We start from the raw sequence: 115,343 nt of genomic DNA, 5'->3' as shown, positions 1-115,343 counted from the left end.
GCCACCAAGCGACTCATCGAAAAGATGATGCAGGACGGTTACGCGCAGCATGGTTCGCTGACCGGCGATGTCGCGCGCTCCGGTGCCGTGTACGGTTCCGCCGGCGGCGTCTCTGGCGGTGCGGCCAGCAACGGTGCCGACTCAATGACCGGCATCCCCTCCCCTGCCGGAGCCGCTTCCGACGGTTCCAATACGTCACGCCCGTCGTACACCGACCCCGAGCTGGAACTGCTCACCGACCGCGAACGCGAGGTGCTGGTGGAGATCGCCCATGGTCTGAGCAATCAGGAAATCGCGGACAAGCTCTTTATTTCTCTGCCAACCGTTAAGACACATGTGGCGCATATCCTCGCCAAAATCAACGCCCGCGACCGCGTACAGGCCGTAGTCTTCGCGTACGACAACGGGTTGGTGTAACAAATAAGCTCCCTCTGATGAGGGAGCTTATTGCTCTACGCTTCGGCCAAGGCTTCAACTGGTGGCGTTTTGACGGCCCGGCGGGCGGGTGCCACGCTGGCCAGCAGAGCGGCGAGCGCGGCGACGCCGAGCACCACACCGTTGGTGGCCCATTCGAACGGGAACACGGTGTCGCCGTACAAACTAAACACCATGTAGGATCCGAGCCAGCCGAACAGGGTGCCCAGCACCACACCCACCACGCCGGAGACGAGCGAAAGCAGCAACGCTTCCACCGCCAGCGAGCGCCGCAGTTGGCCGCGCGTCATGCCGATGGCACGCAAGGTGGCGGATTCGCGTGTGCGTTCGATCACCGACAGACTCAGCGTGTTCGCCACACCGACCAAGGCGATGAGCACAGCCACCGCAATCAAACCGACCAACAATGCCATCATGCCGTTGATCATGGTCTCCCATTGCGTACGTCCGGCCACCGGACCGGTCACGGTAACACCCGCACTGGCGGAGAACACATTCTGCACGTTGGTGAATACGTCGTTCAGCGCAACACCCGCGCCCTCGGCGTCAATGCGCATAAGCATGATATGCCCGTCGGCCTTGATTCCACCGTTGGTGAAGTGGCTGGCGTCCACGAAGGCGACCGCGGCGTAGTTGGAGGCAATGCGGCGATAGTCCACCTTCCGCGGTTTGAGCGTCAGCGTCTGTGTGCCGCCGGATTGTCCATTGCCGTTTTCGGCGCTGCCGTTCGCATCATTACCGGACGGACCATTGGCGGCATCGGCTTGTGCTTCGGCCGCTCCAGCCGTGAACGTAACGCTCTTGTCCAGCGGAATATCCTTGCCTGTAGCGGCGGAATACTTGGGCATCAGTACGGAATCGCCATCAATGGTCACACCGGACAAATCGGAGCGCACCACCTTGCGCAGCGCGTCGACACCATCCACGCCCACGACCAGCACACTCAGGCTCTTGCCGTCGGCATCCTTCATGGTCATCATGCGGGTCGGCGCGTAGATACTGCTCTGAACGCCCTTGACTTTGGCTGCCTCGCTGGCCTGTTTGCCAGTCATATCGGTGCCAGCGGCAATCATGTCGACGCTGTAGCGCGTGGTCAGCGCCTCGTTCATGGTTTGCTTGGCGCTGGCGGCACCGGTGGCGATGGTGGAGACCAGCGTCACGCCGATAAGCAGTGCGGCACCGGTGGCGGCCACGCGGCGCGGGTTCTTCTGAATGTTCGCATGTGCCACTTTGGCGGACGGACCGGCCAGTGCAACCAGCGCGCACACGCCGCGCATGAGCACCGGTAGCCAGAACGTGGCGGAAAGCACCAGTCCAAGGAAGATCAATGCACATCCGATGATGGCGGCGAGCAACACCAGCGGATACTGCTTGTCGGCCATTGAATCACGTCCGGCGATTTTCTCGGACATCTGCCATACAGAGAATGCGCACAGTGCCACGCCGGCCACAATCAGCAGCATGGAAATCACGGCGCGGACCACACCGGCCCGTCGTGTGTCGGTCAGTTCGATGGGTCGCAACGCTTCCAACGGGGTGACGGCGGTAGCAGAACGCGCGGAGCCGAGCGAGGCAATCACCGTCATAATGATGCCGAACGCCATCGGCACCGTGAACACCGGACCGGATAGTACCAGTCGCATGTTCATGTCGGCGGCCTGCATGAGGCCGGACCGGCACAGCGCTTCCATGAGGGCGATGCCGAGGCCCACACCCAATATGGAGGCGATGAGCCCCAGCACGCCGGCCTCGAACAGCACGGAGACATACAACTGGCTTTTATTCGCGCCGATGGTGCGCAGCAGGGCAAGTGTGCGGCGGCGCTGTGCCACGAGCACTTGGAAGGTGTTGGCGATGACGAGCGCGGCGACCAGCATGGCGAGCATGCCGAAGCTCAGCAGGAAGATGGTGGTGATACTGGTTTCGCCCGCGCTCATGCTCGCGATGGATCGTTCGGCGTATGTGGCTCGGGACTGGACGCTGAAATGCTTGGGGAGCAGGGCGTTGATCCGTGCGACCGCGGCCGTTGCGGCCTCATCGTCCTCGCCATCGATGTCGAGATAGATCATGAGGGTAGGCAGTTCGTCGAAATCGTCGCTGCCGCCCATCGCGGCGATCACGTTGTCGGAGAGCACGGAGGCGCCGCCGTAGTAGGGGTAGGCGCCGTTCGGATCGTCGGTCAGACCGACCACGCGCACGGTCATGCCGGAGTCGGCAGTGTTGGCGCCATCGGATGAGGCGGACACGCCGGACGCGTTATCGGAATCACCGTTGTGCGCGCTCGCGTCATCGGCGTTCTGGACCGACTTATCACCGACGTCACCGGCCGAATCGCCGGTCTTGTCCGCATACTGCGCCGCCTGCGAGTTGACGGTCACACGGTCTCCTACCTTGACGCCGAGCTGGTCGGCCACGGACTTGGTCAGGGCGATCTCGTTGCTGTCCGCCGGCCGGTCTCCTTGCGTGATGGTGACCGGCAGCAGCGTGCGTTTTGCGGCGGTGGTGATGACGTAGCTGTTGGCATGCTTGTTGCCACGGGTTACGGTCACAGAACCCGCGTAGCCGGCACGTGCGTCCTTGACGCCTTCGGTGGCGCGAATGCGGCCAAGCTGGAAGTCGTTAACCGTGCGCGTGTAGATGTAGTCCTGGTCCTTATCGGTCAGGTCCTTGCCGGCGTCCGGGGCGATCACGTAGTTCGCGCCGCCGAGCTGTGCTGTGCTCTGCGCGGCAAGCGCATCGTTCATCGCGTTGCCGAACAGGAAGGTAGCGGCGATGAACGCAGTGCCGATCAGGATGGCGATGCCTGCCGGAATCAGCATCCTAGCGCTTTTCTTCATAAGTTTCAGAGTGATGGAAAACATGGGGGTGTCCTGTCTCTCGCTTTCCGGCTCAGCAAGCGTGCTGTGCAGCGACGCGGGCATGGCGCATGGTGCCGGTTCTCCCAGCCGGGGGCAATGGAGCGTCGGTGATGGGCAGGTTGGGCACATCCTTTACGCCGGCAAGACGGGCGAGCGTGTCGGCGCGTGTGCCGGTGACGGCAGTGCGCGTGGCACGTTCGCGTTCGGACATAAGCAGCTCGTTCATCGTTTCGGCGGTGGGGTTCGCCTCGTCGGCCACGATCTGTCCGTCGGCGAATACGATGGCACGGTCGGCATAGGAGGCGGCCACCGCATCGTGCGTGACCATGACGATGGTCTGGCCAAGCTCGTTGACCGAACGCTTCAGGAAGCCGAGCACTTCGGCGCTGGAAACGGAGTCGAGGTTGCCGGTCGGCTCGTCAGCGAACACCAGCTTCGGCTTGGTAATCAGCGCGCGGGCGATGGCCACGCGCTGCTGCTGGCCACCGGACAGTTCATTCGGTCGGTGGTTCAGGCGCTGCTGCAGCCCCAGGGTTTCGACGAGCAGGTCGAACCAAGCGCGGTCGGGCTTGTCTCCGGCGAGAGTCAGTGGCATGAGGATGTTCTGTTCGGCGGTGAACATGGGCAGCAGGTTGAAGCTTTGGAAGATGAAGCCGATCTTGTGGCGACGCAGCAAGGTGAGCTGCTTGTCGTCCATGCGGGTCAGGTCTGCCCCGCCGAAAAGGATATGCCCGGATGTGGCGGAGTCGAGGCCGGCGAGCGTGTGCATAAGCGTGGATTTGCCGGAGCCGGACGGGCCCATGATGGCGGTGAATTCGCCGCGTTCGAAACTCACGTTCACGCCGCGCAGGGCGTGAACCATATTGCCGCCGGCGCCGTAGTTCTTGACCAAGTCGACGGCCTGAATAGCGATGCCGCGCGATGCGGCCGGGTTCTGCACGTTCATAATGTCTCTCCATATTTGGCCGGGCCTTATGCCCGGATGACGATTCCAACTTATGAAGAAATAACGGCGCGCCCCATCGTGCGCCAGACTGAATTGGGCGGTCGGCCACGCGCCGGCCCTCATCCTTGAGGATTATGTCGTCTCAGGTCTCACACTATTCATGCCTCTGCGCAAACAGTGTGAGGCCAACCGAATATAAAACGAACAACGACATCCGACAATCGGCGAAATATCGCGGATTGTCAACATGTGTGATTGGGTGATGATGTGCGTTTGCCTCACACATTTTTTGGCGACGGTCATTTTTGTGTGAGGCATACAGACGCAAGAAAGCCCGCACTGCATGACGTCAGTGCGAGCTTCCTACTCCTTGGGTCAAGCGATCAGGCGGAAGGCACCCCATGCGGCTCGATGATTCGCGATGCACCCCATTAGCATCGCGCCCCTTCTCATCGGGCTGTCAACCTTTCTGTCGACCTCACTTGGCCAGACCGGAGGCGCGAAGGGCTTCGAAGCCGCCCTTCAGGTCATCGAGGATATCCTCGATGTTCTCGGTGCCGATGGACAGGCGGATGGTGCCCTGGTGAATGCCCTGGTCCTCGAGCTCTTCCAAGGTCTCCTGGGAGTGCGTGGTGGAAGCCGGGTGGATGACGAGGGACTTTGCGTCGGCCACATTGGCAAGCAGAGAGAACAGGTGCAGATTGTCGATGAAGACGCGAGCCGCATCCTTTCCGCCCTTGATATCGAAGGTGAAGATGGAGCCTGCTCCGTTCGGGAAGTACTTCTCGTACAGGTCGTGATCCGGACGGCCCGGGATGGACGGGTGGGAAACGGACTCGACTTCCGGCACGGTCTGCAGGTACTCGACGACCTTCAGCGCGTTCTGGACGTGGCGCTCAACACGCAGGGACAGGGTTTCGGTGCCCTGCAGCAGCAGGAAGGCGGCGAACGGGGACAGGGTGGCACCGGTATCGCGCAGCAGGATGGCGCGGATACGGGTCACGAAGGCGGTGCCGCCGAGAGCCTCGTAGAAGTTCAGGCCATGGTAGGAGGGGTCCGGCTCGGTCAGGGTCGGGAACTTGCCCGGAACCGCATTCCAGTCGAAGTTGCCGCCTTCAACAATCACACCACCCAAAGTGGTGCCGTGGCCGCCGATGAACTTGGTGGCGGATTCAACCACCACGTCGGCGCCGTGCTCCAGCGGGCGGAACAGGTACGGGGTGGCGAAGGTGTTGTCCACGATCACCGGCAGGTTGTGCTTGTGGGCGATTTCGGAGATTGCCTCGAAGTCCGGCAGATCGGCGTTCGGGTTGCCGAAGGTCTCGAAGTAGACGAGCTTGGTGTTCTCCTGAATGGCGTCCTCGAACTCCTGCGGGTTCTCGGCGGAGACGAAGGTGGTGGTGATGCCGTCGCGCGGCAGGGTGTGGCGCAGCAGGTTGAAGGTGCCGCCGTAGATGTTCTTGGCGGCGACGATGTGATCACCGGACTGGGTGATGTTGCGCACCGCGTATTCCACGGCGGCTGCACCGGAGGCGACGGCAAGGCCTGCGGTACCACCTTCAAGGGCGACGATGCGGTCCTCAAAGACACCCTGGGTGGTGTTGGTCAGACGGCCGTAGATGTTGCCCGGGTCGGCAAGGCCGAATCGTGCCTCGGCGTGATCGAAGTTGTGGAAGACGTAGCTGGTGGTGGCGTAGATCGGCACTGCGCGGGAATCGGTGGCCGGGTCGGCCTGCTCCTGGCCCACATGCAGCTGCAGGGTTTCAAAACGGTACTTTTTGCTGTTCTCGGCCATGGGTATTTCTCCTTGGTTATGCTAGGTCGCGAGGATTTTTCCTTGCCGCCCGCCTGCCGTGTTCGGGTGGTTGGCGAGGTGTTGGTTATGAAGTTACGACGCTTGGGCCGCGCGATGCAAGCCGAACGTTATCGGGCTTGCCTATAGGGGCTTATAAAGCCTTGGAATCATTGACGTGAGAGACTGTCAAGAGTCACGGAAAAGTCGTTGAAATTATCGCGACACGCCGGGCCGCGCGCATGCGCTTTCACGTTCGACTGCGGTCACGGTGATATCGCTACCATGCCTTTCGCGCATGGCTCAAGTGTCCGTGATGATTGCTTGTTCCACCCGTCACCAAGACGGTTTGCCCGCTCGGCGATGACGTCTGTTCCATTTTTCCGCCGCCCGGTTACATGGTTTACATGACGAACGACTACAGTCAAACATCGCCAATGAATTATTCCGCCAACATGGTGAAGGGGTTCGAACAGACATGACCGATGTAACACTGTATGACCGTGATCCGAGCTATATTCCGCGCGTGGCCGCCGTGCACGACATGTGCGGCTACGGCAAGTGCTCGCTGACCGCCGCGATTCCGATTCTCTCGGCCGCAGGCTGCGATGTGTGCCCGGTGCCGACCGCCCTGTTCTCGGCGCACACGCGCTATGCAGTGTTCACGTTCCACGACACCACGGATATTCTCTCCGGTTACTTGGATGCCTGGCAGAAGGAAGACGTGGAACTGGATGGCGTGTATTCAGGCTTCCTCGGCTCCCCCGATCAGGTGGCGATCATTCAGCGTCTCTACCGTGAATATCCGAACGCGCTGCGTCTGGTTGACCCGGTGATGGGAGACGCCGGCGAAATGTACCCCACGTATACACCGGAGCTGTGCGAGGCAATGGGCGCTCTGGCCGATGGGGCCGACGTGTTGATGCCGAACCTCACCGAAGCGAGTATTCTCACCAAGCGTGACTATCCTGGCCAGAATATTGATGAGGCCACGGTTAACGAGCTGCTTGGTGCTCTGCTGAAGTTGGGTGCCAAGAACGTGGTGTTGAAGGGCATCGACCATGGCGATGGCAAAATCGTCAACTATGTGGCCAGCACTTCCACCGGTGTTGCCGGCAAGATCGAGCTGGCTCATGAAAAGCTGCCATACATGATTCATGGCACGGGTGACGCCTTCGCATCTGCCCTGTGCGGCGCGGTGATGGCCGGCCGCGGCTTGGCCAAGTCGGCCGAAATCGCCGGCGAGTTCGTGCGACACGCCATGGTCAGCACCCGTGACCAGCCGCATTTCGAGGATCGTGGCGTCAGCTTCGAACTGAACCTTGGCGAACTCACCGATTTGGTGAAGTGACCGCACCTTGGCTCCCCTCTCCGCTCACTGGGTCTGACGTATTCAGCGAACAACTCGGCGGGTTGTTTGTCATCACAGGTAAGTCGGCTGGGGAGCCTTGGTAAACCTTCTGAACTAATGGTGGATAACCGGGTTTTCATCCACACGTTATCCACAACACGCCAAACCGCGTCATAGTATCCACATTTGCCGGTTGCGCTTGTGCTCTTACATAAGTAACCCGCACAGTGGAATCATGAACGCTTTACCACCTACCCAGCCGACGACGAAGTCCGGCATCGACGCCGGTCTTGCCTTTCACCAGCCCATGCTGGCTTCACCTGATCCGCAGGCAACGCTGCCTTCGGAACGGATTGCGGCCACGATGGGCGACCGCAATCTGACGTCCAAACAGTTCGGTGCGCTCGGCGAGCAGTACGCCGCCGCGTGGCTGGAGGAACACGGTTGGACGACCTTGAGCCGCAATTGGCATACCCGTTACGGCGAATTGGACATCGTGATGCTCAATCCCGAGTACACGGTGGTGTTCGTCGAAGTGAAATCACGCCGGTCCATGCATTACGGATATCCGCAAGAGGCCATCACGCCGGCGAAACAGCACAATCTCAGGAAAGCCGCCTGCGATTGGCTGCTTGACCGGCGTAATCGTGTGCCGCATACGGCAGTCCGTTTCGATGTCGTCACCATCGTGCTTCGGGTGGGCAGACCGCTCGTGCGTCACATCGAAAACGCCTTCTGAATTCGTCCCCCAGAAAACAGCCACGTTGCGAAACACATTGCGAAAGGAGTAGACATGGCTATCGGCAGCACTCTCTCAGTCGGACTGATCGGCCTTAAGGCCTTCATCGTCCAAGTGCAGGCTTTCATCAGCCCTGGCTTGCCATACTTCAGCATCATCGGATTGCCGGATGCATCGTTGTCCGAAGCCCGCGAGCGCGTGAAATCGGCGTGTCAAGCCACTGGATTCGGTTGGCCGCAAACCCGCGTGACCGTGAACATGAGCCCTGCGGCCATGCCCAAACGTGGTTCGTCGCATGATCTGGCCATCGCGGCCAGCGTCCTATGCGCGGCGGGTGCCATAGGGCATGATTGCTTGGAAGATACCATTGTGCTCGGCGAAGTGAATCTTGACGGCTCGGTGCTGCCGATTCATGGGCTGCTCCCGATCATGCTGCATGCCGAGGAACGTGGCGTGCGCAAAATGATTGTTCCCCATCGCAATCTTGACGAGGCTTCGATGGTGGATGGACTGGATGTAGTGGGCGTGAGGCATGTGGGTGAGCTCATCGAACTGATGGGCGGCGATGCCACCTATACGATTACTGATACACCGGTTGCCGACGAGACCACCATGGATCAATCGTCCACAAGCCATCCCAACGATTGTGGCGATATGAACGAGGTTCTGGGTCAGGAACATGCCAAATGGGCGCTGCAAGTGGCGGCGGCAGGCGGACATAATCTCATCATGACCGGCCCGCCAGGCAGCGGCAAAACCATGCTGGCCTCACGTATGCCCGGCATCATGTGCCCGTTGAACGAGGCGGAACAACTGGAGGTGGCATCGATTCGGTCGCTGTGCGGCATACTGCCTCAGTACGGCATCACCGACATGCCGCCGTTCGAGGCACCGCACCACACCGCCAGCACGGCGGCCTTGGTGGGTGGTGGCAGCGGCATCGCCGTTCCCGGCGCGATCACGCGCGCGCATCGAGGCATTCTGTTCCTGGACGAGGCACCGGAATTCAGCGCACGCGCCCTGCAGACGTTGCGCGAACCATTGGAATCCGGGTATGTGGCGCTTTCCCGTTCAAAAGGCAGCACCTATTACCCGGCCTCATTCCAACTCATCATGGCGGCCAACCCCTGCCCGTGCGGATACTATTACGGCACCGGCGAACGTTGCACTTGCCGGGAAAAAGACCGTATACGTTATTTCTCGCGATTGTCCGGACCGATATTGGATCGTGTGGATATTCAGATGGCGGTGCCACCGGTCTCGCGCATTGCCGTGCAAAGCGAGCCAATCGGCGAGTCCAGTGCCGGAATACAAGCTCGTGTGATTCGCGCCCGTCAAGTGGCCAAGGACCGGTTCAGACAGTACGGATGGGTGTGCAACGCGCAAGCTTCGGGAAAATGGCTGCACGCCAATACGTCGCTGAAAGCGATGAAATTGGTCAATCGGGCACTGTCCAATCATCAACTCACATTGCGCGGGGCCGATCGCGCCATGCGTCTGTCTTGGACGCTCGCCGATCTGGCCGGCCGCGTGTCCCCCACCGAGCAGGACGTCCATCAGGGCATCGAAATGAGAACGAGGATGACATGAGTAACGCTACTGATATCCGACAATCTGGCGGCACCGCAGGCAGTGTGGATCACACCGATACGGGCCTCGCTGTTTCGCGCACCATTCCCATGCCTCCCACGGATACGTTATACCGCGCCGCGCTCACGTTTTGTCTTGACGGGGCGGATGTGATGATGTACGCCACGCTCAAAGGCGCGGAAAGCGCCGAATCCCTCTGGCACGCGTTGGCGCAATCCCATCCAAGCCAGCCATCTGAAATCTGCGGCCCGGCGCTGTCACGTATTGACCGCATGTTCGTGGACGGCCTCACTCGATGGGGCCGCAAGGCGTCGGCGAACGCGATGCGCTCCTTCCGCAATGCACTGGCCGGCTGGCATAACCGCATGATGGACCTGCCCTCGCAAGACATCATCCAACTGGCCGACTGGTTCACTATGGATGGCACGCAATGGATTATCGGCCCTGGCCATCCATGTTGGCCCTCGCAGTTGGCCGACCTGTCCATTCGCTCCGATTGGGCGCCACCGCTGTGTCTGTGGATCAAAGGCGATCCACGCGCATTGACCAGTTGCGCCAAACCGGTCGGCATCGTCGGTTCACGGGACGTGACCGAATATGGCCGGTATGTGGCGCACACCGTAGCCGAACAGGCAGCCGTTGCCGGGCATCTGGTCGTGTCCGGAGGCGCGATGGGAACGGATGCGGCGGCACATTGGGGAGCGTTGAATGCGCTGCACGGCAGAATGCCCGCCAATGTGGGCAGAACCGTTGCCGTATTCGCCGGCGGGCTCAACCATATCGGACCGATGCGTAACCGCACGCTGTTCGAACGTATCGAGGCACAGGGTGGTGCACTGATCAGTGAACTGTGTCCAGGGACGATTCCCGAAGCCCGTCGTTTTCTACTCCGCAACCGCATTATCGCGGCCATGTCTTCCACATTGATTGTGACGCAAGCCCGGTTGCGTTCCGGAGCGCTCAACACCGCGGGATGGGCATGTGAATTGCTGCGCGAAGTGTATGCGGTTCCCGGTGACATCAATCAGCCTTGCAACGCCGGGTGCAATAAGATGATCGGCGACCACCGAGCGATGATTCTGTGTGCCGCCACATCCACCGAGGATATATGCCATGAACGGCACAAACCCGTTATGGGAGTATGCCCAGGCATATCGAAATCCACAGGTCAGGACTCGTCCGAAAACGAGGAGGCCATGGAAGTGCCGGCAACGACTCCGTTATCGCCAGCATCCTCGGAATCATCGGCGTCACAGGAGTCGTCACAAGATCCAGGCCATTCGAAACGTCTTAAGACCAAGCATACTCAGCCTACACTCGTTCAATCCAAGGATGGGCCGGCGAGCGCAACCGCCGAGACCGGTGCCAACAAGAGCAAGGGTGAAGAGCTGCCCTCGTCGCATCAGATGCCGGATCTTCGTGTCAAGCCGAAGCCCGATCCCGAGAAGGAAGCCCAACAACGTATCATTATCGCCAAGCTGCCGGAAATGGAGCGCACCTTAGTGGCATTGATTCGTGAATGCCGTAAACGACATCTCATCGTCACTCCGGACGCACTATTGCGTGTGGCGCGAGAGACGGTACCCGACGAGATTCCCAATATCGGCACCATACTTGAGCTACTCGGCGCCTTGGAGCTGAGGGGAGTGATCGAGCGGGATGCCGGCATACTCAAGCTGAGCAGCCGTGTCGGCTAATCGGCTTCCATGACACGGCTCGAAGGCTGTTCGGCGGGTGTGCGAGAATCGAACCCATGAGTCCGAAACGTTTGGAAGATATGTATGATGCGGTGATCGTCGGCGCCGGAGCGGCCGGCCTGTCGGCGGCGTTGGGACTGCTGCGCTCCCCCGAAATCACCGAGCTCAGGGAACAAGGCGTGGACCCGAAGATCCTCGTGGTCTCCAAACTGCAGCCGCTGCGTTCGCACACCGGTTCGGCCGAGGGCGGCATCGCCGCGAGCCTGGGCAATGTGGAATCCGATGACTGGCGCTGGCATTACTACGACACCATCAAGGGCGGCGACTGGCTCGTCGACCAGGACGCAGCCAAACTGCTCGCCGAATACGCGCCGCAGACCGTGATCAACCTGGAGCGTCAGGGAGTGGCCTTCTCCCGTACCGAGGACGGGCATATCGCCCAGCGCCGGTTCGGCGGCCACACGCGCGAGTTCGGCGGTGCCCCGGTCAAGCGCGCCGCCTATGCGGCCGACCGCATCGGCCACCAGATTCTGCACGCCTTGTGGCAGCAGTGCGTGGCGGCAGGCGTCGAGTTCGCCGAGGAATGGTATGTGACCGACCTGGTGCTCGCCGACGACGGCAAGCAGGCGGCCGGCATCGTGGCCTTTGACACGCATTCGGGCGAGATTCAGGCCATCCACGCGCGCAACGTGCTGCTTGCCACCGGTGGCGCGGGCCGACTGTTCCACACCACGTCGAATTCCTGGGATCTGACCGGCGACGGCATGGCCTTGACCTTGGCCGCCGGTCTGCAGCTGGAGGACATCGAATTCGTGCAGTTCCATCCCACCGGGCTCGCGCACACCGGCATCCTGCTGTCCGAGGCGGCCCGCGCCGAAGGCGGCATCCTGAGGAACGCCGACGGCGAGGCGTTCATGGAACGCTACGCCCCGGAGCATAGGGATCTGGCCGCGCGAGACGTGGTCTCCCGCTCCATCATGGCGGAGATTGACGCCGGCCGCGGCGTCGCCGATCCGAAGGACCCGGATGGTCCGAAGGACTGCGTCTGGCTGGATATGACCGGCATCGACCCCGAACGTATGAAGGAAGTGCTGCCGCAGGTGGTCGAAACCATCGAGCAGTACGCGAACCTCGATCCGGTCAAGGACCTGGTGCCTATCAAGCCCACTGCGCATTACACGATGGGCGGCATCCCCATCACCACCAATGGCGAGGTGTACCGTTGGGCCGACGGTGCCGTGCAGGTAGTCGATGGACTGTTCGCCGCTGGCGAATGTTCTTGTGTCTCCGTACATGGTGCGAATCGTCTGGGCGGCAATTCTCTGCTCGACGCCTGCCTGTTCGGCACACGCGCTGGTCAGACGATGGCCGCACGCATCGCCGAGGACCCGGTTGACTCCCCTATGGCCGAAGATTCGGCCGATGACATGCTGACCGATGCCGCCGATCAGGCTGCCGATTCTCGCAAGGCAGAGCTTGACGAACTGCTCGCCGGACCAATGGGTGATTCAGACGATGGGACGACCACTGCCAATCCTTATCAGCTCATGGCCCAACTCGGATCAGTGATGGAGCAGGCTCTGGCCGTACGTTGCACCGCTCAGGCCATCGATACGGCGTTGACTCAGATCAACAACGACATCACGCCGGTTGCCGATACCTTGCGGGCCCATGACAAGACCGCCGCTTTCAATCAGGAGGTCACCGCCATCTGGGAAGTCCGTCATCTAATCGAACTGGCCGAGGCCATGCTGCACGCTTCCGAATCCCGTCAGGAATCTCGCGGATCCATGCAACGCCTTGATTTCCCCGAACGCGACGATGAGCATTTCCTTGCTCACTCGATGGTCGCCGATGATGGTCCGGTAAGTTTCAAGCCGGTGCACATCACCGACTATCCGCCCAAGAAGCGCGAGTACTGATCCGCTGGTGGTAATACCCAAGCCGCCTAGGGCTTGTGGCACAATAGGTTGGCTAATACTGGACTTGACATCCCACTGTTTCATGGAGGCAGAACATGGCTGAGGCGAGCAACACGACGGTTACCCTGCAAGTGCATCGTTTCACGCCGCGACCCGAGCGTGCCGAACGTGCACGCGGCGGCAGCCCGTTCGCCAAGAAAAACTCCCCGTTCGGCGGCGGCTCGGATTCGGCGGCACGCCGTCGTCCGCGCGGCAAGCAGTGGGTGCAGGAATACACGATTCCCGCGCGCCCTTCGGATACTGTGTTGGATTGTCTGCTGACCATCAAACGCACCGTCGACCCGACGCTGGCTTTCCGTTATTCGTGCGGTCATGGCATGTGCGGTTCGGACGCCGTGGCAATCAACGGCACCCCCACCCTGCTATGCACGGCCACCATCCGCGATTGGGCCAAGCAGCCCGGCGCCCTGCCTGAAGTCGATGACGAAGGGTTCCGACACACCGGCACCGAGGCTGAGGAATCCGACGATTCCGCGGAAAACGTCGCGAACGCGGCGGCCGACCAGGACTCGGCCGCAAACGGTTCACTGGGAGTCATCGAACTGGCATCCTTGCCCGGCTTCCCACCGCAGCGCGACCTCATCGCCGACATCGACCCTATGCTCAACCAGATCAGGAAGCTCACCCCATATCTTCGGGCGGACGGCGTGCTCGTCACCACCGCCGAAGGCAAGGTGGACGTGTTCGAATACCTGCAGAACCCCGAACAACTCGCCAAATACGAGCTGCTGAGCAACTGCATCGCCTGCGGCGTGTGCGAAGGCGCCTGCCCGGTGTACGCCGGCGGCGACGCCTTCATCGGCCCGGCCGCGCTGATTTGGGCCTCCCGTTTCGTCAACGATTCGCGCGACACCAAGGCCATGGAGCGTATGGACGCCATCGACACCGCCGACGGCGTGGCCGCCTGCCAGTCCGTGCGCGCCTGCTCCCGCCACTGCCCGCGCGGCATCGATGTGGGCGAGGAGATGTGGCAGATCGTGGCCAAGGTCCGCGAGCGCTAAGCCGCGCCGCGGCTGGCTGCGGCGATCGTCTAAGCACATGCGTCGATGCATCCGCCGGGTGCCCGCACGAGAGAAGACATGAAGGAACGAATTATGGACAGAACGCAGTACACCAACCTCGCCAAGGCATGGGAATTCACCGAGGAACACGCGCGCGAACGTGAATCCGATGCGTTGACCGACGCCCGTACGGCTGCCGACGAGTCCGGCCAGTTGCAGGGTTCGGCGGCGCAGGCCCGTCTGCTGGGCATGCTGGTGCGCATCACCGGCGCCGCTTCGGTCATCGCCGTGGGCACCGGCTCGCTGGTGGAGACCTTGCAGCTCGCCCATGCGCTGGATAGCAAGGGCCTGCTGACTGCGGTCGATTCCACCGCTCAGGGCATCGCGCTGATTCGCAAGGCGTTCGCCGAGCTGCAGGATGAGACCGACACCACGTTGCGTGCGGTGAATGCTCCGGCCAGCGTGTTTCTGCCGCGCCTCAACGCCAATGATTACGATCTGATCGTGGTGGCGGGCGACGCCGAGAACTATGCCGCCACGTTCGCCCAGGCCTCCCGTCTGCTGCGCGCGCACGGCGTGATCGTGTTCACCGATGTGCTGGTGTTGGAGGACGGTCAGGGCGGCGTGATCAATCCGGCCGACCGCAGCGACAAGGCCATCGCCATGCGTGAATTGCTCGCCACCGTCGAAGATGACGAAGGTTTCGAGTCCACGCTCACCCCTGACGGCACCGGCCTGCTCATCGCCTACAAAAAGTAACTCTGTCCTTGGCTCCCCTCGGAGAGGGGAGCTACTCTATCTCGCTTATCTCACGATTGCGCTGACGGCCACGTCCACGGCTTCGTCGGCGTCGTCGGTTACGGTGACCAGTTTCGGGTCGATCGTCGAGATCATGCCGTGCTCGGCCACCGGACCGTTGAGCCAGTCAAAGAGCCCCTGCCAGTATTCCTTGCCGTAGAGCACCACCGGAATATTCGCCACCTTGTGGGTCTGGACCAAGGTCAGCAGCTCGAACATCTCATCCAGTGTGCCGAAGCCGCCCGGGCACACGATCACGCCCGAGGAATACTTGACGAACATGGTCTTCCGCACAAAGAAGTACCGGAAGCTCATGCCGAGGTTCACCCACTGGTTCAACCCCTGCTCGTGCGGCAATTCGATGCCGAGTCCCACGGATTTGCCGCCGGCCAGTGCCGCTCCCCTATTCGCGGCTTCCATGATGCCGGGACCACCGCCGGTGATGACGGCGATGTTGCGCTTGGCTATCTGGCTACCCATGCGCCGTGCCGCCTTGTAGATCGATTCGGTGCGCTGGGTGCGTGCGGAGCCGAAAATTGAGACTGCAGGTCCGAGCTCGGCGAGCGCCCCGAAGCCGTCCACGAATTCCGATTGGATGCGCAGCACACGCCATGGGTCCATATGCAGCCAGTCGGTGTCCCGGTCGGGTTTCAGCAGGTTGGCGGTGGTGTTGTCCGAGGGAATCATCTGGCCGCGTAGAATCACCGGGCCGCGATGATAGGTGTCGCCCAGCGGCGAAGCCTCCTCCAAGTCGACCGGGTTCACCGGTGTGGCCGCAGCCTCAGTTGCCGTCTCAGCCTCCAACGTTGCCGTATCATTCGCAGCTGTGGCTTCCAATGGTTCCATATCGTCCACGACTGCGGACTGGGACGCGGCCTCGGCTGGATTCTTTGCTTCAGCGGCCTTTTTGCCGCCGTTCTTCTTGGATTTCTTCTGCTTCTTTGCCATCCAATGTCCTCCTGTACGGTGCTATCGACTCTTCGCATTCTAGCGCCTGAAGCTCTGCGTACGTTTTCCGCGAAATTTCGTGAAGAACGTACTCTGAGCGCGTCTCAGCGTACGGTTTTCACGAAACAAGGCCAACAACGGAGTAGGGACCGTCTTAGCCATCAGTGGCGGAAGTCGATTTCCACACTGGCGGTGCCGTCGGCGAGGGTGCCGGGGTGTTCCGTGGGCGTGGTGGGCTTTGTGGTGCGGCTTGGCTGCCCAGTGCCATTGCCATCAATCGATTCGCCGGCTTCGGCATCGGCCAACGCCTCGGCGGCGGCAGCCTGCGCGGCTGCGGCCTTCTCGAATCTCTTGGACTGACGGCTCAGCAGCACACCGGAAATCGCTGCGGCGATCAGGGAGGCCACCAGCACGCCGAAGCGCGCCTCAGCGGAAAGTTCCGCATTCTTGTACGCCAGCGAGGCGATGAGGAAGGACACAGTGAAGCCAATGCCGCAGGCGACGGCAGCGGGAATCATGTCGCGCACGCGCAGCCCCTTGGCCATCTTGAGCCCGCCCACATGCGTGGCCAGCCATGCGGTGGTGATGATACCCAGAGGTTTGCCGACCACCAAAGCCACAATCAGTGCAATGACCAGCGGCGAGACCAACAATAGCGGGCTCATCGACTCGAAGTGCACGCCGGTGGCGAACAGGGCGAAGATGGGCAGGGCCAGCAGTGCGGAGAATGGCTGAAGCTTGTTGGCATAGCGTTCGGCACGCGGTGAGAGTTCGCCGTGCATTTCACGGGAGGGGGTCAGCAGGCCAACCAGCACGCCAGCCAGTGTGGGGTGCACGCCTGCCTCGAACATCATGATCCAAGCGAGGATACCGACGATGCCGACCGCGATCCACGGCACTTTTTTCAGTCGTACGAGGTATGCCCAGATGGCGGCGCATACGGCGATGCCGATGAACCAATACCAGGCGTTGATCGAGGAGAAGAATACGGCGATCAGAATAATGGCCAGCAGGTCGTCGACGGTGGCAAGCGTCATCAGGAACGCGCGGATTGAACCGGGCAGGGCCTTGGCGAACAGGGCGAGCACGGCCAGCGAGAACGCGATATCCGTGGCGGTGGGTACTGCCCAGCCGTGCGACATCTCCGAGAACGGGATGCTGCTGCCGGTGGTGGTCAGAATCAGCGTGCCGGGTTCACCAGGCCCGATCTGAGAGAACAATGCCGTGACGGCCAGGAACAGGATGGGCGGGGCGATCATGCCGCCCACCGCGCACAGCATCGGCACGGCGGCCGCTTTCGGATTGGCGAGCGAGCCGGTGGTGAGTTCCTGCTTCAGTTCGAGGCCCACGGTCAGGAAGAAGATGGTAAGCAGACCATCCTGGGCCCAATGGCCAATCGGCAGGTCGAGATTGGTGTAGGGGATGAACAGATGCGTTTCCGCGACGGTCTCGAACGCATGCGCGGTGGCGGGCAGGTTCGCGAGCACCAGGCCGGTGAGCGCGAAGCCGAGCATGATGAGTCCGGAAATACGGTCTGAAGCGGCGATTCGCCTGATGGTGGACCAGAGTCCCTTCTTCGCACCGGCGGTCGTGGCCATCGCGTCTCCTTACTGTACTCTCTTGGATGAACCGTATGTAATAGTACGGAATATCTCAGGACGTTCCGCTCCGGGCTGAGTCGCGAAGGGCAACCTTACCCCACCCCTGTGTGGCCGACTCAAACGGGCCAATACAATTGGAAAAGCCTCGGAAGCATTTCGCTTTCGAGGCTTACTGTGCGCCAGACAGGATTCGAACCTGCGACCTGCTGATCCGTAGTCAGCTGCTCTAATCCGCTGGGCTACTGGCGCATACCACTGTTGTCCCCGTGGTTCGGGAGTGCGCCAGACAGGATTCGAACCTGCGACCTGCTGATCCGTAGTCAGCTGCTCTAATCCGCTGGGCTACTGGCGCATGTTGTCTTTCAGACAACTCGATATATAATACACGCCGTTCAGCTGAATGCAACTCGGCGTGTTGCGGCGAGTCGCATCATCTTAATCGTCACCGCAACGGTGTATTTACTGGCCTCACGCAGCATGTGTACGGACTCGGTCAAGCAAAACCGACTACGCAACTTTGAGGCGTCCCCGCGGCACATCCACGGCTTCGCGCAGGAGTTTGGGCGTACTGGAACCCTCTACGGACGCCTTGTCCACAATCACCTGCTTCACATCATCCAAACTCGGCAACTGGAACATCGTGTCCTGCAACGTACGTTCGATGATCGAACGCAACCCGCGTGCGCCGGTCCCCTGTTTGATGGCGATATCAGCAATCGCCCGAATGGCCTGTTCTGTGAACTGCAGGTCGACGCCGTCAACGGCGAACAGTTTACGGTACTGCTTGATCAGCGCGTTGGCTGGCTGGGCGAGAATCGCCGTCAGATCGTCTACGGTAAGTTCCTTCAGCACACTGGTGACCGGCAAACGTCCGATGAACTCAGGCAACAGTCCGAACTCAGCCAGATCATCGGCATTGACCTGTTCGAGCAATTCCTCGTCTTTCATGTCGGCGTCGTGCCAATTCGCGCCGAAGCCGGTCTCTCGACGGCCCAATCGCTTGCGAACAATGTCTGTCAGCCCTACGAACGCACCACCGCAGATGAATAGGATGCCGCGTGTGTCCATCTGTGCAACGTCCTGCTCCTTATGCTTGCGCGTGCCCTCCAACGGCACGGAGGCGATGGTGCCTTCCAAGATCTTCAGCAACGCCTGCTGAACGCCCTCACCGGACACGTCACGGGTGATGGAGGTGTTCTCACCGGATTTGCGGGCGATCTTATCGATTTCGTCAATGTAGATGATGCCGTGCTGGGCTCGGCTTACGTCGCCATCCGCAGCTTGGAGAAGACGTTGGAGCACGGTTTCCACATCGTCGCCTACATAGCCGGCCTCGGTCAGGGTGGTGGCGTCGGTGATGACGAACGGCACGTTCATTACGCGGGCCAACGCCTGCGCAAGATAGGTTTTACCCACGCCGGTGGGGCCAAGCAACAGAATGTTTGACTTGGCGACCTCGACGCCAGCCAAAGGGTCATTGCTGCGGCGGGTAGCACGCTTCTGGGCGGGAGCGGATTGCTTGGCTTGTTCGCCGGTCTGGCCACTGTGCCCGTTATTCCCGTCGAGCTGTTCAGCGGACTCCTGAAGCTCCATATTGACGCGCTTGTAATGGTTGTATACGGCTACGGACAATGCGCGCTTGGCATTCTCCTGACCGATGACGTAGCGGTTGAGATAATCGAAGATCTGGGCGGGCTTGGGCAGGCTCAGCGAATTGACCTCGGCATCTTTGACACGCTCCTCGGAGATGATGTCCACGCACAGGGCGATGCATTCATCGCAGATGGAGGCATTGGGACCGGCCACCAGTTTTCGTACCTGATGTTCGGTTTTGCCGCAGAACGTGCAACGGGGTACGTCCTCGTTGTAGCTCACCACACGTCCCATGATTCTCCTTTGCCGACTGCGCCGCACCGTCGAACCGCCACGCTGTGCATTATCATTGTCATCCTTGAAATACAATACCCCCGGTCGTTGCCGACCGAGGGTATTGCAATGTCCGGAAGTTTTACTGGCGGTGTTCCAGCACCTCGTCCACGATGCCGTATTCCTTGGCTTCAGGAGCGGTCAGGAAAGTGTCCACTTCGATGTCGCGGCGAATCTTCTCGACGTCCTGGCCGGTGTGCTTGGCGAGGGTCTCCTCCAGCCATTCGCGCATACGCAGCATTTCCTTGGCCTGAATCTCGATCTCCGTGGCCTTGCCGAAGCCTTGGTCGATGGCCGGCTGGTGGATGAGCACACGGGCGTTCGGCAGCATCAGGCGCTTGCCCTCGGTGCCGGAGGCCAGCAGAATGGCGGCGGCGGAGGCGGCCTGGCCGAGACACACGGTCTGCACGTCGGGCTTGATGTACTGCATGGTGTCGTAGATGGCGGTCATGGCCGTCATCGAACCGCCGGGTGAATTGATGTACATCATCACGTCACGGTTCGGATCCTGGGATTCAAGGACCAGCAGCTGGGCCATCACGTCGTCGGCGGAGGCGTCGTCCACCTGCACGCCGAGGAAGATGATGCGGTCCTCGAACAGGCGGGAGTAGGCGTCCTGGGTCTTCATGCCATACGGGGTCTTCTCCACGAACTGCGGCATGATGTAACGGTTGGCCGGCGCGGGCTGGGCTGCGCGGGCGGCGTCCGGCATGAAACCGGCTACGCCCTGACGGCCGGCCAAGCGGTCGGCACGGGCGGCGAACTTTGCTTCTTCACTTGCCATGAGTCTCACTCCCCCTGCTGGTTGTTGCCGATGGTGTCCGGCGTGGTCACGAGCTTGTCCACGAAGCCATAGTCGAGGGCTTCCTGGGCGGTGAACCAGTGGTCGTATTCGTTGTCGCGGTAGATTTCCTCGAGGGTGTGGCCGGTCTGTTCGGCGGTCAGCTCGCTCATGGTCTTCTTCATGTCCATGATGAGCTCGGCGTTGATGCGCACGTCAGTGGCGGTGCCGCCAATGCCGCCGGAGGGCTGGTGCATGAGCACACGGGCGTGCGAGGTCAGGTAACGCTTGCCCTTGGTGCCGGAGCTCAGCAGGAACTGGCCCATGGAGGCGCACATGCCCAGACCCACGGTCGCCACGTCCGGCTCGATGAGCTGCATGGTGTCGTAGATGGCCATACCGGCGGTGATGGAGCCGCCCGGCGAATTGATGTACAGCCAGATATCCTTCTTCGGGTCTTCGGCGGCCAGCATCAGCAGCTGAGCGCAGATGCGGTTGGCCATATCGTCCTTGACCTCTTCACCCATCCAGATGATGCGGTCTTTGAGCAGACGGTTGAAAATCGGGTCGACGGGGCCGGCCGGGACGTCATCGCCCGCCATGACCGGCAAGGTCGCAAAGGTATTGCTCACCTTGATTCTCCTTCTAATTACTCGAACATTGTCCAGACTACCGCCTTGAAGCGACTGAAGGCGGCTTTTCGCGTGCTTTTTGGCGGGTAGCGTAGGATATCTCTCCCTCCGTCTCGACTTTGTCGAGCCACCTCCCTCGTCTTTTGTTGACTTCTCTCCCTCCACCTCGACTTCGGCGAGACACCTCCATCATCAGTGGGAGGTTTTATTCAAGGGTATCGAGGACGTCGTCAATGAGGAGACGGGTCTGGGAGGCGGCATCGTCGCCCAGACGCGGGAAGCGACGGACGGCATTGGCGGGGCTGGCACCGGCGGCTCGCGCTACGTTGGACTTGCTGGCACCATGGGCCACGGCTTTTTCCGCGAGCCGATCGACCAGTGAATCGGCGACTTGGCGCATCTGTTCGGCCACCCATAATTGGGCCATATCCGCAGGTAAGTCGTAGTCTTCGGCCACATCGCTGGCTGCCTCCTGAATGGCGGCCCATAACACCATGAATGGCTTTCGATAGTAGTCAATCTGCTCAGTGAGCGGCTCGGCGGCAAGCAATTCAAGTGCCGAGCGAATTTCTGTATTTTCTGACATAGCTTTCTTTACCTCGGCTCCCCTCAGTCTCACTGTGTTCGACAGCTCCCCTCAGAGAGGGGAGCCAGAATATATGTATCTACTTACTTACGACTCAGCAACCACTTTGATATCAACGACGACGTGGCCACGGCCATGCCGACCGGCACAAAGAAGCTAATCGGCGCTTCGCTCAGCTCCATCACTAAGCACATGGCCATAAGCGGTGCCTGCTGTGAAGCCGAAAGCAACGAAGCCGCACCAATCAAGGCACACGCGGTTACCGAATCGGTCGGAAACATCAGTATCCATACGAGGCCGAGCATCGCACCCAGCGTAGAACCTAATGCGATGCCGGGCTGCAGCACACCGCCCGATGCACCGGAGCGAATGGTCATCAGCGTCACCAGCGCTTTGGTGACAAAGGTGAGTGCCAACACACCCAGCAACATCCAGATATTGGACTGGGACAGCGGGAAACCGGCGTTCATCCCGGATCCAGAAGAGCCGCTCCCACCCTGAAGCATGGCCCAGAACGAGGCCATTCCAGAGCCCGATCCCCCGCCAGAGGCCGAATCGGATACATTACCGCCGCCTGTAAGCAAGTTCCATGGAGAGGCGGCCGATGAAGATGCCGACTGCATGGCACCAGCAGTGCCAGCGGTTTCAGGAATGAACGTGCTGAATCCAAGTTGCGCTGCGGCACGGCCGTTGCCCATCACCTGCGGCACAACAATCGCCACCAAACCGGTGATGAGACCAGCCAGCGGCATCTGCCACAGAATGGCCTTACCGGTCGGCTTGTGCGCTTCCGCCCATTGCGAACCTTTTCGGAACAACGCGCCGCCCACTCCACATGCCGCACCGCAGATCAGAGCGAACAGCATTAACGTTGGCGTGGATTCCGGTTGCATGGCGGTAATGTCGTAGAACAGGCAATGCCCTTTGATCGCAACCGCCACGAATGCGGCAATGGCAGACATGCCCAGTCCAAAGGCAACCTTTTCGATCGTCACATCCACCAATAGGATTTCGACGGCGAAGAACATGCCGGCCAGTGGCGCGTCATAGACGCCTCCTAGACCGGCACCGGCAGCCACTGCCACCACCATGCGCCGGTCGATGCCGTCAACGCCCTCGATATGGAACAGGTCGCAGAAACGTTGCGCGATCATGGCGCCGAGTTCGCGTGGGGCGACTTCTCGGCCGATCGAGGCACCGGAGCCGACGATGAAAATCTGCAACACCACATGCACAATGGTCTGCCAGAAAGGCATTCGCTCCCCTGCCACGGCCTTCTTGACTGAAGATACCGCAGTCGTTTTGCGGCGTAACAGATACCAGATAATGCCCGCGATGCCGAGTCCCACGGTCACCGATACCGCACGGCGTGCAGCGGGCACGCCGAATGGACCAGACAATTCTGGGCCTTCGATGTAGCCGAGCAGCACATGTTCAACGCCGTAGAGCAACAGGGTCAGCAGACCTGCTCCCACACCGATGAGCACGCCGAGCACAATGGTCGCCGCAGCGAGCCAACCAAGGCGTTTGATAGTAACCGTTGGCTGCATGTCAACCTCCGCACCCTATGCAACGAGTATGCCTTGGGAACTCCCCTCAGTCTCGCTACGCTCGACAGCTCCCCTCAAAGAGGGGAGCCAAAGAAATAGTCCTTTTGCCAGAATATGAAGAGCCCGGAACCGTGAAACACGATTCCGGGCTCAAACAATCACGCTAACGCGATGAGGCTATGCTCACTCAGCATCCTTGGCGTCATCCTTGGCGGACAGTTCGTCGGCCACGGCGGCAGCAGCGGAAGCGGCCTCGACGGACTCGGACTCTTCGTCCTCAGCGGCCTCGCCCAGGAAGCCGGAGAGGTCCACAACCTCGCCATCGGCGGTGAACTTGACGGCGCGCATGCCGGCGAGCAGACCCTTGGAGCGGGCGACTTCCTGCACAGCGGAGCCAAGCTGGCCGTTCTTGATGATGGCCTGGATGAAGTTGTTCGGATCCATGCCGTACTGCTGGGCGATGGAGGCGAGGAAGTTGAACACGTCGGACTGGGACACCTGAACGTCCAGCTTCTCGGCCAGAGCGTCGAGCACCATCTGATCGCGCAGATCCTTCTCCACGGTCTCCTCGGCCTGAGCCTTCTGCTCCTTGGTGGCCTTATCCGGATCCGGGGTCATGCCCTTGAGCTGCTCTTCGACCATGTCGGCCTTGACGCCCTTCGGCACCGGGATCTCGAGGCCTTCCTGCAGCTTGGCGATGAAGGCATCGCGGGCCTCGGTGGCCTGACGGCCTTCGGCGTCCTGAGCGGCAGCCTTGCGGATGTCGGCCTTGAGCTCGTCCAGGGTGTCGAACTCGGAAGCTTCGGAAGCGAACTCATCGTTCAGTTCCGGCAGTTCCTCAGCCTTGACGGAGTTGACCTTGACCTTCACGGTGGCCTTCTGACCCTCGTGCTCGCCGGCTTCCAGCGTGCCTTCGAAGGTGGTCTCCTCGCCGGCGGACAGGCCGTCGAGGGCCTCGTCCAGACCGTCGAGCATGGTGTTGGAGCCGAGCTCGTAGCTCACGCCTTCCTGGGAGTCGACGGTCTCGCCGTCAATCTCAGCAGTCAGGTCGATGTTGGCGAAGTCGCCCTTGGCGGCCGGGCGGTCCACGCCAACCAAGGTGCCGAAGCGCTGACGCAGGGTCTCGAGACGCTTGTCGACGTCCTCATCCTTGACTTCCGGCTTGGAGATGGCGATCTCAAGACCGTCGATTTCCGGCAGTTCGATGTCAGGACGACGCTCGACGGTGGCGGTGAACTTCAGCTTGGTCTCGTCGTTGGCGGACTGCGGAACATCCTGCACGTCGAACTCCGGCTGAGCCATCGGACGAATCTTCTTCTCATCCAGGGCCTTGGAGTACAGCTCCGGAACCGCGTCGTTCACGGCCTCACCGGCGACGGCGGCGAAACCGATGCGCTGGTCGATGATCTTGCCGGGAACGTGGCCCTTACGGAAGCCGGGAACGTTCACCTGCTTGGCGATTTCCTTACGGGCCGCATCCAGATACGGGTTGAGCTCTTCCGGTTCAACAGTGACGGTGAGCTTCACCTTGGTGGGCTCGAGGTTACGAACGCTGATCTTCACGCTAATGACTCCTCAAAAGTCGTTATTTCTTACAGTTCTGCCGTAAGGCAACCTCTACATGATAACGCCACTTACGGACGGTGCAATGAGTTTCACCTGCCAGTTCCTTGCGCCCTGCTCGATCAGGAACGCCTCGACGTCCACTTCCACCGGGTCTTCCACCCAGCACAGGTTGCGTAGGGCCTGTGGCTTGATGATCATCTCGGCCGGCGTGCGGGTGTCTTCGGCGATGCGGTTGATCACACGCCGTACCCGTTGCAGACGGTCATAACGCTCCGGATGGCGCTGTTGCCACAGCCGCATGGATCGGGGCGCGTTCACCACACCGTTTTCGCCCTGTTCGGGGGCAGGCATGGTAGGCCATTGGGTGGGCTTCAGGGCCATGGCTCGGTCGATGGCCTGCTTCCAGACCTTCGGTTTGACCGTACGCTGAATCGGCGCGTACCGCTCGAACATTTTGTCCTGCTCGGTACCGGTATGGATGCGCACACGCTCGTTCAGGGATCGGAGCGCGCGGAATTGGGCGGCATTGTGTGGCTTGTTGGTCGCGGCCTCAATGATTGACGAATCGGTCAATAACAGGCTGGGGGCAATATCGTATTGCCGGGCGAGCCGGTCGCGCTCCTCCCATAGGGATTTGGCGATGGCCAAGCCCCTCGGATCACGACTCAGCTGGGTGATGCGCGAGATACGCAGCCAAGGAATCGGATGAGGTTTGCGCGGGGCAAGGCCCGCAACCAAAGCGTGAGAAAACTCTTCAGCGGCCCACTCGTCCTTGCCTGCGGCTTTCAGGTCACGACGCATCAAGGTTTCGAGTTCGATAAGCACCTCCACGTCGAGCGCCGCATAGTTGCGCCAGTCGCGCGGCAGCGGACGGTAGGACCAATCGGCGGCGGAATGCTCTTTGGCCAGCGTGATGCCGAGGTAGTGTTCGGTGACGGCGGCCAGACCGAAGCGGTGCAGGCCGAGCAATCGCGCCGCTATTTCCGTGTCGAACAAGGCCTTGGGTTTGAGTCCGATTTCGGCGAATCCGGGCAAGTCCATCAGAGAATCATGCAGAATCCACGTAGCGTCGCCCACGGCGTCATTGAATTCATTCCAGTCAGCTCCGGCCCGTGTCAGGGCGACGGGATCAAGCAAGGCGATGCCCGCACCTTCACGTTTGAACTGAATCAGCCAATCCTCATGTCCATAGCGGAATCCAGACGCACGTTCGGCGTCGGCGGCCAGCGAGCCCGTCGCCTCGGCCAGCGCATCGCAGGCACGATGATAGCCATCCAGCGTCGAAGTGACATCGGGCACTCCCCCGCGAGGCTCTTTCAGCAGTCGGGGTTCGGTGTCACGGACGTCACTCAACTGGCGTCATCCTCCTCAAAACGGATGGTGGATCTGATGAATGCGGCCCACGAGCGGATTTGTGCGCCGGCGTCCATAGTACCGTCCGGTCCGGTCCCGTCAAGCGGGGTCCATGAGACGCGAATCTCACACCCGGCGCTGGTGGAGCCGGCCATCGAACCAAAAGCCGTGTTTTGGGTCACGGTGACTGTGCCGGATACCGAATCCGGCTCGATGCCGTCGAAATAGTCGCACATGTCATCCCAGTACATGCCGGGGGTCAGAGAATCGTTTTCGGCGGTTTCCAGCGGCAGCCGCGCGAACGCCACGCAACGCCAGTTGGAATCCCAGTCAATGCGCAGCTCATGAGCATAAAGCATCATGATCCAGCCTGTGGCGATTCGTGATTCGGCATCGTTGCCAAGACCGGCGGAAAAGGCATCGCCGAGGGCACACTCTCCCGCTTCGAATTCCACGCCGATACCATAATCGGCCAAGGTGGAAGGCACGGGAATCTCCCGATAGCGCACGTCATGGATGCGCTTCATGGTGCTGACGGATTCGACAGCTGCCCATACTTCATCCGGCACACCCTGAGGGCGTACGGGGCGTACGTCATTGGACGCTCCCATAGGAAATGCGTAGATGTCGGCCATATCTCTAGGGTATGGGCGAACGGGCCGAATCGTGGTATTTACGCGCGGTTCGGCCCTGCAATTTAAAACACGGTGAAGCCGTGGTCCTTGAACTGGTTGGCCACCCGTTCGCGGGTGGCGGCGTTGGGTCCCTTCTGGTTCTCCAGCGGGTATGGGATGCGCAGTTCGTGCCACTTCGGGCGGCCAAGCTGGTGGAATCCCAGCACGTCGATGTGTTCGACGGCATCGCCGAAGGACTCGCAGATCTTCGCCACGTTTTCGACGTTCTCTTCGGAGTCGGTCAGGCCCGGCACGAGCACAAATCGTACCCAGATCTTCTTGCCGGCCTTGGCCAGTCGCTGGCCAAAATCGATGGTGGGCTGCAGGGTGCCGCCGGTGACCTTGTGATAGGTCTCCTCGTCGCCGGATTTGACGTCGAGCAGACACAGGTCGATGTCCTCGAGCATCTCGTCGGTGTAGCTCGTGTTGAGGAAGCCGGACGTATCGAGGCAGGTGTGCACGCCCATCTCCTTGGCGGCATGGAACACACGCGAAACGAAGGCGGGCTGCATCATGGATTCGCCGCCGGAGAAGGTGATACCGCCATGCGTGGCCTTGAACAGGTCCTTGTAACGATCGACCTTCTTGATCATGGCGTCAAGGTAGACGGGCTTGCCGTCGCGCATCTTCCAAGTGTCCGGGTTCTGGCAGTACTGGCAGCGCAGCGGGCAGCCGGACATGAATACGGTCATGCGGGTGCCCGGTCCATCCACGGAGGTGTTGATGTCCCAAGAGTGGACGAAGCCGATATCGCCGGATTTCAGGGCGGAAAGGCGGTCACGTCGGTCGAGTCCGATTGGGGATTCAAAGCCGGAAAGGCCACCCATCAAAGTCTGCGAGGCATAGGTCTTCGATTCCTTGAGCATATGCCTGGTCGTGGTGCGGAACGTGGGTGTTGCGGGCATAGTTGTCCTCCTGTTCCAAATGATGCGAAAGTCTGTGGAAAATAAGGAAGGGGTGGAGCCGTGCCCCACCCCTTCAGTTAGTCATTGCCGCGGTTCGCGGGGTTGGTCATCAGTCGACGACGGCGCCCTGGTGGAAGGTACGGGAGATGACGTCGAGCTGCTGCTCCTTGGTGAGCTTGACGAAGTTCACCGCGTAGCCGGAGACGCGCACGGTCAGGTGCGGGTACTTCTCGGGGTGCTCGACGGCGTCCTCCATGGTCTCGCGGCGCAGAACGTTGATGTTCGCGTGGTAGAGGCCGTGGCCGTTGCCCGCGTCCAGGATGCCGACCAGGTTGCCGATGCGCTCGGCTTCATCGCGGCCCAGGCCATCGGGGGTGATGGTGTTGGTCAGCGAGATGCCGTCGAGGGCGTCGTTGTAGTCGATCTTGCCGACGGAGAACATGGACGGCAGCATGCCGTGCGAGTCCATGCCGTTCTCCGGGTTGGCGCCCGGGGCATACGGGGTGCCCTTCTTGTGGCGGGACGGGAAGGAACCGGTGTTCTTGCCGTACTCCACGTTGGAGGTGATGGTCAGGATGGACTGGGTCGGGACGGCGCCACGGTAGACGGGCAGGCGCTTGACCTGGCCCATCACGGTGGAGACGACCCACTTGGCGATGTCGTCGGCGCGGTCGTCGTCGTTGCCGTAGACCGGGAACTCGCCCTCGGTGCGGTAGCCGACGACCAGATCGTCGTCGGCGCCTTCAACGTACTCGTACTCGTGGCCTTCGAGGTTCTTGGCTTCCTTGTTGGTGATCGGGTACACCTTGGCGTACTTGATGGCGGACAGGGAGTCAGCGGCGATGGACAGACCGGACATGCCGCAACCGAGGGTGCGGTACACCTCCTTGTCGTGCAGGGCCATCTCGATGGACTCGTAGGCGTACTTATCGTGCATGTAGTGGATGATGTTCAGGGCTTCGACGTAAGTCTCGGACAGCCACTCGAGCGCCTTCTCGTAGTTGTTCTTGACCTTCTCGTAGTCCAAGGTGCCGTCGGCCTCCGGGGCGATCGGGTCAATGACGCCCTTGTCGATGACCTGCATGCCGGTCATCTCGTCGCGGCCGCCGTTGATGGCGTACAGCAGGGCCTTGGCGGAGTTCACTCGGGCGGCGAAGAACTGCATCTGCTTGCCCACACGCATCGGGGAGACGCAGCAGGCAATGGCGGCGTCATCGCCCCAGTGGTTGCGGATCTCCTTGTCGGACTCGTACTGGATAGCGGAGGTGTCGATGGAGATCTTGGCGCAGAAGCGCTTGTAGCCTTCCGGCAGCTTCGGATCCCAGAAGATGGTGATGTTCGGCTCGGGGCCGGGTCCGAGGTGTTCGAGGGTCAGCGTGTTGAGCAGACGGAAGGAGGTCTTGGTGACCAGCGGACGGCCGTCGTCGCCGAAACCGGCGTCGGACCAGGTCGCCCAGTACGGGTCGCCGGAGAAGATGTTGTCGTAGTCCTTGGTACGTAGGAAGCGCACGATGCGCAGCTTCATGACGATGTTGTCGATGAGCTCCTGGGCGTCGGTCTCGGTGATCTTGCCGGCCTTGAGGTCGCGCTCGATGAAGCAGTCGAGGAAGGCGGAGTTACGGCCGAACGACATGGCGGCGCCGTCCTGGGACTTGATGGAGGCCAGGTAGCCCATGTAGGTCCACTGCACGGCTTCCTTGGCAGTCTGGGCCGGACGGGTCAGATCCAGGCCGTACTCGTTGCCGAGGGTGATGAGCTGCTTGAGGGCCTTGATCTGCTCGTCGTGCTCCTCGCGGAAGCGAATCCAGTGCTCGATCTCCGGCTCGGTGAAGTCGTTGCGGTACGGGATGGAGTCCTTATCGCGCTTCTTGAAGGCGATCAGCTTGTTGACGCCGTACAGGGCGACGCGGCGGTAGTCGCCGATGATACGGCCTCGGCCGTAGGCGTCCGGCAGGCCGGTGAGGATCTTGTTGTGGCGGGCGATCTTGATGGCCTTGGTGTAGACGCCGAAGACGCCGTCGTTGTGGGTCTTGCGGTACTTGGTGAAGATCTTCTTGATCTCCGGATCGGGCTCCTTGCCGGCTTCCTTGATGGCCTGCTCGACCATGCGCCAGCCGCCGTTCGGCATCATGGCGCGCTTGCAGGGCACGTCGGTCTGCAGGCCGACGATCACGTCGTCGATTTCCGGAGATTCGATGTAGCCGGCCGGGAAGGCGTCGATGCCTGCCGGGGTGTGGGTGTCCACGTCGTAGACGCGCTGCTTGCGCTCCACGGCCAGGTAGTTGTCGTCGAGGTACTTCCACAGGTGCTTGGTCTTCTCGGTGGCAGGCGCCAGGAAGCTCTCGTCGCCCTCGTACGGGGTGTAGTTCTTCTGGATGAAGTCTCGAACGTCGATATCCTTCTGCCAGTTGCCCTCGGTGAAGCCAGCCCACGCCTTGGCGTCGAGCTCCTCCTGGGAGACAGCTGCATTTTCCACTGCGGTCATGTCACTCCTTACATGAGGTTGTAGGTTTCGCATCCTCACGGAACCCTTGGTTCAACAGTGTAGTTGGCACTTGCTTGAGAAAAGCCGAAATTGGGAGTGAACTATCTCACATTGTCTTTGTGAACGCTATCATTCCAATGGTTTCTAGGTATTGATGGGACTATTGCACGTCTCCAGATATGGGAAACCGCTCATTCTGTGATGTTCGTATGAGCTGTTTGATGAGCAGCTCAGTCTTGAGATTGACAGCAGAACCGTATCCGCCAGTTTTCGACCGTCAATCCTCGGGGTGAGCCTGTGCGGGTTTCGCGCCGTAGTTCTTCCAGCGCCGGTTCTCCTCCTCCCATCTGGCATTGCGGTCCACCACGATGTCCCACGCATGTTCGGCGTCTTCCTTGGTCTTGTACGGACCCATGCGCTGTTCGACCGGTGAGACCATACCCAGCTCGGCCTGCTTCTTGACGGTGTTGAAATACCACTGCTTCTTGTTATCGTCTGTCATTGGTACCTCCTCAACGGTATTACTTGCTCCCGCTGGCGGGAGCAATATATGTTTATTCCCTGAATGCGTTGGTGACGGGCAGTCGGCGGTCTCGTCCAAATGCGAGGGCCGTGACCTTGGGCCCCAGAGGGTATTGGCGGCGCTTCCATTCAGCGCGGTCCACCAATCGCATCACGGTGTCTACGGTGGCCTGGTCAAAGCCGTCGGCTAACAGGTCGGCACGGCCGTGCGCGTGCTCGATGTATGCGGCGAGCACCTTGTCGAGCAGCGCGTATTCGGGCAGGGAGTCGGAGTCCTTCTGCCCGGGGCGCAACTCGGCCGAGGGAGCCTTCTCGATGGATGAGACCGGAATCATCACGCCGTCCTTGAGCGAGACGCCGGTGTTGCCGTCCTCGTTGCCCACGATCTTGAGCCCACCGATGCCGACGCCCGCGGCCGCGGCCTTGTTACGCCAACGGCTGATCTCCCAGACGCGGGTCTTGAGCAGGTCCTTGATGGGTGCGTAACCGCCTACCGCATCGCCGTAGATGGTCGAGTAGCCGCAGGCGAGCTCTGACTTGTTGCCGGTGGCCACGGCGAGCAGACCGCGCGAATTGGAACTGGCCATCACGATCACACCGCGGATGCGGGCCTGCAGGTTCTCGGCGGAGACACCATGGAGATCAAGTTGCTGTTGGTAGGCGTTGAACAATGGCTCAATGGGCTGAACCTCGTAATGGGCGCCAATGTTGGAGGCCAGGTCAGCGGCGTCGTCTTTGGAACCATCGGAGGAGTACATGGAGGGCATGGAGATACCCCAGACGTTCTCGCCGCCGCATGCGTCGGCCGCCATGGCGGCTACCAGTGCGGAGTCGATACCTCCTGAGAGGCCCAGCGTCACGCCGGTGAAGTGGTTCTTGGCCATGTAGTCCTTGAGGCCGAGCACGCAGGCGGTGTATACCTCTTCGTCCGGGTCGAGTTCCGGAACGATCTCGGCCTTGGCCTGATGTTCGGCGGCGGAATCGAAGTCCCAGAACGTCAGGTTTTCCATGAACATCGGGCTGCGTTCGATAAGCGTGCCGTCGGCGTCGACCACGAAACTGCCACCGTCGAAGACGAGGTCGTCTTGACCGCCGACCTGATTCAGGTAGATGACCGGGGCGTTAACCTCGGCGGCACGACGCTGGGCGAGCTCGAAACGGGTGTTGGTCTTGCCTTCCTCATACGGCGATCCGTTGATGGTGAGCAGCAGGTCGATGTTCTTGGTGGCCAGGTCGGCCACCGGGCCACCATCCTGCCAGATGTCCTCGCAGATGGCCACGCCAATGGTGGCGCCGTCCACGTCGAGGGTCACGGAGCGGTCGCCGGCGGAGAAGATGCGGAATTCATCGAACACGCCGTAGTTGGGCAGGAAGTGCTTGTCGTAGCCGGCCCAGACCACGCCCTGATGCAAGACCACCAGTCGGTTGCGCGGCTTGGAGGTCTTGCGGTCGGTGCCCACGGTGCCGACCACCACGAACAGATCGCCGAGGCCGTCGTCGTTGAGCTGGGTGGCGAGTTCGTTGGCCTTGTCCCATGCGGCTTGGCGGAAGGTGCGGCGCAGGGCCAGATCCTCGATGGGGTATCCGGTGAGGGTCATTTCCGAGAAGACTACCACCTGGGCGTTTCCTGCGGCGGCTTTACGGGAGTAGTCGAGCACCTTGGCGGCGTTGACGTCAAGCGCGCCGACGCAGGTGTCGATCTGGGCGAGTGCGAAGCGAAGCTGTGTCATAGCTTCTTAGTGTAGCCGCGTATGGCGTCGGATTGCCTGTTCTTCCGGCTTGGCGTCATTCATTAGGTCGTTTTTGCGTTCATTAGGTCACTGCAATGCGATATCAGTCGTTGCAATGGCGCGATTCCAACAACCAGTATCACCGTTCACCGACCTAATGGACGATGAATCGACCTAATGAACGAATGTCACTCCCCTCAGTCAGCTTCGCTGATAGCTCGTCCTGCACTTATGGACGGGCGAGGCCCGCGCATATCTGGTTCGGCTGTCGCCTCACCTTCGGCTACAGACAGCCCACTGGGCTGTCTGCCTAACGCCTCAGCCTCCAGAGGGGAGCCAGAAAAGGATTTACCTCAGCTCGTTGAGCACGCGCAGAGCGGCGTTGACGTAGAAGTTGACGAAGGTGGGAATGGATTCGTCGAGACCCACGAAATGCGGGCTATGCCAGTCGGCGCAACCTTCTTGGCCGTTTGACCCGACGAACGCGAACACCGGCAACGTCACCTTGGCGAATTCGCAGAAGTCCTCCCCCGCCATCGACTGACGTATCGGTTCGAGCTGCGCGTAGTCGTTGACATCCGCCGCCACGGCCTTGGCAAGACCTGGATCGGAGACCAGCGGGTCTTGAAAGTCATCCCAGACCACGTCGGCGCTGATGCCGTATGCCTCGGCGGTGTGTTCCACCACTTCCTTGAATCGGCGGCCGACCAGATTGCCATCCGACTTGTGGAAATAGCGCACAGTCCCTTGGAATCCGGCTTCGGCGGGCACCACGTTCCACACATGGCCGCCGTGCACTTCGGTAACGGACAGCACCAGCGGGTGGAAGGGCGTGACGTTGCGGCTCACGATGGTCTGCAGGCTCAGAATAATACTGGAGAGCGCTTCGATGGGCCCGGTGCCCTTGTACGGGTAGCCGGCGTGGGTGCCTTGGGCGTGGAGGGTCACGCGGAATTTCACGCAGCCGGCCATCATCGGTTCGACGCCGATGGCCAGTTGGCCCGGCGCGTAGTTGGGGTTGTTATGGGTGCCGATGATGGCTTCGACGTCATCCACGAGTCCGGCGTCGATCATGGCGCGAGCGCCTTGGCCGGTCTCCTCACTCGGCTGGAACAGAATCTTGATTGAGCCGGCGAACTTGTCACGGTGCTCGGCGAGCCAGAAGGCGGCACCGAGCAGACCGGTCATGTGCAGGTCGTGGCCGCAGCCGTGCATCACGCCCTCGTTGACGGAGCTGAACTCCAGTCCGGAGTCTTCCACGATGGGCAGGCCGTCGATGTCAGCGCGCAGCCCGATACGCGGCCCGGGACCGTCCTCGCCCTGAATGAGCCCCACAACACCAGTCTCCAGCGGGTTGTGCAGGATCTCGATGCCGTGCGCCTTGAGCTGGTCGGTCAGATAGATGCTGGTGTCGAATTCGCGGAAGCTGCGTTCCGGGTGGGAGTGCAGGTAGTGGCGGATGGCGATGAGTTCGTGGTCAATGTCGATGTGTTCGCTCATGGTTCTCGATTCTAGTAGCGCGCAGAATATATTGCGGCCCTCGCTTCATATTGGCGAGGGCCGCGATCTATGGGGTCAGTATGCCTTGTTATTGCTGGCGTTTGAGCAGTCGTTTGGCGATGGCGTTGGCGATGCCCTGCACCACCTGGACCAGTACGATCATGATGATCACGGCCGTCCAGGTGACGGTCTGGTCGAACTTCTGGTAGCCGTAGGCGATGGCGAAGTTACCGAGACCGCCACCGCCGATGTAGCCGGCCATGGCAGACATGTCAAGCACGCCGATGAACAGGAAGGCGTAGGCCAGGATCAGCGGTGCCAGGGCTTCGGGGATGAGTACGGTGCGGATGATGGTGAGCTTGCCGGCACCCATCGAACGCGCGGCCTCGATTACTCCCGGGTCGACCGGCACGAGATTCTGTTCGACCAGACGAGAAGTGGCGAAGGTGCACATGACCACCATCGGGAAGATGGCGGCCACGGTGCCGATGGACGTGCCGACCACGACGATGGTGAGCGGCTGCATGGCTGCCAGGAAAATGATGAACGGAATCGGGCGCACGATGTTGACGATGATGTCAAGGATGCGGTAGACGACCGCGTTCTCGAACAGGTTACCGGGGCGGGTGCCGTAGAGCACCACGCCGAGGATCAGGCCGAGGAATCCGCCGATGACGAGGGTGATGAGCACCATGGTCAGGGTCTGGCCAATGGATTCGAACAGTAGTGGGCGCAGCACGTTCCAGTCGCTACGCGGGTTGGCGAGGATGATCATGCGTTGTCTCCTTCATGTGCGGCGGCGGATACGCCGGGCGTGGATGCAGAGGCAGTATCGGCCGCCAGCGGGTCATGGGATCGGTCTTCGGCGTAGGTGGCATGTCCAGCGACCGCGTCAGCGTACGCCACAGGCTTTGCGGCGGTGCCGAAGTCGATGACGTCGCTATTGACGGCGAGCTCGCGCAGGAATTCGTCCACATGCCAGCCGGGCCCGTTGAATTCGTAGGTGATGGCACCGATGGCGGCACCTTTGACCGTGTCGATACCGCCGTAGAGCAGGCTGGATTCAACGCCGTATTTGGCGATGAGTTCGGAGATATTCTGTCCGGATGCCTTGAGTTCATGGCCTTGGGTGCCGGAAACGTCCTTTTGTCGGATAAGCACGGTGACAATGCGGCCCGACCATTCGTGATGCAATCGCTCGACCCGATCTTCCTCGGGCAGGCCGGACAATGCGGTGGCGATGAATCGCTTGGTCACCGGCTGCTGGGGTGCAGCGAACACGTCGTATACGTCGCCGGATTCGACCACGCGTCCGGCGCTCATTACGGCCACACGGCCGGCAATCTGCTGGACCACGTTCATCTGATGGGTGATAAGCACAATGGTGATGCCGAATTCCTCGTTCACACGCTTGAGCAAGGCCAGCACTTCGGTGGTGGTTTCCGGGTCGAGCGCGCTGGTGGCTTCGTCGGCGAGCAGAATCTCCGGATTAGTGGCCAGTGCGCGGGCGATGCCGACGCGCTGCTTCTGGCCGCCGGACAGCTGCGAGGGGTATTTGTTTGCGTGCTCACTGAGGCCCACGAATTCAAGGAGTTCGTTGACACGACGATCCTGATAGTCCTTGCGCCAGTGATCGAGTTGCAGTGGGTAGGCGATGTTCTGGGCCACGGTTTTGGTGGAGAACAGGTTGAACTGCTGGAAAATCATGCCGATTTTCTGACGGATGGGTCGCAGCTTGGTCTCACTCAAAGAGGTGATATCGGTACCGAGCACGGTCACAGTGCCGGAGGTGGGTCGTTCGAGCGCGTTGATAAGCCGGACCAGTGTGGATTTGCCGGCACCGGAATAGCCGATGATGCCGAAGATGTCGCCGCGATCGATGGTCAGGCTGACGTCATCCACGGCTCGTGCGATGTTCGCGCCGCGTCCGCGTGTTTTGAATTCCTTCACGACATGGTCGAAGGTGATGATGGGGTCGCTCATAGTGCTCCCTGATGCTGGTTGTTGGTGTCCGGTCACGGAAGCGGAGCGAATCCCGATGTTGGCTCGGGTACTCGCTCCGCTTGGTGGTAATGGCTATGGATAGGTTAGTCGTGCGCTCGTATCAGCCACGGCTCACTACTGGGCCTTGGCATCCTTCTCGATGTCGGACAGGAAGCCTTGCAGCTCGCTGGCGCTGAACTTGTCGGCGAACACCGCGGTGCCGCCGGAGTTCTCCTGCAGAGCGTCGAGCACGTCCTTCTGCTGGAAGATGGAGACGAGCTTCTTGTAGGTCTCGTTGTTCACGTCCGCCTTGCGGGCCACCCACACGTTGATGTAGGGGCGAGATTCTTCGGATTCGGCGTCATCTTGGTAGATGGCGTCCTTCGGGTTGAGGCCGGCGTCGGCCACGTAGTCGTTGTTGATCACACCGGCGGCGATGGTCGGGTCCTTCAGGGTGGTGGCCACCTGTTCGGCCTTTAGCGGGGTGACCTTGACCTTGCTCTTGGCTTCATCGATGTCGGCCGGGGTGGAGAAGGCGGTCCAGTCGCCCTTGAGCGTCACGAGACCGGCGGCCTTGAGTACGCCGATGGCGCGGGCCTGGTTGGTTTCGTCGTTCGGGATGGTGACGGTGTCGCCCTGCTTCAGATCCTTGATGTCCTTGACCTTGGTGGAGTACACGCCGAGCGGGTAGATGGCAGTGCCGCCGATGGGCTGCAGGTCCTTCTTGTTGCTCACGTTGTAGTTGGCCAGGTAAAGCAGGTGCTGGAATTCGTTGAGGTCCAGCTCGCCGGAGTCGAGGGCCGGGTTTTCGGAGGTGTAGTCCTGGAAGTCGACGATGTCGACGTAGATGCCGGCCTTCTCGGCGTTCTGCTTGAACTTGACCCATTCGGGGTTGGTGGCACCGACCACGCCGATCTTGACCGGGTTGCCCTTGCTGCCCTTGGCGGACGACTCGTTGGCACCGGCAAACGCGCGGTAGCCGAAGAACGCGGCCACGGCGATAATCGCCACGACCACGATGGTGATGATGACGTTGCGGGCGGTGTGGTTCACACGCACCGGCTCGTTATTGTTAGGAGCGGCCGGGGTTGCCGGCTGGGTTGCTGCTGTCATTGGATTTCCTCTCTCCAAAATTGATGTCGGGTAACACCATAACGCGCTTGAACCGCGAAAGTGTCGAAAAATGGCCGATTGCCGTATAAGTGTCTTTTATGGCGCGCATGCAATGGCCGGGATTCGTGCGTTTGGCGGCCGGGCGGCACAGCCGGTGCCGATATGCGAACAGGGCCCGGGACGGATCCCGGGCCCTGTTTCGTCAGCGGTCTAACGACACCGTGGAGGTGTTATCACTCGTTGTCGCCAGCGGTAGCGGCGGTAGCGGTGACGGCACCCTTCTTGTCGGTGTTCACGCCGGAGTACACCCAGTCGGTGTAGTCCGGGTGGTCGTAGCCCTTGTCGACGGCGAACTGGAAGGCCTCGTCGCGGAACTTCTCGAGCTCGTCGATCTTGTCGGCGTACTTGTCGGCGTCGATCATGCGCAGGGCCTCGGCGGTCAGCTCGTAGCGGTCGATGCGGTTGACGCGAACCATGTCGTACGGGGTGGTGGTGGAGCCCTCCTCCTCGTAGCCGTGGACGTTGAAGTTGTCGTGGTTCGGACGATCGTAAATCAGACCGCGCACGTCGTGAGCGTAGGAGTGGTACGCGAACAGCACCGGCTTGTCGGCGGTGAAGATGTCGGCGAACTCCTCGTTGGACAGGGCCTCGTCGTTCTCCTTGGCGGACTGCAGGGAGAGCAGGTCGACAACGTTCACGACCTTGAACTTGATGCCCAGTTCCTTCAGCTTGTCGGAAGCAGCCATGATCTCCTGAGTCGGGACATCGCCGGCGGCGGCAAGCACGACCTCGGCCTCATCGTTGTTCTTGGCGGTGGAAGCCCAATCCCAAGCGGCGGCACCCTTCTCGAGCTCGGCACGAGCCTCGTCCAGGGTCAGCCAGGTGGCAGCAGGCTGCTTACCGGCGATGATGGCGTTGATCTTGTTGGTGGACTTGTAGCACTTCTCGGCGATGGCCAGCAGCATGTTCGCGTCGGTGGCGAAGTAGATGCCGATGACGTGGTCGTTGTGGAAGCACTTGTTCAGCAGGACGGAGGTGACACCCGGATCCTGGTGGGAGAAGCCGTTGTGGTCCTGACGCCAGACGTGGGAGGAGACCAGCAGGTTCATGGAGGCGATCGGCTTGCGCCACGGAATCTCGCGGACGGTAGCCTCAAGCCACTTGGCGTGCTGGTTCAGCATGGAGTCGATCACGTGGACGAAGGACTCGTAGGAGCTCCAGATGCCGTGACGGCCGGTCAGCAGGTAGGCCTCGAGGAAGCCTTCCATCTGGTGCTCGGACAGCTGCTCGACAACCTGGCCGGAGACGCGCATGTGCTCGTCGACCTCGTCGGAGATGTAGCCGGCATCCCACTGCTTGTTGGTGACTTCGTAGGAAGCCTGCAGACGGTTGGAAGCGGTCTCATCCGGTCCGAAGATGCGGAAGTCGCGCGGGTTGTTCTTGATGATGTCGCGGGTGTAGGCGCCCAGGGAGCGGGTGGCCTCGAGCTGGCCCCAGCCGTGGCCGAACTCGGCCACTTCCTTGACCTCGTAGTCCTCGAGGTTCGGCAGCTTCAGGTCGTCGCGGATCACACCGCCGTTGGCGTTCGGGTTGGCACCGATACGCAGCTCGCCCTTCGGCATGAAGGCGAGGACGTCGTCCTTGACGGCGCCGTTGGCGTCGAACAGCTCTTCCGGCTTGTAGGACTCGAGCCAGTTCTTGAGGACCTCGAAGTGGGCCTCGGTGTCGCGGGCGGAGGCCAGCGGCACCTGGTGGGAACGCCAGGAGCCTTCGGTCTTCTTGCCGTCGATGTACTTCGGGCAGGTCCAGCCCTTCGGGGTGCGGAAGATCAGCATCGGGTAGAACGGACGGTGCACGTTGTCGGTCTGAGCGGTGGCCTTGATGTCGCAGATCTCGTCCCAGATGGTCTCCCACAGCTCGGCGAAGCGGCGGTGGATGGACATGTGGTCCTCATCATCGAAGCCAGCGACGAACTCGTAGGGCTCGTAACCCATGCCGTGGAAGAACTCGTGGAGCTCTTCGTCGGAGATGCGGGACAGGATGGTCGGGTTGGCGATCTTGTAGCCGTTGAGGTGCAGGATCGGCAGCACGATACCGTCGGTGCGCGGGTTCACGAGCTTGTTGGACTGCCAACCGGTAGCCAGCGGGCCGGTCTCAGCCTCGCCGTCGCCGACGATGGCCGGGACGAACAGGCTCGGGTTGTCCATGATGGCGCCGTAAGCGTGGGACAGAGCGTAACCCAGCTCACCACCCTCGTGGATGGAGCCCGGGGTCTCCGGAGCGAAGTGGGACGGAATACCGCCCGGGTAAGAGAACTGACGGAAGAACTTCTGCAGACCAGCTTCGTCCTTGGTGATCTTCGGGAAGGTCTCGGTGTAGGTGCCGTCCAGGTAGGACTGGGAGGTACCGGCCGGGCCACCGTGGCCCGGGCCCATGATGATCACGGTGTTCTGGCCGTGGTCAGCAATGAAACGGTTGATGTGGCCGATGAGGAAGTTCAGGCCAGGGGTAGTGCCCCAGTGGCCCACCAGACGATGCTTCACATCTTCGCGGGTGAAGGGCTCCTTCATCAGCGGGTTGGAACGCAGATAAATCTGGCCGATGGAAAGGTAGTTGGCAACGCGCCAGTACTTGTCAACGCCTTCGAGGGCTTCCTCGGAAACCGGAGCGCTGAGCTTCTTCCAAGGGGTGCCAATAACAGGACTCGTCATGTGTACTCCTGTACTCCTGCACGTAATCGTGCGATTGATTATTTCTGTTCGGTCACGGTCCCTGACCCTTGCGGTGCCAAGGTTTTCCGTTCCCAGTCAATCGTCATGGTACGAGGACAACGCGACTTTTGAACGATTTCTTGCGGGTGTGTTCGAAATTGTTGCGGAAATTTCAGTATTTGTGCGGTTCAACTGACCGTTTGTCAACATTAGTTTTTTCAACATACTTTTTCAAAACGGCGGAAGCATGCGGAAATCCATTATCTGGCTAGAACAGCGCACGTTCGATTTCCCATGTTTGAAATCGGCGTGTTGTCCGACTACAGGCATGTAGTTTGTTCGATTTACGCACATAGTTTCTGCGTGTCGGCCTTGTCGCCTTGACCAGTGATAATCAGTGGTGTTCAGCCCACGTAAAATTCCAATGAACGTTAGGGGAATATCAATGGCAAACGGTCCTGTGCTTGTCGTCGACTTCGGCGCCCAGTACGCCCAGCTCATCGCCCGCCGCGTGCGCGAAGCAGGCGTGTACTCCGAGCTGGTCCCTCATTCCATGCCGGTTGACGAGATCCTGGCCAAGGATCCGAAGGCGATTATTCTGTCCGGCGGCCCGGCCTCCGTGTTCGAGCCCGGCGCGCCGACCATAGATACTAAGGTATTCGAATCCGGTGTTCCGGTGCTTGGTATCTGCTACGGCTTCCAGGTCATGGCCTATGAGCTCGGCGGCAAGGTGGATAAGGCCGCTCTCGGCGAATACGGCAAGACCTCAGCCACCATCGACGACGCCGACGGTCTGCTCGCCGACTCCCCCGCCGAGCAGACCACGTGGATGAGCCACGGCGTGGCGGTCGAACAGGCCCCGGCCGGCTTCGAAGTGCTGGCCCACACCGAAGGCGCGCCCGTGGCCGCCATGGCGGACGAATCCCGCAAGCTCTATGGTGTGCAGTGGCACCCGGAAGTCAAGCACTCCCCGCTTGGCCAGAAGCTTATCGAAAACTTCCTGCACCGTTGCGCCGCGCTGCCCAACGACTGGGATGCCTCCTCGATTATCGAGGATCAAGTCAAGAAGATCCGCGAGAAGGTCGGCGACGCCGAGGTGATCTGCGGCCTGTCCGGCGGCGTGGACTCCGCCGTGGCCGCCGCTCTGGTGCACAAGGCCATCGGTGACCAGCTCACCTGCGTGTTCGTGGACCACGGCCTGCTGCGTAAGGGCGAGGTCGAGCAGGTCAAGCACGACTTCGTTGCCGCCACCGGCATCAAGCTCATCACCGTGGACGCGGCCGACGACTTCCTTGAGGCCCTGAAGGGCGTCTCCGAGCCGGAGCGCAAGCGCAAGATCATCGGTGAGAAGTTCATCCGCACGTTCGAGAAGGCCCAGCGCCAAGTGCTTGAAGAGGCCGGCGCGCGCGGCAAGGAAGTCAAGTTCCTCGTGCAGGGCACCCTCTACCCCGACGTCGTCGAATCCGGCGGCGGCGACGGCGCGGCCAACATCAAGTCCCACCACAACGTCGGCGGCCTGCCCAAGGACATCAAGTTCCAGCTCATCGAACCGCTGCGCACTCTGTTCAAGGACGAGGTGCGCGCCATCGGCACCGAACTCGGACTGCCGGATGAGATCGTCTGGCGCCAGCCCTTCCCCGGCCCGGGTCTGGGCATCCGCATCATCGGCGAGATCACCAAGGAACGTCTCGACCTGTTGCGCGAGGCCGACGCCATCGCCCGAGAGGAGCTCTCCAAGGCCGGCCTCGACCGTGACATCTGGCAGTGCCCGGTCGTGCTGCTCGCCGACGTTCACTCGGTGGGCGTCCAAGGCGACGAGCGCACCTACGGCTCCCCCATCGTGCTGCGTCCGGTGAGCTCGGAGGACGCCATGACCGCCGACTGGTCTCGCGTGCCCTACGACGTGCTCGCCACGATCTCCACGCGCATCACCAACGAGTGCCGCCAGATCAACCGCGTCGTCCTCGACTGCACGAGCAAGCCTCCGGCCACAATTGAATGGGAGTAATTGCTCTCTGTGACGAATGGGATTCTCCATCGGGGAATCCCTTTTTTGTTGCCGACGATGCCCGGTATAATTTTTCCGCTTACGACGTCGTCCGGAAAGGGATGCCGACCTCTTTGCGCCAGGGATTCGACAACGAAAAATACATCGAACTGCAAGCCGCCAACATCTCAACAGCGTGAACCGACGCTTGCACTCGGATGAAACGCTGATTGCATTGTCAATCACCAGCGCCACCAGTCCTGTGGCCGCTCGCGTCATCGACGGGCTCAAACAGTTGCAGGGCTGCGACGCCTTTTCTCCGTTATCATCTCATCCACGGACGAGGCGCTGTATCGCAATCTCGGCATCAACGTGTGCTGCGAACCGAAGTACGAACGGGTGAGTCTGTATCACCGGTAAACGCCACCGATAAGCGCGGTATGCCGCGAATCGTCAAGCCGGTAATCATGCAGCATGCGGCCTGACGATTCGCTGCTGTCGCATTGTCTCTCCCCTCTACCATGCTGGGCTTGTTTTCCGTTTGTTGGAGAGAACGGGGGATGCCATCAGCACTACGGTGAGAGAAGGATTATCCGTGAATCGGTTCGTGGGTCTAGACGGTATTAAAGGACTGGCGCTGCTGGCCATCGTGCTCTATCACTGCATGCAGCAGCGTCTGCCGGGCGGATCCTACGGCGTGGACGTGTTCTTCACCGTCTCTGGATTCCTGACCGCCACAAGCCTCATACGGTCCCTGAACACGACCGGAACGCTCAACCTCGTGCGATTCATCCCCAAGCGGGCGGTGCGCCTCTACCCCGCGTTGCTCCTGCTGATCCCGATCATCGTCAGCGCCGGCTGGCTGTTCGATCACGATATGCTGGTGTCCATCCGCGATCAGGTCATCACCGTGCTGCTGGGCTGCTACAACTGGTACGCCATCGGCACGGGACAAAGCTACTTCGACCAGATGAATCCGCAGGTGTTCCGTCATCTGTGGTTCATCGGCGTGCTTATGCAGTTCTACGTGATCGTGCCGTTCATCGTATGGCTGATGTGGCGGATTCGGCGCACGCGGTATGCCTCACTGGTCCCCGTGTCGCTGGCGGCGGCCAGCGGCCTTGCCATGGGACTGATGTATACGCCCAAGGGCGATCCCACCCGCGTCTACTTCGGCACCGATACGCACGGCATGGGTCTGATGCTGGGCGTCGCCCTCGCCTGGTGGGTCACCGTGGCCCCGCTGGGCAACACCGGCCAGGAGCCCGAACCGACGCCCCGCATCATCAGTTCGGGTGATTTCCCCGTCGCACGTGAGACGCCGACGCCTCACGTTCCGGCATGGAGGCGCCTATGGGACGCGGCGGCGCCCTCGATGGCGTTCATCAGCCTGATCGCCTTGGTGAGCATGACGGTCGTGGGCAGGCAGGACGCCTTCGCCTTCCGCGGGGGCATCATGCTGTCCAGCCTGCTGTCCGTGCTGCTGATCGCCGGCACCATCGCCGATGACTCCTGGATGCAAAGCCTCATGGTGTTCAAGCCGCTGGCCGCACTCGGCCGGTATTCATACGGCATCTATCTGTGGCATTGGCCGTTGTGGATCCTCTCCACCGCCCTCGCCCCGAAGCTCTTCCGGTCCGCCGCCCCCTGGCCCCTCGCCATGGCCGCGCTGCTCACCGTCGCCATGGTGACGCTCTCCTGGCAGATGGTGGAGAAGCCGGCGGCGCTCTCGCCGCTGTCCATCGTGCTGCCACCTCGCGCATGCGGCCGCCGCCGGGCCGTGCAGGTCATCGTCTTCGACCTCATTGCGGCGCTCTCGCTGGTCGGCTGCGTGCAGGGCATCGTCCATGCGCCGGCGAAGACCGCCATGCAGATTCAGTTGGAGCAACAGGCCGCGCAACTGGAGCGCCTGCAGAAGACCGAACATGTGCTGCTGCGCCGCAACGTGCCGGCACCGCCCAAGCCCACGCATACGATGCCCACCGGAGACCGGATCACCGCCATAGGCGATTCGGTGATGCTCGCCTCCTCACAAGGGTTGTCGGCGGTGTTTCCCGGCATACAGATCGACGCGAGTGTGTCACGATCCATCATGGCCGCGCCCGAGCTCATCGACGATGATCTCGCCGCCGGCAGCCTGCGGCAATGGGTGCTGGTGGGACTGGCCACCAACTCGCAGATCAGCGCCGATCAGCTTGACCGCATTCTCGCCATGATCGGGCGGGACCGTGTGCTGGTGCTGGTCAACGCGCATGCTGATCGCGCATGGGTCCCGCCCACCAACCAGACGCTGGCCGACTATGCGGCCGCACATCCGAGCAACGTGGTGCTGGTGGACTGGGATGCCACGGCCAACGCGAACGCGCAGATGCTCGGCTCCGACGGCATCCACCCGAGCATGGATAGCGATATCTATGCAAAGGCGGTCAAACAGGCCATCGAACAATGGGTCGCAAGCGGCAGGTGAACGGCAGGCAACGCTGAGTTGTCCAACCGGTCGTGAAGAACGGCTATGCTGAAGACTGCATCAACGAGACCACACGTTGGGAGACATGGTGAGCGCAATCCTTGAAGGGAAGCCCGATAAGAATCTTATTCTCGTTACGGGAAGGATTCATCCGAAGTTGGCTGAGGATGTCGCCGAGCAGCTCGGCATTGACGTCCTTGAAACCACCGCATACGATTTCGCCAACGGCGAGATGTACGTGCGCTACACCGAATCGGTGCGTGGCGCCGATGTGTTCGTGCTGCAAAGCCACTACAAGCCCATCAACAAGGCGATCATGGAGCAGCTCATCATGATCGACGCATTGAAGCGCGCCTCGGCCCGTTCCATTACTGCGGTCTGCCCGTTGCTCGGCTACTCCCGGCAGGACAAGAAGCACCGCGGCCGCGAGCCCATCTCCTGCCGTCTGGTGTTCGACCTGCTGAAGACCGCCGGTGCCGACCGCATCATGTCGGTCGATCTGCATGCCGCGCAGTCCCAAGGCTTCTTCGACGGCCCGGTCGATCATCTGGTGGCCATGCCGGTGCTGGTCGACTACATCCGTGATCGTTTCCAGGGCCATCTCGACAACGTCGCCGTCGTCTCCCCCGACGCCGGCCGCATTCGCGTAGCCGAGCAGTGGGCGCAGCGTCTCGGCGGCGGTCCTCTCGCTTTCGTGCACAAGACGCGCGACATCACCCGCCCGAACCAGGCGGTCGCCAACCGTGTGGTCGGTGACGTCGCCGGCAAGGACTGCGTGCTTGTCGATGACCTGATCGACACCGCCGGTACCATCGCGGGCGCATGCCACGTGCTGCAGGACGCGGGAGCCAAGTCGGTGACCGTGGTCGCCACGCATGGCGTGCTCTCCGGCCCGGCCATCGAGCGACTCAAGAACTGCGGTGCGCGTGAGGTCGTGCTGACCGACACCGTGCCGATTCCCGAGGAAAAGCGCTGGGATGGCTTGACCGTCCTGTCGATCGCCCCGCTGCTGGCCAGCGCCATCCGCGCCGTATTCGAGGACGGGTCGGTCGCCGAACTGTTCGACACCTACCCCGAGCATCACGGTCAAGGCTTCCTGTTCGCCTGATTACGTGCGTGTTTGTTCGCGGAAAGCACACAATGCGAGACGCGACATGGCGTAGTCTTTCGGTAAATACCGACAGTATGATATAAATGAACACTTGTGGGCCGAAAGCCCACGACTCCCCCATGGTGTAATGGCAGCACACGGGTCTTTGGAACCCTTTGTCTTGGTTCGAGTCCAGGTGGGGGAACGGCTGACGGCCGCTCGACATCCGGGCGGCCGTCTATTGTTTTGAGGTGTTTCCGCCCTCAATAGACATTCCGATCGAAGGGAATACGTCAGTTATGGCATTATCCGCAGCCATCGTCCTCGCCGCCGGCGAGGGTACCCGCATGCGTTCCAACAAGCCGAAGGTGCTGCATACTTTTGCAGGCAAGACCTTCCTGAACAGGGTCATGGATTCGGTGGCCGCCCTGAATCCCGACACGCTGGCCGTGGTCGTGCACTTCCAGGCCGAGCGCGTCGCCGAAGCCGCCCGCTCCTATGACGAGCAGGTCACCATCGTGAATCAGGACGACATCCCCGGCACCGGCCGCGCCGTCCAGTGCGCGATGGCCCAGCTCACCGAATCCGGCAAGATCGACGGCCCGGTGCTCATCGCCGCCTCCGACATGCCGCTGCTCGACAGCGAGACGCTGCACCGCCTGGTCGAATTCCACACCGCCTCCGGCAACGGCGCCACCGTGCTCACCACCATCCTCGACGACCCGACCGGCTACGGCCGCATCATCCGCGACCGCGAAGGCAACGTGCTGCGCATCGTCGAGCAGAAGGACGCCAACCGCAGCGAACTCGCCGTGCGGGAGGTGAACACCTCGGTCTACGTGTTCGAGGCTTCCGTGCTCGCCGAGGCGATCGCCGGGCTGAAGTCGAACAACGCGCAGGGCGAGTTCTACCTGACCGACGCACTGGAAACCGCCAAGTCGGCCGGCAAGGTCGGCGCGTTCGCCGCCCCGGACCCGCTCACCGTCGAGGGCGTGAACGACCGCGTGCAGCTGGCCGCCCTGTCCAAGACCTACAACCGCCGCGTCTGCGAACGCTGGATGTGCAATGGCGTGACCATTCTCGATCCGGAGACCACCTGGATCGAGGACGACGTCCAGATCGGCCGCGACGCCACCATCCTGCCCGGCTCCTTCCTGCAGGGCCATACGGTGATCGGCGAGGACGCCGTCGTCGGCCCGTACACCACCCTTATCGACGCGACCGTGGACGAGGGTGCGGTGGTCGAACGTTCCCGTGTGCAGGAATCGCATATCGGGGCGCGCACGAACATCGGACCGTGGACCTACCTGCGTGTGGGCAACGAGTTCGGCGAGGACGCCAAGGCCGGCGCATTCGTCGAGATGAAGAAGGCGCACATCGGCAACGGCACCAAGGTGCCGCACCTGAGCTATGTGGGCGACGCCCGGCTCGGCGACCACACCAACATCGGCGGCGGCACCATCACCGCCAACTACGATGGCGTGCACAAGAACCGCACCGTGATCGGCGACGGCTGCCATGTGGGCGCCGGCAACCTGTTCGTGGCCCCGGTCGAGGTGGGCGACAACGTCACCACCGGCGCCGGTTCCGTGGTGCGTCATGCCGTGCCGGACGACACGATGGTCTACTCTGAGAACACGCAGCACAACGTCGAGGGCTGGAAGCCCGCCTGGGAGCGCTGAGCCATGCCCGCACTACAGGATTCGATCAACGCCGTCCGCGTGGCCGCCGAGGCCGCAGACCGTATCAAGGCCACCGATATCGTGGCCTTCGACGTGGCCGACCTGCTCGGCATCACTGACATCATGATGATCGCCGGTGCCTCCAACGAGCGCCAGGTGCTGGCCGTCGCCGAGGAGATCGAAAAGGACCTTTACCTCAAGTGCTCCGGACGCCAGCCGCGCTCGCGCGAGGGCCTGACCGAAGGCCAGTGGGTGCTGCTCGATTACGGCGATTTCGTGATTCATGTCATGCACGAGGAATCACGTGAATTCTACGGTCTTGAACGGCTATGGCGCGACTGCCCGGCCATCGATCTTGAACTCGCACACCCGGAAACGGCGGAGCATGCGGACGTTGCTGCCGTCACCACCGCGTAACGTGTGAATCACATAACGCTGATATACGCTGATATTTGCGTGTCGGGCTGCCTGTTGCCGAACGTCATTGACGGCACCAGGCAGCCCTCCCCTTTTCCTGTTTCCTCACTGGAACCGAAAGGATCGTCACTATGACCAATCATGTTCGTTCCATTTTTCTTATTCGTCATGGACGCACTTCCTATAACGCCGCCCACAAGCTCCAAGGCCAGGTCGATATTCCGCTGGACGCCGTGGGTGAATGGCAGGTCAAGCAGACCGCCACGGCCTTGAAAAGTCTGTACGTCGATCGTCGGCCGGAGATCGACAATCGATTCATTGTCTGCTCCGATTTGAAGCGTGCGCATGCCACCGCGCAGGCGTTCGCCGACGTATTGGGCGATGTGGCGCCCGTCGACGATCCGCGCGTGCGGGAACGCAGTTTCGGCGAGTGGGACGGCCATGCCGTCAGCGAACTGGCCGAACGCTACCCCGAGGACTTCCGCTCCTGGGCGGAGTTTCGCGGCGGTGAGCTGAAGTACGGCGCCGAACCCAAGGAGGCCGTGGGCCGTCGAGGCGTGCGGGCCCTTGAGGACTGGTCCACGCGCGCCGGCGACGACACGGACCTGTTCGTGTTCTCCCACGGCGCATGGATCGCACAGACCCTGCAGACCCTGCTGTCCATCAGCTCGGTCGACCCGACCTTCTCCACGATGGTTTCGCTGCGCAACGCGCACTGGGTGCGGTTGACGCCGATGGACAACCCCGATGGGACCGTGCGGTGGCGTTTGATGGATTACAACCACGGTCCCGCCATTGCCGACACCGACGAATGGGAACGCGAACGCTGAGCCTTCTCGAATCACTTTGCCGCTTGGGGCCTCCTGCGCGACCGGTATGCCGGATCTCCGGTTCCCGATCATGCAGGAGGCCCCAAGCGGTTTCGGGCGGCGTTGAGTGGCCCTACGCGCCCGAAACACATCCGGCGATACCGGCGCAACGGCGGAAACAAGCCGAAACAAGGTGTCGCCACACCGTCTCGCCATCCGGCGACACGCCGAGTGTTGCCGGAATCGGCATCCCGGCGTAATGTATACGAGGTCCGAACGACGGGCCAACAATTAAAGAACGGGGCTATAGCGCAGCTGGTAGCGCATCTCCATGGCATGGAGAGGGTCGGGGGTTCGAATCCCCCTAGCTCCACGATGAAGCCGTCAGGTTGCATGATGTGATGGTTTCTCCGCTGGTTCGTGGTGGGTATCTCGACTCCCATGAATCGGATAGCTTCACTCGGGGCTATAGCGCAGCTGGTAGCGCATCTCCATGGCATGGAGAGGGTCGGGGGTTCGAATCCCCCTAGCTCCACAATCAAGGCCGGTGCTTCACGCATCGGCCTTTTGCGTCTCCCCCGCCACGACACTGCGTGAACGGTAACGGTGATCGCCACTACAATGAATGATGGTCCCTATCATGCTGATATCAAAGGAGACATCGTGACCGTCACCCGTGTATACATCGCCAGCCCCGAAGGCGCCAATGGACGCAACGTCGTCGCCTATGGCGTGCTCAATGCGTTGACCTCCAAATACAAGACCATGGTGTTCCGGCCGGCCGTGTCGAACCATGACGAATTCACCCCCATCCTGCTCGCCGCCTCCAATGCGGGGATCGGCGTGTCCCTGTCCACCGGCCTCGACGTGCATAAGGTGCGCGCCGACAAGGACACCGCCCGCGGAGACATCGTCGGAGAGTTCAACTACGCCATGGAGGTCTCCCGCGCGAACGCCGCCCTGATCGTCGGCACCGACAAATCCCACGTCAACGACCCGACCACCTACGAATTCAACGCGGACGTCGCCGCCGATCTGAAGGCCGGGGTGTTCCTGGCCGTGTGCACCATGGACCGATGGCCGCACGAGCTCGACGAAACCGTGCAACTGTCCATCGAGGGCATGCGCGCCGCGGGCAATACGGTGCTCGGCATCTTCGTGACCGGCTGCGAGCCGCGTCACGCCTTCTCCGTCAAAGAGACCCTCGCCAAATACGGCCTGCCGGTCTGGACTTTGCCGCAGGTGCCCTTCACCGACGAATCCACCAAGGACCTGGCCCTTGAGACCTTCCGCAAGCACGCTCCCATCGACGAGGTGCTCGCCGCGCTCGATGTGGACGTCACCGCGCCGGTCACGCCGTACGCCTTCCAATTCGACCTGCTCGGCAAGGCCAAGAGCAACAAGAAGACCATCGTGCTGCCTGAAGGCGAGGAGGACCGCATCATCAAGGCGGCCGATTACCTGCTCGAACGTGAGACCGTGAACCTCATCATCGTGGGCGACAAGGACGCCATTCTGGCCCGCGGCAGGGAACTGGGGCTGAACAGTCTGGGACGCGCCCGATTCCAGGCCATGGACGACGAGAACGTGCTCAAGCCGATGGTGGCCAAACTGTGCGAGTTGCGCGCCAAGAAGGGCATGACCGAGGAGCAGACCCGCAAGCAACTGACCGACGCCGGCTACTTCGGCACCATGCTGGTGGTGCTCGGCTATGCCGACGGACTGGTTTCGGGTTCCGTGCATTCCACCGCCAACACCGTGCGCCCCGCCCTGCAGGTCATCAAGACCAAGCCGGGCCAGAAACTGGTCTCGGGCGCGTTCCTTATGTGCTTCAAGGACCATGTGGCCGTGTTCGCCGACTGCGCCATCAACCTCAACCCGGACGCCGAGCAGCTTTCCGAGATCGCGCTGCAGTCCGCCGAGACCGCCCGCGCCTTCGGCATCGACCCGAAGGTCGGCATGCTCTCCTACTCCACCCTCGGCTCGGGCAAGGGCCCGGACGTGGATCTGGTGGAGGAGGCCACCAAGCTGCTCAAGGAGAAGGCACCCGATCTGCCGGTGGTCGGTCCCATCCAGTTCGACGCCGCCTGGTCGCCCACCGTGGCCGCCACCAAGGCCAAGGGCAACGATGTGGCCGGACACGTCAACGTGTTCGTCTTCCCGGACCTGTGCGCCGGCAACATCGGCTACAAGGCCGTGCAGCGCTCCTCCGGCACCCTGGCCATCGGCCCGGTGCTGCAGGGTCTCAATAGGCCGGTGAACGACCTGTCCCGTGGTGCTCTGGTGCAGGACATCATCAACACCATCGCCCTCACCGCCATCGAAGCGCAGTGAGCACGGCTTAGCTCCCGCCAGCGGGAGCTGTCACGCACAGCGTGACTGAGGGTGGTCAGGCGCGAAGCAGAACCACCCTCAGTCGGCTTCGCCACCAGCTCCCGCCAGCGGGAGCCACTGTAATGCTTATTTTGTAGCAAGCAACGAGTAATCTAGTCAACGGTAACCCGTGTCTCACGGGAACATTCAATCACAATGGAGGATGCCCACAATGGCGAAAACCGTCCTTGTCATCAATTCCGGCTCCAGCTCGATCAAGTACCAGCTGGTTGATCTCGAATCCGGCGAAGGCCTCGCTTCCGGCCTCGTCGAGAAGATCGGCGAACCGGTCGACGGCCACTACAAGCACGAGTACAACGGCGAAAAGCATGAGCTTGAAGAGCCGATCCACGACCACGAGCAGGGCTTGAAGCGCGTGCTCGGCTTCTTCGAGGAGTACGGCCCGAAGCTGTCCGAGGCCGGCATCGTCGCCGTCGGCCACCGCGTGGTGCAGGGTGGCTCCATCTTCCCGAACCCGGCCCTCGTGACCGACAAGACCATCAACCAGGTCAAGGATCTGGCCGTGCTCGCCCCGCTGCACAACGGCCCGGAGGCCAAGGGCGCCGAGGTCATGCGTTCCCTGCTGCCGGATGTTCCGCAGATCTTCGTGTTCGACTCCTCCTTCTTCTTCCAGCTGCCGAAGGCCGCCAGCACCTACGCGCTGAACAAGGAGATCGCCGACCAGTACCACATTCGCCGCTACGGCGCCCACGGCACCTCCCACGAATACATCTCCTCCGTGGTGCCGGGCGTCATCGGCAAGCCGGCCGAAGGCCTCAAGCAGATCGTCCTGCACATCGGCAACGGCGCCTCCGCCTCCGCCGAGATCTCCGGCAAGCCGGTCGAGACCTCCATGGGCCTGACCCCGCTTGAGGGCCTGATGATGGGCGGCCGCACCGGCGACATCGACCCGGCCGTGGTCTTCCACCTGATCCGCAACGCCCACATGAACGTGGACGAGCTCGACGCCCTGTTCAACAAGCGTTCCGGCATGATGGGCATGACCGGCTACGGCGACCTGCGCGAGGTCCACCGTCTGGTGGCCGAGGGCAACGAGGACGCCAAGCTGGCCCTCGATGTCTACGTGCACCGTATCGTCAGCTACATCGGCAACTACACCTACCAGATGGGCGGCTGCGATGTGATCACCTTCACCGCCGGTGTGGGCGAGAACGACGATGTGGTCCGCAAGATGGTGTGCGACAAGCTCGCTCCGTTCGGCGTCAAACTGGACGAGGCGAAGAACGCCGTGCGCTCCAAGGAGCCGCGCATCATCTCCACCCCGGACTCCTCCGTGGTCATCGCCGTGATTCCGACGAACGAGGAGCTGGCCATCGCCCGCAAGTCCGCCGCGATCGCCGAAGCCGGCACCGACACCTACGGCAACACCTTCGCCAAGTAAGTAACCGCCGTTAGGCATCTCACTAATCTCTAGTTGCAACACTATGGGGGGGCTGATTCCGATTGGAATCAGCCCCCCATTCGTATATGGTCATGAGACCACTACCCCTGCGTCATACTCCCCTCAGTCCGCGTAGCGGACTGAGGGGAGTTCCACCAGAACACAGGACCCCTTACTGCCTCAGCATGCCGCTCCACATACCGACGAAATCAGGCAAGGTCTTGCGCGTGGTGGCCACGTTGATGACCTCGATATCGGGAATACGCAGCCCCAGCATCGCGGCGAACGTGGCCATACGGTGATCAGCATAGGTTTCCATCACGGCACCGTGCAACGTCTCCGCCGGCACCGGTTCGATACGCAATCCATCAGGCAATTCCTCAGCCGCTCCCCCAACACGACGAATCTCGTTGACCAATGCCTCCAGACGATTCGTTTCGTGGCCGCGCAAGTGACCAATACCAACCATGTCTGTCGATTTATCAGCAAACACCAGAATCGCCGCCAACGAGGGCGCAATCTCCCCGGCCGCCGTCAAATCGAACGTACCCAGCCCACGCACGATGCCGTCACCGGTCACCTCGCAATAGCGCACGCCATCGATTGTCGGGAACGATACTTTGGCACCTATCTGTTCCAGATAGCCCGGCAACAAACCACCCGGCTGGGTGGTGGTCTCAGGCCAATGAGGCACCCGGACCGTGCCGCCGGCGATCAATGCCGCGCCGAGGAATGGCGCCGCGTTCGATAGGTCGGGCTCAACGGTCACCTTGCTCGGCAGTTGCATTGCGCGCGGTTCAACCGTCCATGTGTGGGCGGATTCATCGGCCTCAACCGCTCCGCCAGCACCGGTCACATCAGCCACAGTCATGCGAATGTGCGGCAGACTCGGGGTCCTCTCCCCCGTGTGCGTGAGGTGCAGACCGCCAGGCAGTTTGGAACTAATCAGCAACAGGCCGGAGATGAACTGGGAAGAACCGGACGAATCGATGCTGACATGCGCCTGGGCAGCCGGCAAGGTTGCAGGCGGCGTAATAGTGAACGGCAGACGGCCAACCTCGCCGTGATAATCAACCGTTGCACCCAGCTGTTCCAAACCGTCAAGCACCGGCTTCATCGGGCGTGCATAAGCCTGTTCGTCGCCATCAAAATTCACTGGGCCATCTGCAAACAGGGCAAGGCCGGGCACGAAACGCATCACCGTGCCGGCCAGTCCGCAGAACACATTGACGTTGCCATGGAATCGGCCGGATACGGGAGGAGTAACCGTTACGGTGGTGTCGGTTGCGGAATCCACGTCGCAGCGGACACCGAGGGCTTCGAGGGCGTTCATCATAAGGTCCGTGTCGCGCGAACGCAACAGGCCAATCAGAGTAACGGGCTTGCTGCCGAGGGCGGCGAGAATCAGGTAGCGGTTGGATAGGGACTTGCTGCCCGGCACCGTTACCGTAGCGTTCAACGGCTGTGTGGCGAGCGGGGCAGGCCAGAGATTCGTAAGTTGTTCAGGCATAAGGCCAAATCTATCAGTATTTGGAGGCTCCAGAGCGTCCGCTGTCATTCATTTGGTCGATTTGTCGTTCATTAGGTAGGTCAGCCTCCGCACCCACCTTTGAAATGGCGCGATTCCAACATGGCGTAGGACACCGAACCTACCAAATGAACGATAAATCGACCTAATGAACGAGATATCTATCAACGGTCGGCGGCGATGCGGGATTCGATCTGCTGGTCGGGCTCGTCATGCGGCTGTTCGAAACCGCCTTCGATGGCCTGCGCGTGCAGCAGCTGGGCGGCCACACGATCGGCTTCGATGGCGGCGATCTGGCGCGAAAACACGATGAACCAGCCGAGGAAGGCCATGCCGGCCAACGCCTCCACATTGGTCAGGGTGTTGTGGCCCAACATCATATTGGCCCAGAACGCGGCGCACACGAGCGCGGTCAGGTCGGAAGCCACCATCACGGCTTTGGAGAGGCGCGGCGCCAGCCACGGCAGGAGCCCGAACAGCAGCAGCATGACGGCCGGCAGTCCCTTGGCGCACACATTGTGCAGGATATGGTGCGGCGTGTATCGGAAGACGCCGATGCCGATAAACGCTAGGCCGGACACCGTCAGCAGGAGGGACAGCACGGCGATGCGTGCCGCGAAATGCGGGATCTCATAGCCGCGGTTCGGGTCGCTTTTGGTGCGGTCATGCCATAGACGCTGCAACCGTTCGGTGGCCACCAGTTCGGAGATGGCGAAGTAGCTGACGATGATGATGCACGAGCCGGCAAGAATCAGCGTGGAGTTGAACATGCGTGCCGCGAACGTGGAGCGGTCGCCAAGCTGGGAGAAATTGTTGAGATACCAGTACGGATCATCGGTGGTCATGCCGGCGGTGGCCACGCCGGAGACGACGAAGAACGGCAACAGGCCGGCGATGGTCTTGGCGTTCATCATCTCCGCCTGCACGAAGGTCATGTACCCCACCACGCCGGCGAACGCCGCGCAGACGCTGGAGATGTATCCGGAGAAGATGGCATTGCCCATCATGTCGTTGGCCACACCGACGAGCGCGAACGACGACAGGAAAATGGTCGCGGCATACACCACGGACAGGGACGCGATCTCGAAGACGCGGCGGATCGGTGCGAACCAACCGTGCCTGAGGTTCAGGGAGCGGGACTTGCGCCCATATCCGATGATGAAGGAGAAGACGCCGCATAACGCCACGATGCCCGCGCACACCATGAATCGGCGTTGCGTCAGCTGCCAGATGGCCGGCGCGTAGGTCATGTACAGGTTCATCGATACCGCACCAACGACGGCACAAATCAAGAAGGAGATGAGTCCGGAGGTTTCTGCACGCTGATGACGTCCCATGCCGGGCCTCCCCTATCTATTCAATGCCGCGTTATCTTTCAACAACAACCAAAACTCCCCCCGAGGACAATGCTTTACTAGCAAGCCAGCGGGATTCGACTGTCGCCATTCTACTGAAAATCTGAAACATGGAATGGAATATCAGGCAAGCCGGAATCAGCCAAATGGCGTTCATACTTATCAATATGTTCCGCTACAGAATCGGACTGGACGTGAAGCACCAATGTGATGAGATGGTATTTACCCCACTCGCCAGATTCTTCCACGAAGATGCTCAATTCGCTCAAATGGGCTCCTGACAACGTTGGAGGAAAAGGAATGCCGGGGAATACCCCCGGCGACTTGGAGCCTCGCCCTTGCGGGCTAAAGCACTGCTTATCATGCCAAAATACGTGACGACTTGCAACACCCTCATGAATGTTGTTACTGAATTAAACTGAAATAGCAGATGCAGATCCAAACCCAGTCGTTGTAGAGCATCATTGGATAAAGATGTCGCTCATATGCTATCAAGAGAATCCAGAACCTTTTTGAATTCACATGCTCGACACGCAATGTATCCAGCGTCGTTTACAATGATTCATTGTGCCTTAATGGCGCATCGGGCTATAGCGCAGTTTGGTAGCGCGCCTGCTTTGGGAGCAGGATGTCGCCGGTTCAAATCCGGCTAGCCCGACCGAAAGCCCTACTCCCGACTGGGATGTAGGGTTTTTTCTTTTTATAGTCGGATGCCATCGCTCATTTCCCCTCCTCCACCGCATCGATCTCATCCTGACGCCGCCGCCGCTTGAGGTTTGGCAACAGCGCCGACATGCAGTCCTCGGCCTGTTCGACGCTGATATGGCAGGATTCCGCCATCGGCACCTCAAAACGGGTGCTGATCAGCCGAATCATGTCGATGCTCGGCTCGTGGAGGAGCGTAAGGGGCGCGAGTAGGGGTTCGCGGCTTTGCTGCGGTCTCTCCCTCACCCGGCTACACTGGGAGCTCCCTCGTCAGAGGGAGCTTAAATTCGGTCTGGTTATAGGCCCATGGGCTTCTTGGGCTTTTTGTCGCTCATGAGCATGAGGAAGCTGCGGGACTGGGCGGTGATCATGAAGCCCGCCTCATAGCTCAGTTCCGGCCCATCCGGGTTGTGCGTATCCACGACCAGCTGCCATTTGCGGCCGTATCGCTCATCCGGCAGGGTGAACATAATCGGCTCGTAATGCGCGTTGAAGATCAGGATGAAGTCATTGTCGACCATCCGGTTGCCGTACCAGTCTACCTCCGGAATATCCGAACCGTTCAGATAGATCATCATGGAGAACGCATGCGTGTTCTGCCAGTCGTCCATATCCATGATCGAACCGGTGTGGTCGAACCATTCGACCTGCGGAATCATGTTCGAATCGTCGCCGGGCTCACGGCCTGTGAAGAAGCGACGGCGGTGCAACACCGGATGATCCAAACGCAGATGAATGAGTTTGGAAACGAAGGCGAGCAGTTCCTTGCGTCCCTTGTCAAGATGCCAGTTGGTCCAGGAGATCTCGTTGTCCTGACAGTAGGCGTTGTTGTTGCCCTGCTGGGTGCGGGCCACTTCGTCGCCACCGCAAATCATCGGGATACCCTGGCTGAACAGCAACGTGGCGAACATGTTGCGCATCTGACGCTGACGCAAGTCGTTGACGTCCGGAATATTGGTCGGGCCTTCAACGCCGCAATTCCAAGAGCGATTGTTGCTCTCGCCGTCGCGATTGCCCTCGCCATTGGCTTCGTTGTGCTTTTCGTTGTAGCTGACCAGGTCGTTCATCGTGAAACCGTCATGCGCGGTGATGAAGTTCACGGACGCCACCGGTCGACGGCCGTTGACCTGATACAGATCGGAGCTGCCCATGAGGCGTGATGCGAATTCAGGCAACGTGGAGGGCTGCGAGCGCCAGAAGTCGCGCACCGTGTCGCGGTAGCGGCCATTCCATTCGGACCAGCTGGACGGGAAGCCACCCACCTGATAGCCGCCGGAGCCCAGATCCCACGGTTCGGCAATCAGCTTCACGCGCGAGATGATCGGGTCCTGCTCCACGATGTCGAAGAACGCAGACAGCTTGTCGACCTCCTGGAACTGGCGTGCCAGCGTGGCGGCCAGATCGAAGCGGAAGCCGTCGACGTGCATTTCGGTAACCCAGTAGCGCAGCGAATCGGTAATCAACTGCAGCGCGTGCGGCGAGCGCATGAGCAGCGAGTTGCCGGTACCTGTGGTGTCGAAGTAGTGCTGCTGGTCGCCTTCCACCAGTCGGTAGTAGGAGGCGTTGTCGATGCCCTTGAAGCTCAGGGTGGGGCCCATATGGTTGCCTTCGGCGGTGTGGTTGTACACCACGTCGAGGATGACTTCCATGCCGGCGTGATGGTAGGCCTTGACCATGGACTTGAATTCGTTGACCTGCTCGCCGCGTTCCCCGGAGGAGGAGTAGGCGTTGTGCGGCGCGAAGAAGCCGATGGTGTTGTAGCCCCAGTAGTTCGACAGGCCCTTCTCCTGCAGGAAGGAGTCGTTGACGAACTGGTGGATCGGCATGAGTTCGATGGCGGTGACGCCGAGCTTCTTCAGGTATTCGATGACGCTCGGGTAGGCCAGGCCGGCGTAGGTGCCGCGGATGTCCGGCGGCACGTCCATGTTGAGGTTGGTCATGCCGCGCACGTGCGCCTCGTAGATCACCGAATCATGGTACGAGATGTAGGGGTGCTGGTCGTTGCCCCAGTCGAAATACGGATTGATGACGGCCGACTTCATGGTGTGGGCGGCCGAGTCAAGGTCGTTCATCGCCGAGGTGTCGTCCGGGCTTTTGAACCAGTAGGAGAACAGGCTTTCGTCGCCGTCGATGTTGCCTTCGATGGCCTTGGCATACGGGTCGAGCAGCAGTTTGTTGGGGTTGCATCTGAGGCCGTGCATCGGGTCATAGGGACCGTAGACGCGGTAGCCGTAGCGTTGGCCGGGCTGGAGGCCGGGGATGTAGTTATGCCATACGTATGAGTTCTGTTCGGTCATTTCGATGCGCGTTTCCGCATCGTGCTCGTCGAACAGGCATAGCTCGACTTTCTGCGCAACCTGTGAGTACAGCGCGAAGTTCACACCGGCGCCGTCATAGCTGGCGCCCAGCGGATACATTGATCCAGGTCTGATCTGCATAGTTTTCAGTATCCCACTTTCTTGTGTCACTGATGTGCCGGGGAGTTGAACGTCAGGAGAACAGCGACGGCTTGTCTTTGTCGGAGTTCCTGGCGATGAGTCTGCGTAACGCCTCATGCTGGATGGCGATCATCGAATTGGATGAGGTGATGCGCGTGGCGGCAAGGTCGCTCCACGGAATCCACGCGGATTCCACGTGCTCGTCCGCGTCGAAATGGCGCTGCTCCCGCCTGAACGGGCCCAAATGCAACACCATGATGTGGGCCAGTTCGTCGGTCATGCCTTCGGACGAGTAGAAATCGCCCACGAAGTCAACACCCATGGTGTCACGGTCCGGCACCACGCCGGTTTCCTCAGCCAGTTCCCTCAGGGCCGCGTCCATGATGTCCTCGCCCTCGTCCATGAGACCGGCGGGAAGCCCGTAGGCGAACATGTCCGATCCGGCACGGTATTCGCGTTCGATGAGGTAACGGTCGGTGGACATGTCGTGCACGAGCATGACCACACAGGGGGCGTGACGCAGCACCTGGCGGCCGATCTCGTGTTCCTTGCCCTGCTTGTCGGTCAGAGCGATGCGCATGTCGTCCACGTGGAAGATGCGCCCGGTATAAACGGTTTCGCTACTGATCACTTTGGCGGGCACGTCCATGTCGATGCCGTCCGAGGAGGCGTTCAGCTTATGGTCGAGCCGATGCTCCAGTTGTTCCTGCTTGCTTCCCCCAAACATGTCATCTCCTCGGAAAAAACGTTTTCGCCACGTCACTATAGCGTCTTAATCTCGATGCGCGGTAATGGACAGCGTCCATGGATCGGTCGTGTCGTGGAACCACTCGACTTCAGGCCTTGCTCCGGTCGCTTGTTCGATGGCGGCTGGCACGTCATCGATCGCGTAGTTGAACCACATGGATTCGATGGCAGCATGAGGGGTGTTGATGAAGCAGGGACGCACATGGCTCTCCCCCGCCATTCCATGGCCGAGCATGATGCCTTGGGCCCTCATACGGGCTTCATACCGGGCTTGTTCGATGGCGTCGGTCACCGGGTGGTGACGCAAATCGCTGGTTACGTACACGTCCGCACCGGTGGCACGCACCTCGTTGAACAGGGAGTCACCGGAGCCAGGCAGAATGGCCACATACTGAACAAAAGTGTCCGAATTGCCGCATACCTGGATGCCGAGCGCGGTGGTCATGCCATGATCGGACACTTCGTCGAATACACGCTGAGCGAAATCCTTCAGGGCAACAGGCTTCGGCAAACGACCCACACGCCCCAAGCCGACCGGATGAGAGGCGTTGGCATCGTCAATCGGCACGAGTGGTTTCTGGTCGATGAGTCCGAAGTAGTCGGCCGCCGCCTGCCCCACGCCGCGATACGCAGCGTCAGCATTGGTGTGCCCTACCCACAGCCCGCAGCCTTGCTGGTAGAGCCTGCGGACGATGTCGCCCCGGAAACCGAGTCCGCTCGTCTCGTGTACGGAACGGAAGAACAACGGGTGATGGGTGATGAGCAGATCCGCGCCAGTAGCGATGGCCTTGTCAATGATGGCGGAGGTCGGGTCGGCGGCGAACACGATGCGGTGCACGTCGTGGCTCAGATCGCCGACGATGAGACCCGGCTCATCCCATTCCTCGGCGTAGCGCAATGGGTACAGGGTCTCGAGAACGTCGATGACTTGCTTGAGATTCGGCATATGTCCCATTGTAGTGGGCTATTGCGGCAAGGGACTCATTCTGCAATTGCGGACAAGCCATGCTCGTGCTCTTCATTGCTCGACTATCGGCTCGCCTTCGCCTACAAACAATCCACTGGACTGTTTGCTCAACGGCTCAGCCTCCTCACCCGAGGGGAGCTAGAAATTGTCAGTGTGCAGCGAGCTGCCAGTCGGAACCGATGCCGCACGATACGTCCAGCGGCACGGCAAGGTCGACGGCGTGTTCCATGGCGTTGCGTACCAGTTCGGTGACCTGGTCGCCTTCTCCCGGCGCAATTTCCACTACCAGTTCATCGTGAATCTGCAGAATGATACAGCTCTTGACGTGGGCCTCGGCCAAGGTCTGCTCGGCGCGAATCATCGCGATCTTCATGATGTCGGCGGCAGATCCCTGAATCGGTGCGTTGAGTGCCGCACGTTCGGCGGCCTCACGCGCAACACGATTGGTCGAGTGCAGGGCCGGGAAGTAGCGACGCCGTCCGAAAATGGTTTCCGTATACCCCTTCTCTCGGGCATTGGCCACCAGCGATTCAAGGTAATCGTGCACCTTACCGAAGGTATCGAAATACCGGTTTTTCAACGCTTCCGCTTCACGTGGCGCGATCTTGAGCTGCTGGGTGAGACCATACGTGCTCAGACCATAGGCCAATCCGTAGCTCATGGCTTTTACGTGGCTGCGCTGGTCGCCGGTGATCTGGTCGACCGGCAGCTTGTAGACCATCGAGGCCACGTATTTGTGGAAGTCGGCTCCGGAGCGGAACGCTTCGATCAGCGCCTCATCACCGGACAGATCGGCCATGATGCGCAGCTCGACCTGTGAGTAATCGCAGCTCATCAGGGCCTCGTACCCCTCCCCCGGCACGAACACGCCGCGAATCTCACGGCCGGCGGCGTTCCGATTGGGGATGTTCTGCAGGTTCGGGTCCACGGAGCTCAATCGGCCGGTGGCCGCGACGGTTTGCTCGAAAGTGGTGTGGATGCGCTCATCTGATGTATTGGTGGCATCGATCAGCGTTTGAACGATCTGCTTGAGCTTGTTGATCTCTCGGTGGCGCAGCAACGCCCCGAGGAAACCGTTGGCCCGCTCATTGTCCACTGATTTGACATACAGATCCTGCAATGCGGCCGCATTCGTGGTGTATGAGCCGGACTTGGTGCGTTTGGTGGGCTTCAAACCCATATCCTCGAACAGCACCTTCTGCAGCTGCTTGGGACTTTGCAGGTTGATTTCGGTGCCGGCATACTCCCAAGCCATTTCCTGCGCCTGACGAGCCTCGGCGGCAAACTGGTCACGCATGGAAACGAGTCGAACGCTATCGACTTTGGCTCCTGTGTGCTCCATGCCGTGCAGCACGCGGGAAACAGGAAGTTCAATCGCGCGCATCAGCCAGCATTGTTCACGCTCGTCGATAATCGGCCCGAGCGTGACGGCGAGGCTGCGGATAATGGCCAAATCGCGCAGACGATGTTCGTTCGGATCTTCTTCGACCTGATCGTCATCGAAGTCCAACGTGCCTTGCGAAGGCTGTTCGGTTTCGGTGAGGTGGATGTCGAGGAAGTGCTCGGCCGCCTGCTTGAGGCTATCGGCGTGGAAATCCGGTTGGGTCAGATACCCGGCAAGCTTGGTGTCAAACATCGGCAGGTCCATGTCAAGATCTACCGCGCCCAGAAGATGCAGCAATTCTTTATACCCATGCACGATGGTGCGGGAGTGTTCGCTTTTCAGGAACCGCGCAAGCTGTGCTCGCAGGGTATCGGTGATTGGAAGGGGCACTATGGCCGCTGATGTTGCCGTGGCAACGGCAATGGCTTGTGCCGTGGCACGCCCCGGCCTTTCGTCGCCCCATGCGGCCACGGTCCAAGCGTGGCCGACCGCGTCGCCGCAGACGGTATGCCGCTGCGATCCATCGCCATAGTCGGAAACCGTGAAATCGGCGATTTCACCGGGAACTTTGACCTCGGCGCGATGGGCCTTGACCCATTCGTCGAACTGCTCCGGAGCAGTGATGCTCGTGGGTTCCGGCAGGTTCAGATCGAGGTTGCTATCCTGCTTGTCCTGTTCATTATTCGTAGACTCGCCGGCTCCGGATGTGTTGGAAACCTTGGCCCCGGTATTGAAGGTTTTCAGTACACGACTCTTGGTACGCGGTCCGAATTCAAGCTCCTTGAACAGGGCGTCGATTTGTGCCACGTCCACGGTGCCGAATGTCAGATCCTCGATATCGACGCCTAGATCGACGTCTCGTACCAGTGCGTTGACTTTGCGATTGAGCTTGACCTGGTCGATATTGGCCCTCAGCGATTCGCCTTTTTTGCCGCCGATTTCATCGGCGTGCTCGCAAATGCCGTCGAGGGAACCGAATTGGTTGATCCACTTGGCCGCAAAGCCGTCGCCTACGCCGGGCACACCGGGAATATTGTCGGCGGTTTCGCCTCGGAGTGCCGCCAGATCCGGATATTGTGCGGGAGTGACTTTGTATTTGTCGACGATGGACTGCGGCGTCATATGCTTCAGGTCTTTGAAGTGATGGCCCGGGTACAACACGGTGACGTTGTCATCCACCAGCTGGAAGGCGTCTCGGTCTCCGGACAATACCAGTGTGTGGTAGCCGGCCTTATCTCCCATGGTGGCGAGGGTGGCGATCACATCGTCGCCTTCGAATCCCGGCTTCTCGATGTAGGTGACGCCGAGGGCCGTGAGCATGCGTTGAATCAATGGCAGCTGGGTGAGCAGCTCTTCGGGAGCCGCCTCACGGGTGCCTTTGTATTGCGGAAGCATCTCATTGCGGAATGTGCCGCCCTTCACATCGAAGGCGACGCCCAGATGGTCGGGCTTCTCCGCATCGATCACCTGCGCGAGCATGGTGGCAAAACCCCAGACGGCGTTGGTGGCTTGGCCGCTGGAGGTGCTGAAGTTGTCGACCGGCAGGGCGAAAAATGCACGGAAGGCCAGCGAGTGGCCGTCCACCACCAGCAATGTTTCATTGGTGGGTACGGTCACGCTGGCCTCTCCCATAGTGTGTTTGTGTTACTTTACGACTCAGCACGGCGACGCCGATAATCAGCGTTCGCCCGAATCAGAAGGCTTCGGATCGCCGTACTTGGCGATGATGGCCTGAGCCAGGCGCTTCTTGGGGATGCGCTGGTCCATGGAGGTCTTCTGAATCCAACGGAAGGCACCCTGCTCAGAGAAGTCCGCCTTGTCCATCAGCAGACCCTTGGCGCGGTCGACGAGCTTGCGCTCCTCAAGCGTGTCTTCAGCCTTCTTGAGCTTTTCTTCGGTTTCCTTGAGCTGGTCGGTGGTTTCCTTGAGCTTGCGTTCGCTGCGCTCCACGTTGTCCAGCAAATCGTTGATCTCGGCGAAACGGCCCATGGCCACCTCGAGGGTCGGCAGCAGCTTGGATTCCTCGTACGGCTTGGTGACGTATGCCATGGCGCCGGCACCGGTGGCCTTCTTCACCAGATCGGTCTGGGAGAATGCGGTGAGCATGACGACGGGGGCGATGTTCTCATCGCAGATAATGCCGGCAGCGGCGATGCCGTCCATACGCGGCATCTTGACATCCATGCACACCACATCGGGGCGGTACTTGCGGGCTAGTTCCACGGCTTCCTCGCCGTTGGCGGCCTGACCAACGACCTCATAACCGTTGTCTTCCAGCATGGCGACCAGATCCATGCGGTTCACGGCTTCGTCTTCGGCCACGACAACGGTACGCGGACCGTCCTCGGACTTGACCTTGCGCTCAGCAGATTCGCTTTCATCGGCCACGGCCTTGAGCTCTTCGTCGGTCAGCACCTCATCGACGTTGATACTCGGTTCTTCGGACTTCTTCCTTGCAGCCATGCCAACCTCTTTCTTGAATTACCCAACAGTGGGGTTCGTAATAATTTCAGCGAACTCCTAACTAAAGTGCCCTCGGTGGGACTCGAACCCACCACCTTCGCATACCCTGCCGAGCTGAGGGCAATTCCTTGTCAGGAATCGCTTCTGACTCAGTTTACCCTCCTGTACATCCTGTTCGCGGTTTCTCTGCGAGTTTTGCCCGCACGCTGAACCGTTCCCGTTTTGTACGGCAGTCAAGAGTAGCGGCTGCGGACGCGGCCTGTCAAATATCGGCGTGTGGGAGAATGGAGTTTCCGTTTTCGCGGAGTGTCCACATAGATGCAGGGTTTACCAAGGTGACCGTGTTCTTTAGGGTGTGCGCTGCGCGAAGACGGTTTTTTATTGGCTGAAGGAGGCCGAAGATGGTTGAAGAGACAAAGAGGCCCTTGCGCCGCAGGCGTTTTGGGTGCATTCTCGAACGCAAGGGTTCGACAGGGGATGTCACGAGCATCGAGGCTCGTTATATCTCGCCGATCAATGGTCAGCGTGTGTCGAAACGTTTCGCGCCGGGCAGGCGGGGCGATGCCGAGGATTGGCTCGAGACCGAGAGGTCGATCGTCGATCTGCACCGTCGTGGGATGATGACGTGGATTCCTCCACGGGACCGGGACGGGAACACGTTGACGCCGAAGCTGACGTTCGGCGTGTTCGCCGACGGGTATGTGCGCCGGCATCGCAGGAAGGACGGCGCCGAGATCGCGGGCTCGACGTTGCGTAACCTGCGCAATGACATCAAGCATCTCAAGGAGGCGTTCGGCGACGTGAAACTGGCCGAGTTGACCGAGGAGCTGGTGACCGAATGGTATTACGGGCCGCATCCGAACGGGGAATGGCAGTTCCGCTCGGAATGCATCCGGTTGAAGATGCTGTTGCGGGAGGCGTGTGCGCCGGGCTCCAAGGGCGCTCCCCTGTTGGCGGAGAACCCGTTCACGCTGCCGATCCCGCCCGAGCCGGAGGCCGGGTCGTCGGATATTCCGCCGGTCACGCCCGACGAACTGTACCATATATATATTGCGATGCCGGGCTATACGCGGCTGTCGGTGTATCTCGCGGCCTGTGCGGGCGGCATGCGCATCGGCGAGGTCTGCGGTCTGATGGACACGGACTTCGACTTGGAGAACAAGGTGCTGATGATCCGTCGCAGCGTCAGCCATGGCGCGGATGATCTGGGGCCTTCCCGGATCGGCAGGTTGAAGACGAAGGGGTCCCGGCGTACGGTGCCCATCCCCGACATGCTGATTCCGTTGATTCGCATGCATCTCGAGGATCGTCCGGACCAGTCGAACCACATGTTCTTCCAGGCCAAGCGCGGCGAGATCCTGTGTCAGAACACTCTGCGCAACCACTTCATGAAGGCCCGCAAGGCGGCGGGCCGTCCCGACCTGCAGTTCCGCACTCTGCGCGTGACCCACGCCACCCGTCTCATGCTCGATGGCAGCAGTCTCAAGGAGACGATGGACGCCCTCGGACACGTGAGGGAGGAGACCACGTTGCGGCATTACCTGCGTGCCGTGCCGGAGCATCAGAGGGAGGCCGCGGAACGCACCGCCGCCTATCTGCTGTCCGCGGACCCGTCGCTCGCGATCGCCTCGCTGCCTCCCGCTCCCGCCGGGCTGGACGCGGACGGCGATGCGGGCGACATGGCCGCGCTGGCGTTGCTGCTTGGCCAGGTTTCGACGCTGATGGCCGGCATCGCCGCCCGGAACGCGCAGCCGGCCGGCTAGCCGGGCCGTGCGTGACCATACGGGTTCATGCGTTTACGGCTGGACCGTCCATGCCCGCATCCTGCGCGGGTCCGGGACGGTCCGGCGTTTCCATGGGCATCGCGCCGGGCAGTACGGCGGGGTCGGGGAACATGTTCGCGGCGGGCCATAGCCCGATCGGCCCCTCGTCGGGTGCGGGATCGTAGCCGGGGCCCGTCGCCTGCGCCTGGCGGATGCATTCGCTCACACTCCCCTGGAACGTGCTCTCGCGGGTGGCGGCCCGGCGGACCAGATCGAGGCCGGCGGCGTCGCTGCGGTCCATGTCGACGATGAGCATGGTCGGCATGCCCGCGCCGAGGATCAGGTGCCGGCCCGTGGTCTCCACGAGGTCGTCGTGCGGCGTGATGATCGGATGGTCCGTGACCTGCAACGGGTTCGCGGGGTCGTCGGACAGAGCGAGGTGGATGTCCTCCGGCTTGGTGGCGGGGATGCGGATGGGTTGGACGGCGAACGGCCGGGCGGGGTCGGGGTTTCTGGCGGCGATTTCCCCGGTGATCCAAGCGGCGTTCCAGTCGTGGACGCCGATGGGTGCGTGCAGGTCGGGCTCGGCCATGACGCGGGCCTGGAGCGCATGGGCGCGGATGACGCCCCGGTTCTCATGCCAGTGGGAGTTCAGGAGTCCGATGGAGGCGAGCAGCTGGTCTCCCACCATGCGGCCCTTGTCCTTGTACCTGTTCCATTCCGCGGCGCCTCGTGGCTGGTCCTCCGGGTCGAGCGCGTCGCGTGCGACCTGGATGGCGCCGAGGGCGTGCGCGAGGTCGAGCGCGATGTCCTTCCATGGACGGCGGGTGTCGATCGCGATGGCGTGTTCGTCGAGCCGGAATCCCATGGGTTCGGCGGCGGCCTTCGCCTCGTGCCCGACGGTCAGGCCCTGCCGCGTGAGGGTCTTCGAGAGGGCCTGGGCGACCCGCGCGAACAGGTAGGTCTCCTCGGCCTCGTCGAGCGTGAAGTCGGGCAGGATGCCGCCCTTCCCCCGGATGTTTTGGATGTCCTGTTCGGTGTAGTCGCCACGGTCCTTGAGATGCGGGTCCTGCCAGGCTGGCGTGGTGCTGCGGGGATTGTCGGCCATGATGGTCCTCCTTGATGGGCGGGGCCGTCTTTCGGCCCCTTCCCATCCGGCACCCGCACGCCGCGAGCCGCCGGCCGATTCTTTTCCCATTTCAGATTCGCCGTTCAGGAACCTCGATGTCCGGTTTCCGCATCCGGCTCCTGTGCCTTGATCATCTTCATCAATGTCAGCCGATTTTATATAATAAGAAAATGGTTTTATATAATAAGAAAATGGTTTTATATAATAAGAAAATGGTTTTATATAATAAGAAAATGGTTTTATATAATAAGGAGGTGGATCATGGATTCTTCTTTTGGGAAAGAGGGGATACTATCCCGTCTGAGACTTCTCGATGAAGACCTTGATTTCCGTTTCGGCGGCGCGCGCAGGTTCGAACTCGTAATCTCAGGAGGCAGTGCTTTATCGATTCGAGGACTCATCCCTTCCCGTGTAACCACCGACATCGATGTGCTGTCCGTGCCCGACGAAGTCGTCGATTTGATGTCCGCCTATGACATGAACTCTCATGTGGACACTTTCCGGTATATGTACCCGACTCACTGGCACGACAGGATACGTCCCGTGGAATTTGATGGTTCGGTACTTGACGTATATACCTTGGGAAACGAGGATCTCGCCATAACGAAACTCCTTTCGTGGAGAGGCGACAAGGATCGAAGGGACCTTGAAAATATGTGGTCCAATGGGTCCATCAACCGCAGCACCTTGAACAGCATCCTTCTGGACATTACCGAGGTTCGTATCAATATCACAGAGGCTCAATGGAACCTGCTCAACCAACGAATAGCAGTTTTGGATGGTCGCGACCCCTTTTCTTTCGATACGAGTACGACTTTCGGATTTCCCTCCTTCTCATCCGATGACCAGCCACCGTCAGAACTCGATTTCCCTCATCCGTCCCTATGATTGGAGATCATTCGTGAGACGCCCCAACTTCGAGCCGTGGTCGCGCAGATACCTGTTGCACCTTTCCGGATTGTCGAGATTCGATTTTCCTCGTCTGTGCGCCATGGCGTGCCATAGTGAAGGACGGCTGCGCGAGCCTTTGTTGCTGTACGCTCTGCAGTCGGACCGTTTTCCCGAGCTGATGGCCATGACCGACGATTCCGAGCTGAGGGGTGAATATGAGCATGCGGCCGATTCTCTAGGGGAACTCGCCCCCCAAGACTATGCGTTGGAGCACGGCTACGACCCTTCCACCGGTGACAGGTACCGGAAGGTGTTGAACTCCTTCTATGCCGACTGGCACAGGCCGGAGACTCTTGCCCGCTCGAAATCCATCAGAAGGGATGCCTGTCTTCGCGCGAAACGGGAGAGGGGTGTGCCTGTCGCGCCAATCTGCCGTGAACTCGGACTGAATGTCGGGAACGTGAACGCGTGGCTCAAGAATGGGGACATGTCGAAGGTGAGCCTGGAGAACGCGACCAGACTGGCACGAGCGTTCCGCGCGGCGTGACCAATCTTTCCCGTTATCGGGGGTCCGGCCTGTGTATCGGATGCGCACGCCGTCCAACGAAAGGCCTTTTATCATTCGTCCCGTCCGTCACCGGCATGTACTTCACGACGTACAATCGGGATATGGGAGAAATCACGATGGAACCGGCTTACCGCGGTATCGAGGAGGAGACCGTCACGCGTCTGCCGTCCAAGGCGTTCGACGAGTTTCTCAAGGCCCTCGACAGGCCGGTGCCGCAGACCGCCCGGGACCTTATCGGCATGGAGCCCGATTGGCTATGAGGTTCACGTCCCCGCGTAGGGCCTGGTCCGGCGACGTGCTCGACGGGTCCCGGCTGCGGCCGTCGCGCTCATCTACGAGCGGCTGCCGCTTCGTGCGCGGGACGCCGAGAAACACGGACATCGGCCGTATAACGTAAGTTGAAAAAACAGCAGGCCCTCCGCCGCGGGACGGAGGGCCTGTTTTCGGGCGGAGAATCAGATCTCGGCCAGCGCCTTGTCTAGGAGCGTGCGCACCGCATTGCTGCGGCTCATGTGGTGTTTGCGCATGTACCGTTCCAGCTTCGCGTCGCGTTCGTCGTCCAGACGGACGCGGATCACGTTGGAGGCAGGGGTGCTGCCCACGGCTAGGGGACGGCCGGGGGTTCTCTTCAGCGCCTCGGATAGCTGCTCGTCGGTGTAGCCCCTCTCGGCCTCCTCGGCATCGGCCTTGAGCATCGCGGCCTCGTCGGCCGGCAGTTCGTCGTAGGAGAGGATGTCGTAGTTCATGTCCATTGCCTGCCTCCTTCCAGCAGTTTCACGTATTGGGTCCTCATGCGCATCGCATGGATGAGCGCCGGCCCCCTCGATGTGTCGGCCACCACCACCTCCAGGGAAGGCCGTCCGGTGATATACCCAGATACAGGACCTTGAGGGGGTCCTCACGCAGCACGATGTCGCGAAGCGGATGCTCCACCACGTACATGGCGTCATCCGGTTCGATGCCGTGCTTGAGCGCCGAGGGGAATATGTTCACGGTAATATTGTGACACAAAATAGGCGACGGGTCAAGGACGTATGGGGGCACGGTCCGTCGCGGCCATTGTGATCCAGTCGACGATCGAGATTCTGGTAGGTGGCGATCTCATCCTGTTGGGCTTGGTCCTGCGTCAGGTCGCGTTGCCGTTGGAGGCCGCCTGCTGGTGGCGTTGGAGGCTGTCGCGTATGGACGCCGATGCCGCCCTGACCCTCGCCCGGGCGTTGTCTTCCTTCCGGGATTACGTCTCGGTTAGATGAGCCGCCCTGTTTTGTCCGCATATCGATGGCATGCGTCGCATGGCTTGAGTGACAACCATGACAATGATCAGGAGGAGGCGTGCGATGACGGGTTCGGCTCATGGCGGTCCGGCCGACGACAATGATGTCGGAGGTGTTTTCCGCGTATGCGTGGGCGTGGAAGAATCGGCTCGTTCCGCCCCGTCGACGTGGGGTGTTTTCGATGAACCGTTGACGGATCATGATCTGCTGGTATTGTCGCGCGCGTTTGATTTCTCGGACGGGCTCAGGGAGCATTGCGTGCCGGCCGCGTGGGAGGCCCTTGATTCGACATTGGATTCCGGGGTGCGCGAGCTTGTATCGCATCCGCCCCGGACCGAGGCCGAGCTTGCAGCGGCCATCGCGGGTTTGGGTCATGCCGTCGCCCGGCGGGCGGTGGATGGCGCGCTCGATCGTCTTCAGTCCAGATGGCTGTAACGCTGCACTTCGATGATGTTGCGGGGCAATCTGTTCTCCGTTTCCCCGGATGGCGCATGTTCCGTCCATCGTGTGGACTGGTTGGTCCGTCTGCAGTAGTCGGCTATCTCCTTTGATATGAGCCGCATGGTCTTTCCTGACGGTTCGGACGATTTCGGTCAGCTGGGGCATGTACATGGTCCCATTATCCCCAATATCCCTTCTTTGGCCCGATATCGGCGGGATTCGGGCCGGCGGCGGCGTGGATGGCCGGATTGCGTGTCGTGTGTTGGGAGGCTTGCATGGCTGGTGGCGAGGGGAAGCGGGGGTCGTCGGGCAAGGCGTTCGTGGTGGCCGGCATGGTGGTCGCGGCCCCGCTGCTCACGGTCGTGGTCGTGTTGTTGTGCCTGGTGATCCTGGTGGTCGCGATCCTGCAGTCGGATTACGGCCTGGGGACGCGTTGCGTGACGGGCTCCTCGTCGTGGGTGGATTGGGCGGTGTCGGTCGCGAAGGACGATAAACATGGGTATTCGCAGCCCAACCGCGGGGGCGACCCGGATTACGACTGTTCGTCGTTCGTGTGGGCGGCGCTGCACCATGCGGGATTCGACGTGGGTTCGAGCCCGTTCAACACTGACGGCATGGATTCGGTGTTGAAGGCGGCCGGTTTCGAACGGTCGGATTTCAGGGATGTGGCGTCCCTGCAGGCGGGCGACGTCGTGTGGGCCGACGGGCATACGGAGATCTACATGGGTGATGGCGAGTTCGTGGGCGCGCATTGGGACGAGAGGCACGGGATCGAGGGCAGGACGCCCGGCGACCAGACCGGTGACGAGATCGGCGTGACGTCCACGTTGAACGCGCGGTACACGCGCGTGTACCGTGCGCCGGCCTCGCAGGGCTCGCAGGCGGTGTCGGGCGGCACGTCGGATTCCGGTTGGGACGGGATGGGCGCGGAGCAGGCGAAGGCCGCATGGTTCGGCGGCCTGGCCGGTCCGGGCAATACGTGCGTCTCGTATCCGCAGGGCCAGTGCACGTGGGGCGCGTGCCTGCGCGCCTACCGTCTGGGGTGGAAGCATGTGGGCCAGTATTGGGGCGATGGCGGCATGTGGGCCTCATCCGCGGCCGCGGAGGGTTACAGGGTGACGCGGACGGCCCCGGTGCCAGGCGCGATCGTGAGCTTCCCGCCCGGCGTGCAGGGCGCTGATCCGGCGGCCGGGCATGTGGCCGTGGTCGAGTCGGTGGACGCGTCGAAGGGCACGTTCACGATCAGCGAGATGAACGCGCATGGCCCGGTGTACACGTCGCGCGAGCTGCCCATCGCGGGCGGCGCGAACTTCATCCTGCCCAAGGATCCGATCCACGGGGCCGGCGGGGGTTCCTCGTCGACGGCGACGTGCTCGGCGGGCGACCAGGACGGCGAGAAGGCGAGCGTGGAGGAGGCGAAGAGGATCGCGAAGCGCAAGATGAAGGACATGGGCTGGGATGACGGTTCCCAGTTCGAGTGTCTGGACACGATCTTCACCGAGGAGTCGGGCTGGCGGTGGGACGCCACCAACCCGGACAGCGGCGCGTACGGCATCCCCCAGTCGCTGCCGGCGGAGAAGATGGCCTCGGCCGGCCAGGACTGGCGGACGAACGCGGCCACGCAGATCGACTGGGGCCTGAAATACATCCATGACAGGTACGGGACGCCGTGCGCCGCGTACGCGGAACGCAGGGCCAAGGGCTGGTACTGAGATTATCGGCGTCCGTTCAGGTGGTTTTTCCGGGAGCGGTCGTCTCATGGCGTTCCCGGGCCGGCCGGCGCATGATTTTTCTTCTCCTTATTCCCGTGCGCCGGCGGGCCGCTTTCCTTCACGGCCCCACGCCCCTCCCCCGGGCGTGGGGCCTTCCCTTTCTTTCCGGCCCGTTATCGGCCGTGGGCCGTGCCGGCGCGTGGTGGATGCGCGGGCCCGTGCTTTCGGGCCGTGGAGGCTTGTGATGAGGGAGGCTGTGATGTCCGGGATGGTGTTGGCCGATGATTCGCTGATCAACCTGTTCCCCGATCCCGCGTGGGATGTGGCGGGGTTCCGTGACCTGGCGGGAGGCGTGATAGCGGTGTGCCTGTACGCGGCGGTCGCGATGGTGATCGTCGGCGTGCTGACCCTGCTGCCGGGCCTGATCACGAACAACATGATGGAGCGCGCCTTCTCGTGGAAGCGTCTGCTGTGCGCGTTGATGATCCCGTTGACGATCGGCGCGGCGACGAGCGGGTTCGCGTGGGGCGCGGGCGCGTTCGGCACGGACGGGCTGGCCGTGAACGACTCGTACCAGTCCGCGAACGGTCATCCCGACTGGAAGGGCGTGAAGAACGACGAGGCGAAGAAGTCGGACGATCTGGGCGGCGTGGTCCGGCAGTTGGGCGAGGACATCGCGAACCGTGTGGGCAAGGCCGCGGGCGACGCGATCGACAAGGCCCTGTCGACGGGCAAGAAGGCGTGGCAGTGGCTGTCCGGCGGCGACGGGAAGGGCAACGTGTTCCAGAAGGCCGGGGACGCCGCGTCCGGGGCCTGGGACTGGCTGTCCGGCGGCGACGGGAAGGGCAACGTGTTCGAGAAGACGGGCCAGGCGGCGGGCGACCTATGGTCGTCCCTGTTCGGCTGAGCCGTCCGGCCCGTTATCGGCGTCGGGCGTCGTACGGGCCCGGTGGCGGTGGGGAAAGGAGGGTGAATCATGACCATTATTCATCCAATCGCCGCCACCGCGTCCGATATCGTGCTGGCGTTGACCGACAACGACCTGTCCGGGTTCTCCGTGTCCCCGAACTGGACGTTCTTCCCGTTCATGAGCCTGGTGTCGAACATCGTGGGCGGCCTGTGGGCTTTGGGCATCTTCGTGGCGACGGCCGCGTGGATCATCGCCGCGTTCTCCTGGGTCGTGTCCAAGGCGATCCACAACAGCACGATGCAGCAGTACAGCGGCATCGTGTTCGTGTGGATCGCGCTGGGCATGATGCTGCTCGGCTCGGCCATGGCGATCGTCAAGTTCGCGTCCACGCAGGCCCTGTTCTGACCTCGGGGCCCGTCCCCTTTTCCTCCGGGCCCGTCCCGCCGTCGGGGCGGGCCCTTTCCTTTCTTTGCTGTTTTTCCGTTGTTGGGAGGCTGTCGTGGGCGATGTCGTCGAGGCGGTGCTGCAGAAGCTGTTCCCGTGGATGCTGGATCCGATGGGCAAGGCGTTGCAGGGCATGATGGTGGGCGCGTTCTCGTCGACCGCCGGGTCCGTGTCGTACGCGGAGTGGAACGTGGCGATCACGGCCGCGAACAGGATCGGCTGGGTGATGGGGTTCGTGAACATGCTCATATGCGCGGTGGGCGCGGTGCATGCGGCCGTGAAGGCCAGCCCGGCGGAGTCGGTCAAGTCGTTCGCGATGGCGGTGCTCGCCTGGCCGTTGACCGCGATCTGCGTGAGCGTGATGATCACGTGCGAGGGGATCGTGAGCCTCCTGTCCGCGAGGATCCTCGCGGTGGGCGCGGACACGACCAAGGGCCGGGGCATGGAGTCGATGGTGTCGGCCATGTTCAAGAAGATCCTGGAGCAGGCGTCCGTCCTGCATTCGCTGACGATGCTGCTCGTCTATCTGGTGTTGTTCGTGGGCGTGTTCCTCCTGTGCTGCATGCTCGCGGCCCGCACCCTGTGCCTGGTGCTGCTGGCCGCGGTCGCCCCCTTGCCGGTGATGAGCGCCGGCTGGAAGGCGACCCGGCCGGCGATGCGCCGCTGGCTTTCGGCCGTGGTGGGCGTGATGCTGGCCAAGCCGTTGGCCGCGCTGGTGATCACGGTCGGGTCGGCGCTGATGACCTCGCAGACCACGTCGGGCGTGGGCGAGGGCAGTTTCTGGGATCTGCTGGTCGGCATCGCCGCGATCTACATGGCCTGCTATTCGCCGAAGATGATCATGCCGGTCGTGCAGTTCCTGGGCGACGACCGGAGCATGGGCATGCAGCAGGCCGCGAGCCAGGCGGGCCGGAACGCGCTGGTGACCGCGGCCCAGCTGACCCGGCAGGTCGTGACCGCGGCCGCCGGGGTGGCGACCGGCGGGGCCGCGGCGGCGGGCGTGCAGTTGCCCGGCATGGCGCAGGGCGGCCTGGCCGCCCTGACCGGCCAATGGGGGCAGGTCGGCGAACAGGCCGGAAAAATGCTCGCCGGCTCCAAGGCCGACGGCAAGGACAAGGATGATGGCGGCGGGGCCCGGGATTCCGGCGCCCATGCCGCCGACCCGTCGAAGGACGACGGGTACGAGCCGCCGGTCTCCGCTCCCCCGGGCCCGGATGGCTCGGCCATTCCGTCGCCCGATGGCGCGTCGTCCGCCGGAACCGCGCCCGGCGGCGAGGGAGGGGACGGTGGCCGGGGCGTCGCGGGCCTTGACGGTTCGGACGGTGCCGACGGGATCGGCGGCGAGGGCGGCCTGGGCGGTGCCGGCGGCGAGGGCCGGACCGGATCGTCCGGCGCTCCGGGGTCTCCGGGCGATCCGGGGCTTCCCGGGATGCCCGGACCGGACGCGGTGCCGGCGCCCCCGGTCTCGCCACAGTCGCCGTCGGGCCCGGTCCTGGCCTGACTTATCGATGAGGTGCCGGGTGGCGTCCCCGTATGGGCGGGGATCGCGCCCGGCCCTTTTTTCTTGTTTGATCGGAGGTTGCTGATGGTGGATGCTGACGGCAGGGACGACGGGGCGAGGGTGCCCACGGCGGCGTTCAGCCGCCTGTCGGCCACGAACGTCTTGTTCGGGTGGACATGGCCGCAGATCGGCGTGGGCCTGGCCGGCCTGGTCATGGTCGTGGGCGGCGCGGCGGCGGGCATGGTGCTGCCGTTGATGCTCGCGGGCGGCGTGGTCATGGCGTACGGGCTGATCCGTTACGAGGGGTTGAGCCTGATGGCGTGGACGTACGTATGGCTGGCGTGGCGGCGGCGTGTGCGCGACGGGTCGACCCGATGGTCGGCGAGCCCGCTCGCCTCGGGCCGGCCGGCGGGCGTGCTGGGCGTGTGGGGCCAGGTCGGGTCCCGGGCCCAGGTGGTCGAGGGGTCCGGCGTGGAGGTGGTCGGAACCCCGTTCCATGGCGCCTGCTACCTGTTCGACCCGGAACGCCGGCGGGCGACCGCGGTGCTCGCGTTGAAGGTCGAGGAGTGGACGTTGAGCACGGATGCGTCGAAATCGTCGCGCGCGGCCGCCTTGAACGATCTGACCGCCCGTCTGGCGGACACGCCGGGAGTGGTCGAGCTCAAGGAGACCGCGCTCCTGCTGCCGGGAGCCGCGCCCGCGCCGGATCTGCCCGACGATGGCGGGTCGCCGGAGTGGATGCGCCGCGACATGGCGGAATTGTGGGCCCTGCCGGAGGTCATGACCCCGTTGGCGAACGTGAGCTACGTGTCCGTGACCTGCGACGTGGACCGGCTCAAGGGCGTGGACCGCGCCCGGGGCCGGCTCACGGAACGCGATCGGGTCGGGGTCGCGTTGGGCGACCTGGTGAAGATGACCGTCGCCCCGGCCCTGGTCGAATGCGGGGCGCGTCCCGGTTCGGTGCGCTGGTGCGGACTGGACGACCTGCGCACGCTGATCCGGTCGGTTTCGGATCCGGCCGGCAACGCGGACCGTCCTCCGGTCACCCGCGACGAGCCGACGCTGGGCTGGTGCGAGGAGAGCCTCGACGGGGAGAGCGTGACCCTGGAATCGTGCGTGGCGCGCACCTGGTGGGTGACCCAGTGGCCCGACCGGCCCGTGCCGGCGGGCTGGACGCGCGACATCCTGCAGGGCGGCAGGATGATCGCCCTGACCCATATCTGGAGGCCCATGAGCATGGAGAAAAGCGAGAAGGACCTGCGTGACCGCGAGTCCAGCATCCTGCAGCGCGACACGTTGCAGAACCAGCGGAAACTGTCGCGCGACGAACGCCGTGAGCGCCGCGAGCAGCGGCAGCGAGAGGCGGAGCAGGACGCGAACTGGCCCGACACCGACCATCAGGGGTTCATCACCCTGTTCGCCCCGGACCGCGACATGCTGGCCGTGTTCGAACGCGACCTGCGCGTGCGCGTCGGCAAGTACCATCTGCGCCTGTCCGGCCTGCGCGGACAGCAGCGGCAGGCGTTGACCGCGGTCCTGCCGCTGGGGTTGTGACCATGGGCGCGCACGGCCAGGAGGACTGGTTCGACGAGGTCATGCCCGGGTTGGACGACGGGCGGCCTGGTGGGAAGCGGCGTTTTCCGTGGCCCGGCCGGCATGGGAAGGACGACGGGGACGAGGCCGAGGCCCGCACCAGGCCCCGTATCGGGGTGCGTGTGGGCGTGGCGACGGTGATCGTCACGGGTCTCATGGTCGGGGCCGGGCTGACTGCGGGCATGGTCTCCGCGAACCGGCGCGAACGGCTGGCCGACGCGTCGGCGGCGTGCGAGCGGTCCGCCCGGGCATGGTCCGCGGGATCGGCCGCATGGGGCCGGGACCGCGACCGGATCATGGGATCGGTCGACCTCGACGCGCTGCGCGCCACGGACCCCGATATGGCGGGCTCCCTCGAACGGCTTTCCTCCGATCCGGCCACGCCGGCCGGCTGCACGGCCGGAGGCGACGCGGCAACGCTCGACGCGGACGCGAAACGCATCTCCAAGGCCGCCGACATGCTCGCGAAACGGTCGGAACGGCTGGAAAAGGCCGTGGCGAAGGCCGGACAGACGGTCGGCGACGCCGAATCGTCACGGGCCAGGAGCCGGCTCGAACGGGCCGTGGCCGACGCGCGGGGCCTGCTGGCGGGGAGCACGGCGGACCAGTACAAGGTGCCGTACCTGTACCGTCGGCTCGAACAGCTCACGGAACAGGCGGCGGGGCTGCTCGACGACGGGTCCGCGTCCCCGGAGGACATGGACCGGCTCTTCCAGGGCATCGACTCCATGGTCGCCTCGCTCGCCTCCGGCACGCGATGACGGGCCGCCATACGGTTATCGGCCCGGCGCACGCGTGTACGGACAAACGGATCAGGAAACAGGAAGGAATCGGTCATGTCGTGTCGGTCAGAGCGTTCCGGACTCATCGAACGCACCATCCTCGCGCGATCAATGGGGGCGGGCCGATGATGCACCTCATACTCGTGATCGCCGTCGTTTTCGTTTTCGCCGCGTCCTGTCTGCTGACGTTCGGCCTGTGCCGCGCGGCCACGCGCCGCGACATGCTTGAGGCCCGTTGGCGTGAGGAGTCGGCCGGTTCCGTGGGTGAGGAGAGCCATGAGAGCGCATGAAACGCTTGAGCGTGCCGGGCGTCAGGGCGGCTTCCCGGCCCGTGGTTCCGCTTCGGGCCTGTTGGCGGCCTGCCCGTCGGACGGCAGCCACGACTTCTACCTGTCGATGATGCTCGACGTTCCCGTGCCGCGCGTGCCCATGCTGCGCGCACGTCTGCAAGACTCCCGCCGAGGGGCGCAACGCGCATCCGACGTACAGGAAGCTGGCCGCGTGGTGCAAGTGCAGCGTGGGCACGGTCAAACGCCATTTGTCCTGGCTGGAAGGGGGACGTGTGGTGATGGAGCAGCGGTTCCGTCTGCGTGACGGTTCGCCGGTCGTGCCGCGCTGGCGCCGTTGACGATATAGGCGTCCTTCGTGGGTGTCGGCGTCGGCGATCATGTGCTTTTTCCGTTCAGGGAGGTTTCGTATGGTTGATGCTCCTGCCGGGGTCCGTGCCGGCAAGGCCGGGGGTCCGCATGGGTTGCGGGTCCTGTCCCCGGCCGATCCGGGGTATGTGGAGTGGTGCCGGTCCGGCATGCCCCAGAGGATCCGTCTGCTCAAGCTCGCCGCCGAGAAACGCCGCCGGATCGAGCAGGGCGTGATCTGTCCGAAATGCCATAGGCGCCGGGTCCGTGCCGGCGACACGTTGTGCGCCCAGTGCCGTCACTTGGAGGATCTGCCCCGCTGCCGGGAATGCGGGAGGCGGACGAGCCGTCCCGTGGACGGGTTGTGCGCCCGATGCCTGAAACTGGTCCGGGAACAGGCCAGGCCGATGTGCCCGAAATGCGGCAGGTGCCGGTGCCTCGAGGGCGAGGACATGTGCGGCAGGTGCCGGGCGCACCGTGTGTTGCCATCCTGTTCTCGTTGCGGCGCGCCGCGGCGGAAGGGCTCGCCGGACGGGTTGTGCGGCCGATGCCGGCAGCTCCTTTCGGGGAAGGCGAGGACATGAATCTGGCGGACGTGGCCTTGGAGGCCCTGTACGTGCTGGGTGTACTGATGTGCTGCGCGCTCCTGTCCCGCGAGGAGGGCTCGCGCGAGGGCCTGGGTTCGCGTCGCGCCCGCCTGTTCATGCTGGCGTTGGCGGTGGAGGCGATGCAGGCGGGGTTGGGTTCGCTCGCGTTCCGGGAGCCGTGGGGCGCGCCGTTCGCGCCCTGGCAGGCGTTCGACCTGGCGGGCGCGGTCCTGGCGGACCTGTTCCTCGCACGGGCCCTGCTGCGCGGCGACGGGAATCCCGGCCCGGACTACCGGTGACGCGTACCGCCGGTCATTCCTCCCGTTCGTGTTCGTGTTCCACCTCGAAGCGGATCTTGAGCCGCGTACGGCCGCGGCGGGCATGGCGTGCGGCGCGGCTTCGCCCGCCGCCGTTTTCCCGGAGGCCGTGGCGGGTGTGGCGTCCCCGCGCACGGACGCGGGCAAGAAGATTTCTTGCGGCCGCCATGACGCGCAGGAGCGACAGCGCCACGAGGCAGCCGATGGTGAGCAGCGCCACCAGATCGTGGTTCCGGGCGGCGGGCAGGTTCAGGATGATTTCGAGGATGTCGAGCATGGCCTCGACCAAGTTTCTGATGTATTCCATGTGCCGTGGTATGCGTTCGCTGGCCATGTTTATGCTCGCAGCCGATTCTGGTAGACCTTCAATCTGCGTACGATGCCCGGTGTCGACAATGCCTACACGGAATTGGCCCTGTCGTTGGTCGGCGACTGGCTCACCCATGTCTCCGAGAAGGCGGCGTGTTTCCGTCTTTGCCGAACCGACGATATCCAGACCGTATGAGTCTGGCTTGGTGACCCCCGATATGCGTGTTTCCGGGTGCAACCATTACGGGTATCATGCCGGGAAACGGCTTGTCATTGGGAATGCATGGGGATATGTTTAATCGGGTACCCCGATATATGTAGGGTGGGTCATAGGAGGATGGCATGAGAGAGAACACACTGAGGAACGCTCCTCTCGACGGGCTGAGCATCACGCTGACCTGGTCCATACCGGAAAACCCGCCCTCACAGGGTCCGGAGGATTTCTTCTCGAATTATCAGCTTCGTTTCAAGGATTCCCAGCCCGATAGTTCGATTATCTGCATCGTCAAGAACGACGGCTGGTCCACAGGCGATTACCCATACAGCTACCAGCTGCAGAACGAACGGGAAGGCATCAGCTTCGACCTGGACGTCGACCGGTTCCGCATCGACATGACAAAGCCGGATAACTATTCCAACTGGGATTCCTTCGCTCCCGTCATCGAATCGGGCATAGACATACTTCTACAGGCATTGAATAAGACCGTGGGTGCCACGTGCTTCGATTCGGTTTCCATCCGGTATGACGACTGGTTCCCGACGGAAATCACAGGAAGGGATTCCTCCCATTTCATCAGGGACGTTCTTGGTTTTTCCATCGCCCTTCCCGACCGGATTGACGAAGGATTCCCTTCCAAAGGTGATGAATCGGTCCAGGCATACGTCAATCGGCATCTCGCCGGCTGCGGATTGGACGCGACCATCAAGGTGGCGGACATGACACGCATCGCCGGACGCCCCGCGGATCCCAGTCGTGCAGGCGTGGCCCTGATGATGCAGATCTCGAATCGCTCGTCCATCGACACGGACCTGCGTTCCGTGATGGATTCCCTGTCGGAGGAACATGACATCGCGCATAGAATGTTCTTCACCCTCATCGAGCCGATAAGGGACACGTTCGGCGTTGGGGAGGACCAATGAAAACAGCCGAACTCTTGGAGACGCTTCGGACGAGGCAGCCCCTGTCCTGGAGACAGGTGAGGGACCGTCTGCCGCTCTCGCTTCCCCGCCAATCGCGACTCGATCTGGCATCAGACGACAGATACCCGCAGGAATCGGACTACGGCGGCGGGTCGGCCATCGTGGATTTCCTGGACATGAAAGATGGCTGGGCCGGCCCCGGCACGTTCGCGCCCTCCCGGATGATCATTCGGAACGCGCGCGCCTTCCTGTCCCGGGTCTCCGCTGTCAGCCGTATCGTGCCATGCGTTTCCCCTTCCCCGAGAGGAACCATCAACATCACCTATTATCTGGATGAGGACAGGGACATATCCGTCGAGGTGGGCGACGACGAGCTGGCTTCGTCCACGAACCTTGACCGTGATGACCTGTTCCTTGTCTGGAACCGGGATGATGCCATCCCACGGCAGCTTCTGGAGGCTTTGGCCCAGGGACGCCCTTTGACCCGTTCCTGGAATTCCCCGTCCCGTGGATGGTCCGTCAGATGACGTCCGCGGAGGATTATCCGGATCATGTGGACGATGCGGAGCAATTACTTCGGGCCGTTCTGACCAGGCATCACATCGAACGTATCCCATTGCCGGACGGTACGTTACGACTCAGAATCTCCCGGGATTTCTTCCTGCCATTCAGATCCGATGAAATCGGACTATCCGCGTTCAGGGAGCTGGCCGGCAAGGATACGATTCGCAGGCATGCGGATTCCATGTTCAGCTATTGCGGATTCGGTCGCACCCAGTGCGCGGATATGCGAGAGATCGATGCGGAGGTTGAAGCCGCCCCCATTCCAAAGGCTCCGGAGCACGCGAACATCGATCTCAGCGGGCTGCTGACCGAAGAGGATATTCGCTTATATCAGGCGGCCTCCGAGGCCACGCCTCATGGAAAGATCCGTCCGGTCAATCCTCATGCATGCCGCAAGGCCTATGCCGTGCTGGATCTGTTGAGGGAACGATTCACCGTGGAATGGGATCCGGAATCCAAAGGTTATCGCAAGGCCATCCGTCGGCCCCGATGATTCCTCACGCCGCCGGCATGGACGGGATCCAGCGTACGCCGCCCTTCTGTGGCTCCTGGTTGCCGTGGCTTGCGTGTACTGAAGGGGAGCGCCGCCGGTCCGGCTTCCCCTTCCGCTCCCCCGATATCGGCGGATTGTCGGGTGGATGGCATGCCGGGCGGCGGGATCGCCGGCCGTGGAACAGGATGTGTTCATGCGGACCGTCCCTCTCTCCCGGAAGGGGGTGCCGGCGGCTGGTCCGATGATGGGAAAGGAACGAGGATGAGCGAAGAGGACAAGGTGCCGTCCCCGGACGGCGTGGGCGTGGTGCCCGAGCCTGAGACGGTTCGCAGGCGTCCGAAGTGGCTGGCACCCGTGGCGGCGGGTTGCGTGCTGGTGCTGCTCGCCGTGGGCGGTGTGGCCGGCTGCCGTGTGTGGTCGGCGCGCGAACTGGCCGAGGCGAGGGAGGCTTGCGCCGTGGCGGCGGACGGGGTGCGTGGCGCGGCGAACGACTACAACGCGCTCGTCAACGGGAAGGCCGCCGACGCCTCGGCGGTCGCCGCCGACCAGGTGAAGGACGCGAGGACCGTGGACGCGCTGGCCAAGGCGTTGAAGACCACGGCTCCCGAGTATGAGGGGTGCTTGGCCGGTTCCAAGGCCGGTTTGGACGAGGCGACGTCGAAGCTCGACAGGCAGGCCGCCTGGTACAAGACCCATGCCGCATCGCTCGGGAAGGCCGTCAAGGCGGTGGAATCCTCGAGGCTGGACAGGACGGTCGAGGACGCGGAGAAGCTGCTCGCCGATTCGAAGGGCAGGGTCGCCGACGAGAAGACCCGTAGCATGTTGGAGCAGGCCATCAAGGACAGGGACGCGGACGCGATCGGCGAGGCCGTGAACGCGGTGGACGGGTCGGTCAAGGCCAAGGCGAAGGCCGACGCCGACGCGAAGGCCAGAAGGGAGGCCGAGGAGAAGGCCCAGGCCGAACAGGAGGCCCAGGCGCAGGCGCAGCAGCAGGCCCAGTCCTATGGCGGCGGCTACTCGTACGGCGGCGGCACCGGCTACACCGGTGGAGGCTACACCGGCGGCGGCTACACGGGAGGAGGCTACACCGGCGGAGGCACGTACACGCCGCCCGCGACCGGAGGCGGCAACGGTGGGGGTTCCGCCTCCAGCGGACCAATCAGCGGAGCTCAAGGGTGCGGCAACAGCTGTACCGGCACGGATGACGGTTACTATCATCATTGATTCGTGAATAATATGCCTTGTTCGATTAGTTCGAACAAGGCATTATTGTTTCTGTTGAATTCGCTTATAAATATTCAACGGCTTAGGAGATGGGAGAGGTCCTTCGCTTCTGCGAAGGACCTCTCCCATCTCTTTTTTACTCCCTGTGTTTTTCCTGTGATATCGGTGTGATTTCCCGGCCTGTGCGGGTGGGGGTCGTGGAGTCCGGCCTGTGGGACGGGTTCCGTGAGGGGCGGGAGAGGCCCGTCCTGTTGATCAACACAGGGAGGAGACCCTTATGGGTTTTCGTCATGATAGGGCGTCGGCCGGGCGGAGTCATGAACCGCTCGCGCGTGGCGCGCATGGGGCGGGGCCGGCACGCACGGTGCTTGCCGGCCTGGTGGCCGTGGCCACGCTGGCCACGGGCGGCCTGGTGGCGTCGACCGCGTATGCGGGCGGCGCGGGAGACAACCGTCCGGGCGGCGCGACCGGCGGCCTTCCCGCGGGCATGTTCTGGCAGTACAAGGACGACGCGTCCGGCAGCTTCGGTCCGGCCGCGAACGCCGACGGCTCGCCGCGCATCGCGTCGGTGGAGGCCGCGTACAAGCGTGCCGGCGTGAGTGTGGTGAACGACGGCGTGTACGACGGGCCGGGGGCGATCCGCGATACGTTGCGGGGCGCGCTGTCGAAGTGCGTGGCCGGGTTCCGTCAGCGTCATCCGGGCGAGGGCGACGGCGACTGCCGTGTCGTGGGCGGGGGCTCGGTCGCCGGCCAGCAGGGCGGCAGATGGGTGTACAACGGGTCCGGCGGCTATTCGGCGAGCAAGTGGTACTCGTCCTGGGACTCGCAGATCAAACCCGGAACTTTCCAGTATGGGAGCATCGTCTACAAGACTTCTTATCCGTTTGATGATGATCCGTCGACCAGCGTGGACAAGATCGCGTATGACAACATCGCGCGGGCCGGCGCGACGCCGAACCTGATCATCATCGTGCTGGACAAGTACCAGCCGAAGCCGCCGACCTATCATCTGAGCGTGAGCACGCAGGCTGCGGAGATGTCGGGCCAGGCGGGCGACACCAAGGACGCTTCGGACACGATCACCCTGTCCAGCGACGGGTCGAAGACCGAGAACGTGAACGGCACCGCGACCCTGCACTGGCGTGGCATCGACGGCACCGAGAAGACGGTGGCGAAGCAGTTCACCGCGTCCAACAAGGGCAGCGCCACAGTGAGCGCGTCCTTCAAGGACATGGACGCCTCGTGGGAGTCGTGGCCTGCGGGCAAGCGCTGGTGGGACGTTGACGTGGCGAAGCAGGGCAACATGGCCGAGGCGGTCTCCCACAAGGGAGAGAACGACGGCAAGGAGTCCGGCGAGAAGAACCCCACCCCGCCGTCGAAATGGCTGACCAACGAGGCCGGCGACACGGTGCGGGACGGCAACGACTCCATCGCCTCCGGTTCGCTGTACACCGCGCACATCAAGGCGCATTCCAACGCCTCCGGCAAGTTCTGGATCTACGACACGATCGACACCAGGGACGTGGTGATCGGCGGCACCGAGCAGGACGACGTGAGCAAGGTGACCGTGACCGACGCGAACGGCAACATCGTGCCGGCGGACATTTCCATCGACGATTCCATCGATGGCAAGCGCGTGGTCAAGGCGCACGCCACCGCCCCGCATTCCGGCCTCTACACGCTGAACGTGCCACAGTCGGCCAAGCCCACCGGCGGCGACTACAAGATCAACGACGGTTCCGTGGCGTGCTGGAACGGAGACAACGGCACCGGCAGCCTGGCCGACTGCCAGACCGGCAACGGCGACGGCGTGGGCAAGGTCACGCCGACCCCGGACAAGGTGTGGGTGCTGGACGAGTCCGGCGCGCTCGTGGCCGAGGACAAGCAATGGACCAACCAGCAGGGTGTCGATCAGAAGACGTTCCTCGTGGGCGACCAGGTGGGCGTGGTCGTCAACGGCAGCATCCCCGCGCACCTGCTCAACCCGCTGGCATCCTATTCCATCACCGATGATCTGACCGGTTCGAACCAGTGGATCGACTGGAAGTCCGGCAAGGTGTTCGTCGACGGCAAGGACGAGACCGACCAGTTCGATATCGTGATCGACCGGAAGGCCGGGACCGCGACCGCCACCGCGAAGTCCGCCTACATCGCGAAGACGATGTTCAGGAACAGCGCGAGCAAGGTCAGGTTCTACCTGACGGGCACCATCAAAAAGGGTGCCACCGAGGGCAGGAAGATCCAGCTGACCAACAAGGCGTACGAGAAGTGGAACAACGAGACCCGACCGACCAACGAGCCGCCGGTGTTCGTGTGGACACCCAACCCCAACAAGGCGTGGGCCATGAAGGTCGGCGGCAAGTGGCAGCTGACCGTCGATCCGGCCAAGAGCGACAAGGTGGGCGGCGACGACAAGTACTACCGTCTCGGCGACGAGGTGGCGGCGGTCGTTTCCGGCACCCTGCCCACAGGATTGGGCCGCGTGCCCGAGATCGCGTGGACGGACGACTTCGCCAACGTCGATAGCATCCTCGATCTGAAGGACACCTCCAGCATCAAGGTCTACGAGCAGGACACCACCGACGAGGCCAACGCCGGCGTCAACGACCTGAACAAGACCGGCAAGGACGTGACCGACCAGTTCGACATCACCGCCGAGGGCACCAAGGTCACGGTCAGCGCGAAGGACTCCTACGAGGCCGCGCAGAAGGACCTGAAGACCGCGAAGCAGATCAGCGTCGTGATCCCGTTCGACGTGAACTTCGACACCGTGAAGCTGCTCGAATCCTACGGCAAGGCGGAGGGCGACGAGCTCAACACGTGCGCGGACCCGAAGGGCGACGACCTCGACAACAAGGGCGGCCAGACGGTCGGCGGCAGCACGGTGGACACCAACACGCCGAAGATCTGCGTGACCGTGCCCCCGATCCACAAGCAGGTCATCGCCGAATCCTCCCAGGGCGGCGACCAGTCCAGCATCGACGCCAAGACCGTGTTCCCCGGCCAGACCGTGGAATACACCGTGCGCGTGGACCCGCAGATCCCCGCGGACCAGGCATATTCGGTGACCGCCATCAAGCTGAGCGACACCTATTCCGAGTACACCACCGCGAACAAGCAGACCCTGGAGATCACCGACCTGGGAACCGGCGGCATCATCCCGAAGAGCGCCTACAAGGTGCAGTGGGACGAAGCCAACCACTCGTTCGAGGCCACGTTCGCCAGGGACTGGGTTGCCGCCAACTGGAAGGCCGGCTCCAACCCGCGCGTGCTGCTGCGCTTCGAGGCCAAGGTGAACGAGGACGCGCCGACCGACAAGACCGTCGGCAACAAGGCCGCGCTGACCGTCAACAACGGCGTCACCCCGTCCAACAAGGTCGAGAACGAGCCGCCGGTCATCAAGCCCTCCAAGCAGGACACGCAGAAGGACCCGACCATCAACATCGACGGCAAGACCGCGCTGCTGGGCGACAAGGTGTACTACCGCGTCAACATCGACGCCTCCAGGCTCACCGACACCGCCTACAAGGTATGGCGCTTGGGCATGACGGACGACTACGACCAGGAGTACCTGACCCTCGACGCCAAGCACGTGGAGATCCTTGACGAGACCGGCAGGGACCGCACCGGCGAGTTCAACATCCAGGACAAGGACGGCGTGCTCTACACGTTCGCCAAAACCGTGGACACCCAGATCCCCGCGACCGGCGAGACCGTGAAGGGCGACCCGCAGCCCGCCGACCTGAAGGCGTACAGCGAGAAGTCCGACAAGGATTACGACCCGTTGAAGGATCCGAGCATCGACCAGTCGCTGCTCGGCCACACCTACCAGGTGGTCATGCCGATGACCGTCACCAAGGTCAAGGACGGCCACACGGTGGAGAACACCGCCACGCAGGTCACCAACGACAAGCGTGACAAGACCAACACCGTCTCCAACCCGTTGAAGGAGATCAACCCGAAGAAGGACGTGACCGTGAAGGTCGGCGGCGACAGCGTCGACGGCAAGAGCGTGTATTTGAACAGCACGTTCCTCTACCAGCTGGATTCCAGCATCCTGCCCGCGGACCGCGCCTACCAGAAGATCGCGAACTGGGGCATCACCGACCAGCTCGACCCGGCGTACGACAAGGCGACCGGCCAGTGGGCCGTGTACGCGGCCCGCGACCTGTACCGGGGCGGCGAGGCCATCGCCAAGAAGGGCGAGAGAATCGCCGGCAGCGGCTTCGACAGCTCGAGGCTCGGCGGCGACATGTTCGCCGCAAACATCGACCCCTCCACCGGCCTCGTGGACATCCAGGCCACCCAGGCGTACCTGGACCTCGTGTCCGCGGACGACGCGCACGAGCAGGGCTGGCGCGCCTACGTGCAGGTCACGCGCGTGAAGGTCACCGACCGCCACGAGAACGTGTTCACCGAGCACGTGAACGGCAAGGACCTGACCAGCAACATCGTGTGGACCCGCACCCCTGACCTGACCCCGGGCATCAAGCTCGAGAAGTGGGACAGGAGGAGCGGCTGGCCGAAGGGCGACCGCGACGACTCCAAGGACGCGCTCGACGGCGCGAAGGACGGCGACGTGATCGTGTTCACGATCACCAACACAAGCAAGGACGAGGACGGGCACGGCGCATGGTTCAAGGCCAGCGACCTGAAGCTCGAGGACCACACCATCGTCGGCGACGGCGAGGTGAAGGACCTCAAGTACCCGGACAACTGGTCCACGCTGGTCCTCAAGCCCGGCCAGAGCGTCGAGGTGACCGGCACGCTCACCGGATTCACCAAGGACAGGCACACCGACCGCGCCAAGGTCACCGGCACCCCGTTGGTCGAATGCCCCGTGGTGGACAAGGACCCGTTCGGCGACGCCTCCGGCAAGCCGTCCACAGGCGGCGAGGCCGGCGACGGCGACGGTCCCAGGCAGGTGACCGTCGGCGATCGCACGCTGTGCGAGGACACGCCCGTCGAGTCCAACACCGACGACTGGAACGGCCGCCGGTCGCTGCTGGGCGAGACCGGTTCCGCGATCCTGCCCGTCGGCGTGGGCGCGCTGCTCATGGCCGGCATCGGCGCCGCCGTCGTGATGGTCCGCCGCCGCAAGTCGGCGCATGACGACAAGGACGCGGCCCTCATGCCGCGCCACGCCGCCTGACCCACTGGGGCCCGTCCGATGCGCGTCGCCGCGTGGAGGGCCCTTTTCCCGGGGCCGGCGTCCCGACCGGGACGCCGTCCCCTCATCCACGCAACGACATCGATCACTCTCATGAGGAACAACAAGATCGTGACGGCAATGGCCTGCGCGGCCGCGAGCATGCTGGCCGGCCTGACACTGGCTCCATCCCCGCCGTCCGACCGTCACCCGACCGGAGACGGTCGGACGGCGTGAGCCGGGAACTCTCCTGCAAACCGTACTTGGGACCCATCCCCCACACCATTGGAACAGCCGTATTCATTCACGGCACATCCCCGAAAGGAACCGAAAGACGATGAAACCCGGTCTGAGAAAGGTCGCCGCGCTCATACTCGCGTCCGTGACGCTGTTCGGCTCAGGCGCGTCGGCCGTGTCCGCCGCGTATGCGGACGATACGACCATGGGCACGTCCACGCGAATCCAAGCCGAACCCGACAAGACGACCACAGGCGGCGACGAGGCCGCGACGAAACCCGACGCCGGTTCCGGCGACGAGGCCGGAACCGGCGTGGACAAACAATCCGGCACCGGTGCGCCCGCGCAATCCGCTCCGCAGGCGGATGCGGGTCAGGCCGCGCCGGACGTGACCATCCACGACATGCTCGACACGGACAGCGCCGCTGTGAGCAGGCTCAGGCTCACCGACCGCATCACCGGCACCGCCCCGTTCGACAAGGACAACGAGCGCGGCGACGACACGGACGAAACCAACGACATCGTCCGCTCCTACGACACCGTGACCTACGACTACGAGTACACGCTCACCCCCGACTCGACCATGGACTACTATCGGCGCACGCGCGTCGGCTTCCGGTTCGAACTGCCCTACCCGAAGGACAAGGTCACGTTCGACGCGGAGAAGATGGGCTGGGTGGACCATACGCCCGGCTACGAGCCGAAACTCACCACGGAAACCATCAACGGGACCGTCACGCAGGTGTACACCTGCTACCGTCTGTTGGAGCCGACCAGCCAGTCGCCGACCGTGAACCCCGGCACCGGTTCCATCGGCCTGTCGGTCGCCGTCAAGGGCGCGCCCCACGGCTACCGGTTCCATCCGACCGTCAAGGCGTGGCCCGCATGGGACGCCTCGAACCCGACGAACACGGGCACGCACAAACGGGCAGAGGACACGCCGAAGGATGTGACCGTCAGCGCGAAACTCAACCTGAACGTGCGCATGGTCAACTACGGCAACGTGGACAGGGGCGTGTTCGACTTCTCCTCGGGCGCGGCGAACGCGCCCAACAAGGATGAGGGCAAGGTGACCGGCTTGGGTTTGGGCATCGCACTCGTCACGGAGATGCGTTGGCCCGACCGGACGAAGGGGTTGAAGGGGTTGGAGGCTCCGTCCGGCAGGATCACCTATAGGCTTCGCCTGTCCAACCAGTATTCGGATGATACGAAGGCCGGGACGAAGCATCCGATGGAACGCCGTTGGCAGCCGTTGCTCTACGATTACGGGCATATCGACAACGAAGATTCGAAGTATGGGCGGACGTTCGCCTGGATGGGAGACCTACGGTATCAGGCTCCGGGAGTCGCCGACCGTGCCGACGGGAACGACCGTGTGGCGCGTGGAAACACGACAATCACGACCACGACCGGCGGGCAGGGCACGGACGTGACCGTCTCGTTCGACGGCTACGACACGTCCGCCTTCCCCATCCACAATAAACTGAATGGCACACATAATAAATGCAGCACGGATTACATGACGTCGGACTGCTCCACCATGCAGGTCGGAGCCATCCACACGGACGTATTGCAGTTCGTCACACCCACCAGCCGTGACGGCCGGACCGTCGCGCAATATTACGGGAACGTGGACCAGACGGCCAACATCACCATGGACGACATGGGATTGACGGCCACCGGCGCCAGCGGAGACCGTCTCGCCACGGCGGAAGACAATTCGAACCAGGCCTCCACCGGTGACGACCATGCGGGTTCGGCCATGACCGTCCGCATGCCGGGCACGTACAGTACGCGCGTCCGATACACGTGCTGGAACAACGACAGATCATGGAACGATGCGGGCACGAGCGGCGACTGGACGCAACCCGACTACGGCAACGGGTCCGACAGTCTCATACAGGGGTCGAAACTACGCCTCCAAATAGGCCACAACATCACCATCCAGTCCGAAGGCGACGCCGAAGTGATGGGCATGGGCCTGGTCAAACTCGACCCGAACAGCATCGAACCGGTGGACGACCATCCCGACACGCAGCCGACCATCCCCATGAACGTTTTCACGTGGGGCGCGAGGGCGGCCAAACGGAGGAACCAAATCCCCTACTGGTACGCCGTCAAAAAAGACGGTACCGGCTGGAAGGACTACAGGGAGCAGCGCGACACGAAAATCAGCGGCCTCGACTACTATCCGACCCTCAACGAGGCGAAAACCCATGGCACGATAGTCGGCATGCTGTTCGAAGACCACAACACGGTGGACCCGACCGGCACGAGCTTCAACCGAACATTCACGCCGATCGTCTCCCTGCCCGCCCGCATCCTCGACACCGCGAGAATCGGCACGGTCACACCCATCGTCGCCGAAACCGCCTACTGGACGCGCAACAGCCTCGCCCGGACCGCGAACCTGAACGCGGACGCGCCGGACACGCAATGGCAGCAATGGTCCGACAATCTCGCCACCCGACTGCCCGAATACGCGAACAGCGTGAAACCCGACCTGACCTACAGCGGCGACACGTACCGTCCCGCCACGTTCGACGACAACGGCTCCTATCAGGGCGGCGACACCGCCGACACCCTGAAAGGCGACAGCCTGTACATAGCCGGCGAAACACCGCACATCGCCAAACAGGTCGCGCAGACCAACGAGGCCGGCAACGTCAAAACCGTCTACGATTTGGACAAGGAACAGCGTGCGGTGGACTGGAAGCTCACCGCCACCGCCGACACGTCCACGACCACGGACGGCGGACAATACACGACCGACTACATCATCACCGACACGCTGCCCAAGGGCCTGACCTACGTGGACGGTTCCATGACGGTCGGCGGCCAATACTCGCAGCATACGCCCGACAAGGGCACGGTCACCGGCGGCACGCCCGTCACGCCGACGATCGTCGCAAACAAGGACGGCACCACCACCATGACCATCAGGGTGAACGGGGCGCGCGCCGACTCCGGCACGCAGACCGTCATCCACTATTCCACCACCATCGGGGACGCGTCCGACCCCGACCATGACGTGAGGAACAACGATTCGTTCACGAACCATGCGACCATCCAGTCGAAACGCAACATGGCTCCCCCATTGGCTCCAAAAGCGCAGATAGCCGACATGACGGTTCGCGTGTCCCGCACGCGCGCGTCCTCGTTGGCGACCCGCGCCGATCCGCTGCTGAACGACATCAACCGCCCGTTGGGATACAGGAACATGCTGGGCAAAACTTCTCCAAGGACGAGAAGACCGACCCGTATGCGGTGGACGTCATGCCCTGCAAGGGCTTGAACCAGTCCAACTATCACGGCGACTACACTCTGGCCGGACTCACCGTCAAGGCGGGTGCGGGCGCAAGCATGAACGGCGTCAAAGTCTACTTCACCACCGACCAGAAATGGCGCAACGTGGACGCGACGAAGATAACCCGCGAACAGGTCCAACAATGGACCGAAGCCACGGTGAATGCGACCACAGGCAAGGTGACCATCCCCGACGGCTACAGCAAGCCGGTGGCATGGGCGTTCACCTCGCCAAGCCTGCCCGCCAACGCCCGCTACGATTTCAGCCTGAGCATCAAGCCTACAGGCAACAAGGCGGCGGACTCGTACGTGAACCGGTGGGCGGACGGCGACAACAAGGTGGACGCGGTCACGCAGGTCGTGGAACGCAAGGTCAACGGCGTCGCATGGTTCGACACCAATCATGACGGCATCCGACAGGATTCGGACAGGCTTCTCGCGGACGTGACCGTCACCCTCGTGGATGGCAACGGCAGGACAGTCACCAGTGTGGACGGCAAACCCTGCACCGCCACAACCGACAGGAACGGCCACTACGAAATCGGTTCCATCCCGGCAGGTTCCGGGTTCAGACTCAGGTTCACGCCGAAAACCGGCACCGCTTGGCACGGCCTGTCCGTCACCGTCAAGAACTCGAAGGACGCCAGCGAGGCGACCGACTCCGACAGCGACCAAGAGAACGATTCGCACGGCAACATGGTCGCCGGCGTCATCACGCTGAAACCGCTCCCCGCGTTGGACGAGATGACGTCCGCCGTGTACGAGGATCCGAACGAGGACCACGGCATGAGCGGCACGCTCATACCCGCCGTTCCAGCCACGTTCAAGGCGGTCAAGGTGCTGGACGGGCGTCCGAACGGCGCTTGGACCGACAGGGACAGGTACGTCGCGGACGTCACCGCGTTGGACGGCGCGCCCGCCAGCGCGGTGCCCTCCACCATCACGTTCGCCGACAACAGGACGCAGGCGCTCCAGATCAACTCCAACGCTTTCGCCAAGGACGGCGTCTACCGGTATCAGGTCCGGGAACGTAGGGGCGACAACCCGGGCGTCGCCTACGACGACCGCACGTGGGTCCTGACCGTCACCGTCCAGGACGATCTGACCACGTTCACGCGTCGCATCACCGCCAACACGACGTGCGACGGCGTGCAATCCGACGCCATCCAGTTCACGAACACGTACAAGGCGCAGCCGGTCAGCGTCCGATTCCGCGCCCGCAAGACCCTCGCGGACCCCGATCATACGGGCGTCCGACTGCAGGCCGGACAATACGAGTTCACATGCGTCGAGGACAAGACAGGCGGCCAGGTCGGCACGGCGAAGACCAACGACCAGCGGGGCGACGTCCTGTTCGACGCCATCTCCTACACGCGGCCGGGAACGTACGACTACACCATCCGGGAAACCCCCGGCGACAGGGGCTGCGTCACATATGATGCCGCGAAACATCATGTGACAGTCACCGTCACCGACGATGGGGAGGGGCAGCTGCTCGCCGACGTGAAATACGACGGCGGGACCGCCATCCAGTTCACGAACACGTACCGGGCGCAGCCCGCCACGGACAATCCGACCGCGGTGAAGGCCGTCTCCGCGTCCGAAGGCAACCACTATAAGCTCAAGGGCGATGATTTCACGTTCACGCTCCACCGCGTGACCGCGCCCGACGGCGTCACGGCCGAAGCCGACCAGACGAAGACCAACGACGCCCGGGGCAACATCAGGTTCGACCAACTGTCGTTCCCGTTGCCCGGAACCTACGTGTACACCGTTTCGGAACGGGACGTCACCGTCCCCGGCGTCACCAAGGACGGCACCGTCACCACCATCACCTACACGGTCAAGGACGTCGACCATGCCGGACGGTTGAAGGTCGTCGATAAGACCATCACCCGTTCGGACGGCAAGACCGCGGACGGCATCCGATTCGACAACACGTACAATCCGCAGGGCGTCGGCTGCACGCTTGGCGGCGTGAAGACCATCATCAACGCGGATACGGCGACCAACCGCATCCCACGGGATGGCGAGTTCACGTTCGCACTCACCTCGCATGACGGTGCGCCGATGCCCGAGGGATCGAAGGACGGCGTGAAGACCGTCGCCAACACCGGCACCGGTTTCTCGTTCGGACGAATGGACTACGACAAGCCCGGAACCTACGTGTACACCGTCACCGAACAGGCCGGACGTGACCCGACCATCGGGTATTCCACCCAAGCCTATGACGTGACCGTCACCGTCACCGATCAAGGCGGCATGCTCTCGGCCTCTGTCGACCGTCAGGCCACGGACGTCCGATTCGACAACACGTACACGCCGACACCCGTTGACGTGACCGTGAAGGCGGACAAGCGTCTGACCGGACGTGATTTGAACGATGGCGAGTTCGCCGCCGAATTGAAGGATTCCGACGGCAACCTCCTCCAGACCAAACGGTTCGCCCGCGTTCCACGCGACGCGCAATCCGACAAGGCGACGAACGTCCGCGAAGGGGAAGGAACCCTCGAATTCGACAAGCTCACGTTCGACCGGGCCGGCGTGTACACGTACACCGTGACCGAACAGGACGGCAATCTGGGCGGCGTCACCTACGACAGGACCGTCCACACCGTCACCGTCACCGTCACCGAGGACGCGAAGACCCATCGGCTCGTCGCCGCCGTCTCCTACTCCAACGGCGAGAGCGGCGAGGAAGGCATCCTCTTCCGCAACACGTACCGTCCGGGGAACGTCGTGGTCGAACTCGCGGCCAGGAAGAACCTGACCGGACGCGGGCTGAAGGCCGACGAATTCGAGTTCGAACTCGTGGACAAGGACGGCAATCCCATCGACACCGAACGGAACGACAAGGACGGTGACATCCGGTTCAAACCGCTCACCTACAGTCGTGACAACAACGGCATCGACGATTGCGGCGAACACCGGTACGTGATTCGGGAAAGGAACACCGGCGAGAAGAACGTCACCTACGACAGGACGGAACACCACGTGACCGTCACCGTGGGCGACGACCTGCAAGGCAATCTGACCGCCAAAGTCGAATACGACCCGACGGACGGGAAGACGAAGGATTCCGGCGCCATGCCCGCCACGCCGACCGACAAGACCAAGGGGGATGCCGTCGGGGACAAGCCGTCCGCGACCCCCGGCATGGTCACCGTCACCGGAACCCGACCCGAGTTCAACAACTCCTACATTCCACCGGCGACCCCGGCCATCGTGAAGACGATTCGCCAACTCGCCAAGACCGGCGTATCCGCGCCCACCGTGGCGTTGGCCGCGTTCACGCTCTTGGGAGTGGGATTGATGCTGTTCCGCCGTCGCGGAAACCAAACCGAGACCGCGCGGCACAGGAAGTGAGACCACGGTAGGCCAGTAGAAAGGCCGGGCGGGAGAGCTGATTCCCCGCCCGGCCTTTTCTTTTGCACCGGCTGCAAGGTGACGTCCTCCCTCTCGGCCGAAGCTGAACCGCACCCCGATTGTTGGACTGAAGAAATTCAGATTCGATGATCGGAGGTGCGGTTCTTTCGTATGCGTGAGGATCGAAGGAGACGTTACGACGACGGGTTCCGGGCATGGGAAAGGCCCTTCGCCAGCCTCTCCCGGCGGAGGGCCTTTCCCATGCCCGTGGACCCGTGGACCCGTGGATCCGTGGAGCCGTGCTCCCGATGGGGCCTGTAGACGGTGCGCCCCGCAGCGGCCCGCGACCCGCCGCATCATCGACTCTGACATTGTTCGCACCATCATCATTCCTCTGGAGGTTGCACATGGCTGACAGGCAAACCCCGTTGACCGAATGTCCGGTCGACACGTCGGCCCCATTCGGCGACGGCACCTCGGACGACGAGTCCGGCTCCAAGCCCGAGGCCAAGACCGAGAGCAAGTCCGATGACGTCGTCACCATCGACGGCAAGGACTACTGCTCGGACACCAAGGTGGAGTCCGCCACCGACGACTGGAACGGCGTGGCCATCGCCGTGGCACGCCGCCGCAGGAAGGCGGTGACGGCCGGAGCGGAACACGCATCCGACGATGCCCAGTGATGAATAACTGAACAACGGCGCGTCCGGTCCTCCGGGCGCGCCCCGGCCCGTGCACGGCACGCCACGCCTCTCACAATTTCCCAGTGGCACCGGGTTCGACTCCCGGCACGGGCACCGGAGACGGACGGCACCATTCTCCTTGTGGCGGATCGGTCCGTCTTCCTTTCGCATGATGCCGTCCACCGATTCCAGGTATTCGCCCAGTTCGGGGATCCCGTCGCGTGTGAATCTGCACATGCGCAGCCCCTGCCCATCCATTGATCCCCCAATCATGCCGGATGCCCGGCATATCCCGTCATCATGCTACTTCCTTTCGTCCGTTCATGAATCAGACACGCCATCATCGCCATCCGGAGACGACGGCCCGTTGCCCGTCTGTCGGCCGAAGATGGATTCCCCGTCGCCCAACGCTCCCAGGGATCGCAGCTCGCCGTCGAACCGGTCGCGTTCGGCTTGTTCGCGCAGTTCCCTCTCCCATATCTCATAGTCGTCGGCGTGCAGCCCCTCGTCGGGCCCGACCTTCCAGTCGAAGCGTCGCAGCCGGCTGATGCCGGGCATGACGGTGCCGTCCGGTCGGGTCAGCGGATGGTTGACGACGACCTTGCTGCAGGTAGACCACTCGTCGGTGACGGCGAACCCGGATCCGTCGGCCAGCGTCTCATATTCGCCCACGAGCCTTCTGCCTTGCTCGTACCATTCGCACATGTGCAGCGTGAACGACCCGTCCTCATGTTCCTCGTACATGACCGTCTCCTCTTCCGCAATCCTAAAGCTCGATGTCCTGGGCGAGCGTGGTGGCCGCGTCGTTTTTGTGTTCGATCCACCATGCCGCGTCGTTCATCCGCAGCACCTGTCTGCGTAGTTCGGCGAACGCGTCACGATCCTCGATACGCGCGTGGCGGGCAAGCACGTCGACCTGGCTGAGGGTGCGGCGGCGTATCGGCTCCGCGCGGTCGCACTGGGCTTTCGAGCCCCACAGTTCGCAGAACCCGTCGAGCCTGTTGCGCTGCCGGGACGCGATGCCGATGCAGGCGGGGCATGACACCCGTTCCGCGTTCTTCACGCGCTGTTCGACGACCACGTACGGGCCGTCCACGTTGATCCGCTCCTGGTGCCCGCATGCGTGCGTGACGAATCTCCAAGCCATGACCTACCGCCTTCCCGGAACAAAACCGAACCAATATTCGAACAGATGTTCTATTAAGGTGGGGACATATGCCCCGCACCAGCCGACAAGAAGGCTACGACCGACACGGAGCGCGCCGCGCCCCCGACCTACATTCGGGAGACATCATGGTACAATTTCCTGTACAAACAGGAGGTGCGTGATGACACAGGCCGTGGCCTACAGCAATTTCAGGGCGAATCTCAAGACCTACATGCGCAGGGTCAACGAGGACGCCGACACCCTTCTCGTGACCAACGCGGACCCGGAGGACAACGTGGTCGTGATGAGCGCCGACGACTACGATTCGCTCATGGAGACGCTGCGCGTCTACCAGAACCCGTATCTAAGCGACAAGGTGATGCGCGGCATGGCGCAGGTCCGGCAGGGCCAGACGATGGCCCATGACCTTGTCGAAGCGGGCGCGTGATGCTGCTCTGCTGGACCGAAGACGCCTGGGCCGACTACCTGTACTGGCAATCCCAGGACCGGAAGACCCTTAAACGCGTCAACACGCTCATCCGGGATATGCAGCGTACCCCGTTCGAGGGCATCGGCAAGCCCGAACCCCTCAAATGGGGCCTGTCCGGCGCATGGTCGCGGCGCATCGACTCAGCCAACCGCATCATCTACACCGTCGCCGACGACAGGCTCTGCATCCTCTCCGCGAAGGACCACTACTGAATGACATGGGACGGAACGGCCTGTACCACCTTATCGACGTTTTCGGTCGACTCGGCTTTCTCTGACAGGATTCGCTGGCAGTTCCTGAGCCGGTTCCAATAGCGCTTTCGCCAGGCTGCGAACAGTCCCGCCACCAATGACAGCACAAACGTGCATAGCCATAACACGACGCCATCCACACCCTTCATATCCTTCAATGGGCCGAACCCAAATACGGCCACAGCAGTGGGGACGATCCCTCCTAAATCAAGCACCGCATTCGTTGCCTTGGCTTTGGTGTCGTTTTTCCTGATGAATTCGGGAAGATATCGTTTGACGCGGGGATCCCAGTCCTTGATGTTGTCGAATGTGATCGATTCGGTTATTTCGTTCTTCAGGAACAGGGTCGAGGAAATCACGTACCTCCATTCCAGCAGCGAGGTGAAGCCGGCAAGATTGGAACCGATTTTTCCATCGGGCCAGTAATATGCGAAGGACAGTGCGGATATCCAGAGCATGACCACGCATATCAGCCAGATAAACGTATGTATGGACCCATCTACGTAATAAAGAAAACCGGGGAGACCCATTCCGACGAAGAAGGGTATGGGCGCAAGCATCAGATGCATTGATGATGGATTCGCATGCTTTAAGACGAAACCGCAATACGCATAGTCGCAGTAGACAAGGCCCAAGGAAAGCAGCCACAACGCCATTCCCATCCCCGAGAAGGGCGTTCCCTTCCCTCCATAGTTCGCGCAGGCCATTGCCGCTCCCGCATCCCAGGACATCAGCATGGACGTGAGAAAGATACATGCCTCGAACTTCTTCGATTTATCACGGCCGAGCATGGGACCGAACACTTCCCCTGGAACGACAGCCAAGGCTGCCGACATAGCTGCCGCGACTACGACGCCGCCTTCATTCTGATCTTTCCAGAAAAAATGCACTCCTGTGCAGAAACCCGCCAGAGCTACGGCCACGTCCAGCAGCAGTAACCACAATCCCGGAATATTTTTCTTCGTGCTCTTGTCCGTGGCTTCTTTAGCTTCATCGGGATTCGATGTGTTTGAGTTCATGATTGGCTTCCCTTCCTTCCATCAGCCGTCTCAACCACCGTATATCCGTGATGATCCGTTTTCACGTGTTTTGTTGAATTTATTAGGACATCGCGGCGGCGCTTGTGCCGGCCACGAACGCGAGCACGACGAATGTGGTGAAGATGGGGTCTCAGAAGACGGTCACGAGGATGACGATCAGCACGATGTTCAAGATCAAGCCGACAAGGTTTCCCAGCACGGACTTGTCCTTTCTGAAAAGATGCACTCCCATGCAGACCAGCAGGATTATGAACGCGAATCCGGTCAGCAGGAAAAACCAGTACCAGGGTTTTCCGGCGGTGGCGAAGGCCCGTTCGATCAGAGATCCGTTCATGACATCGTACTGGGAATGCAGCCAGTGCTTGTAGAATGCCAGCGCGATGATGTAGACCAGGGATGCGAGGACGGTGGCTTTCTCTCCTACGGGGATTTGTCTGATCACGTTCCTGATTCTAGTGAACGATCAGTCCCGCCGCGAAGACGATCACGCCCCAGATGAACGTGAGTCGTGCGGGGTCCGCCTTGTCGCCGTGGCCGACCCATTCGAGCGCCGTCTTCATGCCGGCGAGCATCGTGTGGGCGAGCATGAGGCAGAACAGGAACACGGAGACCGCGAGCAGCGGGGTCACCGTTTTCTCGACCGCCATATTCACCATTCCCGCCCCCAGAAGGACGAACGAGGCGACGGTGCAGGCCACGGCCGCCGCATCCGCGCGGCTTCTTTTCCCGTGTCCGATCAGCGGGTATACGCATAGGCAGCAGATGGCCAGCAGGACGAGCGGTGCCAGGGTCAGCGCGGTTTGCGCGTCCGCGTCGGAGACCATTCTCAGGTAGTCCGTTTTCCTCAGGCGCGGCAGTACTTGGTAGGAGATGAATCCCAGCACGGCCGTCGCCATGGCGGCGGCCATCCCGACGCGCAGCAGCACTCCCTTGCATATTGCCGCGGCATCGGTGCCATGTTCCTGCTCCATGCCCTTGCTCCTTCCGTTCGTTGTTTCCGTATCGGTTTTCCCGGATCCGGTTCCCGGATCGTTTTTCTTGTTCCGTTTTCTGACGATAACCGGGTTTCTCGGCTCGGGCACGTTCCTGTTCATGCCCGAGTCCTCGTGGCTGCCACCGTGGCCGCCGGCCGTTATCGGCGGTCGGGCTGGTGGTGTCAGTGGAGGCGTGGCCGCTTGCCCGTCCGTCGCGTCTTCCGTTTTCCGGTTCAGGTGTCGGCGGGCTGATTGGGAGAGTGTGTCATGCTGTCGGTTCTGGTGTTGCTGCTGGTGGTGGCCGCGGCGTCGTTCGCGTATCGCGCGTTCTGGATGCTGCGGGCCCGTCCGTCGTCCCGGTATGTGGGGAGCCGTTTCCGTGACGAGGTGGTGGCGATGAGCCGTCGCCAGCGTCGTCGCGCGTTCTGGGGCAATGTGCTGCTGTGCGTGTTGTGCGTGGCCGCGATGGTGTTGGTCGGCGTGCTGGTGGGCGGCATGGGCGGCTCGGTGTGACCGTCCGTCGTCGTTTCGCTTCCGGCCCGTCGGCGTGTCCGGCGGGCTTTCGTCTTGTGTGTGGGCCTGATCGTCGGAGGTTGGTGTGATGTCTGGTTCGGCTGGGGATGCTCCGGTGTTGGAGGGAGAACACCGGTTGGGCGAGGGCATGCGTCGCGGCGTGTTCTGTCTGGGTCTGGTGCCGGTGGCGACGGGGTTGACGCTGCGTGAGGCGATGTGGNTGCAGTGTTGTCTGACGGCGGGTGTGGAGCCCGGGCCGATGCCCGCGCATGCGTTCCGTCGCGCCGACCGGCATGCGGTGGAGGACGCGATGGGCGTGGCCCCGGGTCTGATGCGCGCGATGGCCGCGGATGCGAAACGGCGTCGGCGCATGGTGGATGCGGACGAGGAGGGGCGTCTGCCTCTCGGCTCGCCCTCCCCCGTGGACATGATGACCCGTGATTTCCGCGTGCGGCCGGTCACGGCGTGGCATCAGACCAGCACGGGGCGTGCGGGGGTCCTGTCCACGCTGGTGGCGGGGTCGGGGGCGCCTCGCATCGACGGGCCGGTCATCGGCGTGGATGTGCTGTCGCGTGAGTTGTGGCGGTTCGATTCGTGGGCGACGTATGACGCGCCGGGCGTTCACGGCCCGCATATGACGACCAGCCCGGACGTGTTCATCTGCGGTCTTCGCGGCAACGGCAAGTCGTTCGCGGCGAAGGTGATGGCGTTGCGTGAGATCGAGGCGGGCCGTCATGTGATCGTCCAGTCGGATCGCGAGGGCGAGTGGGGCCGGGTCGCCAATCATGTGGGAGGCCAGGTCGTCTCGCCGGGCGGCGGCCGTTATCTGAATCCGTTCGCGTTGCCGGACCGTCCGTCCGCCGGCGAGGACGATCTGTGGCGTCAGGAGGTGCTTCCCGGGCGCAAGGCGGCGTTCATGAGCCTGGCGGAGGCATTGCGCGAGGATGGAGGCCCGTTCCCGCTGGATCGCGACATGCAGGTGGTCGTGGACCGTGTGGCGGTGTCGTTCGGCACGGGGCCGATGACGTTGGAGGCGTCGGTGGACCGTCTCGCGGACCGTTCGTGGGTGGATGGGGAGTCGCCCTCGATGACGGGTTTCGAGCATGAGCCGGCGTTGGCCCGTGCGGCTGCGGCCGCGGCGGCGCGCGTGTATGCGCCGATGGTGCGTGGCGGCACCCTGTCGGGCATGTTCGACAGGGAGTCCACGATCCGGTTGGACCCGTCGAGCCCGATGATCGTGTTCGACACGTCGAGTCCGGCGTTGAACAACGAGCAGCTCAAGCGCGTGTTCACGGCGGCGGTGAGCTCGTGGATCGACCGTCTGCTGCAGGGGCGAGACGGGAGACGGCGGATCGTGGTCGACGAGGAGGCGTGGGACCTGCTGTCGAACGCGCGTCTGGTGGACTCGTTGCAGACCAGGCAGCGGTCCGCCGGCCATTGGGGGTGCGCGACCTGGCTGATCGTGCATGGCGTGAACGACATGACGCATGTGTTCGGCGAGGGCAGCGAGCTGCGTGGCCGTGTCGAGGAGATCCTCAACCAGATGCAGACGAAGATCATCTTCCGTCAGGGCGGGTCGAACATCGACATGCTCAGCCGGCTGGTCCCGGATCTGAGCGAGGACGAGCGGCGGGTGATTCCCACGCTGCCGCAGGGGCTTGGGGTGTGGAGGGTCGGTGCGGAGCATCCGCGTATGGTGCGCGCCCTGGCCGGTCCGACCCTGTCGGCCCTGTTCGACACGAGCGATCTGAGGTCCGCGGCCTGAACCGCATCGTTTTTGTTGTATCCGTTTCTCCGTATTCGTTTTCCGTATTCGTTGGTGAGGAGGCCGCTGATGGCGGATGCGTCCGGGGATCGTCCCTGGTATGAGGAGCTGGCGCCCGATCTGGAGGGCGATGCCGGCCGGGGCGTGGAGGGGTCGCGTGTCGATTCGCGCCGTCGGGTCATGGCCGTGTGGCGTGGGTTCGAGGACTCGCGTGCGGGCGTGTGGCTGGCGGAGCATACGGGGCTTCTGGCCGCCCTGTCGCGTGAGGGGTCGGTGCTGGTGCGTCGTCTGGCCGTGGGCGTCCTGCTCGTGGCGATGGCGTTCACGCTGCTGCTGTTCGCGGCGGCGGGCGGCGATCCGGTGGCCGGCGGGCTGCTGTCCATGCCCTTCTGGATGGCCGCGTTGGCCGTGTGCGCCGTGCTCTGGGTGTTCTGGGACGCGTACCGTGATTCCGGGGAACGGCTCGTGGATCGTCTGTCGTCGGCTCCGGGCATGGCCACGCGTCGTCAGGTCGCGGCCGCGTGCGGGGTGCGCGAGGTGATGCGCACGATGGTGCCGAGCGTGCTGCCGGCCATGCTGGCCGCGGCCATGCGGGAGCGTCGCATGGGCGGCGACCCGGTGTGGCCGAGGCCCTGGCAGGCGGCCATGTACGTGGGCGAATGCCATCACGTCGGTGTCTGGCTGTCGTTGGAGATGCACGCGTACGTGCTGGGACCGACCAGGTCCGGCAAGACAGTGACGGTCGTGATCCCCGCGGTGGTGGAGGCGCCCGGCTTCGTGCTGGCCACGTCGACGCGCAGCGACATCATCTCGGCGACCCGTCGCCTGCGGGAGAGGGGTGTGGCGGATCCGTCGACCGGGGCCCGGTACGGCGGCCGTGGCCGTGTCCATATCTTCGACCCGGAGGGTTTGGGCGCGGCGGACCCGCTGACCCGGCACAACATGCGTTGGACCCCGTTGCAGGGGTGCGAGGACCCAACCACGGCGATGCGCCGCGCGCAGACCCTGGTGGGCGTGGGCGGATTGGGCCAGGGGTCGAACAACAGGGAGTGGGGCGTGAGCGCGGGAGGCTACATCCAGGCGCTTCTGTATGCGGCGGCGATCAGCAACCTGCCGATCTCGAAATGCTACGAGTGGTCGGTCAGCCCCCGCAAGGCGCTCGAGGCCGCGGACCTGATCCGCGAGCATACGGGCGAGCGGGAGATGCTGCGCTGGGCGGACACGATCCGTGGCCTGGAGACCATGGACACGCGCCAACGGTCGAGCGAATGGTTCGGCGTGCGCAACGCGTTCGCGATCCTCGCGGACCCGAAGGTGCGTTCGACGATGGATTTCTCGCCGCGCGACCCGCGTCTGATCGATCCGAGGCGCATGGTCGAGGATCATGACACCGTGTACGTACTCAGCCGGCCGAAATCGCAGGCGGGCGGAGGCGTGAACGCGGGCCTGTTCGCCGTGCTCCTGCTGGACACGTTCCAGGAGGCGTGCCAGGATCTCGCCCTGTCGCGCGAGGCGTCGGGACCCAACCTGCGCAAGATCGAGCCGCCGGCCCGGTTCGTGCTCGACGAGCTGAGCAACATCGAGACGTGGGGCGGCCTGCGCAACGCGATCACGCAGGGCGGCGGCAACGGCTATCAGTTGCTCGTGGTCGAGCAGTCGCGCGACATGATGGTGCGCGACTACGACCGGGAGACCGAGCAGACCGTTTGGAACAACTGCAACCGGATCATGCTGGGCGGCGTGACCGACCGGGACAGCCTCGAATGGTGGGGCATGCAGATCGGCCGGCATGAGGTCACCCGTTTCGAGTCCACGTGGAATCCGGGACAGGGTCCGCTCGGAGGGGTCACGGAACGCCGCGGCGCGGAGGAGACCGTGCTGCCGTGGGAGTTGAGCCGTCTGCCGCGCGGGTGGATGGTCGTCCAGCCCGTACGCGAGGCGCCGGCCCTGGTCCGCGCCCCGCATTTCATGGAACGCGGATGGTGGCATGACGCGGAAGGAGACAGGTGATGGACGACACCCGTGACGAGGTGGACGAGATCCTGGCCGGCATGACGGGAGGCCGGACCGGTACGGCCGGCGGCGTCTCATCCCCCGTGCCGCCGGCCGCGGACTGGGCCCGGGGGCTCGACGCCGCGTCGGCGTCGGCCGCGCGGCTGACCGTGCTCCTGTCGGACGTGTACAGGGCGCATCAGGGCAAGGACCCGTCGGCCAGCCTGGCCGCGCAGATCGAGCAGACCGTGCGCAACCTGACCGGCGAGCCTCCGCAAGAGCCGGAATACGGGCCGGGCCTGTGGACGGCGATGCCGCAACGCTCCTGGGAGACGATGGGCATGGCCCGGCCGATCGACTGGACCGGCGCGCCCTCGCGCACGGAGATCGACCTGATGACGATGCACGCGATCCGCTACGGCGAATGGCTGTGCCGCACGTTCCCCACATGGGAGCAGACGCTGCCCGCCTGCTGGATCGAGCACGACGACGTGGTGGCTGAGGTGTTCGCCCTGAAATGCCATGCGGACCTGGCCGCGGCCTCCCCCAACGGCGGCATGTACATGCCGGCCCTCATGCAGGACATCCACCAGGCCCTCGCCCGGGTCAAGGAATACCTGACGGCGGCCGGCACGGGAGAATCCTCCCACGCGCATCACATGGACGGCGAACAGCATGCCTCGCGCCGACGCGCCCGGGAGGTCGAATACGAGTCGTGGTATCGCCGGCGCGGCGGATGGAAGACGGAACCGGCGTTCACCGGCCGTTGGCGGGGCGGCGAGGATTTCGTCTCCTCCACGCTCCTTGCCTATGGGACGCCTCCCTCGCCCGCCTCGCATGACGATCCCTCCGCCGACGTGCTCATGGCCACGCTGGCGGGCTGCGAGGAGCGGCTGGACGGCTACCGGCGTTCCCGCGACGGCATCCGCCGCATGCCCGACGGGCCGGAACGCGACCGCCTGTCACGCCAGCTCGCCGCGGACACCGGCGGTGATCTGCGGGAGCTGTCCGACCGGTGGCGTGACTGGAGGTCCATGGAGCTCGCGGCCCGCGACCGGCTCGACCAGGCCATCGCCGCCGTCGAACGACGGCTCGACGACCGGAAGGCTCCCCTGTCCCATGAGGAGGCCGAGGAGGCGCGCGTACTGGCGTCACGGGGACGCGCCCTGCTCGACGAGGCCGGGGACCCGCGTTGGAACCCCGACTCGTACCGGCCCCGGGACCCGGACGAGGAGCTGAAGCTCGCGAAACGGCTCGAAGGCATCGCCCGTGAACGGGATCTCGATTCCCTGGAGCAGCTCGACCGGCTCACGGCCACGATACGCGCGACGATCGGCCCGAGGGGAGGCATGCGCCCATGACCATGCCGGACCTGTTCGAACAACTCGACTCCCCTGCCGAGAACGGCGACGATTGGATCCGCCGCCTGCTCTCGGAACCGGACGAGACTCCCTCCCCCACGCCGGCCGCCGGCGACGACGGCACCGATACCGGCCATGAGCCCGATCTTCCCCAAGAGGAGGAAAGGATTGTCCCGCCGCAGGCCTCAGGACCGGGGGCCGGTGGCGATGTGACGGCTCCCCCGCCTCCCGGCGCGCATGCGATCCCCCTGCCGGCATCCGACGACACGTCGCCATCCGATGACCTGGATGACATGCACCAGGACGCGATTCCGGGATTCGGCACCGATATGGATGCCGATGAGCCCGCCCGTGCGGGCCATGCCGTCCGGATCGTACTGACGGTGCTCGCCGTGGTCGCCGCCGTGGCGCCCGTCGGCGTGATCGCCGCCGGCGCCGTCACCGCGTCCGCCCGCCACGACGCGGAACAGGCACAGGCCGTGCTGCGGGAGACCAATACGATTGCGACTCGGTTCGTCAAAGCCCACAAGGCGTCCGACCTCGCCGACGCGAAGGCATGGAGCCGTCTGGACAGGCGGATTTCAGACAACGCGAGGATACTCGACGAGCCCGCCGCCCGGCTGTCCATCAGGGATGCTGGATCGTTGAAGAACCGCGCGGGCAAGGCCAATAAGGACACGAACACGCTGGTGTCGGCGGCGAGGAGGGCCCTCGCCATCAAACAGGAGGCCGACGCGCGCGAATCGCTCGCGAAGGCGGTCGGCGAGGCCACCAAGCTCCGGGACGGCGCGAAACGCGACGACGACACCGGCACGGCCATCGACGATCTGACGACGATCCTCGAACGGGCCGCCGAGCCCGGCAAGGACGTCACCGTCAAGGAGCTCGAGGATCTGGCCTCCCGGGTCGAGCAGGCGAGGAAGACCCTCGAACAGGCCATCGCCACGCAGGCGGAGCATGCGAAGGCCAAGCGCGCGGCCGAGGAGAAAGCGGCACGGGAACGCCAGGAGAGGGAACGACAGGCCGAACAGCAGACCGTCCCCGACCCGACGCCGCCACAGCAGCAACAGCAATGGATACCCCAATACCAGTCGGGACAGTCGGGGCAATCGGACGGAACCGGCTCCCAGCCCGGCAACGGCTGGAGCGTGCCGTCCCCCAGCGACGGCAACGGCCTGCCCGGCAACGATCCGGGACTATAGCCCATCATCCATTCGAAAGGAGCACCATCATGACGGACGAGACACCACGCAAAGACGAGCACAGGGAACGTCAGGGCCTTCTCGGCCGAGCAAGGGACCGATTCGAGCGGATGGAGCCGAAACGGCAGGCGCTGCTGCTCGCCGTCGCGGCCGTAATCGCATTGGCGGCCACGATCGCGCTCAACCCGTTCCAGTCCACGACATCCGATCAACCAGAACCTCAATCCGCCCAACAGGCGACAGACAGCGGCAAGGATACGAAAAACCAGTCCCGGACGGACCCGTCTTCGGAACCATCGGAATTCACCGGTTCCACGGAGGACATCGCCAACAAGGCCCGGTCGATCCTCAACTCCCCGGACGGCGGCAACATCGACACGTTCGGCCAGACGCTCATCCGCCACGGCGACAAGGACCTAGGCAACGCGACCGACCTGTTCGACGCGATCGGCCGGCAGGAGAAGGAATCCACTGTCCGCGCATTGGCCGACGAATGGTATGCCGAGGCGTTGTCGAAGGCCGCCGGATACCGGCTCGACGATCTCAAATCCAGTCTGCCCAAAGCGGAACATGCCGTGGACAGGCTTCCCGACCCCACGCCGGACGACTGCACGGGCCTGGCCAAGGCCGCGAAACAGGCGCGAACGTTGGTCGACGCCGGATCCGACGACTACGACAAGCTCACCTCCGCACAGCAGACCCTCACCAAATCGATCAGCGCATGCACCGCCAACATGACCGTCGACCAGATCGACCGCCTGTTCCCTCAGGACGGACCATCGGTCACCATACCCGACACCGGAAAGGAAGCACAATGACAGCGGACACCACGCGGCGGGAGCACAGCGGTTCCGGCATCCGTCTCGGCATCGGCTCCTGCCCCGGCATAGCGAAGATCCTGCCGGCCGGCATCCGAGGCATCACATTGCCCGACGGCACACGCGTGCGCATGCTGCGCTGCGTGACCCGGGAGGGCGGCGCCGACATCCCCGTCGCCCTGATCCCCGCCACCGGGGCGGTCCACAACCGCATGCTCGGGGCCGCCGGCGGCCAGATCGTCGAGTTCGCCGGCAGGCCACGTCTCTACCGGCCCGAGAAGGGCGGCCCCATCCTCGCGTTCACCGTCACCGACCTGCGCATCCGCGACACCGATGAGGCCCGCATGCTGCGCGCCGGACAAAACAGAAGATAGTCGGCCAGTTTTTCAGTCCCAATATTCTACGCACATCCGGAATTTCCACGCTGCCCTCATGGCATCAGTTTTTCCGCGCAACCGCATCGCGGATGGCGGAAAGCGCTTCATCCGGGGTCTTTGCCGGATACCGTAGATTCGGGAAACCGCTGCAACTACCGACATACATTTTGTATTCGTCGGACCACTGGACTTGGTACGAGTTACGGTCGGCGGGCTGTACTGGCTTCCCAGACGTCTTCGCCCATGTGGAGGACGGCTTCTCCATCCACATGTCCCATACGCTTTTCGTGTATCCCGTGATAAGTGCGCCCATAACCACGCCAGCAAGTACCTTCCCAAAAATCGCGGAACACTGCCCGATTGCTCCTGATACGATGATAAGTAAAGGATAAAACGTCGTTTTACGGAACTTCAAGATATCGTCGGCATCACGTCTTCGCGTAATGCTGAAAATGAAACTAGCCAGACCGGGAATACCGAGCACGCAGAACAGCAACGCCATCGCCTGATCCTCTTGGACCGCGCCGCCCGTTCTCGCATAAAGAAGCACGCCAACTGCACAGCTGCAAGCGAACAGTAACTGGATTATCTGATGCATGAGCAACGCCATCCTTTTCGGATCGCTCAGCCACAGCGCGACAACAATAATGATAAGAGCCGGAGTCCCTAGACGCTCCATCAACGGTCTCCCCCAAGGAAAACCAAACAGTTGCTCCAACAAGGCAACCACGGCGACGGCAAACGCCAAGAACATTGCGATAATAAGGAGAACACCACCGATTTGAGAGAGTATCTCCCTAATCGAGGGCTTTACACGTGACTTTTTCTTTGTGCCCTCAATATCCGGTGTGCTTGCCAATTGTTTCTTGAACCGCATTTCTCCATCACCTTTCTTCTCGGTTTTCCGAACGGTCGGTTCCGCCTTCTCAATTACATTGGATGTCGACTTTTTCATGCCTGTTCGCGTCGAAATGTCTGCTTGCCACCACTGCTTTGCCTGCCCCATAAGCTCGGATATGAATACAGACATGATGACTGTCCCCAATATCGCAAGCAGATTGCCATATTCATTGCGCCTGTGTCTCATAATTACTCTCCATCAACGAATCGGTTTGTTTCTGATTCCACGATAAGCATGCATTCCATGCCACAGATCATTTTCATTGAATCTCGCATACGGTTCTGTAGAATGCCCTCTGTGGCGAAGACGGTGATAAGGGTCATATTCGATGACGCGACGGCTGCGGAAGGGTTTCTCGAGCGCTGCCGCGGCGAAGGGCTGAATGCCGTGGTCAAGGACGCGCGTCCGATCGGCACGGTGAAGCGCAATGGGCCCGTTGTTCTAGAACGGTGCCGGGCCGGGGAATCATGCCTTTGGCGAGGCCGACCGATTGGTCTAGAAGCCCCGGTGCCCCGCGTGCCCGTCCGCCGTCGAGACGAACCGCACGACGGATCCGTCGGGCGAGTCCTGGACGAATTCCTCTACAAGCTTCATTTGGGGCCGGCTGATGCCTATGGCCGGATCGGGACCGACGGCGAGCACGGGTGCCGTATGGGACGTGGATTCGACGGCAAGACTCGCATCATGGGTGGTCTCCTCGTCATCCAGCCAGACGATTGGACGGCCCTGCGCCAGCGCGTCGACTATGGTGCGGCGCTTGCCCGTCCAGATGCCCTCCCGCGTGACGGGGTTGTACCAGTGGATGGTCGGCCAGTCTACGCCCAGCGCACGGTTCAATTGCATGGTCTCCGGCTGCCAGGTGCTCAGCCAGTACTTGTCAGCGTCCAACGCATCCAGACGGACCACGAGTTCCATGTTCCACCGGATTGTGAACCGTCGTCCCATGTCGCGAACCAGCAGCCGTTCCTTCCGGTCGGGACGGAACCAGTTATCCGGCGCATACCTGACGCGGCGAGGATCGTTGGGCCTCATCCATTCGACGCATCCCTGCCGACGCATGACCTTCGCGTCCGGGAACTGGTTGATCACGCCGTCGAAGTCTACGAATATCAGGGGCTTGCCCATCCGATTCTCCTTATGGTCTCGTGTCGTTGGCGGCGATGCATGCGGCCATGCGTTTCGTCTCCTCCTCGATCTCTTCGCACGTCCATTTATGGGGTTCGATCCACGGCCAGCCCATCTTCTCGCATAGTTCGCGGCGTGATTCGTCCAGGTCGGTGCCGTCCAGTCCGATCATGCTGCTGTTGCCCTGCAACGTGTCGAAGCCTATCCAGCCCGATTGGTCGGGCCCGTAGGTGACGCCGCCGTACACGTCGACCAACGGTTCGATGTCGTCGGCGTTCAGATGTCGCCACACGTGCCCGTCCGGGATATGTGCGTATCCCTGCCATGCAAAGAACACGTCGTTGGCTATGATCCGCCATTCGACGCCGTCTTCCACGCCTTCGCGCACCGGTTCTGCCATCCACGGCCGCCATTCATGCCCGCTCATCGCCGGTCCTCTTCTCTTTGCCGGGTTTCCTCCGGGTTGGCCCCGGCTGTCTTTTTGTTATCGGCTCAGGCGTCGTCGCCTTCCGTTTCGTCTTTTCTCCCAATCATACGGGTCGCGGACCGTCGCCGCCGTCATCCGGGGTCTGGGGTGGAACCGGTGCCGGGGCGGGCATCGGGTCCGGGAAGGCCAGTGCGCCGGTGGAACGGCTGGCCCCTTCCGATCGTCTTTTTTCCTCGGACGTGGCGTTGCGGGGCGGCACGAAGCCGTATCCGAGTATGAACCGTTCCGATGGCGTGACGCTTTTCAGGTCCTCGTCGTTCCATCGGTCCCTGACGTATGGGTTGCGTTCCGGTTCGCTCTCGCATCGCGTCTCGATTTCATGCCGGTCTGCCCATTCGTCGATGTAGGTGTAGCGGAGCATGCCGGGGGCGAGGGTCTCCATCATGGTGCGGTAGTAGTCCCTCTCGTTCAGCAGCGTGTCCACGAGGTAGGCGGGTTGCGAGCCGAACCGGCGCAGCCCTCGCGTGTAGTAGTTCCGGTTGGCGTCGCGGATCAGGGGCGGCACGGCGTCCAGGCGGAGCATCTCCTTGAAGAGGACCAGTCGTCCGATGCGCCCGTTGCCGTCCGAGAACGGGTGCGTGGTCTCGAACAGCCAGTGCGCCCTCGCTGTCTGGTATGGGTCGTCCCTGAGTTCCGCGAACGCCTTGAATACGTCGTTCATGGCGCGGGGCACGTCCCGGGGCAGGACGGTGTGGATGCCTTCGATGGGGCTGATGACGTTCGGAAGCGTCTTCCATCCGCCGACGTTGCGCGAGGGGTCGGTTTCCTGGCTGGTCCCGTGTTTGAGGATCGCGTGGAGCTCGCACACCATGGCCTTGTCGACGGGTTCGTCCGCGAGGTCGAGGATCCGGTCGAACGCGCGGAAATGGTTCACGGTTTCCGTCGCGTCGTCCAGCCGTATCTCGTCGTCGGCGTTTTCGGGCAGCAGCGCGCCGGTGTCGAACAGCTGGGCGGTCTGTTCCGGGGACAGCGTGGATCCTTCCATGTGGTTGCTGTTGTAGGCGAACACGAGCTGTGTGTTCTGGTAGAGGCCGTGCGAGACCTTCTGGTCGCGTTCCGCGCGCAGCCAGTCGACCAGTCGTTTCCGTGTTTGCTTCGCCATGGCCCGTTCCTTTCCTGTCGTCACCATCGTAGTATGCGTGCCGCCGTGTCCAGGCTCCGGAAGAGGGGCTGGTGGCCGGCGAGGTTTCGCAGGAGCGTTTCGAGCTCGGGGATGGGCAGGTATCGGCTCGCGATGGTCCAGACGGTCGCGACGGCGATGAGGGTGAGTATGGCGGTGACGGTGATCCACAGGATCTGCCTGATGAGTCCGCCGCCGGTGGTGGCGCGGCCGGTGACGCCGGCGAGCACCGTGAGCGTGACGGCGAGGACGATCAGGGTGCCGGTGTCCCATGAGTCCAGGGTCCGGGTCATTGCGTCGGCCCATCGGGCGAGTTGTTCGATGATGGTTCCTGCCGTGTCTTCCATTGCGGGTTCCTTTCCTCCATGGCTGCGGGGTTCGGCGTCTCCACGCGGGGCGTCGGGTTTTCCGGCCGATTACGGTTGGCCTTCCGGGTTTTGCCGGGGTTGACGACGCCGCTTCCTTGTCCGGTGATGCGTGCGTCGAGGTTGCACCAGTGCTGTTCCTGCCGGCCGGACCGGCCCGGCGGCCTTTGCCCGATGGGCTTGTCGGGGTCGTCGATGTGCCACATGTCCCGGTAGATGGCCACGTCGCGCAGCAGGTTGTGGTCGCCGTGCTTCCGCGCCGTTTCCATGACGGTCCTCGACCAGGGCTGTTCGCCCGTGGCGGCCTGTCGGGCGAGGGCGTCGGCCCGTTGGGTGATGAGGAGTTCGTTCTGGCGCACCAGGTCGAGGGCGGCGGTGTTTCTGGATGCCTTGATGGGCGGGATGATGCCGGCGGTCCAGTCGTCGCGCACCGCGCCGTTGAGCCGGTCGAGCAGGCCGCTGCTGAGCCGGCCGGCCATGACGGCGGCGGGGTCCTGCCGGTTGCCGTGCTCGTCCTTGGGGCTGATGTCGCGGCTGACGATGGCCATGGCCCGCTTGGGGTCGGTCATCCAGGCGCGGGACCATAGCGCGCGCAGCCACTCCCAGTTCGGGGACCTCGTGATCATGCTCACGATGCCCGGGTTGTGGCATTGGCGGAGTTTGGCCTCGAGGTGGGGGCCGGCGATGAGGCCGGCTGCGTAGTCGTGTTCGCGCAGGAGTCGTGTCAGACTGTATCTCTCCTCGTGTTCGTCGATGCGGGTTTCGGTGGCGGTGCGCGTGTCGGGGCGCGTCAGGAGCGTGGAGAGCATGCGTTGGCGGGCGATGGCTTCGGGATCGGTGTCCGATCCGGACAGCATGGCTTCCGTCTGCCGGGTCTTCTCGTCCTTGCATGCGTAGAGGAGGTGGTTCTCCTCGCGGCCTCGTGTGGCGGCCACGTATTGCAGGTTGCATGGGACGCGCGCGTCGGAGGGGAACATGGCGGCGCACCGGTCGACGGTCATGCCCTGGCTTTTGTGGATGGTGGTCGCGTACCCGGCCTCGCAGTTCGCTTTCGCCCAGTCCCGGGGTATGGTCCATTGCCTTCCGTCCGCGTCGCGGCATGCGATCGCGTCCGTGTCGATGCGGGTGACGGTGAACGCCATGCCGTTCTCGATGCGGTGTCCGTCGGGGCCACGTACCTGGTGGTCGTTGGCGCGGGACACGATCCGGTCCCCGGCTCCTATCTTCAGGCCGTCGGACAGCGTGGCGAGGCGGGACGGGTCCCCGTCGGACAGGCCGAGCACGCGCCGTTCGAGGATGGTGCGCTGGTTCATGGCGCGCACCTGTTCGTTGGTGCCGGCGACGAGGAGCGTGGTCTTGCCCGTCTTCTGCCATTGCAGGGTCATCCGGTACGCCTCCTCCTCGCATTCCCGGTCCTCGCCCCAGTGGAGACGGTGGTGGGCCGCGTATTCGGCGACGAGCCGGCGGCATGCCTCGACGCTGTCCGGTTTCGCGCGGTCGCCGCCGGCGCGCAGGCGCAGCGTGGCTTTGCCTTCGTCTGCCCATCTGGCCCGTCCGCCGTCGGGGTCGTTCGCCCAGAGCCCGGGGTCGCTGCGGAAACGCCACAGGCTGGTGAGGGTCGCGCACCGGTGTTCCCGTTCGGCCCAGGCGAGCAGGCCGCCCGGGGCGGCGGGCGCGTCGAGCTGCATGGGGTCGCCGGTCAGTGCGAGCCTGGCTCCGGCCCGTTCGCACAGTTCGGCGATGGCGTCCAGTTCCGGGGTGCCGACCATGCCCGCCTCGTCTACGATGACGAGCTGTCCGGGGTGGATGAGGCCGGCCTGTTCCCGGGCGTCGGATTCGCTGATGGAGCGGCGTATCCGGTCGCGTTCGGCGGGGGTGCGCGCCGCGGCGAGCCGGCACCGGTATTCGCGTCGCAGGTCGTCGGTCTGCGCCCGGTGACGTTCGGACACGTTGTCGAGGAGCTTGGCGATGGTGATCGCGTTGGTGCCGATGCTGTCGGCGAGCTCGTCCCTGGCCCGGACGGACAGGGTCAGGCCGAGCACGGATCCTCTCCCGTGCCGGGTCTCCCATGCTCGGGCGACGGCGCGCATGGTGGTCGTCTTTCCGGTGCCGGCGGGGCCGATGAGCGCGCTGGCCGCGTGCGGGTTCTCGAGCAGGTATGCGGCGGCCTTCGCCTGGTCGTCGCTCAGCCGGTTTCCGCCGGCCCGCATGGACTGGATGAGCCGGGTGCCCTCCCCGGGTCCCCAGGCGAGCGGGTCGGTCCGGCCGAACGTGGCCATGACGCGTTTTTCCATGTCGAGGATCGTCTGGCTGGTGTATCGGTCGAGTGTGGGGTCGTCGAACGTGCTGCGTCCGGCGCGGCTGACGAGCGCGGGGTCGTCGCCGGCCTGTCCTGCACGGTAGCGGGTCGGGGTTATTTTCACGCAGCGGCGGATGGCGAGTTCGGCGACCTGGTTGGCGGTGTCGGCGCGGGCCGTGGGGTCGAGCCGGATGTCGGCGAGGAGGCGTTCGGCTTCGGCCCGGATGTTGCTGAGCGTCCATGTGGCGCGGGTGCGTTCGGTGTGTGCCATGGCAGCGTCGGCAAGCCGTTCGAGTTCCGTCTGGCCGGGTGTCTGGTGGTCGGCGAGCTGTCCGGCGAGGCGGATGCCCGCGGCCCGGGAGGCGGTCTGTCCCAGTTCTATGGTCCTGTCCCGGTGCGAGTCGACCGCCTGCCACATGGCGTCGATGCTGGTGCCGGGGGCTTCGGCCCGCAGTTTGCCGTGCCATCGTCGGGTCAGTTCTGCCAGTCCGGGTCGGGCGTCGGTCTTGGGCTTGCGGGTTTCCAGCCAGACCTGTTTGTGGAGTTCGGCGCGTCGTTTCCATCCGATCGTATGGCCGGTGCGGCGTTCCTCCTCGTCGATGATGGCGGCGAGCCGGGTTTCGATCTCCCTGTCGCGTCCGCTGAACGCGTCGATGAGCTCCTCGGGCACTCCCTGGACCTCGCCGGCCACGGCCCTGGTGCCGCGTCCGCGGGCGCGGGCCGGTTCGTGCCAGGCCCAGCCGAGTCGTTGGGTGAGCAGGTCCTTGACGAGGTTGGCGTTGTATTCGCTCAGTTCGACGGTGGCCCCGTAGACGGCGCGTCCGTCGAGCGCGGTCCATTGGCCGTCCGTGGTGCGGCGCACCCGGTTGGAGATGACCAGGTGCGTGTGCGGGTGGGGGTCGCCGTCCCTGGAGTCCCAGTGGTCGAAGGCGAAGCCGGCGACCCCGTCGCAGGCCGTGCTGGCGACGCCGCCGGCCCCGGCCCGGGTGGCCGCGTATTCGGCTTCGAAGTAGCCGATGGTCATGTCGGCCGCCTGGTGGAGGCATTCGTCGATGGCGCGGCGCGTGTCCTGGTCGGCGAACGCCCAGAGGATGCTCACGCTTTTGGGCACGGTCTGGGTCAGGTCGTATCCGGCGATGGGCGGCTGCCCGTCGTTGTCGGCCCGTATGCCGGCCTGGTCGAGGCTGCGGCCGGTTTCGGGGTTTCGGCGTTCGTTGATGAGCATGCGCACGGTCTCGGCGCCGGCCTGCCGTCCGGTCTCGCCGCCGAGCAGCCGGCTGGCCGATCCGATCCACCGGCCGGGCGGGTTGCCTTCGGCGTTGTAGTAGGCGGCTGGGTCGGGGCCTGTGAGCGGTCCGGGCGTGGCCTCGTCGGGGATGCCTCCGTCGGCCTGGAGCGCCTCGCGCGTGCGGTCGAGGTAGTAGTCGGCGCTGCTGAGTTTGGTCATGCTGATGGCCATGCGTGCTCCTCTCCTTTTCCTGCGGCGCCGCGGTCCGGTCCGTGGCGGCGCAGGAGTCGTTCCGCGTCCCCGTCCTCGCCGGTCCGGTCGCATGCGTCGATGATGCGGCCGATCTGGCCGTCGGGTCCCGCCTGCGTGAGGGACCGGGGGTCGTGGGTGGCGGCGAGCGTGAGCATGCGCATGAGCAGGATGTGGGTGCGGGCGCGCGTCTCGATGCCATGTCGCCGTATGGTTTCGGTGTCCAGTTCGATGGCGTGCGCCCTCGTCAGCAGGTCGTCGGCGTTCATTCTGAGCCTTTCGATGGTTCCGGCGTTGGCGGCGGAGCGCAGCGTGCGCCGATCGCGCGCCGTCTTGTAGTCATGTGCCTTGCGGCATGCGTCGCCGCAGTATTCGCCTCGCGTGCCGGTATCGAGCCGTGCGCCGCATTCGTGGCATGATCGCCGTGGGCGGGCACTTGTCCCGGTGCGGGTGAGCCGGTTCCACCTGTTGCGGCACCGGTCGGAGCAGAAGTCGGGCACGGGTCCCTGGGCGGGCTTGTACACGGGTTCGCCGCACATGCGGCAGTGGCCGGCCGGCACCCGTCCCGGTTCCGCCTTGCGCGCCTGGCGCCGGCATCGGGCCGAGCAGTACCCGTCCGCCCATACCAGGGTCTCGGGGTGCGGGCACCGGGCCCATTTGCATCGGCCGGGTCTGGGCCATTCGCTTGTGGCCCCTGTGGTCCCTGGGCGGTCGCTCATGGCCTGGCCCTTTCGTCGAGGGACCACCATCCGTGTTTTTAGTCAAGTCGGTGTTTCGTGTTTCGTCACTAATTTTTTTCGGTTTTCGGCATGAGGAGTGCCGGCCGGTGGTTTGTTTTACTGGTTGTCCGTCTTGCCGAACATGAGGGCTTGGCTGACGCGTCGGCTGGGGCCGGTGAATTCGATGAGGCGTCCGTGGTGGACGATGCGGTCGATGATCGCGGCGGCGAGTTTGTCGTCGGCGAAGATCGTCCCCCATTTGCTGAACTCGATGTTCGTGGCGGAGGATGATGCTGCGACGTTCGTAGCTGCCGGCGATGATCTGGTAGAGGA

91 protein-coding genes, 6 tRNA genes and 4 pseudogenes (1 of these 101 running past the window's edge) are annotated in these 115,343 nt (G+C 62.8%); 52 read left to right on the top strand and 49 right to left on the bottom strand.

Annotated features, from left to right (window positions below; genetic code table 11):
* Positions 1 to 417, top strand: partial view of a response regulator transcription factor gene (locus tag FYJ31_RS04650; RefSeq protein WP_136500154.1) — the 3' end only. 474 nt of this gene lie to the left of the window's left edge; 417 of the gene's 891 nt are visible here — the last part of the coding sequence; the start codon falls outside the window, past its left edge; the stop codon is at positions 415 to 417.
* A 35-nt stretch (positions 418 to 452) separates the two neighbouring features.
* Here FYJ31_RS04650 and FYJ31_RS04645 read toward each other — a convergent pair whose 3' ends face one another.
* The 3 genes from FYJ31_RS04645 to FYJ31_RS04635 form a co-directional block, all read right to left on the bottom strand.
* Positions 453 to 3,296: an ABC transporter permease gene (locus tag FYJ31_RS04645; RefSeq protein ID WP_154536109.1), complete on the bottom strand. Its 2,844-nt coding sequence runs from the start codon at positions 3,294 to 3,296 to the stop codon at positions 453 to 455.
* Between the two features lie 28 nt (positions 3,297 to 3,324).
* Positions 3,325 to 4,239 (bottom strand): ABC transporter ATP-binding protein, encoded by a 915-nt coding sequence (locus tag FYJ31_RS04640; RefSeq protein ID WP_081292650.1) that lies wholly within the window; start codon positions 4,237 to 4,239, stop codon positions 3,325 to 3,327.
* Positions 4,240 to 4,717: 478 nt separating this feature from the next.
* Positions 4,718 to 6,034, bottom strand: a complete 1,317-nt coding sequence (locus FYJ31_RS04635) for an O-acetylhomoserine aminocarboxypropyltransferase/cysteine synthase family protein (protein WP_154536108.1) — start codon at positions 6,032 to 6,034, stop codon at positions 4,718 to 4,720.
* Between the two features lie 475 nt (positions 6,035 to 6,509).
* On the opposite strand from FYJ31_RS04635, the gene FYJ31_RS04630 reads away from it, so the two are divergent.
* The 7 genes from FYJ31_RS04630 to FYJ31_RS04600 all read left to right on the top strand — a co-directional run bounded on the left by FYJ31_RS04630 (position 6,510) and on the right by FYJ31_RS04600 (position 15,150).
* The gene (locus tag FYJ31_RS04630) at positions 6,510 to 7,382 is read left to right on the top strand and encodes a pyridoxamine kinase (protein WP_144098559.1); all 873 of its coding nucleotides are present in this window, start codon (positions 6,510 to 6,512) and stop codon (positions 7,380 to 7,382) included.
* A 235-nt stretch (positions 7,383 to 7,617) separates the two neighbouring features.
* Positions 7,618 to 8,121 carry a YraN family protein gene (locus tag FYJ31_RS04625; RefSeq protein ID WP_144098561.1) on the top strand — a complete coding sequence of 168 codons (504 nt, stop codon included), beginning with the start codon at positions 7,618 to 7,620 and terminating at the stop codon, positions 8,119 to 8,121.
* Positions 8,122 to 8,175: 54 nt separating this feature from the next.
* Positions 8,176 to 9,711 carry a YifB family Mg chelatase-like AAA ATPase gene (locus FYJ31_RS04620; RefSeq protein WP_144098563.1) on the top strand — a complete coding sequence of 512 codons (1,536 nt, stop codon included), beginning with the start codon at positions 8,176 to 8,178 and terminating at the stop codon, positions 9,709 to 9,711.
* A complete protein-coding gene (locus tag FYJ31_RS04615) occupies positions 9,708 to 11,408 on the top strand; it encodes a DNA-processing protein DprA (protein ID WP_060621256.1) in 1,701 nt (566 codons plus the stop codon). The genes FYJ31_RS04620 and FYJ31_RS04615 overlap by 4 nt, the downstream gene beginning before the upstream one ends.
* A 56-nt stretch (positions 11,409 to 11,464) precedes the next feature.
* Positions 11,465 to 13,330: an FAD-dependent oxidoreductase gene (locus FYJ31_RS04610; RefSeq protein ID WP_154536107.1), complete on the top strand. Its 1,866-nt coding sequence runs from the start codon at positions 11,465 to 11,467 to the stop codon at positions 13,328 to 13,330.
* 95 nt (positions 13,331 to 13,425) lie between these two features.
* Positions 13,426 to 14,391 carry a succinate dehydrogenase/fumarate reductase iron-sulfur subunit gene (locus tag FYJ31_RS04605; RefSeq protein WP_136500147.1) on the top strand — a complete coding sequence of 322 codons (966 nt, stop codon included), beginning with the start codon at positions 13,426 to 13,428 and terminating at the stop codon, positions 14,389 to 14,391.
* Between the two features lie 93 nt (positions 14,392 to 14,484).
* Positions 14,485 to 15,150, top strand: a complete 666-nt coding sequence (locus FYJ31_RS04600; protein WP_032744326.1) for an O-methyltransferase — start codon at positions 14,485 to 14,487, stop codon at positions 15,148 to 15,150.
* Between the two features lie 45 nt (positions 15,151 to 15,195).
* Here the strand turns inward: FYJ31_RS04600 and FYJ31_RS04595 are convergent, their stop codons facing one another.
* The 21 genes from FYJ31_RS04595 to FYJ31_RS04495 form a co-directional block, all read right to left on the bottom strand.
* Positions 15,196 to 16,137 (bottom strand): TIGR00730 family Rossman fold protein, encoded by a 942-nt coding sequence (locus tag FYJ31_RS04595; protein WP_071478411.1) that lies wholly within the window; start codon positions 16,135 to 16,137, stop codon positions 15,196 to 15,198.
* A 161-nt stretch (positions 16,138 to 16,298) separates the two neighbouring features.
* Positions 16,299 to 17,735, bottom strand: a complete 1,437-nt coding sequence (locus FYJ31_RS04590; RefSeq protein ID WP_071478412.1) for a Na+/H+ antiporter NhaA — start codon at positions 17,733 to 17,735, stop codon at positions 16,299 to 16,301.
* Between the two features lie 178 nt (positions 17,736 to 17,913).
* Positions 17,914 to 17,987: transfer RNA gene (locus tag FYJ31_RS04585), tRNA-Arg, on the bottom strand.
* 29 nt (positions 17,988 to 18,016) lie between these two features.
* Positions 18,017 to 18,090: transfer RNA gene (locus tag FYJ31_RS04580), tRNA-Arg, on the bottom strand.
* A 155-nt stretch (positions 18,091 to 18,245) separates the two neighbouring features.
* The gene (gene clpX, locus FYJ31_RS04575; RefSeq protein WP_195839440.1) at positions 18,246 to 19,625 is read right to left on the bottom strand and encodes an ATP-dependent Clp protease ATP-binding subunit ClpX; all 1,380 of its coding nucleotides are present in this window, start codon (positions 19,623 to 19,625) and stop codon (positions 18,246 to 18,248) included.
* Between the two features lie 121 nt (positions 19,626 to 19,746).
* Positions 19,747 to 20,448 (bottom strand): ATP-dependent Clp protease proteolytic subunit, encoded by a 702-nt coding sequence (locus tag FYJ31_RS04570; protein ID WP_154536105.1) that lies wholly within the window; start codon positions 20,446 to 20,448, stop codon positions 19,747 to 19,749.
* A gap of 5 nt (positions 20,449 to 20,453) precedes the next feature.
* The gene (locus FYJ31_RS04565) at positions 20,454 to 21,077 is read right to left on the bottom strand and encodes an ATP-dependent Clp protease proteolytic subunit (protein ID WP_007052058.1); all 624 of its coding nucleotides are present in this window, start codon (positions 21,075 to 21,077) and stop codon (positions 20,454 to 20,456) included.
* A 205-nt stretch (positions 21,078 to 21,282) separates the two neighbouring features.
* Complete coding sequence (locus tag FYJ31_RS04560) at positions 21,283 to 21,663, bottom strand: transcriptional regulator (protein ID WP_154536104.1); 381 nt, start codon at positions 21,661 to 21,663, stop codon at positions 21,283 to 21,285.
* A gap of 83 nt (positions 21,664 to 21,746) precedes the next feature.
* Positions 21,747 to 23,213, bottom strand: coding sequence for a chloride channel protein (locus tag FYJ31_RS04555; protein ID WP_154536103.1), 1,467 nt, complete (start codon positions 23,211 to 23,213; stop codon positions 21,747 to 21,749).
* A gap of 183 nt (positions 23,214 to 23,396) precedes the next feature.
* Complete coding sequence (gene tig / locus FYJ31_RS04550) at positions 23,397 to 24,776, bottom strand: trigger factor (protein ID WP_174774007.1); 1,380 nt, start codon at positions 24,774 to 24,776, stop codon at positions 23,397 to 23,399.
* 54 nt (positions 24,777 to 24,830) lie between these two features.
* Complete coding sequence (locus FYJ31_RS04545) at positions 24,831 to 26,132, bottom strand: HRDC domain-containing protein (protein ID WP_154536102.1); 1,302 nt, start codon at positions 26,130 to 26,132, stop codon at positions 24,831 to 24,833.
* On the bottom strand, positions 26,129 to 26,767 hold the full coding sequence (locus FYJ31_RS04540) for a DUF3000 family protein (RefSeq protein ID WP_143723255.1): 639 nt from the start codon (positions 26,765 to 26,767) through the stop codon (positions 26,129 to 26,131). Before FYJ31_RS04540 ends, FYJ31_RS04545 begins: the two co-directional genes overlap by 4 nt.
* Before the next feature lie 62 nt (positions 26,768 to 26,829).
* Entirely contained in the window at positions 26,830 to 27,711 is an 882-nt protein-coding gene (gene pflA / locus FYJ31_RS04535) for a pyruvate formate-lyase-activating protein (protein ID WP_013140560.1), read from the bottom strand.
* 109 nt (positions 27,712 to 27,820) lie between these two features.
* Complete coding sequence (gene pflB / locus FYJ31_RS04530; protein ID WP_014485011.1) at positions 27,821 to 30,196, bottom strand: formate C-acetyltransferase; 2,376 nt, start codon at positions 30,194 to 30,196, stop codon at positions 27,821 to 27,823.
* A 277-nt stretch (positions 30,197 to 30,473) separates the two neighbouring features.
* Positions 30,474 to 30,698 (bottom strand): hypothetical protein, encoded by a 225-nt coding sequence (locus tag FYJ31_RS04525; protein WP_012578016.1) that lies wholly within the window; start codon positions 30,696 to 30,698, stop codon positions 30,474 to 30,476.
* Between the two features lie 52 nt (positions 30,699 to 30,750).
* Positions 30,751 to 32,448, bottom strand: a complete 1,698-nt coding sequence (locus tag FYJ31_RS04520) for an NAD+ synthase (RefSeq protein WP_154536101.1) — start codon at positions 32,446 to 32,448, stop codon at positions 30,751 to 30,753.
* Between the two features lie 348 nt (positions 32,449 to 32,796).
* A complete protein-coding gene (locus FYJ31_RS04515; RefSeq protein ID WP_071478419.1) occupies positions 32,797 to 33,948 on the bottom strand; it encodes a M20 metallopeptidase family protein in 1,152 nt (383 codons plus the stop codon).
* 88 nt (positions 33,949 to 34,036) lie between these two features.
* On the bottom strand, positions 34,037 to 34,723 hold the full coding sequence (locus FYJ31_RS04510) for a methionine ABC transporter permease (protein ID WP_032744339.1): 687 nt from the start codon (positions 34,721 to 34,723) through the stop codon (positions 34,037 to 34,039).
* On the bottom strand, positions 34,720 to 35,931 hold the full coding sequence (locus tag FYJ31_RS04505) for a methionine ABC transporter ATP-binding protein (RefSeq protein WP_143724763.1): 1,212 nt from the start codon (positions 35,929 to 35,931) through the stop codon (positions 34,720 to 34,722). Before FYJ31_RS04505 ends, FYJ31_RS04510 begins: the two co-directional genes overlap by 4 nt.
* 135 nt (positions 35,932 to 36,066) lie before the next feature.
* Entirely contained in the window at positions 36,067 to 37,044 is a 978-nt protein-coding gene (locus tag FYJ31_RS04500) for a MetQ/NlpA family ABC transporter substrate-binding protein (RefSeq protein WP_154536100.1), read from the bottom strand.
* A gap of 233 nt (positions 37,045 to 37,277) precedes the next feature.
* Positions 37,278 to 39,755, bottom strand: coding sequence for a phosphoketolase (locus tag FYJ31_RS04495; RefSeq protein WP_154536099.1), 2,478 nt, complete (start codon positions 39,753 to 39,755; stop codon positions 37,278 to 37,280).
* A gap of 445 nt (positions 39,756 to 40,200) precedes the next feature.
* Between FYJ31_RS04495 and guaA the strand changes: the two genes are divergently transcribed.
* The 12 genes and pseudogenes from guaA (at position 40,201) to FYJ31_RS04435 (ending at position 51,982) form a co-directional block, all read left to right on the top strand.
* Positions 40,201 to 41,763, top strand: a complete 1,563-nt coding sequence (gene guaA, locus FYJ31_RS04490; RefSeq protein WP_154536098.1) for a glutamine-hydrolyzing GMP synthase — start codon at positions 40,201 to 40,203, stop codon at positions 41,761 to 41,763.
* Between the two features lie 160 nt (positions 41,764 to 41,923).
* Positions 41,924 to 42,162 (top strand): annotated as a pseudogene (locus tag FYJ31_RS04485) (DUF1846 family C-terminal domain-containing protein); the annotation flags it as partial.
* Positions 42,163 to 42,337: 175 nt separating this feature from the next.
* Positions 42,338 to 44,209, top strand: a complete 1,872-nt coding sequence (locus tag FYJ31_RS04480) for an acyltransferase family protein (protein WP_326831177.1) — start codon at positions 42,338 to 42,340, stop codon at positions 44,207 to 44,209.
* An 85-nt stretch (positions 44,210 to 44,294) separates the two neighbouring features.
* On the top strand, positions 44,295 to 45,317 hold the full coding sequence (locus FYJ31_RS04475; protein WP_008782813.1) for a ribose-phosphate diphosphokinase: 1,023 nt from the start codon (positions 44,295 to 44,297) through the stop codon (positions 45,315 to 45,317).
* Between the two features lie 116 nt (positions 45,318 to 45,433).
* A tRNA-Gln gene (locus FYJ31_RS04470) sits at positions 45,434 to 45,504 on the top strand.
* A gap of 94 nt (positions 45,505 to 45,598) precedes the next feature.
* A complete protein-coding gene (gene glmU, locus FYJ31_RS04465; protein ID WP_154536097.1) occupies positions 45,599 to 46,981 on the top strand; it encodes a bifunctional UDP-N-acetylglucosamine diphosphorylase/glucosamine-1-phosphate N-acetyltransferase GlmU in 1,383 nt (460 codons plus the stop codon).
* 3 nt (positions 46,982 to 46,984) lie between these two features.
* Positions 46,985 to 47,398 (top strand): ribosome silencing factor, encoded by a 414-nt coding sequence (gene rsfS, locus FYJ31_RS04460; protein WP_136501090.1) that lies wholly within the window; start codon positions 46,985 to 46,987, stop codon positions 47,396 to 47,398.
* A 131-nt stretch (positions 47,399 to 47,529) separates the two neighbouring features.
* The gene (locus FYJ31_RS04455) at positions 47,530 to 48,228 is read left to right on the top strand and encodes a histidine phosphatase family protein (RefSeq protein WP_154536096.1); all 699 of its coding nucleotides are present in this window, start codon (positions 47,530 to 47,532) and stop codon (positions 48,226 to 48,228) included.
* 279 nt (positions 48,229 to 48,507) lie between these two features.
* Positions 48,508 to 48,580: transfer RNA gene (locus FYJ31_RS04450), tRNA-Ala, on the top strand.
* An 89-nt stretch (positions 48,581 to 48,669) separates the two neighbouring features.
* Positions 48,670 to 48,742 (top strand) — tRNA-Ala (locus FYJ31_RS04445).
* 128 nt (positions 48,743 to 48,870) lie between these two features.
* Positions 48,871 to 50,541 (top strand): phosphate acetyltransferase, encoded by a 1,671-nt coding sequence (gene pta, locus FYJ31_RS04440; protein WP_326831176.1) that lies wholly within the window; start codon positions 48,871 to 48,873, stop codon positions 50,539 to 50,541.
* A 211-nt stretch (positions 50,542 to 50,752) separates the two neighbouring features.
* Positions 50,753 to 51,982, top strand: coding sequence for an acetate/propionate family kinase (locus FYJ31_RS04435; RefSeq protein ID WP_032744347.1), 1,230 nt, complete (start codon positions 50,753 to 50,755; stop codon positions 51,980 to 51,982).
* A gap of 172 nt (positions 51,983 to 52,154) precedes the next feature.
* Here FYJ31_RS04435 and aroA read toward each other — a convergent pair whose 3' ends face one another.
* The 3 genes and pseudogenes from aroA to FYJ31_RS04420 form a co-directional block, all read right to left on the bottom strand.
* Positions 52,155 to 53,492, bottom strand: a complete 1,338-nt coding sequence (aroA, locus tag FYJ31_RS04430; protein ID WP_154536094.1) for a 3-phosphoshikimate 1-carboxyvinyltransferase — start codon at positions 53,490 to 53,492, stop codon at positions 52,155 to 52,157.
* Between the two features lie 182 nt (positions 53,493 to 53,674).
* Positions 53,675 to 54,847, bottom strand: a complete 1,173-nt coding sequence (locus FYJ31_RS04425; RefSeq protein WP_154536093.1) for an ABC transporter permease — start codon at positions 54,845 to 54,847, stop codon at positions 53,675 to 53,677.
* A 128-nt stretch (positions 54,848 to 54,975) separates the two neighbouring features.
* A pseudogene (locus FYJ31_RS04420) lies at positions 54,976 to 55,134 on the bottom strand (DUF3800 domain-containing protein); the annotation flags it as partial.
* Positions 55,135 to 55,449: 315 nt separating this feature from the next.
* Here FYJ31_RS04420 and FYJ31_RS04415 point away from each other — a divergent pair.
* Positions 55,450 to 55,523 (top strand) — tRNA-Pro (locus FYJ31_RS04415).
* Positions 55,524 to 55,585: 62 nt separating this feature from the next.
* Here FYJ31_RS04415 and FYJ31_RS04410 read toward each other — a convergent pair.
* The 6 genes from FYJ31_RS04410 to FYJ31_RS04385 all read right to left on the bottom strand — a co-directional run bounded on the left by FYJ31_RS04410 (position 55,586) and on the right by FYJ31_RS04385 (position 63,569).
* Positions 55,586 to 55,816 carry a hypothetical protein gene (locus tag FYJ31_RS04410; protein WP_065473134.1) on the bottom strand — a complete coding sequence of 77 codons (231 nt, stop codon included), beginning with the start codon at positions 55,814 to 55,816 and terminating at the stop codon, positions 55,586 to 55,588.
* 50 nt (positions 55,817 to 55,866) lie between these two features.
* The gene (gene glgX, locus FYJ31_RS04405; RefSeq protein WP_032683840.1) at positions 55,867 to 57,987 is read right to left on the bottom strand and encodes a glycogen debranching protein GlgX; all 2,121 of its coding nucleotides are present in this window, start codon (positions 57,985 to 57,987) and stop codon (positions 55,867 to 55,869) included.
* A gap of 73 nt (positions 57,988 to 58,060) precedes the next feature.
* Positions 58,061 to 58,735, bottom strand: coding sequence for an NUDIX hydrolase (locus tag FYJ31_RS04400; RefSeq protein WP_012578040.1), 675 nt, complete (start codon positions 58,733 to 58,735; stop codon positions 58,061 to 58,063).
* A 45-nt stretch (positions 58,736 to 58,780) separates the two neighbouring features.
* A complete protein-coding gene (locus FYJ31_RS04395) occupies positions 58,781 to 59,701 on the bottom strand; it encodes a Nif3-like dinuclear metal center hexameric protein (RefSeq protein ID WP_195839438.1) in 921 nt (306 codons plus the stop codon).
* Positions 59,702 to 59,870: 169 nt separating this feature from the next.
* The gene (polA, locus tag FYJ31_RS04390) at positions 59,871 to 62,738 is read right to left on the bottom strand and encodes a DNA polymerase I (protein WP_154536090.1); all 2,868 of its coding nucleotides are present in this window, start codon (positions 62,736 to 62,738) and stop codon (positions 59,871 to 59,873) included.
* A 45-nt stretch (positions 62,739 to 62,783) separates the two neighbouring features.
* Positions 62,784 to 63,569 (bottom strand): ANTAR domain-containing response regulator, encoded by a 786-nt coding sequence (locus FYJ31_RS04385; RefSeq protein WP_154536089.1) that lies wholly within the window; start codon positions 63,567 to 63,569, stop codon positions 62,784 to 62,786.
* 401 nt (positions 63,570 to 63,970) lie between these two features.
* Between FYJ31_RS04385 and FYJ31_RS04380 the strand changes: the two genes are divergently transcribed.
* Positions 63,971 to 65,332, top strand: a complete 1,362-nt coding sequence (locus FYJ31_RS04380; RefSeq protein ID WP_154536088.1) for a tyrosine-type recombinase/integrase — start codon at positions 63,971 to 63,973, stop codon at positions 65,330 to 65,332.
* Between the two features lie 25 nt (positions 65,333 to 65,357).
* Here FYJ31_RS04380 and FYJ31_RS04375 read toward each other — a convergent pair whose 3' ends face one another.
* A complete protein-coding gene (locus FYJ31_RS04375; protein ID WP_154536087.1) occupies positions 65,358 to 66,440 on the bottom strand; it encodes a hypothetical protein in 1,083 nt (360 codons plus the stop codon).
* Positions 66,441 to 66,722: 282 nt separating this feature from the next.
* Between FYJ31_RS04375 and FYJ31_RS04370 the strand changes: the two genes are divergently transcribed.
* The 3 genes from FYJ31_RS04370 to FYJ31_RS04360 all read left to right on the top strand — a co-directional run bounded on the left by FYJ31_RS04370 (position 66,723) and on the right by FYJ31_RS04360 (position 68,180).
* Entirely contained in the window at positions 66,723 to 67,349 is a 627-nt protein-coding gene (locus tag FYJ31_RS04370; protein WP_154536086.1) for a DUF6036 family nucleotidyltransferase, read from the top strand.
* A 13-nt stretch (positions 67,350 to 67,362) separates the two neighbouring features.
* Positions 67,363 to 67,899 (top strand): hypothetical protein, encoded by a 537-nt coding sequence (locus FYJ31_RS04365; RefSeq protein ID WP_131228452.1) that lies wholly within the window; start codon positions 67,363 to 67,365, stop codon positions 67,897 to 67,899.
* A gap of 137 nt (positions 67,900 to 68,036) precedes the next feature.
* Positions 68,037 to 68,180, top strand: a complete 144-nt coding sequence (locus FYJ31_RS04360) for a hypothetical protein (RefSeq protein WP_227484951.1) — start codon at positions 68,037 to 68,039, stop codon at positions 68,178 to 68,180.
* Between the two features lie 195 nt (positions 68,181 to 68,375).
* Here the strand turns inward: FYJ31_RS04360 and FYJ31_RS04355 are convergent, their stop codons facing one another.
* A complete protein-coding gene (locus tag FYJ31_RS04355) occupies positions 68,376 to 68,672 on the bottom strand; it encodes a hypothetical protein (protein WP_007053478.1) in 297 nt (98 codons plus the stop codon).
* 282 nt (positions 68,673 to 68,954) lie between these two features.
* Here FYJ31_RS04355 and FYJ31_RS04350 point away from each other — a divergent pair, with 282 nt between their 5' ends.
* The 11 genes from FYJ31_RS04350 (at position 68,955) to FYJ31_RS12745 (ending at position 78,098) form a co-directional block, all read left to right on the top strand.
* Positions 68,955 to 69,173, top strand: a complete 219-nt coding sequence (locus tag FYJ31_RS04350; RefSeq protein WP_021975144.1) for a hypothetical protein — start codon at positions 68,955 to 68,957, stop codon at positions 69,171 to 69,173.
* Positions 69,174 to 69,257: 84 nt separating this feature from the next.
* Positions 69,258 to 69,629 carry a hypothetical protein gene (locus tag FYJ31_RS04345; RefSeq protein ID WP_021975145.1) on the top strand — a complete coding sequence of 124 codons (372 nt, stop codon included), beginning with the start codon at positions 69,258 to 69,260 and terminating at the stop codon, positions 69,627 to 69,629.
* A 281-nt stretch (positions 69,630 to 69,910) separates the two neighbouring features.
* Positions 69,911 to 71,347 carry a CHAP domain-containing protein gene (locus tag FYJ31_RS04340; protein WP_154536085.1) on the top strand — a complete coding sequence of 479 codons (1,437 nt, stop codon included), beginning with the start codon at positions 69,911 to 69,913 and terminating at the stop codon, positions 71,345 to 71,347.
* Between the two features lie 259 nt (positions 71,348 to 71,606).
* The gene (locus FYJ31_RS04335; protein WP_224063329.1) at positions 71,607 to 72,254 is read left to right on the top strand and encodes a hypothetical protein; all 648 of its coding nucleotides are present in this window, start codon (positions 71,607 to 71,609) and stop codon (positions 72,252 to 72,254) included.
* Between the two features lie 69 nt (positions 72,255 to 72,323).
* Entirely contained in the window at positions 72,324 to 72,662 is a 339-nt protein-coding gene (locus FYJ31_RS04330) for a hypothetical protein (RefSeq protein ID WP_007052003.1), read from the top strand.
* A gap of 94 nt (positions 72,663 to 72,756) precedes the next feature.
* Positions 72,757 to 74,202, top strand: coding sequence for a type IV secretion system protein (locus tag FYJ31_RS13035; RefSeq protein ID WP_154536084.1), 1,446 nt, complete (start codon positions 72,757 to 72,759; stop codon positions 74,200 to 74,202).
* A gap of 84 nt (positions 74,203 to 74,286) precedes the next feature.
* Positions 74,287 to 75,756, top strand: a complete 1,470-nt coding sequence (locus FYJ31_RS04320; protein WP_032735122.1) for an SCO6880 family protein — start codon at positions 74,287 to 74,289, stop codon at positions 75,754 to 75,756.
* 2 nt (positions 75,757 to 75,758) lie between these two features.
* On the top strand, positions 75,759 to 76,556 hold the full coding sequence (locus FYJ31_RS04315; RefSeq protein WP_154536083.1) for a hypothetical protein: 798 nt from the start codon (positions 75,759 to 75,761) through the stop codon (positions 76,554 to 76,556).
* Between the two features lie 146 nt (positions 76,557 to 76,702).
* Positions 76,703 to 76,867, top strand: a complete 165-nt coding sequence (locus FYJ31_RS12435; RefSeq protein WP_007056998.1) for a hypothetical protein — start codon at positions 76,703 to 76,705, stop codon at positions 76,865 to 76,867.
* A 203-nt stretch (positions 76,868 to 77,070) separates the two neighbouring features.
* Entirely contained in the window at positions 77,071 to 77,205 is a 135-nt protein-coding gene (locus tag FYJ31_RS13170; protein WP_322972685.1) for a hypothetical protein, read from the top strand.
* A gap of 587 nt (positions 77,206 to 77,792) precedes the next feature.
* The gene (locus tag FYJ31_RS12745; protein ID WP_229773847.1) at positions 77,793 to 78,098 is read left to right on the top strand and encodes a hypothetical protein; all 306 of its coding nucleotides are present in this window, start codon (positions 77,793 to 77,795) and stop codon (positions 78,096 to 78,098) included.
* Between the two features lie 13 nt (positions 78,099 to 78,111).
* Here FYJ31_RS12745 and FYJ31_RS04300 read toward each other — a convergent pair whose 3' ends face one another.
* Positions 78,112 to 78,561 (bottom strand): hypothetical protein, encoded by a 450-nt coding sequence (locus tag FYJ31_RS04300; RefSeq protein WP_154536080.1) that lies wholly within the window; start codon positions 78,559 to 78,561, stop codon positions 78,112 to 78,114.
* 206 nt (positions 78,562 to 78,767) lie between these two features.
* Between FYJ31_RS04300 and FYJ31_RS04295 the strand changes: the two genes are divergently transcribed.
* The 8 genes and pseudogenes from FYJ31_RS04295 (at position 78,768) to FYJ31_RS12430 (ending at position 94,587) form a co-directional block, all read left to right on the top strand.
* Positions 78,768 to 79,565, top strand: a complete 798-nt coding sequence (locus FYJ31_RS04295; RefSeq protein ID WP_007051995.1) for a TIGR04255 family protein — start codon at positions 78,768 to 78,770, stop codon at positions 79,563 to 79,565.
* A complete protein-coding gene (locus FYJ31_RS04290; RefSeq protein ID WP_032684626.1) occupies positions 79,562 to 80,092 on the top strand; it encodes a hypothetical protein in 531 nt (176 codons plus the stop codon). Before FYJ31_RS04295 ends, FYJ31_RS04290 begins: the two co-directional genes overlap by 4 nt.
* Positions 80,089 to 80,622, top strand: a complete 534-nt coding sequence (locus FYJ31_RS04285) for a hypothetical protein (RefSeq protein WP_154536079.1) — start codon at positions 80,089 to 80,091, stop codon at positions 80,620 to 80,622. The genes FYJ31_RS04290 and FYJ31_RS04285 overlap by 4 nt, the downstream gene beginning before the upstream one ends.
* 261 nt (positions 80,623 to 80,883) lie before the next feature.
* On the top strand, positions 80,884 to 81,846 hold the full coding sequence (locus FYJ31_RS04280; RefSeq protein WP_154536078.1) for a hypothetical protein: 963 nt from the start codon (positions 80,884 to 80,886) through the stop codon (positions 81,844 to 81,846).
* A 277-nt stretch (positions 81,847 to 82,123) separates the two neighbouring features.
* Entirely contained in the window at positions 82,124 to 86,998 is a 4,875-nt protein-coding gene (locus FYJ31_RS04275) for an LPXTG cell wall anchor domain-containing protein (protein ID WP_229773846.1), read from the top strand.
* Positions 86,999 to 87,109: 111 nt separating this feature from the next.
* Positions 87,110 to 87,232: a hypothetical protein gene (locus FYJ31_RS13030; protein ID WP_256755718.1), complete on the top strand. Its 123-nt coding sequence runs from the start codon at positions 87,110 to 87,112 to the stop codon at positions 87,230 to 87,232.
* A gap of 100 nt (positions 87,233 to 87,332) precedes the next feature.
* A pseudogene (locus tag FYJ31_RS13165) lies at positions 87,333 to 93,904 on the top strand (Spy0128 family protein).
* Between the two features lie 407 nt (positions 93,905 to 94,311).
* Positions 94,312 to 94,587, top strand: coding sequence for a hypothetical protein (locus FYJ31_RS12430; RefSeq protein WP_060868196.1), 276 nt, complete (start codon positions 94,312 to 94,314; stop codon positions 94,585 to 94,587).
* A 321-nt stretch (positions 94,588 to 94,908) separates the two neighbouring features.
* Here FYJ31_RS12430 and FYJ31_RS04260 read toward each other — a convergent pair whose 3' ends face one another.
* Positions 94,909 to 95,331 carry a hypothetical protein gene (locus FYJ31_RS04260; RefSeq protein WP_077423875.1) on the bottom strand — a complete coding sequence of 141 codons (423 nt, stop codon included), beginning with the start codon at positions 95,329 to 95,331 and terminating at the stop codon, positions 94,909 to 94,911.
* A gap of 22 nt (positions 95,332 to 95,353) precedes the next feature.
* Positions 95,354 to 95,734 carry a hypothetical protein gene (locus FYJ31_RS04255; protein ID WP_060868194.1) on the bottom strand — a complete coding sequence of 127 codons (381 nt, stop codon included), beginning with the start codon at positions 95,732 to 95,734 and terminating at the stop codon, positions 95,354 to 95,356.
* A 181-nt stretch (positions 95,735 to 95,915) separates the two neighbouring features.
* Between FYJ31_RS04255 and FYJ31_RS04250 the strand changes: the two genes are divergently transcribed.
* Positions 95,916 to 96,182, top strand: coding sequence for a type II toxin-antitoxin system Phd/YefM family antitoxin (locus tag FYJ31_RS04250; RefSeq protein ID WP_007051980.1), 267 nt, complete (start codon positions 95,916 to 95,918; stop codon positions 96,180 to 96,182).
* Positions 96,182 to 96,436 (top strand): Txe/YoeB family addiction module toxin, encoded by a 255-nt coding sequence (locus tag FYJ31_RS04245; RefSeq protein ID WP_077423878.1) that lies wholly within the window; start codon positions 96,182 to 96,184, stop codon positions 96,434 to 96,436. The genes FYJ31_RS04250 and FYJ31_RS04245 overlap by 1 nt, the downstream gene beginning before the upstream one ends.
* Here FYJ31_RS04245 and FYJ31_RS04240 read toward each other — a convergent pair.
* From FYJ31_RS04240 to FYJ31_RS04230, 3 genes are all read right to left on the bottom strand, one after another.
* Positions 96,430 to 97,494 (bottom strand): hypothetical protein, encoded by a 1,065-nt coding sequence (locus FYJ31_RS04240; RefSeq protein ID WP_077423880.1) that lies wholly within the window; start codon positions 97,492 to 97,494, stop codon positions 96,430 to 96,432. The two genes, FYJ31_RS04245 and FYJ31_RS04240, sit on opposite strands and share 7 nt — an antisense overlap.
* A 151-nt stretch (positions 97,495 to 97,645) precedes the next feature.
* Positions 97,646 to 97,957, bottom strand: a complete 312-nt coding sequence (locus tag FYJ31_RS04235) for a hypothetical protein (RefSeq protein WP_229773843.1) — start codon at positions 97,955 to 97,957, stop codon at positions 97,646 to 97,648.
* 10 nt (positions 97,958 to 97,967) lie between these two features.
* Positions 97,968 to 98,486 (bottom strand): hypothetical protein, encoded by a 519-nt coding sequence (locus FYJ31_RS04230; RefSeq protein WP_065436692.1) that lies wholly within the window; start codon positions 98,484 to 98,486, stop codon positions 97,968 to 97,970.
* A 255-nt stretch (positions 98,487 to 98,741) separates the two neighbouring features.
* Between FYJ31_RS04230 and FYJ31_RS04225 the strand changes: the two genes are divergently transcribed.
* From FYJ31_RS04225 to FYJ31_RS04195, 6 genes are all read left to right on the top strand, one after another.
* Positions 98,742 to 99,002, top strand: coding sequence for a hypothetical protein (locus FYJ31_RS04225; protein ID WP_226746504.1), 261 nt, complete (start codon positions 98,742 to 98,744; stop codon positions 99,000 to 99,002).
* Between the two features lie 1,834 nt (positions 99,003 to 100,836).
* Positions 100,837 to 102,777, top strand: a complete 1,941-nt coding sequence (locus tag FYJ31_RS04215; RefSeq protein ID WP_154536076.1) for a type IV secretory system conjugative DNA transfer family protein — start codon at positions 100,837 to 100,839, stop codon at positions 102,775 to 102,777.
* Entirely contained in the window at positions 102,777 to 104,120 is a 1,344-nt protein-coding gene (locus FYJ31_RS04210; RefSeq protein ID WP_154536075.1) for a hypothetical protein, read from the top strand. The genes FYJ31_RS04215 and FYJ31_RS04210 overlap by 1 nt, the downstream gene beginning before the upstream one ends.
* Entirely contained in the window at positions 104,117 to 105,322 is a 1,206-nt protein-coding gene (locus FYJ31_RS04205; RefSeq protein WP_154536074.1) for a hypothetical protein, read from the top strand. The genes FYJ31_RS04210 and FYJ31_RS04205 overlap by 4 nt, the downstream gene beginning before the upstream one ends.
* 29 nt (positions 105,323 to 105,351) lie before the next feature.
* Positions 105,352 to 106,140 (top strand): hypothetical protein, encoded by a 789-nt coding sequence (locus FYJ31_RS04200; RefSeq protein ID WP_154536073.1) that lies wholly within the window; start codon positions 105,352 to 105,354, stop codon positions 106,138 to 106,140.
* Complete coding sequence (locus FYJ31_RS04195; protein WP_100985759.1) at positions 106,137 to 106,514, top strand: hypothetical protein; 378 nt, start codon at positions 106,137 to 106,139, stop codon at positions 106,512 to 106,514. The genes FYJ31_RS04200 and FYJ31_RS04195 overlap by 4 nt, the downstream gene beginning before the upstream one ends.
* A gap of 64 nt (positions 106,515 to 106,578) precedes the next feature.
* Here FYJ31_RS04195 and FYJ31_RS04190 read toward each other — a convergent pair whose 3' ends face one another.
* From FYJ31_RS04190 to FYJ31_RS04155, 8 genes and pseudogenes are all read right to left on the bottom strand, one after another.
* Positions 106,579 to 107,604, bottom strand: a complete 1,026-nt coding sequence (locus FYJ31_RS04190; protein WP_154536072.1) for a hypothetical protein — start codon at positions 107,602 to 107,604, stop codon at positions 106,579 to 106,581.
* Between the two features lie 309 nt (positions 107,605 to 107,913).
* A complete protein-coding gene (locus FYJ31_RS04185) occupies positions 107,914 to 108,543 on the bottom strand; it encodes a hypothetical protein (RefSeq protein WP_143247344.1) in 630 nt (209 codons plus the stop codon).
* A gap of 10 nt (positions 108,544 to 108,553) precedes the next feature.
* Entirely contained in the window at positions 108,554 to 108,943 is a 390-nt protein-coding gene (locus tag FYJ31_RS04180) for a hypothetical protein (protein WP_143247345.1), read from the bottom strand.
* A 130-nt stretch (positions 108,944 to 109,073) separates the two neighbouring features.
* Positions 109,074 to 110,132, bottom strand: coding sequence for a Fic family protein (locus FYJ31_RS04175; RefSeq protein WP_077423896.1), 1,059 nt, complete (start codon positions 110,130 to 110,132; stop codon positions 109,074 to 109,076).
* 20 nt (positions 110,133 to 110,152) lie between these two features.
* Entirely contained in the window at positions 110,153 to 110,497 is a 345-nt protein-coding gene (locus tag FYJ31_RS04170) for a hypothetical protein (RefSeq protein ID WP_032684617.1), read from the bottom strand.
* Positions 110,440 to 114,273 carry a MobF family relaxase gene (gene mobF, locus FYJ31_RS04165; RefSeq protein WP_229773842.1) on the bottom strand — a complete coding sequence of 1,278 codons (3,834 nt, stop codon included), beginning with the start codon at positions 114,271 to 114,273 and terminating at the stop codon, positions 110,440 to 110,442. Before mobF ends, FYJ31_RS04170 begins: the two co-directional genes overlap by 58 nt.
* On the bottom strand, positions 114,258 to 114,815 hold the full coding sequence (locus FYJ31_RS04160) for a hypothetical protein (protein ID WP_195839437.1): 558 nt from the start codon (positions 114,813 to 114,815) through the stop codon (positions 114,258 to 114,260). Before FYJ31_RS04160 ends, mobF begins: the two co-directional genes overlap by 16 nt.
* A 312-nt stretch (positions 114,816 to 115,127) precedes the next feature.
* Positions 115,128 to 115,343, bottom strand: a pseudogene (locus FYJ31_RS04155) (ATP-binding protein); the annotation flags it as partial.

Origin of the sequence: Bifidobacterium sp. WCA-178-WT-4B, from assembly GCF_009696495.1 — a bacterium.
In the GTDB taxonomy this organism is placed as follows: Bacteria; Actinomycetota; Actinomycetes; order Actinomycetales; family Bifidobacteriaceae; genus Bifidobacterium; species Bifidobacterium infantis.
This window is presented reverse-complemented; position numbering and strand designations above follow the sequence as displayed.

Excerpts from the sequence above, each read along its gene's own strand:
- FYJ31_RS04540 (WP_143723255.1), bottom strand. The coding sequence starts at position 26,767 with ATGGCCGACATCTACGCATTTCCTATGGGAGCGTCCAATGACGTACGC.
- mobF (WP_229773842.1), bottom strand. The coding sequence starts at position 114,273 with ATGGCCATCAGCATGACCAAACTCAGCAGCGCCGACTACTACCTCGAC.
- FYJ31_RS04330 (WP_007052003.1), top strand. The coding sequence starts at position 72,324 with ATGACCATTATTCATCCAATCGCCGCCACCGCGTCCGATATCGTGCTG.
- FYJ31_RS04385 (WP_154536089.1), bottom strand. The coding sequence starts at position 63,569 with ATGGCTGCAAGGAAGAAGTCCGAAGAACCGAGTATCAACGTCGATGAG.
- FYJ31_RS04495 (WP_154536099.1), bottom strand. The coding sequence starts at position 39,755 with ATGACGAGTCCTGTTATTGGCACCCCTTGGAAGAAGCTCAGCGCTCCG.
- FYJ31_RS04360 (WP_227484951.1), top strand. The coding sequence starts at position 68,037 with ATGGAACCGGCTTACCGCGGTATCGAGGAGGAGACCGTCACGCGTCTG.
- FYJ31_RS04285 (WP_154536079.1), top strand. The coding sequence starts at position 80,089 with ATGACGTCCGCGGAGGATTATCCGGATCATGTGGACGATGCGGAGCAA.
- polA (WP_154536090.1), bottom strand. The coding sequence starts at position 62,738 with ATGGGAGAGGCCAGCGTGACCGTACCCACCAATGAAACATTGCTGGTG.
- FYJ31_RS04170 (WP_032684617.1), bottom strand. The coding sequence starts at position 110,497 with ATGGAAGACACGGCAGGAACCATCATCGAACAACTCGCCCGATGGGCC.
- FYJ31_RS04180 (WP_143247345.1), bottom strand. The coding sequence starts at position 108,943 with ATGGCAGAACCGGTGCGCGAAGGCGTGGAAGACGGCGTCGAATGGCGG.
- FYJ31_RS04200 (WP_154536073.1), top strand. The coding sequence starts at position 105,352 with ATGACGGACGAGACACCACGCAAAGACGAGCACAGGGAACGTCAGGGC.
- FYJ31_RS04255 (WP_060868194.1), bottom strand. The coding sequence starts at position 95,734 with ATGGCTTGGAGATTCGTCACGCACGCATGCGGGCACCAGGAGCGGATC.
- FYJ31_RS04380 (WP_154536088.1), top strand. The coding sequence starts at position 63,971 with ATGGTTGAAGAGACAAAGAGGCCCTTGCGCCGCAGGCGTTTTGGGTGC.
- FYJ31_RS04375 (WP_154536087.1), bottom strand. The coding sequence starts at position 66,440 with ATGGCCGACAATCCCCGCAGCACCACGCCAGCCTGGCAGGACCCGCAT.
- FYJ31_RS04240 (WP_077423880.1), bottom strand. The coding sequence starts at position 97,494 with ATGAACTCAAACACATCGAATCCCGATGAAGCTAAAGAAGCCACGGAC.
- FYJ31_RS04275 (WP_229773846.1), top strand. The coding sequence starts at position 82,124 with ATGGGTTTTCGTCATGATAGGGCGTCGGCCGGGCGGAGTCATGAACCG.
- FYJ31_RS04560 (WP_154536104.1), bottom strand. The coding sequence starts at position 21,663 with ATGTCAGAAAATACAGAAATTCGCTCGGCACTTGAATTGCTTGCCGCC.
- FYJ31_RS04455 (WP_154536096.1), top strand. The coding sequence starts at position 47,530 with ATGACCAATCATGTTCGTTCCATTTTTCTTATTCGTCATGGACGCACT.
- FYJ31_RS04610 (WP_154536107.1), top strand. The coding sequence starts at position 11,465 with ATGAGTCCGAAACGTTTGGAAGATATGTATGATGCGGTGATCGTCGGC.
- FYJ31_RS04290 (WP_032684626.1), top strand. The coding sequence starts at position 79,562 with ATGAAAACAGCCGAACTCTTGGAGACGCTTCGGACGAGGCAGCCCCTG.
- FYJ31_RS04370 (WP_154536086.1), top strand. The coding sequence starts at position 66,723 with ATGGATTCTTCTTTTGGGAAAGAGGGGATACTATCCCGTCTGAGACTT.
- FYJ31_RS04175 (WP_077423896.1), bottom strand. The coding sequence starts at position 110,132 with ATGGCGAAGCAAACACGGAAACGACTGGTCGACTGGCTGCGCGCGGAA.
- FYJ31_RS04195 (WP_100985759.1), top strand. The coding sequence starts at position 106,137 with ATGACAGCGGACACCACGCGGCGGGAGCACAGCGGTTCCGGCATCCGT.
- FYJ31_RS04355 (WP_007053478.1), bottom strand. The coding sequence starts at position 68,672 with ATGGACATGAACTACGACATCCTCTCCTACGACGAACTGCCGGCCGAC.
- FYJ31_RS04620 (WP_144098563.1), top strand. The coding sequence starts at position 8,176 with ATGGCTATCGGCAGCACTCTCTCAGTCGGACTGATCGGCCTTAAGGCC.
- FYJ31_RS04500 (WP_154536100.1), bottom strand. The coding sequence starts at position 37,044 with ATGACAGCAGCAACCCAGCCGGCAACCCCGGCCGCTCCTAACAATAAC.
- clpX (WP_195839440.1), bottom strand. The coding sequence starts at position 19,625 with ATGGGACGTGTGGTGAGCTACAACGAGGACGTACCCCGTTGCACGTTC.
- FYJ31_RS12745 (WP_229773847.1), top strand. The coding sequence starts at position 77,793 with ATGAATCTGGCGGACGTGGCCTTGGAGGCCCTGTACGTGCTGGGTGTA.
- FYJ31_RS04300 (WP_154536080.1), bottom strand. The coding sequence starts at position 78,561 with ATGGGTGAGCCAGTCGCCGACCAACGACAGGGCCAATTCCGTGTAGGC.
- aroA (WP_154536094.1), bottom strand. The coding sequence starts at position 53,492 with ATGCCTGAACAACTTACGAATCTCTGGCCTGCCCCGCTCGCCACACAG.
- FYJ31_RS04280 (WP_154536078.1), top strand. The coding sequence starts at position 80,884 with ATGAGCGAAGAGGACAAGGTGCCGTCCCCGGACGGCGTGGGCGTGGTG.
- FYJ31_RS04350 (WP_021975144.1), top strand. The coding sequence starts at position 68,955 with ATGGGGGCACGGTCCGTCGCGGCCATTGTGATCCAGTCGACGATCGAG.
- FYJ31_RS04345 (WP_021975145.1), top strand. The coding sequence starts at position 69,258 with ATGACGGGTTCGGCTCATGGCGGTCCGGCCGACGACAATGATGTCGGA.
- FYJ31_RS04510 (WP_032744339.1), bottom strand. The coding sequence starts at position 34,723 with ATGATCATCCTCGCCAACCCGCGTAGCGACTGGAACGTGCTGCGCCCA.
- FYJ31_RS04590 (WP_071478412.1), bottom strand. The coding sequence starts at position 17,735 with ATGGCCACGACCGCCGGTGCGAAGAAGGGACTCTGGTCCACCATCAGG.
- FYJ31_RS04505 (WP_143724763.1), bottom strand. The coding sequence starts at position 35,931 with ATGAGCGACCCCATCATCACCTTCGACCATGTCGTGAAGGAATTCAAA.
- FYJ31_RS13030 (WP_256755718.1), top strand. The coding sequence starts at position 87,110 with ATGAGGAACAACAAGATCGTGACGGCAATGGCCTGCGCGGCCGCGAGC.
- FYJ31_RS12435 (WP_007056998.1), top strand. The coding sequence starts at position 76,703 with ATGATGCACCTCATACTCGTGATCGCCGTCGTTTTCGTTTTCGCCGCG.
- FYJ31_RS04335 (WP_224063329.1), top strand. The coding sequence starts at position 71,607 with ATGTCCGGGATGGTGTTGGCCGATGATTCGCTGATCAACCTGTTCCCC.
- FYJ31_RS04640 (WP_081292650.1), bottom strand. The coding sequence starts at position 4,239 with ATGAACGTGCAGAACCCGGCCGCATCGCGCGGCATCGCTATTCAGGCC.
- FYJ31_RS04295 (WP_007051995.1), top strand. The coding sequence starts at position 78,768 with ATGAGAGAGAACACACTGAGGAACGCTCCTCTCGACGGGCTGAGCATC.
- FYJ31_RS04600 (WP_032744326.1), top strand. The coding sequence starts at position 14,485 with ATGGACAGAACGCAGTACACCAACCTCGCCAAGGCATGGGAATTCACC.
- FYJ31_RS04260 (WP_077423875.1), bottom strand. The coding sequence starts at position 95,331 with ATGTACGAGGAACATGAGGACGGGTCGTTCACGCTGCACATGTGCGAA.
- FYJ31_RS04645 (WP_154536109.1), bottom strand. The coding sequence starts at position 3,296 with ATGTTTTCCATCACTCTGAAACTTATGAAGAAAAGCGCTAGGATGCTG.
- FYJ31_RS04185 (WP_143247344.1), bottom strand. The coding sequence starts at position 108,543 with ATGGGCAAGCCCCTGATATTCGTAGACTTCGACGGCGTGATCAACCAG.
- FYJ31_RS12430 (WP_060868196.1), top strand. The coding sequence starts at position 94,312 with ATGGCTGACAGGCAAACCCCGTTGACCGAATGTCCGGTCGACACGTCG.
- FYJ31_RS04605 (WP_136500147.1), top strand. The coding sequence starts at position 13,426 with ATGGCTGAGGCGAGCAACACGACGGTTACCCTGCAAGTGCATCGTTTC.
- pflA (WP_013140560.1), bottom strand. The coding sequence starts at position 27,711 with ATGCCCGCAACACCCACGTTCCGCACCACGACCAGGCATATGCTCAAG.
- FYJ31_RS04395 (WP_195839438.1), bottom strand. The coding sequence starts at position 59,701 with ATGCCGAATCTCAAGCAAGTCATCGACGTTCTCGAGACCCTGTACCCA.
- FYJ31_RS04205 (WP_154536074.1), top strand. The coding sequence starts at position 104,117 with ATGACCATGCCGGACCTGTTCGAACAACTCGACTCCCCTGCCGAGAAC.
- pflB (WP_014485011.1), bottom strand. The coding sequence starts at position 30,196 with ATGACCGCAGTGGAAAATGCAGCTGTCTCCCAGGAGGAGCTCGACGCC.
- FYJ31_RS04525 (WP_012578016.1), bottom strand. The coding sequence starts at position 30,698 with ATGACAGACGATAACAAGAAGCAGTGGTATTTCAACACCGTCAAGAAG.
- guaA (WP_154536098.1), top strand. The coding sequence starts at position 40,201 with ATGGCAAACGGTCCTGTGCTTGTCGTCGACTTCGGCGCCCAGTACGCC.
- FYJ31_RS04315 (WP_154536083.1), top strand. The coding sequence starts at position 75,759 with ATGGGCGCGCACGGCCAGGAGGACTGGTTCGACGAGGTCATGCCCGGG.
- FYJ31_RS04230 (WP_065436692.1), bottom strand. The coding sequence starts at position 98,486 with ATGGAGCAGGAACATGGCACCGATGCCGCGGCAATATGCAAGGGAGTG.
- FYJ31_RS04520 (WP_154536101.1), bottom strand. The coding sequence starts at position 32,448 with ATGACACAGCTTCGCTTCGCACTCGCCCAGATCGACACCTGCGTCGGC.
- FYJ31_RS04215 (WP_154536076.1), top strand. The coding sequence starts at position 100,837 with ATGGCGGATGCGTCCGGGGATCGTCCCTGGTATGAGGAGCTGGCGCCC.
- FYJ31_RS04250 (WP_007051980.1), top strand. The coding sequence starts at position 95,916 with ATGACACAGGCCGTGGCCTACAGCAATTTCAGGGCGAATCTCAAGACC.
- FYJ31_RS04435 (WP_032744347.1), top strand. The coding sequence starts at position 50,753 with ATGGCGAAAACCGTCCTTGTCATCAATTCCGGCTCCAGCTCGATCAAG.
- FYJ31_RS04245 (WP_077423878.1), top strand. The coding sequence starts at position 96,182 with ATGCTGCTCTGCTGGACCGAAGACGCCTGGGCCGACTACCTGTACTGG.
- FYJ31_RS04595 (WP_071478411.1), bottom strand. The coding sequence starts at position 16,137 with ATGGCAAAGAAGCAGAAGAAATCCAAGAAGAACGGCGGCAAAAAGGCC.
- rsfS (WP_136501090.1), top strand. The coding sequence starts at position 46,985 with ATGCCCGCACTACAGGATTCGATCAACGCCGTCCGCGTGGCCGCCGAG.
- FYJ31_RS04570 (WP_154536105.1), bottom strand. The coding sequence starts at position 20,448 with ATGGCAAGTGAAGAAGCAAAGTTCGCCGCCCGTGCCGACCGCTTGGCC.
- FYJ31_RS04190 (WP_154536072.1), bottom strand. The coding sequence starts at position 107,604 with ATGAGACACAGGCGCAATGAATATGGCAATCTGCTTGCGATATTGGGG.
- FYJ31_RS04630 (WP_144098559.1), top strand. The coding sequence starts at position 6,510 with ATGACCGATGTAACACTGTATGACCGTGATCCGAGCTATATTCCGCGC.
- FYJ31_RS04340 (WP_154536085.1), top strand. The coding sequence starts at position 69,911 with ATGGCTGGTGGCGAGGGGAAGCGGGGGTCGTCGGGCAAGGCGTTCGTG.
- FYJ31_RS04320 (WP_032735122.1), top strand. The coding sequence starts at position 74,287 with ATGGTGGATGCTGACGGCAGGGACGACGGGGCGAGGGTGCCCACGGCG.
- FYJ31_RS04475 (WP_008782813.1), top strand. The coding sequence starts at position 44,295 with ATGGTGAGCGCAATCCTTGAAGGGAAGCCCGATAAGAATCTTATTCTC.
- FYJ31_RS04625 (WP_144098561.1), top strand. The coding sequence starts at position 7,618 with ATGAACGCTTTACCACCTACCCAGCCGACGACGAAGTCCGGCATCGAC.
- FYJ31_RS04515 (WP_071478419.1), bottom strand. The coding sequence starts at position 33,948 with ATGAGCGAACACATCGACATTGACCACGAACTCATCGCCATCCGCCAC.
- FYJ31_RS04425 (WP_154536093.1), bottom strand. The coding sequence starts at position 54,847 with ATGGGACGTCATCAGCGTGCAGAAACCTCCGGACTCATCTCCTTCTTG.
- glmU (WP_154536097.1), top strand. The coding sequence starts at position 45,599 with ATGGCATTATCCGCAGCCATCGTCCTCGCCGCCGGCGAGGGTACCCGC.
- FYJ31_RS04210 (WP_154536075.1), top strand. The coding sequence starts at position 102,777 with ATGGACGACACCCGTGACGAGGTGGACGAGATCCTGGCCGGCATGACG.
- FYJ31_RS04635 (WP_154536108.1), bottom strand. The coding sequence starts at position 6,034 with ATGGCCGAGAACAGCAAAAAGTACCGTTTTGAAACCCTGCAGCTGCAT.
- FYJ31_RS04400 (WP_012578040.1), bottom strand. The coding sequence starts at position 58,735 with ATGTTTGGGGGAAGCAAGCAGGAACAACTGGAGCATCGGCTCGACCAT.
- glgX (WP_032683840.1), bottom strand. The coding sequence starts at position 57,987 with ATGTATCCGCTGGGCGCCAGCTATGACGGCGCCGGTGTGAACTTCGCG.
- FYJ31_RS04615 (WP_060621256.1), top strand. The coding sequence starts at position 9,708 with ATGAGTAACGCTACTGATATCCGACAATCTGGCGGCACCGCAGGCAGT.
- FYJ31_RS04555 (WP_154536103.1), bottom strand. The coding sequence starts at position 23,213 with ATGCAGCCAACGGTTACTATCAAACGCCTTGGTTGGCTCGCTGCGGCG.